This is a genomic window from Streptomyces sp. NPDC059696, from assembly GCF_042733745.1.
In the GTDB taxonomy this organism is placed as follows: domain Bacteria; phylum Actinomycetota; class Actinomycetes; order Streptomycetales; family Streptomycetaceae; genus Streptomyces.
The window spans coordinates 1-115343 of sequence record NZ_JBHWFG010000020.1; the positions used below are offsets into that span (position 1 = coordinate 1).

Annotated in this window: 91 protein-coding genes, 1 other RNA gene, 6 pseudogenes and 1 riboswitch (1 of these 99 running past the window's edge); of the genes and pseudogenes, 56 read left to right on the forward strand and 42 right to left on the reverse strand. The window is 71.1% G+C overall.

Annotated features, from left to right (window positions below; all coding sequences use genetic code 11):
* Positions 1-217 precede the first annotated feature (217 nt).
* Positions 218-1210 (forward strand): hypothetical protein, encoded by a 993-nt coding sequence (locus ACFV20_RS21990; RefSeq protein ID WP_385658900.1) that lies wholly within the window; start codon positions 218-220, stop codon positions 1208-1210.
* Positions 1211-1328: 118 nt separating this feature from the next.
* On the opposite strand, the gene ACFV20_RS21995 is transcribed toward ACFV20_RS21990, so the two are convergent.
* Complete coding sequence (locus tag ACFV20_RS21995; RefSeq protein WP_385659096.1) at positions 1329-2066, reverse strand: bifunctional DNA primase/polymerase; 738 nt, start codon at positions 2064-2066, stop codon at positions 1329-1331.
* Between the two features lie 207 nt (positions 2067-2273).
* Between ACFV20_RS21995 and ACFV20_RS22000 the strand changes: the two genes are divergently transcribed.
* On the forward strand, positions 2274-3131 hold the full coding sequence (locus ACFV20_RS22000; RefSeq protein WP_385658902.1) for a glycerophosphodiester phosphodiesterase: 858 nt from the start codon (positions 2274-2276) through the stop codon (positions 3129-3131).
* Here ACFV20_RS22000 and ACFV20_RS22005 read toward each other — a convergent pair.
* Positions 3110-3751: a TetR/AcrR family transcriptional regulator gene (locus ACFV20_RS22005; protein WP_385658904.1), complete on the reverse strand. Its 642-nt coding sequence runs from the start codon at positions 3749-3751 to the stop codon at positions 3110-3112. The genes ACFV20_RS22000 and ACFV20_RS22005 overlap by 22 nt on opposite strands.
* A gap of 104 nt (positions 3752-3855) precedes the next feature.
* Here ACFV20_RS22005 and ACFV20_RS22010 point away from each other — a divergent pair, with 104 nt between their 5' ends.
* Both ACFV20_RS22010 and ACFV20_RS22015 read left to right on the forward strand, forming a co-directional pair.
* On the forward strand, positions 3856-4065 hold the full coding sequence (locus ACFV20_RS22010; RefSeq protein ID WP_385658906.1) for a DUF6243 family protein: 210 nt from the start codon (positions 3856-3858) through the stop codon (positions 4063-4065).
* Positions 4066-4196: 131 nt separating this feature from the next.
* Positions 4197-5536: pseudogene (locus ACFV20_RS22015) on the forward strand (S28 family serine protease).
* A 22-nt stretch (positions 5537-5558) separates the two neighbouring features.
* Here ACFV20_RS22015 and ACFV20_RS22020 read toward each other — a convergent pair.
* The 3 genes from ACFV20_RS22020 to ACFV20_RS22030 all read right to left on the reverse strand — a co-directional run bounded on the left by ACFV20_RS22020 (position 5559) and on the right by ACFV20_RS22030 (position 9037).
* Positions 5559-6542 carry a small ribosomal subunit Rsm22 family protein gene (locus ACFV20_RS22020; protein WP_385658908.1) on the reverse strand — a complete coding sequence of 328 codons (984 nt, stop codon included), beginning with the start codon at positions 6540-6542 and terminating at the stop codon, positions 5559-5561.
* Between the two features lie 120 nt (positions 6543-6662).
* Positions 6663-7841, reverse strand: a complete 1179-nt coding sequence (locus tag ACFV20_RS22025) for a serine hydrolase domain-containing protein (RefSeq protein ID WP_385658910.1) — start codon at positions 7839-7841, stop codon at positions 6663-6665.
* Positions 7784-9037, reverse strand: coding sequence for a multidrug effflux MFS transporter (locus ACFV20_RS22030; RefSeq protein WP_385658912.1), 1254 nt, complete (start codon positions 9035-9037; stop codon positions 7784-7786). Before ACFV20_RS22030 ends, ACFV20_RS22025 begins: the two co-directional genes overlap by 58 nt.
* 307 nt (positions 9038-9344) lie before the next feature.
* Here ACFV20_RS22030 and ACFV20_RS22035 point away from each other — a divergent pair, with 307 nt between their 5' ends.
* Entirely contained in the window at positions 9345-10379 is a 1035-nt protein-coding gene (locus tag ACFV20_RS22035) for a Gfo/Idh/MocA family protein (protein WP_385659098.1), read from the forward strand.
* A 60-nt stretch (positions 10380-10439) separates the two neighbouring features.
* On the forward strand, positions 10440-11210 hold the full coding sequence (locus ACFV20_RS22040) for an SDR family oxidoreductase (protein ID WP_385658913.1): 771 nt from the start codon (positions 10440-10442) through the stop codon (positions 11208-11210).
* 260 nt (positions 11211-11470) lie between these two features.
* Here the strand turns inward: ACFV20_RS22040 and ACFV20_RS22045 are convergent, their stop codons facing one another.
* The gene (locus tag ACFV20_RS22045; RefSeq protein WP_350709179.1) at positions 11471-11797 is read right to left on the reverse strand and encodes a nuclear transport factor 2 family protein; all 327 of its coding nucleotides are present in this window, start codon (positions 11795-11797) and stop codon (positions 11471-11473) included.
* Positions 11798-12141: 344 nt separating this feature from the next.
* Here ACFV20_RS22045 and ACFV20_RS22050 point away from each other — a divergent pair, with 344 nt between their 5' ends.
* Together ACFV20_RS22050 and ACFV20_RS22055 are read left to right on the forward strand one after the other, a co-directional pair.
* On the forward strand, positions 12142-12699 hold the full coding sequence (locus ACFV20_RS22050; RefSeq protein WP_385658915.1) for a DoxX family protein: 558 nt from the start codon (positions 12142-12144) through the stop codon (positions 12697-12699).
* A 45-nt stretch (positions 12700-12744) separates the two neighbouring features.
* Positions 12745-13083 carry a MazG-like family protein gene (locus tag ACFV20_RS22055; protein ID WP_385658917.1) on the forward strand — a complete coding sequence of 113 codons (339 nt, stop codon included), beginning with the start codon at positions 12745-12747 and terminating at the stop codon, positions 13081-13083.
* A 58-nt stretch (positions 13084-13141) separates the two neighbouring features.
* Here the strand turns inward: ACFV20_RS22055 and ACFV20_RS22060 are convergent, their stop codons facing one another.
* The 4 genes from ACFV20_RS22060 to ACFV20_RS22075 all read right to left on the reverse strand — a co-directional run bounded on the left by ACFV20_RS22060 (position 13142) and on the right by ACFV20_RS22075 (position 22335).
* A complete protein-coding gene (locus ACFV20_RS22060) occupies positions 13142-16006 on the reverse strand; it encodes a pPIWI_RE module domain-containing protein (RefSeq protein ID WP_385658919.1) in 2865 nt (954 codons plus the stop codon).
* An 83-nt stretch (positions 16007-16089) separates the two neighbouring features.
* Entirely contained in the window at positions 16090-19527 is a 3438-nt protein-coding gene (locus ACFV20_RS22065) for a signal recognition particle (RefSeq protein ID WP_385658921.1), read from the reverse strand.
* Positions 19520-20695 (reverse strand): hypothetical protein, encoded by a 1176-nt coding sequence (locus tag ACFV20_RS22070; RefSeq protein WP_385658923.1) that lies wholly within the window; start codon positions 20693-20695, stop codon positions 19520-19522. Before ACFV20_RS22070 ends, ACFV20_RS22065 begins: the two co-directional genes overlap by 8 nt.
* Positions 20695-22335: a PD-(D/E)XK nuclease family protein gene (locus ACFV20_RS22075; protein WP_385658925.1), complete on the reverse strand. Its 1641-nt coding sequence runs from the start codon at positions 22333-22335 to the stop codon at positions 20695-20697. Before ACFV20_RS22075 ends, ACFV20_RS22070 begins: the two co-directional genes overlap by 1 nt.
* A gap of 139 nt (positions 22336-22474) precedes the next feature.
* Between ACFV20_RS22075 and ACFV20_RS22080 the strand changes: the two genes are divergently transcribed.
* From ACFV20_RS22080 to ACFV20_RS22110, 7 genes are all read left to right on the forward strand, one after another.
* Positions 22475-23362 carry a hypothetical protein gene (locus ACFV20_RS22080; RefSeq protein ID WP_385658927.1) on the forward strand — a complete coding sequence of 296 codons (888 nt, stop codon included), beginning with the start codon at positions 22475-22477 and terminating at the stop codon, positions 23360-23362.
* 81 nt (positions 23363-23443) lie between these two features.
* Positions 23444-24562, forward strand: a complete 1119-nt coding sequence (locus ACFV20_RS22085; RefSeq protein ID WP_385658929.1) for a hypothetical protein — start codon at positions 23444-23446, stop codon at positions 24560-24562.
* A complete protein-coding gene (locus ACFV20_RS22090; RefSeq protein WP_385658931.1) occupies positions 24559-26070 on the forward strand; it encodes a hypothetical protein in 1512 nt (503 codons plus the stop codon). Before ACFV20_RS22085 ends, ACFV20_RS22090 begins: the two co-directional genes overlap by 4 nt.
* A complete protein-coding gene (locus tag ACFV20_RS22095) occupies positions 26067-27431 on the forward strand; it encodes an AAA family ATPase (protein ID WP_385658933.1) in 1365 nt (454 codons plus the stop codon). Before ACFV20_RS22090 ends, ACFV20_RS22095 begins: the two co-directional genes overlap by 4 nt.
* Before the next feature lie 77 nt (positions 27432-27508).
* A complete protein-coding gene (locus tag ACFV20_RS22100) occupies positions 27509-30712 on the forward strand; it encodes a BPTD_3080 family restriction endonuclease (protein ID WP_385658935.1) in 3204 nt (1067 codons plus the stop codon).
* Positions 30713-30717: 5 nt separating this feature from the next.
* Positions 30718-33465 (forward strand): site-specific DNA-methyltransferase, encoded by a 2748-nt coding sequence (locus ACFV20_RS22105; RefSeq protein ID WP_385658937.1) that lies wholly within the window; start codon positions 30718-30720, stop codon positions 33463-33465.
* 93 nt (positions 33466-33558) lie between these two features.
* Positions 33559-36324 carry an ATP-dependent helicase gene (locus ACFV20_RS22110; protein ID WP_385658939.1) on the forward strand — a complete coding sequence of 922 codons (2766 nt, stop codon included), beginning with the start codon at positions 33559-33561 and terminating at the stop codon, positions 36322-36324.
* A gap of 47 nt (positions 36325-36371) precedes the next feature.
* Here the strand turns inward: ACFV20_RS22110 and ACFV20_RS22115 are convergent, their stop codons facing one another.
* Both ACFV20_RS22115 and ACFV20_RS22120 read right to left on the reverse strand, forming a co-directional pair.
* Entirely contained in the window at positions 36372-36560 is a 189-nt protein-coding gene (locus ACFV20_RS22115; protein ID WP_385658940.1) for a DUF397 domain-containing protein, read from the reverse strand.
* On the reverse strand, positions 36557-37429 hold the full coding sequence (locus ACFV20_RS22120) for a Scr1 family TA system antitoxin-like transcriptional regulator (protein ID WP_385658942.1): 873 nt from the start codon (positions 37427-37429) through the stop codon (positions 36557-36559). Before ACFV20_RS22120 ends, ACFV20_RS22115 begins: the two co-directional genes overlap by 4 nt.
* Before the next feature lie 166 nt (positions 37430-37595).
* Here ACFV20_RS22120 and ACFV20_RS22125 point away from each other — a divergent pair, with 166 nt between their 5' ends.
* Both ACFV20_RS22125 and ACFV20_RS22130 read left to right on the forward strand, forming a co-directional pair.
* Positions 37596-38066 carry an ATP-binding protein gene (locus tag ACFV20_RS22125; RefSeq protein ID WP_385658944.1) on the forward strand — a complete coding sequence of 157 codons (471 nt, stop codon included), beginning with the start codon at positions 37596-37598 and terminating at the stop codon, positions 38064-38066.
* Between the two features lie 275 nt (positions 38067-38341).
* Positions 38342-39031, forward strand: coding sequence for a hypothetical protein (locus tag ACFV20_RS22130; protein WP_385658946.1), 690 nt, complete (start codon positions 38342-38344; stop codon positions 39029-39031).
* 1037 nt (positions 39032-40068) lie between these two features.
* Here ACFV20_RS22130 and ACFV20_RS22135 read toward each other — a convergent pair.
* From ACFV20_RS22135 to ACFV20_RS22160, 6 genes are all read right to left on the reverse strand, one after another.
* Positions 40069-40554, reverse strand: a complete 486-nt coding sequence (locus ACFV20_RS22135) for a hypothetical protein (protein WP_381021238.1) — start codon at positions 40552-40554, stop codon at positions 40069-40071.
* Positions 40551-40880, reverse strand: a complete 330-nt coding sequence (locus ACFV20_RS22140; protein ID WP_385658948.1) for a plasmid mobilization protein — start codon at positions 40878-40880, stop codon at positions 40551-40553. Before ACFV20_RS22140 ends, ACFV20_RS22135 begins: the two co-directional genes overlap by 4 nt.
* Positions 40881-40978: 98 nt before the next feature.
* A complete protein-coding gene (locus ACFV20_RS22145) occupies positions 40979-41431 on the reverse strand; it encodes a hypothetical protein (RefSeq protein WP_385658950.1) in 453 nt (150 codons plus the stop codon).
* A complete protein-coding gene (locus tag ACFV20_RS22150; RefSeq protein ID WP_385658952.1) occupies positions 41428-43851 on the reverse strand; it encodes an AAA family ATPase in 2424 nt (807 codons plus the stop codon). The genes ACFV20_RS22145 and ACFV20_RS22150 overlap by 4 nt, the downstream gene beginning before the upstream one ends.
* Positions 43852-44076: 225 nt before the next feature.
* A complete protein-coding gene (locus tag ACFV20_RS22155) occupies positions 44077-45750 on the reverse strand; it encodes a DUF262 domain-containing protein (RefSeq protein ID WP_385658954.1) in 1674 nt (557 codons plus the stop codon).
* Between the two features lie 349 nt (positions 45751-46099).
* Positions 46100-47986, reverse strand: coding sequence for a DNA/RNA helicase domain-containing protein (locus ACFV20_RS22160; RefSeq protein ID WP_385658956.1), 1887 nt, complete (start codon positions 47984-47986; stop codon positions 46100-46102).
* A 570-nt stretch (positions 47987-48556) separates the two neighbouring features.
* Here ACFV20_RS22160 and ACFV20_RS22165 point away from each other — a divergent pair.
* The 10 genes and pseudogenes from ACFV20_RS22165 (at position 48557) to ACFV20_RS22210 (ending at position 61423) form a co-directional block, all read left to right on the forward strand.
* A complete protein-coding gene (locus tag ACFV20_RS22165; protein ID WP_356914366.1) occupies positions 48557-48889 on the forward strand; it encodes a hypothetical protein in 333 nt (110 codons plus the stop codon).
* Between the two features lie 82 nt (positions 48890-48971).
* The gene (locus tag ACFV20_RS22170) at positions 48972-49283 is read left to right on the forward strand and encodes a pore-forming ESAT-6 family protein (RefSeq protein WP_355836965.1); all 312 of its coding nucleotides are present in this window, start codon (positions 48972-48974) and stop codon (positions 49281-49283) included.
* 41 nt (positions 49284-49324) lie between these two features.
* On the forward strand, positions 49325-49717 hold the full coding sequence (locus ACFV20_RS22175; RefSeq protein ID WP_385658959.1) for a DUF6507 family protein: 393 nt from the start codon (positions 49325-49327) through the stop codon (positions 49715-49717).
* Entirely contained in the window at positions 49714-52038 is a 2325-nt protein-coding gene (locus ACFV20_RS22180) for a hypothetical protein (RefSeq protein WP_385658960.1), read from the forward strand. The genes ACFV20_RS22175 and ACFV20_RS22180 overlap by 4 nt, the downstream gene beginning before the upstream one ends.
* Positions 52035-53051: a hypothetical protein gene (locus ACFV20_RS22185; RefSeq protein ID WP_385658961.1), complete on the forward strand. Its 1017-nt coding sequence runs from the start codon at positions 52035-52037 to the stop codon at positions 53049-53051. Before ACFV20_RS22180 ends, ACFV20_RS22185 begins: the two co-directional genes overlap by 4 nt.
* A 186-nt stretch (positions 53052-53237) precedes the next feature.
* Positions 53238-53528, forward strand: a complete 291-nt coding sequence (locus ACFV20_RS22190) for a hypothetical protein (RefSeq protein WP_385658962.1) — start codon at positions 53238-53240, stop codon at positions 53526-53528.
* Between the two features lie 16 nt (positions 53529-53544).
* Positions 53545-54927, forward strand: a complete 1383-nt coding sequence (gene eccD, locus ACFV20_RS22195) for a type VII secretion integral membrane protein EccD (RefSeq protein WP_385659100.1) — start codon at positions 53545-53547, stop codon at positions 54925-54927.
* Between the two features lie 15 nt (positions 54928-54942).
* Positions 54943-56040: pseudogene (locus ACFV20_RS22200) on the forward strand (hypothetical protein).
* Positions 56037-60008 carry a type VII secretion protein EccCa gene (gene eccCa, locus ACFV20_RS22205; RefSeq protein ID WP_385658964.1) on the forward strand — a complete coding sequence of 1324 codons (3972 nt, stop codon included), beginning with the start codon at positions 56037-56039 and terminating at the stop codon, positions 60006-60008. Before ACFV20_RS22200 ends, eccCa begins: the two are co-directional and overlap by 4 nt.
* A complete protein-coding gene (locus ACFV20_RS22210) occupies positions 60005-61423 on the forward strand; it encodes a DUF6177 family protein (protein WP_385658966.1) in 1419 nt (472 codons plus the stop codon). Before eccCa ends, ACFV20_RS22210 begins: the two co-directional genes overlap by 4 nt.
* Before the next feature lie 372 nt (positions 61424-61795).
* Here ACFV20_RS22210 and rnpB read toward each other — a convergent pair.
* The 4 genes and pseudogenes from rnpB to ACFV20_RS22230 all read right to left on the reverse strand — a co-directional run bounded on the left by rnpB (position 61796) and on the right by ACFV20_RS22230 (position 64551).
* An RNA gene (rnpB, locus tag ACFV20_RS22215) (RNase P RNA component class A) lies at positions 61796-62203 on the reverse strand.
* A 121-nt stretch (positions 62204-62324) separates the two neighbouring features.
* A pseudogene (locus ACFV20_RS22220) lies at positions 62325-63104 on the reverse strand (DMT family transporter); the annotation flags it as partial.
* A 19-nt stretch (positions 63105-63123) separates the two neighbouring features.
* Positions 63124-63966: a helix-turn-helix domain-containing protein gene (locus ACFV20_RS22225; protein WP_385658968.1), complete on the reverse strand. Its 843-nt coding sequence runs from the start codon at positions 63964-63966 to the stop codon at positions 63124-63126.
* A gap of 24 nt (positions 63967-63990) precedes the next feature.
* Positions 63991-64551 carry a Uma2 family endonuclease gene (locus ACFV20_RS22230; protein WP_385658969.1) on the reverse strand — a complete coding sequence of 187 codons (561 nt, stop codon included), beginning with the start codon at positions 64549-64551 and terminating at the stop codon, positions 63991-63993.
* Between the two features lie 132 nt (positions 64552-64683).
* Here ACFV20_RS22230 and ACFV20_RS22235 point away from each other — a divergent pair, with 132 nt between their 5' ends.
* The 4 genes and pseudogenes from ACFV20_RS22235 to eda all read left to right on the forward strand — a co-directional run bounded on the left by ACFV20_RS22235 (position 64684) and on the right by eda (position 67379).
* A complete protein-coding gene (locus tag ACFV20_RS22235; protein ID WP_385658971.1) occupies positions 64684-65439 on the forward strand; it encodes a MerR family transcriptional regulator in 756 nt (251 codons plus the stop codon).
* 160 nt (positions 65440-65599) lie between these two features.
* Positions 65600-65803, forward strand: a pseudogene (locus ACFV20_RS22240) (hypothetical protein); the annotation flags it as partial.
* Positions 65804-65883: 80 nt separating this feature from the next.
* Positions 65884-66666 (forward strand): peroxide stress protein YaaA, encoded by a 783-nt coding sequence (gene yaaA / locus ACFV20_RS22245; RefSeq protein WP_385658973.1) that lies wholly within the window; start codon positions 65884-65886, stop codon positions 66664-66666.
* Between the two features lie 62 nt (positions 66667-66728).
* Entirely contained in the window at positions 66729-67379 is a 651-nt protein-coding gene (gene eda / locus ACFV20_RS22250; protein ID WP_385659102.1) for a bifunctional 4-hydroxy-2-oxoglutarate aldolase/2-dehydro-3-deoxy-phosphogluconate aldolase, read from the forward strand.
* Here the strand turns inward: eda and ACFV20_RS22255 are convergent.
* The 3 genes from ACFV20_RS22255 to ACFV20_RS22265 are packed head-to-tail and all read right to left on the reverse strand — an operon-like array spanning position 67354 to position 70456.
* The gene (locus ACFV20_RS22255; protein WP_385658974.1) at positions 67354-68841 is read right to left on the reverse strand and encodes a bifunctional RNase H/acid phosphatase; all 1488 of its coding nucleotides are present in this window, start codon (positions 68839-68841) and stop codon (positions 67354-67356) included. The two genes, eda and ACFV20_RS22255, sit on opposite strands and share 26 nt — an antisense overlap.
* A 20-nt stretch (positions 68842-68861) precedes the next feature.
* On the reverse strand, positions 68862-69605 hold the full coding sequence (locus tag ACFV20_RS22260; RefSeq protein ID WP_385659104.1) for a zinc ribbon domain-containing protein: 744 nt from the start codon (positions 69603-69605) through the stop codon (positions 68862-68864).
* Positions 69602-70456, reverse strand: coding sequence for a Nif3-like dinuclear metal center hexameric protein (locus ACFV20_RS22265; protein WP_361119158.1), 855 nt, complete (start codon positions 70454-70456; stop codon positions 69602-69604). Before ACFV20_RS22265 ends, ACFV20_RS22260 begins: the two co-directional genes overlap by 4 nt.
* 199 nt (positions 70457-70655) lie before the next feature.
* Between ACFV20_RS22265 and ACFV20_RS22270 the strand changes: the two genes are divergently transcribed.
* Positions 70656-71906: a hypothetical protein gene (locus ACFV20_RS22270; RefSeq protein WP_385658976.1), complete on the forward strand. Its 1251-nt coding sequence runs from the start codon at positions 70656-70658 to the stop codon at positions 71904-71906.
* Positions 71907-72003: 97 nt separating this feature from the next.
* Positions 72004-72171, forward strand: a complete 168-nt coding sequence (locus ACFV20_RS22275) for a hypothetical protein (RefSeq protein WP_385658978.1) — start codon at positions 72004-72006, stop codon at positions 72169-72171.
* A gap of 328 nt (positions 72172-72499) precedes the next feature.
* On the opposite strand, the gene ACFV20_RS22280 is transcribed toward ACFV20_RS22275, so the two are convergent.
* From ACFV20_RS22280 to ACFV20_RS22290, 3 genes are read right to left on the reverse strand one after another with little or no spacing between them, the layout of a single operon-like run.
* Positions 72500-73447: a 3-oxoacyl-ACP reductase gene (locus ACFV20_RS22280; RefSeq protein ID WP_385658979.1), complete on the reverse strand. Its 948-nt coding sequence runs from the start codon at positions 73445-73447 to the stop codon at positions 72500-72502.
* An 11-nt stretch (positions 73448-73458) separates the two neighbouring features.
* Positions 73459-74535 (reverse strand): Zn-dependent alcohol dehydrogenase, encoded by a 1077-nt coding sequence (locus ACFV20_RS22285; RefSeq protein WP_385658981.1) that lies wholly within the window; start codon positions 74533-74535, stop codon positions 73459-73461.
* Positions 74536-74566: 31 nt separating this feature from the next.
* Entirely contained in the window at positions 74567-75424 is an 858-nt protein-coding gene (locus ACFV20_RS22290) for a MaoC/PaaZ C-terminal domain-containing protein (protein ID WP_385658982.1), read from the reverse strand.
* Between the two features lie 315 nt (positions 75425-75739).
* Here ACFV20_RS22290 and ACFV20_RS22295 point away from each other — a divergent pair.
* Together ACFV20_RS22295 and ACFV20_RS22300 are read left to right on the forward strand one after the other, a co-directional pair.
* Positions 75740-76978, forward strand: a pseudogene (locus ACFV20_RS22295) (sensor histidine kinase); the annotation flags it as partial.
* A gap of 320 nt (positions 76979-77298) precedes the next feature.
* Positions 77299-77916 (forward strand): response regulator, encoded by a 618-nt coding sequence (locus ACFV20_RS22300; protein ID WP_385658984.1) that lies wholly within the window; start codon positions 77299-77301, stop codon positions 77914-77916.
* A 3-nt stretch (positions 77917-77919) separates the two neighbouring features.
* Here ACFV20_RS22300 and ACFV20_RS22305 read toward each other — a convergent pair.
* Positions 77920-78162: pseudogene (locus ACFV20_RS22305) on the reverse strand (SAM-dependent methyltransferase); the annotation flags it as partial.
* Positions 78163-78328: 166 nt separating this feature from the next.
* Positions 78329-79783: an MFS transporter gene (locus tag ACFV20_RS22310; protein ID WP_385658986.1), complete on the reverse strand. Its 1455-nt coding sequence runs from the start codon at positions 79781-79783 to the stop codon at positions 78329-78331.
* Positions 79784-80021: 238 nt separating this feature from the next.
* On the opposite strand from ACFV20_RS22310, the gene ACFV20_RS22315 reads away from it, so the two are divergent.
* The 7 genes from ACFV20_RS22315 (at position 80022) to ACFV20_RS22345 (ending at position 86376) form a co-directional block, all read left to right on the forward strand.
* The gene (locus ACFV20_RS22315; protein WP_385658987.1) at positions 80022-81761 is read left to right on the forward strand and encodes an MFS transporter; all 1740 of its coding nucleotides are present in this window, start codon (positions 80022-80024) and stop codon (positions 81759-81761) included.
* Positions 81762-81874: 113 nt separating this feature from the next.
* Positions 81875-82525: a class I SAM-dependent methyltransferase gene (locus ACFV20_RS22320; protein WP_385658989.1), complete on the forward strand. Its 651-nt coding sequence runs from the start codon at positions 81875-81877 to the stop codon at positions 82523-82525.
* A gap of 107 nt (positions 82526-82632) precedes the next feature.
* Entirely contained in the window at positions 82633-82920 is a 288-nt protein-coding gene (locus ACFV20_RS22325; RefSeq protein ID WP_385658990.1) for a hypothetical protein, read from the forward strand.
* A 62-nt stretch (positions 82921-82982) separates the two neighbouring features.
* Positions 82983-83936, forward strand: coding sequence for an N-acetylmuramoyl-L-alanine amidase (locus tag ACFV20_RS22330; RefSeq protein WP_385658992.1), 954 nt, complete (start codon positions 82983-82985; stop codon positions 83934-83936).
* Positions 83937-84094: 158 nt separating this feature from the next.
* A complete protein-coding gene (locus ACFV20_RS22335) occupies positions 84095-84928 on the forward strand; it encodes a hypothetical protein (protein ID WP_385658994.1) in 834 nt (277 codons plus the stop codon).
* A gap of 97 nt (positions 84929-85025) precedes the next feature.
* Entirely contained in the window at positions 85026-86036 is a 1011-nt protein-coding gene (locus ACFV20_RS22340) for an LLM class F420-dependent oxidoreductase (protein WP_385658996.1), read from the forward strand.
* A gap of 46 nt (positions 86037-86082) precedes the next feature.
* On the forward strand, positions 86083-86376 hold the full coding sequence (locus tag ACFV20_RS22345; RefSeq protein ID WP_384155892.1) for a hypothetical protein: 294 nt from the start codon (positions 86083-86085) through the stop codon (positions 86374-86376).
* A gap of 95 nt (positions 86377-86471) precedes the next feature.
* Here the strand turns inward: ACFV20_RS22345 and ACFV20_RS22350 are convergent, their stop codons facing one another.
* Genes ACFV20_RS22350 through ACFV20_RS22360 form a run of 3 tightly spaced genes read right to left on the reverse strand, consistent with a single transcriptional unit; the run spans position 86472 to position 89712 of the window.
* On the reverse strand, positions 86472-87542 hold the full coding sequence (locus ACFV20_RS22350) for a prenyltransferase (protein ID WP_385658998.1): 1071 nt from the start codon (positions 87540-87542) through the stop codon (positions 86472-86474).
* Positions 87539-88288 carry a class I SAM-dependent methyltransferase gene (locus ACFV20_RS22355; RefSeq protein WP_385659000.1) on the reverse strand — a complete coding sequence of 250 codons (750 nt, stop codon included), beginning with the start codon at positions 88286-88288 and terminating at the stop codon, positions 87539-87541. The genes ACFV20_RS22350 and ACFV20_RS22355 overlap by 4 nt, the downstream gene beginning before the upstream one ends.
* Positions 88282-89712 (reverse strand): glycosyltransferase family 4 protein, encoded by a 1431-nt coding sequence (locus tag ACFV20_RS22360; protein WP_385659002.1) that lies wholly within the window; start codon positions 89710-89712, stop codon positions 88282-88284. The genes ACFV20_RS22355 and ACFV20_RS22360 overlap by 7 nt, the downstream gene beginning before the upstream one ends.
* Positions 89713-89923: 211 nt before the next feature.
* On the opposite strand from ACFV20_RS22360, the gene ACFV20_RS22365 reads away from it, so the two are divergent.
* On the forward strand, positions 89924-90583 hold the full coding sequence (locus ACFV20_RS22365; RefSeq protein ID WP_385659003.1) for a TetR family transcriptional regulator: 660 nt from the start codon (positions 89924-89926) through the stop codon (positions 90581-90583).
* 276 nt (positions 90584-90859) lie between these two features.
* Here the strand turns inward: ACFV20_RS22365 and ACFV20_RS22370 are convergent, their stop codons facing one another.
* A complete protein-coding gene (locus ACFV20_RS22370; protein ID WP_344457593.1) occupies positions 90860-91093 on the reverse strand; it encodes a ferredoxin in 234 nt (77 codons plus the stop codon).
* 2 nt (positions 91094-91095) lie between these two features.
* Positions 91096-92547 (reverse strand): aldehyde dehydrogenase, encoded by a 1452-nt coding sequence (locus ACFV20_RS22375; RefSeq protein WP_385659005.1) that lies wholly within the window; start codon positions 92545-92547, stop codon positions 91096-91098.
* Between the two features lie 156 nt (positions 92548-92703).
* Here ACFV20_RS22375 and ACFV20_RS22380 point away from each other — a divergent pair, with 156 nt between their 5' ends.
* From ACFV20_RS22380 to ACFV20_RS22390, 3 genes are all read left to right on the forward strand, one after another.
* Positions 92704-93729, forward strand: a complete 1026-nt coding sequence (locus tag ACFV20_RS22380) for an MBL fold metallo-hydrolase (protein WP_385659006.1) — start codon at positions 92704-92706, stop codon at positions 93727-93729.
* Positions 93730-93920: 191 nt separating this feature from the next.
* Complete coding sequence (locus tag ACFV20_RS22385) at positions 93921-94613, forward strand: hypothetical protein (RefSeq protein ID WP_385659008.1); 693 nt, start codon at positions 93921-93923, stop codon at positions 94611-94613.
* A 169-nt stretch (positions 94614-94782) separates the two neighbouring features.
* The gene (locus tag ACFV20_RS22390; protein WP_385659010.1) at positions 94783-95688 is read left to right on the forward strand and encodes a helix-turn-helix domain-containing protein; all 906 of its coding nucleotides are present in this window, start codon (positions 94783-94785) and stop codon (positions 95686-95688) included.
* A 3-nt stretch (positions 95689-95691) separates the two neighbouring features.
* On the opposite strand, the gene ACFV20_RS22395 is transcribed toward ACFV20_RS22390, so the two are convergent.
* On the reverse strand, positions 95692-96507 hold the full coding sequence (locus ACFV20_RS22395; protein ID WP_385659011.1) for an SAM-dependent methyltransferase: 816 nt from the start codon (positions 96505-96507) through the stop codon (positions 95692-95694).
* A 126-nt stretch (positions 96508-96633) separates the two neighbouring features.
* Positions 96634-97005, reverse strand: coding sequence for a hypothetical protein (locus tag ACFV20_RS22400; RefSeq protein ID WP_385659013.1), 372 nt, complete (start codon positions 97003-97005; stop codon positions 96634-96636).
* 92 nt (positions 97006-97097) lie between these two features.
* Positions 97098-97234, forward strand: a riboswitch (cobalamin riboswitch).
* 110 nt (positions 97235-97344) lie between these two features.
* Between ACFV20_RS22400 and ACFV20_RS22405 the strand changes: the two genes are divergently transcribed.
* From ACFV20_RS22405 to ACFV20_RS22430, 6 genes are all read left to right on the forward strand, one after another.
* Entirely contained in the window at positions 97345-98553 is a 1209-nt protein-coding gene (locus ACFV20_RS22405; protein WP_385659015.1) for a prenyltransferase/squalene oxidase repeat-containing protein, read from the forward strand.
* The gene (locus tag ACFV20_RS22410; RefSeq protein ID WP_385659017.1) at positions 98550-99197 is read left to right on the forward strand and encodes an SCO2322 family protein; all 648 of its coding nucleotides are present in this window, start codon (positions 98550-98552) and stop codon (positions 99195-99197) included. The genes ACFV20_RS22405 and ACFV20_RS22410 overlap by 4 nt, the downstream gene beginning before the upstream one ends.
* Positions 99198-99516: 319 nt before the next feature.
* Positions 99517-100572, forward strand: coding sequence for an energy-coupling factor transporter transmembrane component T (locus tag ACFV20_RS22415; protein WP_385659106.1), 1056 nt, complete (start codon positions 99517-99519; stop codon positions 100570-100572).
* Positions 100569-102224, forward strand: coding sequence for an ABC transporter ATP-binding protein (locus tag ACFV20_RS22420; RefSeq protein WP_385659019.1), 1656 nt, complete (start codon positions 100569-100571; stop codon positions 102222-102224). The genes ACFV20_RS22415 and ACFV20_RS22420 overlap by 4 nt, the downstream gene beginning before the upstream one ends.
* Positions 102224-103060 carry an ECF transporter S component gene (locus tag ACFV20_RS22425; protein WP_385659021.1) on the forward strand — a complete coding sequence of 279 codons (837 nt, stop codon included), beginning with the start codon at positions 102224-102226 and terminating at the stop codon, positions 103058-103060. Before ACFV20_RS22420 ends, ACFV20_RS22425 begins: the two co-directional genes overlap by 1 nt.
* Positions 103061-103496: 436 nt before the next feature.
* Positions 103497-104546, forward strand: coding sequence for a DMT family transporter (locus ACFV20_RS22430; RefSeq protein ID WP_385659023.1), 1050 nt, complete (start codon positions 103497-103499; stop codon positions 104544-104546).
* Positions 104547-104595: 49 nt separating this feature from the next.
* Here the strand turns inward: ACFV20_RS22430 and ACFV20_RS22435 are convergent, their stop codons facing one another.
* Positions 104596-105831, reverse strand: coding sequence for a cytochrome P450 (locus ACFV20_RS22435; protein WP_385659025.1), 1236 nt, complete (start codon positions 105829-105831; stop codon positions 104596-104598).
* Between the two features lie 218 nt (positions 105832-106049).
* Here ACFV20_RS22435 and ACFV20_RS22440 point away from each other — a divergent pair, with 218 nt between their 5' ends.
* Positions 106050-107219, forward strand: a complete 1170-nt coding sequence (locus ACFV20_RS22440; protein ID WP_385659027.1) for a steroid 3-ketoacyl-CoA thiolase — start codon at positions 106050-106052, stop codon at positions 107217-107219.
* On the opposite strand, the gene ACFV20_RS22445 is transcribed toward ACFV20_RS22440, so the two are convergent.
* The gene (locus ACFV20_RS22445; RefSeq protein ID WP_385659029.1) at positions 107203-107382 is read right to left on the reverse strand and encodes a DUF397 domain-containing protein; all 180 of its coding nucleotides are present in this window, start codon (positions 107380-107382) and stop codon (positions 107203-107205) included. The genes ACFV20_RS22440 and ACFV20_RS22445 overlap by 17 nt on opposite strands.
* Positions 107369-108196 (reverse strand): helix-turn-helix domain-containing protein, encoded by an 828-nt coding sequence (locus ACFV20_RS22450; protein ID WP_385659030.1) that lies wholly within the window; start codon positions 108194-108196, stop codon positions 107369-107371. The genes ACFV20_RS22445 and ACFV20_RS22450 overlap by 14 nt, the downstream gene beginning before the upstream one ends.
* Before the next feature lie 94 nt (positions 108197-108290).
* Here ACFV20_RS22450 and ACFV20_RS22455 point away from each other — a divergent pair, with 94 nt between their 5' ends.
* Genes ACFV20_RS22455 through ACFV20_RS22465 form a run of 3 tightly spaced genes read left to right on the forward strand, consistent with a single transcriptional unit; the run spans position 108291 to position 113830 of the window.
* The gene (locus ACFV20_RS22455) at positions 108291-108698 is read left to right on the forward strand and encodes an ATP-binding protein (protein WP_385659031.1); all 408 of its coding nucleotides are present in this window, start codon (positions 108291-108293) and stop codon (positions 108696-108698) included.
* A gap of 39 nt (positions 108699-108737) precedes the next feature.
* A complete protein-coding gene (locus ACFV20_RS22460; RefSeq protein ID WP_385659032.1) occupies positions 108738-113012 on the forward strand; it encodes an AAA family ATPase in 4275 nt (1424 codons plus the stop codon).
* The gene (locus ACFV20_RS22465) at positions 113012-113830 is read left to right on the forward strand and encodes a hypothetical protein (protein ID WP_385659033.1); all 819 of its coding nucleotides are present in this window, start codon (positions 113012-113014) and stop codon (positions 113828-113830) included. Before ACFV20_RS22460 ends, ACFV20_RS22465 begins: the two co-directional genes overlap by 1 nt.
* Positions 113831-113832: 2 nt before the next feature.
* On the opposite strand, the gene ACFV20_RS22470 is transcribed toward ACFV20_RS22465, so the two are convergent.
* Both ACFV20_RS22470 and ACFV20_RS22475 read right to left on the reverse strand, forming a co-directional pair.
* Positions 113833-114159 carry a peptidoglycan-binding protein gene (locus ACFV20_RS22470; RefSeq protein ID WP_385659035.1) on the reverse strand — a complete coding sequence of 109 codons (327 nt, stop codon included), beginning with the start codon at positions 114157-114159 and terminating at the stop codon, positions 113833-113835.
* Between the two features lie 131 nt (positions 114160-114290).
* Positions 114291-115343 carry the 3' portion of a bifunctional glycosyltransferase 87/phosphatase PAP2 family protein gene (locus ACFV20_RS22475; protein WP_385659037.1) on the reverse strand. It continues 1002 nt past the right edge of the window, so only the last 1053 of its 2055 coding nucleotides appear in the window; its start codon lies beyond the right edge, outside the window; its stop codon occupies positions 114291-114293.

The following is a 115343-nucleotide window of genomic DNA, read 5'->3' on the forward strand; positions in this document are numbered from 1 at the left end:
ACGTGGCCCCTGTCCTCGCCCCGCGCCCGCCGAAAACCCGCCCCCCCCACCCGGCGGCACGCGAAAACCCGCCCCCCCCCCACCCGGCGTCCCACGAAGCCCCGCACCCCCACCCGGCGCCAAGGCGCAGGCACCCGCGCCTTCACGCACCCCCGGCCCGGCCGCCGGAGGCACCCGGTAGGGTTCGCCTCCGGAAAGGGGAAGGTGAAGGTACCCGATGAGCAGGGATCGCGACCCTCGAACGCTCCACAGGCCCGCCCGGAGCGCCCTCATAGCAACCTCGGTGACCGCTTTGTCGCTGACGGCCAGTGGATGCGTCGTCGTGCACGGCGAACGGGAAGTCCTCCCGTCCACGACCCGCGCCGAAGCCGCCAAGGCCCTCCAGCAGTTCACCGCCGCGTACAACGAGGCCGACAAGGCGTACGACGGCACCTTGGACGCCGACCACACCACCGGCGCCCTCGCCGACATCGACTCGGCCCGTCTCAAGGCCGGCAAGGCGAACAACCCGGCGGGCAACCCGAACCACACCCCGCTGGAACTGACGGACGCGAAGTTCACGATCCCCAAGAAGGCCGGCTGGCCCCGCTGGTTCGTCGTGGACGCGGCCGGCAACAAGGGCGGCACCGCCCGCTGGCTGCTGGTCTTCACCCGCAGCGGCCTGGACGACCCGTTCCAGGTGGCGTACTTGACGCTCGTCGCCCCGGGCAAGGTCCCGCAGTTCAAGAAGGACACCGACGGCTGGGCCGAGTCCGTCCCGGTCAAGGCGACGGACCTGGCCACCGACCCCGGCGATCTGAGCAGCACGTACGCGACGTATCTGAAGAGCGGCGGAGAGACTTTCACGGACGGCGCCCACACCAGCCAGTGGCGCGCCCTGCGCGAGAAGAACGGCAAGAAGCCGGGCATGGTCACCCAGTACATCGACGAGCCGTTGACGCACGGCGACTACGCGCCGCTGGCGCTGCGCACGACGGACGGCGGGGCGCTGGTGTTCTTCACGACGCGGCACTACGAGAAGCAGACCGCCTACGCGGGCACGTCCGTCCCGGCCCCCAACAAGGACGTCCAGGCCCTGACGAAGGGCGAGATCAAGCAGTCCCTCACGATGGAGTTCGTCTCCAACGAGGTGGCGCTGGACCCGAAGGGCCCGGGCAAGGTGACGATCCTGGGCAGGATCCAGGGACTGACATCGGCGGAAGGCTCGTAGCCCAGGCCCTCACGGCCCGGCCACCTTCACGAACCGGCCACCTTCACGAACCGGCCGCCCGCGCGAACCGGCCGCCCTCACGACCCGGCCCCTCAACGGGCCCCGTCGCCAACCGGCTTCAGTGCCGCAGGGGCCAGTTCGCCCCGGCGGCCCGGCCGGTGTCCTCGTCCGCGTAGCGCCCGCACGCCTCGGTGAGCACCTCCAGCAGGCTCAGCGGATCCGGCAGCGCGTGCTCCGGCCCCCGCACCCACCGCACCCCTTGCTCCTCACCCGGCAGCCGCGCCGGCGGCACCAGGACGTAGGAGCCCCGGCAGTGCCAGCGCAGCCCGGGGTGCTCGTCCATCGTCTCGGGGTGGCAGTCCAGTTCGCACGGCCACCACTCGTCCTCGTCCTCGGGCGTGCCCCGGGTGAGCGTGAAGAACAGCAGGCGGCCGTCGTCGCTCTCGGCGACGGGCCCGACCTCGACACCGGCGGCGAGCAGCCGCTCCAACGCGTCGCGACCGGCGTCGAGGGGCACGTCGAGGACGTCGTGCATCATGCCGGTCGCGGTGATGAAGTTGGCCTGCGGCTGGTGGCGGGCCCAGCGCTCGATCTGGGCGTGGTCGGTGGTCGACTGTGTCTGCCAGGCGAAGGACACCGGGTGGCGGGCGGGGGTGGGACAGCCGACCCGGTCGCAGGAGCAGCGGTAGCCGGCGGGGTGGGCGGCGGGCGCGAGGGGCAGTCCCGCCTCGGCGGCGGCGAGCAGCAGGGCCTCACGGCCGCCGTCCCCGGCGGTCTCCTTCGGCCGGCGCCCGGCGCGCAGCCACTGGGTGAGTTTGCCCTGGAGGCCGGTCCGGCCGCCGAACTCCGCGCTCATCTGTCCCCTCGCCTCGCCGTCGTGCGGAACAGCATGCCTCATCGTCCCATCTTCCCGCGCACCGGGGGGCCAGTGCCCACATCCGGGACAGGACGGACGCACCGCGCACGGGGCGCCGGGCGGGAGGAGTGGGGCGTGCCCCGCTCTCCACCGCGATCGGGTGTCATTGCCCGCTTTGCCGGGACATGCCGCCCTACCGTGATCACCATGGTCACAAGGATCGCGTTGTCGGGTCTGGCCTCCGTGGCGTCCGTGGTCTCGCTGGCCCTGACGGGGCCCGGCGGTCGCGCCCCGGCCCCGCTGGAGTGGGGTGCGGGTCCGCTGACCGTGGCGGCCCTGCCCCGGGTCACGTACGTCGCGCACCGCGGCGGCGCCCGTGAGGTGCCCGAGAACAGCATGGCGGGGCTGATGGCCGCGTACCGGCGCGGGACGGCGCAGGTGCTGGACTTCGACACACGGCTGCTGCGCGACGGCACGCCGGTGGTGTTCCACGACGAGACCCTGAACCGCACCACCTACCTGGGCGGTGAGGTGCGCGGCCTGGACGCCCGGGAGTGGCGGGGCGTGCGGCTGCGCCCGAAGGACCGGCTGCCGGGGAGCTGGCGGTCGGAGCGGCCGCCGACGGTCGCCGAGGTGCTGGATCGTTTCGGCGGGCGGATCGTGCTGATGCTGGAGGCCAAGGACCCGCGCGGCCTCGACCGGCTGGCCGAGCTGATCCGGGCCCGCGGCCTGACCCGGTCGGTGTTCGTGAACTCCAACGACCCCGAGGTGGCCCGGCGCGTCCACCGCCTCGGCCTGCTCTCGCAGGTGTGGCGCTCGGCGCAGCAGTTGCGCACGGACCGCCCGGAGCGCTGGCGGTCGTACGTGGATCTGCTGGACGTGGACCACCAGGCGCGGGACGCGGACCTGGTGCGGGCGGTGCGCTCGGGGATCGCGCGGGTGTGGGCGCACACCGTGGTGACGGACGCGCAGCGGGACCGGGTGCTGGCGCTGGGCTGCGACGGCGTGATCACGGACGCGCCGGGGCGCCTCGCCCGGGCCGCTCAGCGCGGGGCCAGGCCGTGAAGGGCGTAGTCGACGAGCGCGTCGGTGTACTCGTGGGAGAGGGGGCCCGTGTACTGGAGCCAGCGCTGGGCGAGCGGGGAGACGAAGAGCTCCAGGGCGATGCGGGGGTCGATCTCGGGCCGCACCTGCCCGGCGTCCTGCGCGGCGCGCAGCCGGGCGATGTAGAGGTCGAGTGAGGGCTGCAGCAGCTTCGCCACGAGCTCGCGTCCGAACGCCTCGTTGACGACGCCCTCGGCGGCCAGCGCGCGGGAGGGCGCCTCGAACCTGGGGTCGCGCAGTTCGTCGACGGTGGCGCGCAGGACGGCCTTCAGGTCGGCGGCGAGGTCGCCGGTGTCCGGGAAGGTGTGCGGCGGCGGCCCGGCCTCTGCCGAGGACCGCTCGGCCAGGTCGAGGAACGCCTCCATCAGGACGTCCGCCTTGGACGGCCACCAGCGGTAGATCGTCTGCTTGCCGACGCCGGCGCGGGAGGCGATGCCCTCGATGGTGGTCCTCTGGTAGCCGGCCTCGACGACGAGCGCGAGGGCGGCGTCGTAGATGGCGCGGCGGGACTTCTGGCTGCGCCGGGTGGAGTCGGGGGCGGGCTTGCCGGGGGCGGGCTGAGGGGACTTCTGGACGGCCATGGGCCGAATTTATCAGTTGACAAGACGGAGCGTCTCGCGGACAGTGGGGCAATAGCGCGAGACGAACCGTCTCGTCGCGGCAATGGTGAGGGAAGGAGTCCGGGATGACCCGAGGCGGAGCCGGAAACATGCTGGGTGTCGGCGGATCGCGCAGGAACCTCGGCCGCAGGGCGCTGCGCGGCGACGGCCGGGGCGGCCGGATCGGCGGCGGTCTCGACCCGCGGGCCCAGAAGCGCGAACTGCTGCGCAAGCTCCAGGAGAACCGGCAGCAGCGGGACGCGCGGGAGGAGGGCGCGACCGGCGAGGGCTCGTGAGTCTCCCCCGCGCGAGGGAGAGCGCACCCCCGCGCGCGGGATCCTCCCGGGCGGTCCGGCGGATGTACTGAAGCGGTCGCGGCCGGCGACGACGGACATCCGCGCCACGGACCCCCGAGAGGACTCGGCTCATGACCACATGGACCAGACGACGGTTGCTCACCTCGGCGGTCACGGCCGTCCCCGCGGCGGGCCTCGCCGTCACCGCCGCCCCGCTCGCGCGGGCGGCGGCCGAGGCCCGTGGGGACGCCGACGTGGCCGACGTGCTGCGGGCCCTGCCCGGACTGCGTCTGATCGAGGAGCGGCACGACGCCGAACCGGGCCACCGGCACCTCGTGCTGGGTCTGCGTCAGCCGGTCGACCACACGAACCCGGCCGCCGGCACCTTCGAACAGCGCCTCACCCTGCTCCACACCGCCGCCGACCGCCCCACCGTGCTGTTCAGCACCGGCTACCACGCGGTCCTCACCCCCCGCCGCACGGAAGCGGCGGTCCTGCTCGGCGCGAACCAACTCCAGGTCGAACACCGCTACTTCGGGGCCTCACGCCCCGCGGAGCCCGGCTACACCCACCTCACCATCCGCCAGGCCGCCGACGACCACCACCGCGTCGTCCGGCTGTTCCGGCGGCTCTACCCCGGCGCGTGGATCTCGACCGGCAGCAGCAAGGGCGGCATGGCGGCCGTCTACCACCGCCGTTTCCATCCCCACGACGTGAACGGCACGCTGGTCCACTCGGCCCCGAACAACGTGGACGACCGCGACGACCGCGCGTACCTCCGCTTCCTGGCGACCGTCGGCACCCCCGCCGCCCGGGGCGCCCTCGAAGCGGTCCAGCGGGCCATCCTGCTGCGCCGGGCCGAACTGGCCGCCCGCTACGAGGCCTGGGCGACCGCCACCGGCGACACCTTCCGGCTCGTCGGCAGCGCCGACCGGGCCCTCGAAATCGCCGTCCTGCGCGTGCCGTTCATGTTCTGGCAGCGCGGGACCCCGGCCGAGGCCGCCGCGATCCCCGGACCCGGGGCGACGGCCGGCGAGCTCTACACCTGGCTGGACGACACGACGGGCCTGGCGCTGTACGCCGACAGGTCGGCCCGGGCCTACATCCCGTACTGGTACCAGATCGGCACGCAGCTGGGGTACGGCAGCCTCCCCACGGCCCACCTCGCGGACCTGCTCCGCCACCCGGGCGCCGCCGAGGCACGCAGCTTCGTCCCCCGGGACGTCCCCTGCGCTTCGACCGGGCCGCCATGCCCGACATCGACCGCTGGGTCCGGCGGCGCGGCAGCCGGCTGCTGTTCGTCAACGGCACCCAGGACCCGGCGGTCGCCGAGTACTTCCGCCCCGGAGGCCCGGACTCACGGCTGCTGTGGGTAGCGGGCGGCAACCACGGCGCCGACCTCGCGGACCTGTCCCCCTCCGACCGGGCGTCGGCGGAGGAGATGCTGGTTCGCTGGGCCGGGCGGGGCTGAGGGCCGGCGGCCACCCCTTGGGTCACGCGGGCGGCCAGGGGTCTCCCCAGTCGGCGTCCCGGGCGGCCTTGTACAGGTCGCCGTGGCGCTTGGTGACGGTGGCGCGGCGCAGGGACGGTTCGCTCTCGCACAGGTCGAGGAGGACCTGGCCCTTGCGGATCTGGGGGCGCCGGACGACGCGGGAGGGTGCCGGTTCCACGGGGAAGCGGGCGGCGGCCACGTAGGCGAACTTCTCGTCCTCGTACGCGAGGGAGCCGCCCTTGACCTGGCGGTGCAGGGAGGAGCGGCTGACCCGGGCGGAGAAGTGGCACCAGTCCGTGCCGGGGGCGATGGGGCAGGCGGCGCTGTGCGGGCAGGGGGCGGCGATCCGGAACCCGGCGGTGATCAGCCGGTCCCTGGCCTCGATGAGGCGGGTGTAGCCGTCGGGGGTGCCCGGTTCGACGATCACGACGGCCTGTGCGGCGGCCGCGGCGGCGTCGACGAGGGCGGCGCGGTCGGCGGCGGTCAGCTCGTTGAGGACGTAGGAGACGGTGACGAGGTCCGTGCTGTCCAGGGTGAGGGCCGCCCCGATCCGGGAGCGCTGCCAGCGGACGTCCTTCAGCTCCGGGTTGGCCGCGGCGATCTCGCGTCCCAGGGCGAGCGCGGGTTCCGCCCAGTCGAGCACGGTGACGGGCCGCTGCCCGCCCCACACCGCGCTCACGGCCCAGGCGGCGGCACCGGTGCCGCCGCCGAGGTCGGTGTGCCCGCCGGGCACCCACGAGGGCGCGGCGTCGGCGAAGGCCTCCAGCGCGGCCCGTACGGCCTCGAAGGTCGCGGGCATCCGGTAGGCGGCGTAGGCGGCGACGTCGGCCCGGTCCCGGAGGATGGGGGCGTCGGTCGGGGTGGCACCCCGGTAGTTGCTGATCAGCCGCTCCACGGCCTGCGCGGCCTGCCGCGGCGGCAGCCCGTCGAGCAGACCGGCGAGGGCGGAGCGGAGATTTTCGGCCGGGGGCGCGGGGGCGTTCACCCGGCGATTCTACGAGGTGGGCCGGGGGTGCCCGGGAGGACCGCGGCGCTCACCCGGGCACCCCCACCGCGTCAGCGGGACCGTCCACCCGGCAGACGCCCGCGAAAGCGCGCGGCAGCGTCACCGCACCGCCCGTGCCACCCGGGACGCCGCCGCGGCCCTCGGGGCGCTGTCCGGGCGGCGGCGTCGTGGGTGGACGGCGTTGGTGAGCAGGATCAGGAACGTGTCCGTGGCCCGGTCCAGGACGAGGGACGTGCCCGTGAAGCCGGTGTGGCCGGCCGCGCCGTGGCCCGCCAGGTCGCCCATGAACCAGGGCTGGTCGAGGGAGAAGCCGAGGCCGGGCGGGGTGAAGAGGAGCTCGACGAAGTCGGGGCCGAGGATGCGGGCGGGGCCGTAGGAGCCGCCGGCGAGGAGGGTCCGGCAGAACACCGCGAGGTCCCGGCCGGTGGAGAACAGGCCCGCGTGACCGGCCACGCCCCCGAGCGCCCAGGCGTTCTCGTCGTGGACCTCGCCCCGCAGCATCCCCCGGTCCGCCTTGGCCCAGGGCCGCCGCTGGTCCTCCGTCGCCGCGGCGCCCGGGCACGGCCCGAAGTCCGTCGCCGTCATGCCCAGCGGCCGGGTGATGCCGTCACGGAAGAGGACGTCGAGCGTCCGGCCGCTGACGCGTTCCAGGACGTGCTGGAGGATCAGCATGTTCAGGTCGGAGTAGCAGTACGTGCCCGGCACCCCCGCCGGCGGCTCCGCCTGGAGCATCGCCAGCCGACGCGCGTCGTCGGGGCATTCGTACAGCGGCAGTTCGGGCCGCAGCCCGGAGGTGTGCGTGAGCAGCTGCCGTACGGTGATGCCGTGCCGGGCGGCCGCCGTGAAGTCGGGCAGGTACGCCCCGACCCTGGCGTCGATGCCGAGTGTGCCCCGCTCGATCTGCTGCACGGCGGCCACGGACGTGAACAGTTTCGTGAGGGACGCCAGGTCGAAGGGCGTGCCGACGGTCATCGGGACGCGGTCCTGAGGCGGCAGCTCCACCCCGGCGTCGGCGTCGGGATCGTAGGCCGCGTAGCGCACGGCCCAGCCCGCCGCCTCCTCGACGGCGATCACCGGGCCGCGTCCGACGACCAGGACCGCGCCCGGTGCCCAGGGGCGCTGCCCGGTGGTGAGGACGTGGACCTCCCGGACGAGGTGACGCAGCTCCGCGGGGTCGAGTCCGGCCCGCTCCGGCGTGCCGTCGCGCAGTCTGGGTGCGCTCAGCTGACTGCCTCCTCCACGCTCGCGCGGGTGCTCTCCTTCTTCCAGGGTCGGCACATTCCCATGAAGCAGGCCAGGGCCACCAGTGCGGCGGCCAGTTGGACGACGGCCATCGGGAGGGCGGTGTCCTCCCCGGCGACGCCCACGAGCGGGGAGGCGATCGCGCCGATGAGGAAGGAGGTGGTGCCGAGCAGGGCTGATGCGGAGCCGGCGGCGTGCTTGGTGCGCATCAGGGCGAGGGCCTGGGTGTTGGGCAGGGTGACGCCCATCGCGGACATGAGCACGAACAGCGCGGCGGCGACGGGCACCAGACCGACCTCGCCGAAGACACCGAGGGACATCAGCAGCAACGCGGTCGCGGCGGTGATGACGACCGCGAGGCCGACGCCCAGGACCCGGTCGAGGCTGACCCGGCCGACGAGGATCTTGCCGTTGATCTGGCCGACGACGACCAGCCCGACGGAGTTGACGCCGAACAGCAGGCTGAACGTCTGCGGGGAGGCGCCGTAGATCTCCTGGATGACGAACGGGGACGCGGAGATGTAGGCGAAGAGGGCGGCGAACGCGAAGCCGCCGGTGAGCATGTAGCCGGCGAAGGCGCGGTCGGCGAGCAGGCCGCGCATCGCGCGCAGGGCCTCGCCGACACCGCCGCTGTGCCGCTCGGCGGGTTCCAGCGTCTCGGGCAGCCGCGTCCAGACCAGGACCCCGATCAGCACGCCGATGGCGGTCAGGACGACGAACACGCCCCGCCAGTCGGTGACACGCAGGACCTGCCCGCCGATGAGGGGCGCCACGATCGGGGCGACGCCGGAGATCAGCATGAGGGTGGAGAAGAAGCGGGCCATGGCCATGCCGTCGTAGAGGTCGCGGACGACGGCCCGGGCGATGACGATGGCGGCGGCGCCCGCGAGGCCCTGGGCCAGCCGGAACGTCACCAGCAGTTCCACGGTGGGCGCGAGTGCGCACAGCACGGTGGCGACGACGAAGACGGCGAGTCCGGCGAGCAGCGGACGGCGGCGCCCCCAGCGGTCGCTCATCGGCCCGACCACCAGCTGCCCGAGCGCCATGCCGGCCAGGCAGGCGGTGAGCGTGAGCTGGACGGTCGCGGCGGGCGCGTGCAGGGACCGGGTGACCTGCGGCAGGGACGGGAGGTACATGTCCATCGCCAGCGGGGGCACGGCGGTCAGGCTGCCGAGGAGGAAGGTGACCAGGAGCCCGGTGCGGCGGTGCGCCGTGCGGTCGGGCCGCGCCATCCCGGCCGCGGCCTCCCGCGCGGTGTTCGACGACTCCCGCGCGGTGTTCGACGACTCCTGCGCGGGCTTCGAGACCTCCCGTGCGGTCTTCGACGCTTCCCCCGCGGTCTTCGAGACCTCCCGCGCGGGCTTCGAGACCTCCCGCGCGGTCTTCGCCGCCTCCCCCGCGCCGTTCGACGCTTCCCGCGCGATCTTCGATATCGGCGCCCCACCCTCGGGCATGAGTCCCTCCCTCTCCGAGTCGATCGCCACCTATGCTCTCAGCTCGTACGCAGTGCTCGGGGTCGCGAGGCGGAGGCGGGGCGGTATGACGGCGGACACGGTGCGGTGGGGGATCCTGGCGACCGGGGGGATCGCGGCCGCGTTCACCGCGGATCTGATCGACCTGCCGGACGCGGAGGTCGTGGCGGTGGCCTCGCGCTCCGAGGTCTCGGCGAAGACGTTCGCGGAGCGGTTCGGGATACCCCGGGCCCACGGCGACTGGAGCGCGCTCGCGCAGGACGAGGACATCGATGTCGTCTACGTCGCCACCCCGCACACGGCGCACCGGGCCGCGGCCGGGCTGTGCCTGGCGGCCGGGCGGCACGTGCTGTGCGAGAAGCCCTTCACGCTGAACGTGCGCGAGGCGGAGGAACTCGTCGCCCTGGCGCGGGAGCACGGGCGCTTCCTGATGGAGGCGATGTGGATGTACTGCAACCCGCTGGTCCGGCGGCTCAAGGCGCTGGTCGACGACGGGGCGATCGGCGAGGTGCGCAGCGTGCAGGCCGACTTCGGGCTGGCCGGCCCGTTCCCGCCCTCGCACCGGCTGCGCAACCCGGAGCTGGGCGGCGGCGCGCTGCTCGACCTCGGTGTGTACCCGGTGTCGTTCGCGCAGCTGCTGCTCGGGGAGCCGTCGGACGTCGCGGCCCGGGCGGTGCTCTCCGAGGAGGGCGTCGACCTCCAGACGGCGGCGGTGCTCTCGTTCGACAGCGGCGCGCTCGGTTCGGTGCACTGCTCCATCGTGGGCGGTACGGCGACGTCCGCGTCGGTCACCGGTTCGAAGGGCCGGATCGACGTCCCGAGCGGCTTCTTCTTCCCGGACCGTTTCGTCCTGCACCGGGACGGCCGCGACGCCGAGGAGTTCACGGCCGACCCGGTGGACGGGCCGCGCAACAGCATGCGCCACGAGGCGCTCGAGGTGATGCGGGCCCTGCGGGCCGGGGAGACCGAGTCCCCGCTGGTCCCGCTCGACGGCACGCTCGCCGTGATGCGCACGCTGGACGCGATCCGGGACCGCGTCGGTGTCCGCTACCCGGGCGAGACGCCGGACGAGGACATCACGGCGGAGCTCACGCCCGCCTGAGCCCTCCTCATGCAGGTCATGCAGGGGGCCCGGGGGGTGGCTCCCGTACGCTGCGGGCCCATGAATGCCAAGGAGAGTGCCGAGGCACATGCAATCGCGGTGGTGACCGGGGCGGGTTCCGGCATCGGCCGGGCGGTCGCCGTGGAACTGCTGCGCGCGGGCTGGTCGGTGGCGCTGGCGGGCCGGCGGGTGGAGACACTGGAGGAGACGGCGGCGCTGGTGCCCGGGGCCGCGTCGCTTGCGGTGCGCACGGACGTCGCGCGCCCCGAGGACGTGAGCGCCCTGTTCACCGCGACCGTCGAGCGCTTCGGCCGGGTCGACCTGCTGTTCAACAACGCGGGCACGTTCGGGCCCGGCGGCGTGCCCGTCGAGGAACTGCCCTACGAGGCCTGGCGGCACGTGGTGGACACGAACCTCAACGGGGCGTTCCTGTGCGCGCAGGCGGCGTACCGGCAGATGAAGGAGCAGGATCCGCGGGGCGGCCGGATCATCAACAACGGCTCGATCTCCGCGCACACGCCTCGTCCGCACTCGGTGGCCTACACGGCGACCAAGCACGCCCTGACGGGCCTGACGAAGTCCCTCTCCCTGGACGGCCGGCCGTACGGGATCGCGGTCGGCCAGATCGACATCGGCAACGCCGCCACCGACATGACGTCCCGTATGCAGACGGGAGCGCTGCAGGCAAACGGGGAAGTAGCCCCGGAACCCGTGATGGACGTCGCGGACGTGGCCCGTACGGTGCGCCACATGGCCGAGCTGCCGCTGGAGGCGAACGTGCAGTTCGCGACCGTACTGGCGACGGCGATGCCGTACGTCGGACGCGGCTGAGCGCGCGGCGACGGTCGTCAACTCGTCAACTTGCACAACCGGAATGCGAACGTCCGCACTATTGCGGCCGATAGGGAGCCTATGCTCAAATCTCCTACACCAAAGCTTCACACTTGGAGTGGAGAGCTCCCGTCGGCCACATCCAGGGGGGAGGTGGCAGTCGTTCCACGGCACCGGGTGGGGGTGGATTCCGCGAGGGACCGCGGAGTACGCACCGGTGCGCGTGGAACGACTGCCGCTACACGTTCCTGAGAGAGGGGTCAGGCCTGCCCGGTCTCGAAGCGCGTGATCCTGCCGTCCTCGTCCACCTGGAAACTCCACCGGGTGCGCATCTCGCCCCAGGTGTCGTTGCTGTAGCGGGCGAGGAGGGAACGGCCGCCGTTGGACTCGTTGTCGACCTCCATGTGGCCGTGGGAGGAGAAGATCTCCCGGTCCACCCAGTCGTCCAGGTCCCGGTCGGACCCGTCGTCGGTCATGGTCGCGCCCGGCGCGAGAACCTTCATGAAGCTCTCGCGGTCGTGGTTGTTCACGGCGGTCACGAAGGCCCGGACGGCCGGATCGCTGAGGCGCGTGGTCTGAATCGTCATACGAGCCAGCCTCGTACCGGCTCCTCCCCCACGCCACCGGTGCCACCCGAACGGCGTTCGCCGCGGGCGCGCCGTGGATTCACCGCGGATTCGCTGCGGGCTCGCTCCGGATTCGCCGCGGATTCACTGTGGGCTCGCCGCGGATTCACTGCGGACTCGCCGCGCGTCGCGGGGCGAGCAGACTCGTGGAGGCCCGGTGCGGGGCCCCCTTTGCGGGGCCCCCGGTGCCACCCGAACGGCGTCGGCTGACGGGCCCGCCGGGTGTCATGGGGTGTGAGGGATGCGACGGTGGAAACGCGAAGAGGCGCTTTCCTCTGTTGCTGCTGCCTACCCCGGGAGACGACGTGACGCGTATCGACCGACGCGATCTGGGCCTGCTGCTGCTCCGGCTGGGGGCGGGCGGTGTGCTGGCGGCCCACGGCACGCAGAAGCTGTTCGGCTGGTTCGGCGGACACGGCATCGAGGGCACCGGCCAGTTCATGGAGTCCGTCGGCTACGCCCCCGGCAAGGCGAGCGCGACGGCGGCGGGCCTCGCGGAGACGGGCGGCGGCACGCTGCTGGCGCTGGGCCTGGCGACCCCGGCGGCGGGCGCGGCGGCGGCCGGCGCGATGGCGGGAGCGGCGGCGGTGCACGCCCCGAACGGCTTCTTCAACCAGAGCGGCGGCTACGAGTACGCGGCGACACTGGGCCTCACGGCGGCGGGCCTGGCCATCACCGGCCCGGGCCGCCTCTCCGTCGACCACTTGCTCGGCCACGCGGTGAACCGCGGCTGGATGATCCCCGTGGCCTTCGCGGCGACGGCGGCGGGCACGGCGGTGGTGGTGGGGGCCCGGGCGAGGCGGCTGCGAAAGGCGAGGGAGGGGGAGCAGGAGGCGTTGTTCGAGGAGGAGTCCATGGAGTGACCAGGGATGGGGGGCGTTGTCACACCCTCGTGCCAGGCTGCGCCCATGAGCGACCACAGCCCTGCCCCTGAACTCTGGTCCACCATCGACGCCTTGCACGAGTGGCTCGACACCAACCGCCCCGTGGAGGGCCGCGAGGGCCTCCTCCTGCGCATCCTGAAACTGTCGGAGGAGGTCGGCGAGGTCTCGGAGGCGGTGATCGGGGCGACGGGGCAGAACCCGCGCAAGGGGGTCACGCATACGTGGGAGGACGTGGAGGCGGAGTTGTGTGACGTCGCCATCACGGCGCTGATGGCGTTGCGGACGCTGACGCCGGAGGCTCGGGGGGTGTTCGGGGGGCATTTGGAGAGGGTGCGGGAGAGGTCGTTGGCCTCACCGAAATGACCGAGACGGTTATCCATCACCCGCACGCCGGTTCAGTGCGCCGTCGAAGAGCCCAGGGTCAGTCTTCACCCCCGCCATCAAGCTCGAAGTCGAACGTCAACTGGCCTGACGGGCTGTGGTCAGTGACGGCCTCGGCCTGGAGCTCTGGGTCCAGAGCGTCCTCGATCTCGTGAGGCAGAGCGTAAGCGTCTGCGAGTCGCGCAAGGTGAAGGATCAAGGGTAGAGCCAACCCCTCGCGGCCAGCACGGTAGTCCTCGCAGAACCGCTGCTGATGGACGAACGCAGCCCAGGCCTCCGCGTCATCACCGGGCTGAAGGCAGGCAGCGGTCAGTTCGAGGAGGTCCGGGTTCCAGGCATTCACCGTCGGACGGTAGGCGTTCTTACCTGATGCATTGGTGTGCGGAGTCAGTTTGGCGTCGTCGTTGGTGAGCTTCGTCTGGGTGCCGGACTTGCCGTTCGTGCTGTAGAACACGCGGTCCGAGTCTCCCCGCACCCCGTGTCGCCACAACCCCATGGCGATGCCCCCGCGCTGCTGGCCCTCCAACTCGGGACTGCGCTCCTCTGCTTCTGCCCAGCATTCTGCCGTCTCGTGCCGGCTGCCGTCGGCGACCCGGACGACACGAAGCTGCTTGCCGTACAGGCCGATCCGCTGGGTCGGGCCTCCGTCGAGGCCGAGCCTGTCCCGCTCCAGACCGTCGTTCCTCAGCCAGGGCCAGCGTTTGCGAACATCCTGAGCGTGTGCCATGACGAGCGTCGGGGTGCTGCGCAATTGCGCAAGGGTCTTCTTGACGAAGGCCGCCGTGAGGGCCGACTGCTCCGCGCTGTTCTTCCGGCCTTCGACCCGTCCTGTCAGCGACTTGAGGAGTACGGGGTAAGGCACCCATTCGTGCATGTCGGCCGACTTGCCCAGCACACACTTGGCCCCCGGTCGGAGGAGCACCGCGATCGGCGTGAACTGCTGCTTGCCGGTGGGCCCGTCAAGGCGACGTTCCACGAGGTGGAAGGCCACCTGGTTCAGGTCTGCGGGGATGAGCGCGTCGCCGAGGGTGTGCTGCGGAACCAGCCGAACACCGGTCTGGCGCAGGCCGTCCGACCATGCCGCGGCGGCACGCAGCCCTGCATCGGCAATCGCCTCGTCCGCTTCCACATCCGGGTCCGGGGGGCGGATGAACTGGGTCACCAGTCCCGCGTCCGCGCAGCCGAGGCGGATCGCGTGTTTGGGGTCGGAGCGTCGCTTGGCATGGCGGAAGGCGTCCAGCCCGTCGAGCTCCACGAACGCCAGCCTCACACCAGGGACATCCTCACGCAGGACGGCCATAGCGCGCGCGACATCGGCACGACGTTCCTCGATGGCCTTGTCGTGCTCCTGTCCTCGGCGCGGGACATTGTCGCCGCCCAGCGGTGCGCCCAGCGTCCCGAGGGGCTGTGCGTGCAGCCGGACGGTCAGCTCCTCCGCCTCCCACACCCAGGTATCGGGTCCCTGCACACGCCGGTGCCCGGCCAGGCCCAGCCCCGTCTCCGCCGCGGCGATCATCTGATCGCGGACGGTGTCCGTTTGGTGGAGCACCACCGCGGTGAGGTCTTCTCCTTCCAGGGCTTCGGCGAGGCGTGCCCTCAGAACCTGGGCGTTGTGGGCCGTGTTTCGCTCGCGCTCGTCCAAGAGGGCCGCGAGGTCTTCGGGGTCCTTCTTCTCCACGTCCTTGGGCATGGACGGCAGCTTCTTGAGCTGCTTCTTGGGAGGCCGTGCGTACGCACTTCGCTCGAGCTTCGGAACGGGCACGAACTCGGGGGCGATCGCCCGCTCCGCCCACTCGATCAGCCGTCGCCGTTCGCTGGGCATCAGGCCGGTTCCGATCGTGTGCCTGCCCATGGCAGCCTGGTGCCCGATCGCGATGCGGATGCCGTCCCGTCCGTGGATCCAGTGGTCTGCCTCCTTCACCAGCCGATCCGGGGACGGCAATGCGTCGAGTGCGCTGATCCGGGCGAGCATGCCTTCCGCTCCGCCCTGCCGCCAATCCGTGGTGCCGTTCTTCCAGTCCAGCATGGCGACGGCGAAGCGCTGCGGTCGTGGGCCGTCGTGGATCAGGGAGTCGTCCGGGAGCAGGTAGGCGGACACGCCCTTGCCGTACGGCATGTAGACCTTGCCGGTGACGAATCGACGCACGCCGGCGGTCACGTGGACACGCGGGACGGGAGAGAAAGGAACGGTGCGTACGGTGACGCGGAGGATTGCCGCGTAGTAGGACGGCTTGCCGTCTCCGCCGCCGCGCCGCCCGGGTACGTACTCAATCAGGTCAGACATCAGCTCGGCGCCCCCACTTCCCTGCCCCCGGGCACCGGTGCGGCCGGCGACCTGCCGGAACGAGAGCTGCCGTCCGGCGTGCTCATACGGAGCCTGACGCGCGATCCGTTCGGCGATTACATCGGGAAGCAGCCGGTACACGTGGGAGGCGGGCAGAGCGGTCCCCCCGGGGGACAGTTCCTGCTCGAGGAGATCGACCTTGCCCGGTCGCCAGCTGAGAGCCGCGGTGTCGAGGTCGCGGAAGCAGTTCATCAGCAGTGCCGTGGTCTCAGGATCGTCGGCGTCACGGGGGAGGCTCTTGAGCCAGGTGGCGATGTAGAGATTCGTCACCGCGGCCGGGTACGTCTCCTGGCAGTACAGCCAGGGGGTCTCCGAGCCGAACCGCGCCGTGGAGTCGACCGTGACGATCTCCGGCGCGGTGGCGCGCATCAGCTGGTTGACCGCCGCTGTGGGTACGCGGCGCCGCCGCCCGGCTTGCCCCTCGGTCATTCCGCCGTGGTAGAGGCGCAGGAGTGGTTCCTCCCAGTGGGCGGGCAGGGACAGTGTGTGCATCGGGACGACGAAGGGCCCCTGTCCCGGGTCGGGCAGGTACGCCGCCGGACGGTTGTACTGGTAGGCCATGTGCCGTTTCTCCTCGGATCAAGACGTGAAGTGTTCGGGCGCGACGCGGACAGGTCGCGGCTTCGGTGCCGTGACGGATGCCGTCAACCCATGTCCACCAGGGCTCGATAGAGCGGTTCGTACAGCTCACGAACGAGGGACCTGTCGATCGGGGCGGGGTCCGGCTCTCCTGCGCTTGAGCCCCCGAAGTAGGGGGCGAGCACCTCACGCATGCTCGCCAGCAAGCTCGTGTCGGGGGTGTCCGCGTCCTGGAACCCGGCTTCCCGGGGGGAGAAGGCCGCGTCGACGAAGACCACTCGGGCCGGCACGCCACCGCGCACCAGACGACCGATGACCTGCCACATGACGACCAGCTGGTCCCAGGTGAACGCCGTCTTCTCCTCGTCCCGCAGGCTGGACCAGGCCAGTCTGCGCGTGAGGAAGCGGTTCCACTGACGGCGTGCGCGGCTGCGGAAGGCCGCGGCCGCCTGGTCGGGTGTGGCGGCGGCGAGCGCGTTCTGGCGGAAGGACCCGTCGGCGTCGCGGAGCTGGCGTACGGCCCAGTCGTTGATGGACTGGATGGCGAGTGAGATGTCGTCGGGCCGGGGGTGGGGGCGGGCCAGGAAGTAGACGGTGCCGATGGCCGCCTTGCCGCCGCGCAGAACGATGTTGTGTCCTCGCTCCACCGCGAGCAGCGGCGCGACGAGGATGTCGCCGCCAACCGAGGGGAAAGCCTTCACGTCACCGCGGGGCAGGGTCCGTGCGGCGGCGTCCTCCGGCAGCCGGGTCCACGCGGTGTCGGAGTCCGCGTCGTCGGACACGAGCCGAGTGACACGGCCGTTCCACTCGGGGATCTGGTTGAGGTACTCGGCGGCCCGGCGTGCCTCGTCGTAGCTGCCGACGAGCAGCAGGATGCGACGGCGGTCCGGATCGTCGATCTCCTTCAGCTCGGCGTCCAGCATGCTCACGGCGTCGGGCAGGCTCCGGTCGGGCACCGCGAGCTGGTGCAGCATGTGCAGAAGGGCCTGCGGCCGCTCCTCGGGGTCGCATCCGGACAGGCGCAGCGGCTTGGGCCGGTCGTTCCCGGGCCAGTACAGGAACTCCTTGCGGAATTCGCTGCCCAGGACGGCTTCGACTTCCTCGTCGTGAGGACGCAGCACAGCGCCGACCTCGGCGTGCAGGTGGTACCTGCTGGATGTGCCCGCCCAGCTCGTCGCGGACATGAGCAGGACGTGCGGGCCCGGGCGGCCGTCCACGGCGCACAGGTCGCCGAGCCGCATGAGCAGTTCGCGGCCCACTCCGTTGCAGTGGAAGAAGCGGAGTTCACCGCTGCGGTCACCGTCACGCTCGCGGTCGTCGTGGCGGAACTGGAAGCCGAGGACGTTGCCCATGGGCGACTCGGGGATGACCGCCTCGTAGTCCTTGGGTGGCCTGCGGGAGAGCACGTTCGAGGCGCTTTCGAGACTGAGTGCGGCTTCGACGCGCGGCCACAGCGTGGTCATGAAGTCGAGACGGCTGTGCAAAGCGGCCAGGACCAGGGTGAACTCGAAGCGCCGGGACTGGAGGTCGGCGTCCGCGAGGACCGTGCTGTCGTCTCCGACGATGCCGGTGAGCGTGTCGCGCAGCCTCTCACGCGTCCGTGCGCCCTGGGGGGCGTGCAGGAGTTCCAGGGTGAGGTGGACGAAGGTGTTCACCAAAGGGGTCACTTCGTCGTCGTCACCCGTGCTCTGATGCTCGTGCAGCGGGTCGTCGCGGAACCGGCTGAGCGCACCGTCGAGTGTCAGGGCCGCCGCAGGGTGGCGTTCGCCTTCCTTCCGCCCCGGGAACCAGCTGTCCAGCAGCAGGTTGTGGAGGGTGAAGGCGCTGAAGTAGTCGACGCTGATCCACCGCCGGAGCTTGTCGTCCTTGACGAGCAGGGCGAAGAGGCGGTCGGTTGCGGCGCTGACCGTGTTGACGGCGTTGGTCCAGTCGTCGACGTCACGGGCGGACAGCTGGAGCCGCCCGTCCCGGGCCATCTGCTGGAACTTGTGGACGGCGACCTCGTCGAACCAGGAGTTCGGGGCCTTGCCCACCAGCGTGCTGGCCGGCGCGAAGGCCGTGTCGAGCTGCATCTGCACCCGGTCCGCCTCGTCGACGATGATCAGGTCACTGAGCCGGCAGGCGAGTTCGAGGTAGCGGAGCTGTTCCTCGTGCTGGTGCAGGGGGATGGAGCTGTGCACCAGACCGGCCGGGGTGGCGACCCACACCTGCGCGTCGACCAGATCACGCGCCCCGCGGTGGCGCGGGCACCGGTTCCACAACGGGCACAGTCTGCGCTGCGGCTTCGGACCTGGTGCGTCGCGCTGAGTGCCGTTGTCATCGTCGATGAGAGGATCGCCGTCCGTGGTCTCCTGCTCGGGGACGGTGTACAGCGTGATGCACGGTGCTTCACGGACGCCGAGCGGGCTGCGGGCTTCCAGGCCGCGCAGCACATCGACGGGGCAGGCGCTGCTGAGGTAGGCGAAGCCCGCGTGGTCGTGGCCGAGCATGTTCGCGGCGCCAGCCGTGGCGGTGCGGCGGTGCAGCCGGTTGATGTTGCGCTCCCTGGTGGAGTGCCCGAGGATCGGCGCCGCCCGTACACCGAGCCGGTTGAACTGCTCCACCACGGCGAGCGTCTCGGCCACGTCGCCGACGACGATGGTGACCCGGCGCGGGGTCCGGGTGACGGCGTGGTAGGTCAGGATGTCTCGGAGTGTGGACTTGCCGGCTCCCACCATCCCCACGAGGTGCAGCAGCCGGTCGATCCTCAGCCGTCCCTGTTCGGTGAAGCGGCCGAGTTCCGTGTCGCGCACGAGCAGTTTCACTCGTTGGAGCCGCGCGGCCCAGCCGTTGTGCGGGCCCTCCGACGCTTTCGCCTCGATGACGTCCATCTCGGCGGCGGCCTTTTCGAGCTCTTCCCAGGTGACGTCCACGGGCTCTCCGTGTCCGGCCGGGGGCGCGTCGAGCGCGTGGGCGCGCGGCAGGGTGTCCGCCAGCAGTTCCTCGTCGAACACCACGGAGTGGGTACGGTCCTGCACCCTGAAGGTGTGCTCACCCTCCTCCGCGAACGGAACGGACCGCGTGGCGAACCGAGGAGCGCTGCTGAGCAGTTCCTCGAAGATCTCGAAACGGCGTCCGGCGCGCGAGGGCTGACGGCGACACGGCACGGAGCCGGGCCCTTCGATCTCGTATCCGCGCAGGTGCTGGGGGACGTTCACGTACTCGGCCAGGGCCTCCGACCAGGCGTGCCGTCGCCGCATGTCCCACAGGTAGTGGCGGGCGCGCAGGACACGCAGCCGCTGTTGTTCGGTATGGACGTCTCCGAACACCTCGCTGTACGGGTAACCGCCCAGGAGCGGCCAGACATCGGCGGCTGTGCGGGTGGGCGTCACGTCCTGCAGGAGGTACAGGCCCAGTTCGACGTCGAGAAGGTCGCCGGGGCGGAAGCTGCCGAGATGCGCCGGCCACACTTCGTTGAGCTGCTGCGGTGAGCAGCGCCGGTGCCATCCCCTGCGGTCACGCACGGCGGCCTCCTTCGGTACGCGGGCTTCCTGTCTTGTCGCGCTGGGCGGAGATCTCATCGGCGACCAGCCGAAGGAAGGCCTGGTCGTCCAGGAGGCTGACCTGGTCGGCCAGGTCCTCCGGCAGGTTGCGGCGGAATTGCCTCCCATACGCCTCGTTCTCACGGAAGCGGTATCGAGGCACGACGAGGAAGGCGCGGTCGTAGGGCGGCTCGTTCCTGAACGGTGTGAGGGAGCGCGCCAGGAGAACGGGGTTCACCCGGTCCTTGACGTCCACCGCCCAGTGCCGTCGTCCCGGAAGGGGGACGCGCAGGTCGTAGGCGTCGTAGTTGGGCCACATTTCGGGGGTGATTCCGAATTTCTTCTTCAGCGCAGCTTGCAGATCGGTCTCCGCGAGCCCAGGGCTGGTGATGAACATCCGCAGGGGGCGGCTGAGCTGGAAGACCCCGCCTTTGTCGGCGCCAAGCGGTGTGCCTTCGTCCGAGGTCCCGTCGCGGCGGCACCGGTCCAGCTCGCAGCGATGGCCGCCATGCAGCAGCGGCACCATCAGGCAGCGGCAGCGAGCGCACTGCCGGTACGTGCCGCGCCGCAGGTAGGAAGCGGGCACGGGCTCGTAACAGCGCTTGATCACGTCGTGCAGCAGCATGCCGCAGTCCGGATCGCCGCCGAGCAGCGCCAGCTCGGCACCGGTCAGCACGGGCCTGGAGGTGAGCAGGGCCCGGAACGCGGTGTACGCCTGCGGGGCTTTGGCCGCTCGGCAGAGGGCGAGCGCTTCCCGGATGCGCTCGTTCTCGAAGAGCTCGGCGGCCGGGTCGGCCGCGCTCACCTCCCACTCCATGCAGAGCTGGTGCGGGAGCCGGGTATCCGGGTCGACGAGCAGGGCCGCTCCTGGGAAGGTGTCGGCAGGCAGCTTCAACGGCCAGTCCACCAGCGGTCGTTCGCAGGCCCACCGGACCATGTGGGGCACGCTGCCCGGCGGCTCCTCGCCCCGGCGCAGGCAGTGCAGGACGAGGCGGTTGTACGCGTTCTGCACCTTCGCCGGGTACACCGGGTTGGGCACGGTCTGCTGCCGGGACAGGCACGCCAGGGCGCTGGCGATCTGGCGAAGCAGTGCCTCGTCCGTGCCGGCGGCGCCCTCGGACCGTGAGTCTCTCAGCTCGGTCGTGGTCATCACTCCCCCTCTGCCGCGACGGCGCCGTCAGACGCGCCGCTCGGACACCACCGTGATACCGGGCAGGACTGACAATGCGGTCCGGGTCGGGCATCCCAGGCCTCGTCCTCCCGCCAGGGACCGGCGTACCGCCGAAGCACAGCCAGTGCCTTCCGCCGCTGTTCCGGGTCCGTCGGGTCGATCACGTGCGGATCGGATCCGTCCGGCCGGAGGATCTCCACCTCGACGCGCGAGCCGTCCGGGTCGCCGCCCAGTGCGCCCTGCGCCAGGAGCGTGACGGCGAGGGCGAGTTGGGGGTACGTCTCGAGAGGGTCCTCGTGCCGGCGGCGCCGCTTCCGTGTCGTCTTGAGCTCCCGCCATACCCACGAGCCGTCTTCCTGGTAGAGCAGGTCCGGCTTGGCGATGACGACGGCCTGCGCCGCGGTGTCGTGGACGACGCGCAGGGCTTCGGGCTCCACCCGCTGGATGAGGGTGGCGTCCTGGAAGGGGCAGGCGTCAACGTGGTGGAGCAGCATGTCCCGGCCGGTCGCGGCGTCCTCGTCGGAGACCCGCCAGCGTCCCTCTGTCCAGTTCTCGCCCTCCGGGGGCATGTCATCGGCGGCGCACGGTGGCCACCCCGGGCGACGATGCAGCTTCTCGACCCAGCCGTGCACGGCCTGGCCGAGTCTGGCCGCGCTGCCGTACTCGTCGGACTTGGGCAGGTGCAGGGCGCGGAGGAATCCCTGCGCGGGGCAGGCCGCGTGATAGCGCAGATCGCTGATCGACACCTTCCGCAGCGGCGCCACCCGCGAGGGGAGTCCGAGGACGCCGGGCCTGCGCGGCACGGCCTCGCAGCCCGTGAACTGCTTGCAGTCGACGCAGGACGAGCCGGGTGCCGGCCGGCCGCCCGCCACGATTCGGGCCACGTGCGCGTGCCCGTGCTCGGCGTAGTACGCCTCGGCCTCCTCGGCCGTCCCGTCGAACTGCACGCGCGGTCGCCCGTCGGCGAGCCCGACTTCGACGACACGCACTCGCTCCGGCCGGACGGCGGGCCCGTACGGCTCGAACGGGCGAGCCCACTTCCGGGGCCAGGCCGCCTGGCGCCCGTGAACGGCGACGTACACGGCGATGGCGATCTCCCCGGGCTCGGAGTCCTTGGCCTCGCCGTGCCGCAGTCGCCGGTACTCGCGTAGTCGTCCCCCAGCCGCCTCGTACCTGCGCCACCAGCCGTACAGCTCCCAGAACTTGCCGTTCTCCCGCTGAGCCACCCAGTACGGACGAACCGGCTGGAGCCCCTGCCCGGCGTCATCGGCGCACGCTCCCAGGTAGGTACGGAAGGCGTGCTCGGTGTACGTCAGGTGACCGGGGTGGAGGACGGGAGTCCGCGAACGTAACCCTGCCAGGGCCTGGTCGGGGGTCTCCCCGTGGAACTCGACCCGGTCGACGGCGTCCATGACCGGCCCGAGGGTGAACGTCTCGAGCTCCGGCTTCGGCAGCCGGAGTCGCCGGGTGGGCCAGAGACCGGGCCGGGCCTTGGCCGCGGCATGCGAGGGGCAGGTGTGTTCCTCGCTCCCGCCCGTCCCAGGCCCCACGCGGACCAGGCTGTCGTCCCCCGTCAGCCAGTGCGGCCTGTGCCAAGCCGTGGTGTGCTCGTGGCTCATTGCCTCCCCCTTCTTGATCTCGGGCACACAGCGCCCTTCGGGCCGGCCGGGTGCGCCGTCGCTAATCGACCGTAGCAGGAAACTTGGAAGTCATTGGAAGTTATTGGCACAGGTTGGATCCTGCGCTAAGCTGCCCCGCATGGCGGCATCACTGGAGGATCTCGAGCAGCGCCTGTCCCAGCTGCGCACCGAGCTGCGCGGTGCCGTTCGCGCACGGGACAAGATGGAAACCGCGCGCATCCGTCGCGCACTGCGCGAGGCCGAGGCCGCGTGGGAGCACGCCCTCGAAGTCGAGGCCGAATCCGAGTCCGCAACGGACGTCGGCGCGCTCCCGACCGACCCCCAGACCTCGCCGACGTCGGTAACTGCGGGTGAGTCACGCCGCAAGGAGCGCCCGGTGCACGGCTCCATCCCGATCCGCGAACAGGTCCACCAGGCGCTCACCCTGCTCGGGGCCCCTGCCTCCCCCAAGCTCATCTCCTCCACGTACGAGGCGTTCTTCACCGAACCGCTGGTCGCCACCAAACTCGCGTCACTCCGCCGCGACGAGGAGCGCTCCTTCACGGCACAGGGCTACGCCCGCCCGTACTACGTCTGCGCGGCGCTGACCCACGACCGTCTCGTCCCCGCGCGCGGGCTGCTGGCCCTGTCCACCTGGCCCGTGGAGCGGCGGATCATCGGCCCGCTCAGCCCGCGCGCCGACTTCCTCACCCACGCGGTGGGGACCGCCGAGCAGATCCAGCGACTCGCCACCGCGGGGCACCCGGCCCCGGACGCGGCGTGGCGGCTGCTGCGCCGCTTCGCCCTCACCATCCCCGGCGCCTACGACGCCTCGGCCCAGGAGCCCGATCCCGCCCGTGTGATCGCCGCAGCCCACGCCGAAGCCGCCGTCCATCAGCAGGAGGACGACCAGCAACGGCAAGCGGCCGCGCAGCGCGCCCGTGGTCAACTGGCCGACGTACAGCAGCTGTTCGGCGCGGCCCCGATGCGCGACGCCCTGCGCGACGCAAGTGGGACCCTGTCCTGACGACCCGTTCCCCGACAGCGACGGCGTGCCAGACGCCTCGCAGACGGGTAAGCCCCCGAAGACGTACCCGAAGCAGAGACGATGCCCTCGCAGCAGTCCGAACCTCCCGACGGCCGACTCGCGCGGCTGCGTGGACCGCAGCCCCCTCAGCCGTACACCGCCCGCAAGATCACCGCGCTGACCGCCAACCCCGCCTGCGCCCGCCGCGCGGTCCTCGACGCCGCCGGAGTGGACAAGGCGCTGCTCGCCCAGCAGGTCGGATACGAGCCGCGCTTCGGCCAGTCCCCCTTCGCCCTCGCCCGCGAACAGGCCTTCCACGCTCTCGTGAAGTGGGGTGGCTACGCCGAGCTCATCCAACTGCTGCGCGAGCAGCTCTCCGTCCCCGTGGCGGAAGCCCATGTGACCGACCTCAACGAGGTGGGAGGCAACACGGAGCTGCACGTGCGCGAGCGGGAGACCCGCCGCCTCATCGCGCACGTGGCCTCCGGCCAGGACGTACGGCTGATCCTCGACCGCCCGGTGCTCTCCCTCGAAGTCGCCGGTCAGACCGCGTACTTGGAGCCGGACGCGCTCACCCACCGCATCGACGGGAAGTTCCACGTCGTCCTGATCCGCTCCTTTGCGGCGATCGACGGCCAGGCCAACCCGACCGCCGTCGCCGAGACGGCCAAGCAGGCCGCGGTGTACGTCCTGGCCCTGCGCCGCGCTTTCGAGACCGCCGGTCTGCCCACCGACCAGCTCGCCCACGAGTTCCTGCTCGTCTGCCCCAAGGACTTCTCCAACCGCCCCTACGCCCGCCTCGTCGACCTCCGGCAGGAACTCGACGCCCTCCAGTTCCAGCTCTCGCGGCTGCGGCGCGCCGAGGACCTCGCAGCCCGGCTCCCCGAGACGGCGACCCTGGACACGACCCGAGACGCAGACGAACTCTCAGCATCCATAGAGGCGTTGGACGCGTCGTACACGCCCTCCTGCCTGTCCTTCTGCGAGATGGCGCGCTATTGCCGCGACGAGGCGGACGGCTGCGCCTCACCGGCCCGCTTCGGCAACGGCGTGCGCAACGACCTGCCGGGCATTGACTCCACCCGTATCGCCCTCGACTACCTGGACGGCGTCGCCGCCCCCGGAGAGGCCGAGGCGGAAGCCGCCGACCTGCTGCGCGCCGCCGCCCGGCTGCGCCGACTCCGCCGGGGGGCCGCATGAGCGTCCTGTCCACCGTCGCGGCGCTGACGGCGTCCCGCACCGGCCGGGCCGAGCCGCTGACGACCGTCCGCCACCAGCACCTGGACGACAAGCCGTTCGTCCTGGTGCCGCTCACCCTCGCCGGTGAGGCCTGCGCACCCCTGGCCGCGCTCGCGGGCACGGACCCCGAGCACCCGGTCCTCCTCACCGTCCGCCAGCCGCGCAACCGCGCCGAACGCTTCCGGTTCGCCGAGCGCCTCGCCGAGCTCCTCCTCGCGTACATCGACGGCTGCCGGACGGAGACGGAGCCCTACACCGTCGGCCGTGGCAAGGAGAAGGAGGAACGCCTGCGCTTCCAGCGGGGCCCGCAGCTTCTCGTACCGAACGGCGAGGGCATCGCGTACGTCCGCCTGCTGGGCCGGCTGACCAGGCTCCGCGCCACCGAGGGACCGTATGCGGTCGACCCGTCCGTGCCCGCCCTCGGCAAGTGGCTGACGTGGTTCGCCGACCTGGCCGAGTTCCCCAACTCCGGTGTGCTGCTCGCGATGACCCGGCTGCTCGCCGCGCACTGGGCGACGGGCCAAAGCCCTTCCGAGGACTCCCACCTCGCGTCCCTGCTCGCCTGGATCGATCCGCCGGAAGGCAGCGACGGCGCGAGCGCGGCGCGGGAGACCGAGGACCCCGCCGTGTGGCCACCCGCCGGCCCGTCCACGGACCCGGTCTTCGACCGGACCCTGCACGAGCTGATGACGCGTTACGACGAGGCGTCCGACGACCGCGGACGCGAGGCGGTCGGCCGCCAGATCGACCGTGAACTGCACGGCCAGATGCTGCCCACCTGGCGGCTGATGTGGCACGGCGTGGAGCTGCTCCGCGAGCTGCCGGAGGGCGCCCACGTACCCGATCGCTGGGCCCTCGACCGACGCTGGTTCTCCGAGTACGCCGAGTACCTGGACGCCGACGGCCGCCCGCAGGCCCGCCGCGACCAGGCCGTCCGGGCCGCCCGCCGTCTGGCCCGGCTGGAGGACGCGGTCGCCCGGTACGAGGCGGAGCGCGCGTACGACGATCCGCTGGTGATGGCGGAGTACGAGCTGACCGGCGAGGCGTTCACGGGCACGGTGACGGCCAGGGAAGAGGACCGCTTCGTCCCCGGCGACCGCCCCGGCTCCCAGGTGTGGCGCCCGACGATCACGCTCCGCACCGACGCCCGTACCGTCCCCGCGGTCGGCACGGAGGTGAAGTCCCCTGCCCGGCCAGGCCAGGGAGCCCGGATCCTCGAGGTCCGGCAGGAGGACGACGGCAGCCACACCGTGGTGCTCCAGCTGAAGGGCGGCTTCGCGAACAAGCGCAGGCCCCCCGCACCGCCCGGCACCCTCGCCGAGACCGGCGAGGAGCTGACGTACACCACGCTCAACCCCACGGCCATGCCGTCCGCCCTCCCCGACGAGGAGGACACCCCCTGGACCCACGGCGGTCCCCCGCAGCCGTACGAGCCCACCGACGAGGACGCAGAGGAGACCTGGGAGTGACCGCCCTCCTTCCCGACACCGGGGAGCCCGCATCCCTCACCCCCGGCGAACGCGCGGACCGGGCGGTGACGGGGATCCTGGCCAGCCTGGACACCGCGCCCGGCCGGGGCGTCGTCGTGGACTCGCCTCCCGGGGCCGGGAAGTCCACGCTGGTGGTGAGGGCCACCGGGCACCTGACGTCCGCGGGCCACCAGCTCATGATCGTCGCGCAGACCAACGAGCAGGTCGACGACTTGGTGGATCGCATCGCGCGGGAGCATCCCGGCCTGGCCCTCGGCCGCCTCCACGCCGGCGGCCATGTCCTCCCGCCCCGTGTCACTCGCCACCCCAACATCACCGGGAGCAGCCAGGTGACGGACCTGCGCGACCTGCCCGTCGTGGTGTCCACCGCGAAGAAATGGTCGTTCGTCACCCCGGACAAGTGCGCGCCGTGGCGGTGGGCCATCGTCGACGAGGCGTACCAGATGCGCTCGGACGGTCTCCTGGCCACGGCCCCGCTGTTCTCCCAGGACGACTCACAGGTCCTCTTCGTCGGCGACCCCGGGCAGCTCGACCCCTTCGCCACCGTGGAGACCGACCGCTGGCACGGCCTGACCTGGGACCCGCTGCGCAACGCGGTCGACGTCACCCTCGCCCACAACCCCGACCTCGTCCGCCACCAGCTCCCCGTCTCCTGGCGTCTCCCCGAGTCGGCGGCGCCCCTGGTCGAGCAGGCCTTCTACCCCTTCTACCGGTTCGTCCCCGGCACGACGGCAGCGGAGCGCGTGCTGTCGTACGCCAGCCTGCCCCACGGCTCAGGCCCGCTGGACGACGTCCTCGCCCGGGCCGCCGACTCCGGCTGGGGCCACCTGGAACTCCCCGCCCGCCACACCCTCGACCAGGACCCGGAGGTGGCCGAGGCCCTCGCGGCGACGGCGGCCCGGCTGCTGGAACGCGGCGCCCTGGTCAACGAGGAGCCCTTGACCACGGACCGCATCGCGATCGGCACGGCGCGCACCGTGCAGGCGGAGGCGGTCCGCAATCGCCTCGCCGCCCGCGGCCTGACCGGCATCACGGTGGACACCGCCAACCGCCTCCAGGGCCGCGAGTTCGACGTCACCCTCGTCTGGCACCCACTGTCCGGCCGCCAGGACGCCTCCGCCTTCCACCTGGAGACGGGCCGCCTGTGCGTCCTGCTGTCCCGGCACCGCTTCGCCTGCATCGTGGTGGCCCGCGCCGGCATCCGCGACCTGCTGGACCGGCATCCGCGGAGCAGCCCTGTGTATCTGGACGTGCCGCCCAAGTTTCCGGATGGGTGGCGGGCCCATCAGGTGGTGATGGGGCGGCTGGAGCGGGGGGAGCACCGGGTGCGGATTACCTGATCTCGCACGAATGGGGTCATTGTCAGTGGCAGGATGTACGGTCCACGCAGATGTGGCGTGAGGGAGATATCTAGAGCATGGCAGCAGTGATCGAGAACCCGATCATCAATTCGCCGTACGCGGAGCCGGCCTGGCACTGGGAACTGGACGAGCGAGGGCAGCCGACCGGTGAGCGGGTCCCTGGGCGCCGCCCGAGCGAGACCTGGATGCCCGTCCCACGCGCCCGGAAGGGACGCAAGACGTCGGCCGGCGTCCAGCACGAGCTGTTCTTCGACGGCATCCTGGAAGAGCGCAAGGGCCAGGATGTCATCGGCAATATCCGCAACGAGGTCGACCGCTGGCGCACTGCGGGATATCCCAACATCACGCCGACGACCCGTCGTCTCCTGGAGTACTGGACCGCCCCGGAGCGGGAGCGGAAGTTGTTCTTCGCACAGGTGGAAGCGGTGGAAACCGCCATATACCTGACGGAGGTGGGCACGAAACTCGGCAGGCCGTGGATCAAGACCCACCTGGAAGAAACCAACCAGGAGCACAACGCGGGGCTGCCCAGGGTCGCCCTGAAGATGGCGACGGGTGCGGGCAAGACCGTCGTGATGGCGATGCTGATCGCCTGGAACGTCCTCAACAAGGTCGCCGGCCCGCAGGACGCCCGGTTCGCCAAGCGCTTCCTTCTAGTCGCGCCCGGTGTGACCATCCGGGACCGGCTGCGGGTGCTGATGCCCTCCGACCCGAACAATTACTACGACGAGCGGGACATCGTCCCGGCGGACCTGTGGGGGGCGCTCGGGCAGGCGCAGGTGGCGATCACCAACTACCACGCGTTCATGCTCAAGACGACGCGGGAGGGCCAGGGACTCGCGTCCAAGACCAAGAAGCTGCTGCTGGCCAAGTCGAAGAACGATCCCTTCATCGAGACGCCCGACATGATGGTCAACCGGGTGCTGCGCGATCTGGGCGGCAGCAAGGGCGAGATCATCGTCATCAACGACGAGGCGCACCACTGCTACCAGACCCGCGGGGCCGCCCTGGAGGGGGCCGTAACCGTCGACGACCTGAAGGGGGAGGAGAAGAAGCAGGCCGAGGAGGAGAACAAGCACGCGCGCCAGTGGTTCGACGGCCTGAACCACATCATGCGCAAGACCGGCATCAAGACGGTCTACGACCTCTCGGCGACCCCCTTCTACCTGAACGGCTCGGGCTACCCGGAGGGAACCCTCTTCCCGTGGGTGGTCAGCGATTTCGGACTCCTGGACGCCATCGAGTCGGGCCTGGTCAAGATCCCTCGTGTGCCGGTGGACGACGACGCGGAGCACAAGGAGGTCTCGTACCTGAACCTATGGGAGCACATCAGGGACGAGATGCCGAAGCGCTCGCAGAAGCCGGAGACGCTCGCGGACAAGACGCTGCCGGCCGTTCTGGACGGCGCGACTCACAGCCTGTACCGCAACTACGCGGAGGCCTTCGCGCGCTGGGAGGAGGAGACCCGGGGCACCGGCTCCACTCCTCCAGTGTTCATCGTCGTCTGCAACAACACGACGGTGTCGAAGTGGGTGTACGACCAGATCGCCGGGCATGAGTTGCCGGAGACCGGCGGCCTTGGCAAGCGCGGCATGCTGGACCTCTTCTCCAACTATGACGAGCAGGGCCGCCGTTACCCCGTGCCTCGCACCATCCTGGTCGACTCTGCGCAGCTGGAGTCCGACAATCCCCAGCTGGACGCTCAGTTCAAGGCTGCGGCAGCCGAGGAGCTGGAGGCGTTCAAGGAGGAGTACCGCACCCGGTTCCCCGACCGGGATGTGGAAGCGCTCACCGATGCCGACCTGCTGCGTGAGGTCCTGAACACCGTCGGCAAGAAGGGCAGGCTCGGGCAGGACGTGCGGTGCGTAGTGTCAGTGTCCATGCTGACGGAGGGCTGGGACGCCAACACGGTTACCCACGTCTTGGGAGTCCGGGCCTTCGGCAGTCACCTGCTGTGCGAGCAGGTCGTGGGTCGTGGGCTTCGCCGCATCTCGTATGCGGTGAACGACGAGGGACTGCTGGAGCCGGAGTACGCGGATGTGTACGGCATCCCCTTCCAGTTCATCCAGACGGACCCGAACCGCGAGCTGAAGACCAAGCCCCGACCGGAGCCGAAGCACGTCCGGGCCATGAAGGATCGTGAGGAGCTGCGCATCACCTTCCCGCGCTTGGAGGGGTACCGCGTAGAGATCGAGGAGGCGCGCTTCTACGCGGACTTCACGCAGGCGGAACCGTTCAAGGTCAACGAGCACGTCGCGACGCGGGCCGAGGTAGAAGGCCTCATCGGGAAGAGTGCCACGCACACGCTGGTCGATGGCCGAGGTGTCCGCGTCCAGCAAGTCGCCTTCAAGGTAGCCGAGCTGGCTCTGGAACTTCTGGAAGACCCGAAGCAAGGTCGCAAGCCTTGGATGTTCCCGAACCTCGTGAAGCTGGCGAAGGACTGGATCACTCATTGCGTCGGTACTGATAACCAGCGGGACTTGACGATCATTGCCAGCGTTTCCGAGGAACAACTGCGGGCCGCGCAACAGTTCTTCGCCGCATTGAACCGTCAGGAGAACAACAACCCGTCCAAGGTGGTACCCATTTTCGCGAGGTACGCGCCGGAGGGCTCTACGGACGACGTGAACTTCTACACGACCAAGGCGGTCTACGAGGCCGAACCGGACAAGTCGCCGGTGAACTATGTCGTCCTCGACGGAATAGACGGCAACACCTGGGAGCAGATCCTGGCGACGTTGCTCGACGGCAACAAGAACGTGGAGTCGTACGTCAAGAATGACCACCTGGAGTTCGCAATTCCGTACCTCTATGCCGGACGCACTCACCGGTACCTGCCTGACTTCATCGTCAGGTTGAAGCCACGCGATGATGAGGACGAGCAGCGTCACCTCATCGTGGAGGTGTCGGGCTCCCGCAAGTCGGCCGGCAAGCGAGCCATGAAGGCGGAGACCGCACGCATGTGGTGCGCGGCTGTCAACAACCACGGCGGGTTCGGCAAGTGGGGTTACGTCGAGCTGTCGGAGGATCCCACCAGGTTCAAGGTGGTGCTGAACATGGCCATTCAGTCGCTGTACGACGACGGGGCGCTCACGGGCCTCCATGAGGACGGACTCAAGAGCGTCGAGCGACTCAAGAACGACGATGACGACGCGGACTGGGGCGGCGACGACTACCCCTGGGACGACCTGTTCAGCGCGGCGCGCGAGGCGGAGGCCGAGCAGCGGCGGCACGACGGCAACGACGAGGAAGGGAAGTAAGGACGATGGCCGCTCCCCGCAGAAGCAGCGCGAAGACCGCCGCGAACCGCACCAAGGCCGTGCAGGCCATAAGGCATGAGGACAAGCGAGTGAACAACCCTACGGCGGACGCGTTCGATCTTGTCACGGAGGAGGTTGAGCAGACAAAGACGCTGCTGTACCCGCGTGACCCGTCACTCGATCCTCAGCTCGTCTGGAAGGGCAAGGACGAGCAGGACCGCCAGGACCTGGAGGTACCGGCCCCACCGATCTTCCGCCAGGAGCTAATCGAGCCGCGGTATCTCGTCAAGCAGCTCATGGACGAGACGAAGAGGCGACGGAAGGACGGGGAAAACGATGGCGCCGAGGAGGAATTGTCACTCTTCGGTACTGACTTTTTCGACGACGGGATCCCGGACGAGCTGGAGAAAATCGAGTGGTATAAGCACCAAATGAACTGGACCAACCGCATGATCCTGGGCGACTCGCTCCAGGTGATGGCAAGCCTTGCGGAGCGCGAGAATCTGCGGGGCAAGGTCCAGATGGTGTACATCGATCCGCCGTATGGGATCAGATTTAACTCGAACTGGCAGGTAACCGCACGATCACGTGACGTGAAAGACGGCAACCTCTCTTCTGCAACAAAAGAGGTAGAACAGCTTCGAGCCTTCCGGGATACTTGGCATCTCGGCATCCACTCCTACCTCACATACCTACGGGACCGGCTCACCGCCATCCGGGACCTGCTGTCGGAATCTGGCTCCGTTTTTGTGCAAATCGGCGACGAGAATGTTCACCTGGTGCGATCTCTCCTGGATGAGGTATTCAGTCCCGAAAATTTCGTTTCACTCATCACTTACACCAAGACAGCTGGCCAGACAAGCGACTTCCTTCCCGGCACATCCGATTTCATCGTTTGGTACGCTAAGGACAAAGAAAAGGCCAAATATAGGCGCCTTTACCAAAGGCGTGAACTAGGCGGCACCGGATCGGATAAGTACAACCAGGTTGAGCTCGAAGACGGAAGTCGCCTACCGCTAAAGAGGGCAGCCGACGCCGGAAAGAGCGGGCGAGCATTTCGCCTTGACAACCTCACGAGCCAGAGCATGGGGCGCGAAAAGGGGGAAGGGGCTGCCTCATGGTTCCCCGTCGAGGTCGATAACCGAACCTTCCGCCCGAACATGACATCACGTTGGAAGACAAACGAAGCAGGTATGAAAAATTTGCTTCTAGCTCGACGAGTGCAGGCAACCAGCAACACCCTCTCCTACGTTCGATACCACGACGACTTTCCTGCATTCCCCATTTCCAACACATGGACTGACATCGGAGGCATTCAGAGTCGAGCGGATCCAAAAATTTACGTTGTACAGACCGCAAATTCTGCAATCGAACGCTGCATGCTCATGACCACTGACCCAGGTGATCTCATCCTCGACCCAACCTGCGGCTCCGGCACCACGGCCTATGTCGCCGAGCAACGGGGACGTCGCTGGATCACCATCGACTCTTCGCGTGTCGCCGTCTCTCTCGCCCGTCACCGCATCATGGGCGCTCTTTACCCCGCCTATCTCCTCGCCGACTCCCCCGAAGGAAAGGCAAAGGAAGCCGAACTCAGCCAGCAGCCGCTCGACCGCTCGCCCTCAAAACACGACATCCGCCGTGGCTTCGTCTACGAGCGTGTCCCACACATCACGTTGAAGTCGATCGCGAACAACCCCGACATCAAGGAGGGGAGGACCCGCGAACAGATCGACAAGGCGATCAAGAAGCACGCCGAGTTCGAGACCTTGTACGACCGTCCCTACGAGAACAAGAAGGCCGTACGGGTTGCCGGAGCTTTCACCGTCGAGTCCCTGTCGCCGCACCGCTCCGTCTCCTTCGACCAGGAGGTTCCGGCCTCTGAGAAGGCCGCCGAGATGATGCCGTCCGGCGCCTCCTACGAAGAGACGATCCTGGAACACGTCAAGAAGGCCGGCGTGCAGAACGGTTACCGGAACGAGCGGCTGGAGTTCGAGTCGGTCGAGCCGGTTTCGGGTCGGATACTGACCGCCGTCGGCATCCGCAAGGACGCCGAGGAGGGGACGCCAGCTCGCGTCGGCATCGCACTCGGCCCCGAGTACGGAACCGTCGACTCGCTGTTCATCAAGAACGCAGCCCGTGAAGCCCTCCGGTTCGGCGAAATTGACCTCCTGCTCATCCTCGGTTTCGCCTTCGATGCCAACGCGACCGAGGCGACCAACGAGATCAACGAGGAGAGGGGCGAGTTCTCCGTCATCCAGCAGCGCCAGGTCGGCAAGCTGACCGTGCTGAACGTCCGCATGAACCCGGACCTCGCCATGGGAGACGAACTCGCAAACACCGGCGCTGGCAACCTGTTCACGGTCTTCGGCGAGCCTGACATCGAGGTGACCGAGATGAGCGACGGCCAGCTCGTCGCCGAGATCAAGGGACTCGACATCTACAACCCGACGACCGGCCAGGTCCGTGCCGAAGGTCCCGACGACATCATGATGTGGTCCATCGACACGAACTACGATGCCGAGGCCTTCATCGTGCGCCACGTTTACTTCTCGGGAGAGAACGGGAAGCCCACGGGTCTCAACCCATACGAGCGGCTCGGCAAAGCGCTCAAGGGGCAGATCGACGAGGAGGCCCTGGCCACCCTCTTCACCACGAAGTCGCGTCCCTTCCCCAAGCCCGAGTCCGGCCGCATCGCGGTCAAGGTCGTCAACTACTACGGCGACGAGGTCCTCAAGGCCATCGAGGTCTGACGTCACCACTCGCGGGGTGGGTGCCACCACGGCACCCGCCCCGCCCACCACCGGCCTCGCACACGGAGGCACCAGTCAGTTCCGGGGGGAACAATGCCGTTCACGGATGCCCAGCGCACCGCCATCAACACACACGACGACAATCTCCTCATCGTCGCCTGTGCCGGGTCCGGCAAGACAGAGGTCATCTCGCAGCGGATCGCCGGCCTGCTCGGGCGGCCCGATGTGCAGCCGAAGAACATCGTCGCCTTCACCTTCACCGAGAAGGCCGCCGGTGAACTCAAGGAACGTGTGCACACCAGGATCCGTGAACTCCACGGCGAGGTGCACGGCCTTGCCGAGATGTACATCGGCACCATGCACGGCTACGCCTTGGACCTACTGCACAGCCACGTCCCTGAGGCATTCAAGTACAACGTCCTCAACGACGTGCAGACGCGCCTGATCATCGACAAGTACAGCACCCGCTCCGGACTGACCACGACAAACGCGGTCGTCAGAGGCACCGAGAAACCCCTGCGGCGCTGGGTCAACTCCAAGTTGTACCAGCAGGTCATGTCGATCCTCCGCGAGGACGATGTGGACCTGGAAGGGCTGCGCCCGGACGTCGCGGACGGACTCGACAAGTACATGGGGCTCCTCAGCGACCGCGCCTACTTCGACTACACGGCGATCCTCCACAACGCCGCAGTCCTGCTGAACGACGACAACGACGAGGGTGACGAGTCTGTTCTGGACCTTCAGCGGCACGTGAAGGAGACCGTCAAATACGTCGTCGTCGACGAGTACCAGGACACCAACCCGGTCCAGGAGCAGCTGATCCGCGGGCTCACCCGCCACGGCGCGAACCTGTGCGTGGTCGGCGACGACGACCAGACGATCTATCAGTGGCGTGGCAGTGCCGTCGAGAACATCCTCACGATCGAGGGCCGCTACCCCAACGTCCACCGCGTCACCCTGAATGAGAACTTCCGCTCCAGTTCCGCCATCGTCGATCTCGCTCGCCACGTCGTCGAGCAGATCCCTCCCGGCGAGCGTCTCAGCAAGGCGATGACCGCCGCGGGCCATCAGACCTTCGAGCGCGGTGACCTGTTGGCGCTGGAGTTCCCGGACACCGAGGCCGAGGCCACCTGGCTCGTCGACCGCATGGAGCGACTGCGTGGCGTCCCCTTCAAGGACCGAGAAGGCAGTGAGCCGCGCGGACTCGACTGGTCCGACTTCGCCGTCCTCTTCCGCTCCGTCAAGGCCGACGCTGGACCTCTCGTCGAAGAGTTGCGCCGCCGTGACATCCCGTACGTCATCAAGGGCCTCACCAAGCTCTTCGAGACCCCCGAAGTGCAGGCAGCCGTCACCTGTTTCCGGTTCGTCGCGGGGCTGGCCGACGAGCAGGATGTCGTCGATGCATGGGTGGACGCCGGCGTCGGACTCGCGGAGGGTGACGTACGTGCCGGACTTCCCGTACTCACTGCCGCCATGCAGTGGGATGCCTCCAAGCCCTGGGACTCCACCACGCTCCAGGGCGTTTTCCTAGAGTTCCTCGAAGCCGTGGAGCTGCGCGAGGAGCGTGTTCCGAACGAGCGGGGCGAACTCGTCTACTACAACCTCGGCCGCTTCTCCACCGCAATCGGGGACTTCGAACGCATCCACCTCACCAGCGAACCCCAGCAGCGGTTTGACGCGTTCGCCAAGTGGGTCGAGCACCAGGCACCCGACTACTACGAGGAGTCCGACGGGGACAACGGCTACGCCCAGCCCAACGCCGTCGTCATCGCCACGGTGCACCAGGCCAAGGGCATGCAGTGGCCCGCGGTCTTCCTGCCCGCCCTACGCAAGAACACCTTCCCCGCCTCCGGTCGGGGAGGGCTCGGCGTCTTCCACGTGGTCGAGGAGGAACTCATCCCGGGCGCGGCCCGCTACCGGGGAACCGAGGCGGACGAGCGGCGTCTGTTCTACGTCGCCGTCACCCGCGCCCAGAAGTACCTGGCGCTCTCCTTCGCCCCCAGCGAGAAGCGCACCGGCAAGAAGCGCTCGGACTTCTTCAACGAAGCCACGGGGGTCCACACCGTCCTGACCCGCGAGGCCGTCCCCTCGTCCGACGGCCGACTGACGCCGACCCCCAGGCGAGGCACCCCCGATGTCGTCATGTCCTTCTCGGACCTGAAGTACCTCTTCGAGTGCCCGTACTCCTTCAAGCTCCGCCTGCTCTACGGTTTCGACTCGCCCCTGCAGAAGGAACTCGGCTTCGGCAAGTCCCTGCACGATGTGATGGCCGAGATCCACAAGCGCGCCATCGAGGGCGACATCGCCACCCCGGAGGAGGCGGAGGACCTCGTGGACCGCCACCTCAACCTCCCGTTCGCGAACAAGGCGGCAGCCGACCAACTCCGCCCAGCCGCCGAGACGGCCGTGCGGCACTACCTGGAGCGCCATGGCACGACCCTCCACCAGACGCGGTACTCCGAGCAGCCCGTCGAGATCCACCCGGTCCCCGGTGTCACCGTCACCGGCCGTGTCGACCTGATCAAGCGGCTGGACACAAACGAGACGTCGGTCGTCGACTTCAAGTCCAGCGAACGCGCCCAGGCCGAGGATCTGACCCGTGACCAGTTGCACTTGTACGTGCTCGGCTACCGGGAGCTGACGGGGCAGGATGCGGACGTCGTCGAGGTCCTCAATCTCGACAAGGCGGGACGCGACACCCGCGAGATGGTGGACCCCGAGGTTATGACCGACCTCGGCAAGCGGGTCACGGAGGCGGCGGATTCGCTGCGCACCAACCAGTTGTCCCGCCGGGACAACTGGTGTGCAACCTGCGCCAGCTGCGATTTCGCGGGCATCTGTCGCAACCGCGAAAGCTGACGGTTACTCCTGTCCTGGCCCGTGCGACTGCACGGGCCAGACGACCTTCACGCCTCTGTCGCGAACCCCACGAACCGCGTCCACTCCTCGCAGCCGACAGCGAAGTGAGGACGCGACACGTCCTTGGAGTCCCGTACGCACACGGCCTGTTCGGTGACGGCGACCTCTACGCAGTCGTCACCCTGACTGCCGCTGTAGCTGGACTTGAACCACGCCAGTTCCGGCCTCGCGCTCATAGCTCTCCTCGGAGTCGCTCCAGCAGACCCCGAGAGTCCTTGGCGTTCAGGGCCTGCGAGCGCAGTGTGTCATAGCGCTGGCAGAGCAGGCTCACCTCTTTCACGTCGGAGATCAGACGGCCGTTCTGCTGCCCCTCGGAGTATGCGTATCGCTGCCCCCTAGGAGTCTCCAAAAGCCGCACCGGCCCATCCAGACAAGCATGCAACCCTGCCTCCAGCGGCACGACTTGAAGCGTCACGTTCCGCGGTGCGCTCAGCTCCAGCACATGGTCGAACATCTCCCGCATCTGTTCCGGATCCCCGAACCGGCGCCGGAAGACGTGCTCTTCGACGATGAAGCTGAACGGCGTCGTCGGACGCTCGAACAGCATCCGCTGTCGCTCCATCCGCCGGGCCATGAAGTCCTCCAGCAGGCTGTCCGGCGCCACCGGAACGGTCCCCTCGAACACCGCCCGCGCATACCCCTCCGACTGCAACAACCCCGGCACCAGCCGGCACTCGTACGTGCACAGACTCACCGCCACCCGCTCCAGCCGTGCCCACTGCCGGAACCACGCCGCGAGCCCCACGTCCCCGCGCCCCCGTGTCACGTACTGCGAGGCCTTCCGCAGGGCGCCGGTGTTGCCCAGCGCCTCCTCGGACCGCTCCACCAGCGCCACATCCGGCATCCGCCGCCCCAGCTCCACCGACTCGACCGTGTGCTTCGAGAAGCTCACCAGGTTCGCGAACTCGGTTCTGCTGTAACCCGCGTGTTCGCGCAGCGCCTGCATGACGGCTCCGAAGGTCCGCAGACTGTCCGAGGGCCCGGGCTCCCGGTCCGTCTCGCCGCACGGGGAGCCCCCGCCGTCCACCACACCGCCGTCGGCCATCCGCAGCCACCTCCGGTTCGTACGCGCGCTGTTCGCCGTCCTGAAGTCGACGGCACTCAGCGTGGCGTATGAGCCGTCGTACCGTCCACGGAATGTGCCCGTACGTTGACGCAGCGTACGGACCGTATGCCTGGAACACGCCTCGCGCACCCGTCACCGTGGCTCCATGAACACGGTCACGCCCCAACAACGCCCTACCGTTCGCACGTTCGCCCAGCTCCTCTCGTCCACTCGCCGTGGGGCACGGCTGGCCCGTCTGCTCGCCGCCGGTCAGCTCCGCTCCTGGGAGGTGTCACCCGGCGTCACCGAACGGGCCGAGCAGATCGTGGCGGAACTCGCGGCCAACGCCGCCCTGCACGGTCGTGTGCACAGCCGCGACTTCCGGCTCGCCCTCACCCTCGACATCGCGACCGGGCTGCTGCGCGTCGCCGTCACCGACGCTCGGGGTGAGAGCCTTCCGTCGTTCGCCCCGGACTTCGAACCGTCTCTGGACGCCGAGTCCGGTCGCGGGCTCCACCTGGTGACCGCTCTCGCCGACCGCTGGGGCACCGAGCCGTACCCGCCCGGCGGCAAGACGGTCTGGGCCGAACTGTGTCTGCAGACCCTCGGCACGGACACGCGCAGGGAGCGGATCTGACCACGACGGCTGGGCGCGGTTCGCCCGCTGCGCGACAGACGGCCGAACACGGCCCTCTGCCCTGCCGATAGGCGGAGGCCAGGCTCCCGGGTGGGCCACCACGCTTCAACCGATGCGAACGCGGAACTAGGAGGCGCTGACGCTGACTTCGAAAGCGATGGCCGACCGCAACAGCGCCAAGTATGGACAGGTAGGAGCTGTCGCAAAACCCTCCGGAACCGGCAACCCGAATGGGAGACTCCCTTGGGACGTAACAACTCAGGGGGGTTCAAGGCATGGCAACGGATGCCTACGACGGACCGGTTCCGGACGGAGACGCTCGTGGGCAGCGAGTCCTCGACCTCCTGGACAAGGCGATCGGCGGCCAGAGCCCGCTGGTGCGCAAGAACATCACCCGCGCCCGTCAGCGGAACTCTGAGGCGTCGCCGGCGCAGGTGATACGCAACCTGGAGCGGATGTACGTCAGCGCCTTGACCGGGACAGGTGCCGCGGTCGGGGGGACCGCGGCCGCGCCCGGGGTCGGTACGGGAGTCGCGCTGGCGCTGTCGGCGGGTGAGGCGCTGTCGTCTCTTGAGCTGACCGCCCTCTTCGCTCTCTCGATCGCCGAGGTCCACGGGGTTCCCATCGACGAGGTCGAGCGCCGCCGGACGATCGTCATGGGGATCCTGCTCGGTGGGAGCGGCTCCACCACCATCACCAAGATCGCCGAGCGGACCGGGCAGCACTGGGGACGTCAGGTCGTCGCCAAGGTTCCGGTCGAGACGCTGCGACAGATCAACAAGGTCCTGGGGAAGAACTTCATCACGAAGTACGGGACCAAGCAGGGGATCATCGTTCTCGGCCGAGTGGCGCCGTTCGGTATCGGCGCCGTGATCGGTGGTGGCGCCAATGCCGCCATGGCCGCTCTCGCGGTGAGGGCCAGTCGTCGCGCGTTCGGCCCTGCCCCGACGTCGTGGGACTGCTGACGCGCAGGCCATCACCCGCGTGCGTGAACGTGCCTGGCTGATCTCGGTGCACTGCGGGGCGTCGAGCACCCCGCCGCCGCAAGAGTCGAATACGGCAGCGTGCAGTCGCCTCCGGGCCGTCTGAGCGCGTTGACGCCGAACCTCGCCTCCGAGTAGCCGACGAGGCACTGGCCGAAAACCAGCAGGTCCTGGCAACAGACACGGGAGTAGCAGCGCAAACCAAGGGGGGAATTCGTGGGCGACGGAAGGTTCAGCCGCACGTGTTTGAGGTGCCGCAGCTTCATCAAGGTCGACCAGGACGGCCGCGTAGTCGAGCATGACAGACCGTTGAGTCATCTCCCCTGCCATGCCTCCGGTCAGCTCGCCAGGCTCGTATCGGTCGAGTGGGGCCCCGGGGCTCGACGCGGGCGACGGATGGCGAGTGGAGGCCAAGGGCACAGGCGTGATCGGCGGCAGAAGGCCGAGTACCTCAAGCCCTCTGGCTGGATGCCGAGTTACCGGGGTGAGCACCTGCCGACGATCGGCTTGCCCGCCAAAGGGTGGTTCGGTGTTTGGTTCCCGGCTCACACGTTGTGGGAACACGAGCGGAAGCTCTTGGGCTGGGTCGGAAGCGATCGGTCGATCCGGTGGGACGGCCGCGAGGGGTGTTGGACGGTTGCCAGCGCTCACTTCCCCCACGTGAGCCGCGAGTTGCTCCGCAGGTACCCGAGCGTCCTCATCGGCCGTGAGTACAACCCCCGCGAGAAGTGCAACTCGTCCTGCCAGAACGCGAAGGGCTGGCTGTGCACCTGCTCCTGCCTTGCCAAGTACCACGGTCGCGGTAAATGGCGAAGCGGGTGGCGGACCCTCGGCGAGTTCGGCGGTCGGCGCGCGGGGAGACCGTGGCACTGGATGGCCGTTTCTCTCGCTGGCTGATCGTCTCGGGATCCGCTCTCGGCGCGAACGTGCGCGGGACCGAGGCCTTGCTCCACTCCTGCCAAAGGCTTGTTCACCGCCTCCGCAACCGTCTGGACTGGGCGGAGCGTGAGTCCCGCACGTCAGACGGCAACCACGTGCACATCCGTCGGCGCCAGGACCGTCAGGTAGGCCTGGATGTCCGACGGGTCGGTGGTGAAGATCACCGCGCTGCCGTGCCGGGCGGCCGCCAGGGCGACCCAGGCGTCCACCGCGTCCGGTCGCTTCTTCGCCGGCAGGGCCGCCCTGCCCAGGGCGGTGCCGATGCGCCGCCAGTCCGCGAGGTCCGGGCCCGTCGCGCAGGCCAGGCACTCCGGACGGCCGGCCTTCGTCTCGCGCATGGGCGGCTCGGACGTACGGGCCTGAGGGACCGTGCAGTCCTTCAGGACGCCGGACAGGGCGTGCACCAACGCCGGGTGGGGGCGCCACACCTGGGCGAGGACCGGGCCGAGTACCAGTGCCCGGTGCGGGACCGTGCGCAGTCCCTCGTGCAGGGCCACCGCCTTGGCCTTGCGGTCGGCGAGCGCGATGAGCATGCCGGTGTCGTAGACCGGCACCCGTGCGCTCACGCGGCATGCCCGGGACGGCGGCCTTGCCGGTCCTGGCCGCGGACGAGCCCCAGGGCCTCCTCGACTTCGAGGCGTTCCTGCTCCGTCAGTTCCGCGGCCGGTTCCCGGGCCGGTTCGGCGGGCAGCCCGTCCGCTGCCCGCTCCGCCCGGGCAATGAGGGCATCCACCTCGGCGAACTGTTCCTCTATGGCGTCGCTCTCGGCCATCTGGCGCGTGGCGGCATGCACCAGGTACGCCGAGACGTCCATGCCCGCCCGTTCCGCGTGCTGCCTGATGCGTTCGGCCTGGTCCTGATCCAAGCTGATACTGATCCGCGTCTTTGCCACGAAGGCATCGTAATACGCGTATGACGGCGGTGCGAGTGCTGCGGGACGGGTCGGTTCGGGTCCCTCTCGTACCGAGGAGATGAGAGGGACACGGTCCTTCATCGCCGCGTCCTCGGTGCCAGAGCCGCGATCACCCGCTCGACGTCGTCCCGCCAGGCCAGCAGTTCCCCCTGCGTGGGAGCCAGCTCGTACCCGTGGTAGTGGCAGGCCCGGCTGAGACCGGCCCAGGTCGCCGACCAGCGGCGGGCCGTGTCGGGGTCGGCGTAGGACTCCAGGCACAGGGCCTGGGCGTGTGGCGGGCAGCGGGCCAGCTGCGGTTTGCGGGTCTGCCAGTAGCGGCGCAGGGCCTCTTCCAGGGCGTGGCGCAGCAGCAGTGCCACGGCGCGCGGCCAGACGCCGGTGGTGGAGGCGGTGGCGGTGCCGAGCAGCCTGTCCGCGCCCGCGAGCAGTTCCTCGGGGGTCGAGGTGGGCGGTGGAGGAGGCGGGAGGGGTGCGGGCTGCCTGGGCGGGAGCGCGGAGGGGACGGGTGTGGCCGGGCGGATCGTGGTCACAGGGATCGCACCGCCTTCGCGAGGTCCGCGGTGCTGCGGATGATCTCGTCCACGTCGTCGACGGGCACGGCTTCGTGGGAGCCCCTGTTGCACCAGCGGATGTGATCGGCGGCCTGTCGGCCGTAGGCCCGGGTGAGGTCGGTCATCGTCTCGGCCACCCGGTCGGTCTCCCCGTGGAAGGCGAGGGAGGCCAGCTCCGTGAGCTTGTGGGCCTTGGCGATGCGCTGCTCGATCTCAGCGTGCGGCAGGCCCGTGCCGAGGAGGCGGCGCCGGGCCGGTTCGAGGAGGGCGGCCTCCAGGGCGGTGCGGCACAGGCCGGGCAGGACCCGGGTGACGACGTCGCCGGGCAGGTCGCGGGTCCTGGCGAGCGCCTTGGCGTCGTGCAGGGCCTGCTTGACGGGGTCGTCGCCGGAGCGGACGCGTACGGCGGAGCACTCGCGGCGGTCGACGGTGAGGACCGTGGCGGGCAGCCGCAGGTACTTCAGGGCCTGCGGCAGACGGGTGTCGTGGGTGAAGACGACGACCTGGCGGTGCTCGGCGAGGAGGGCGAGGACGCGGGCGAGGCCGTCCACCTTGGCGGGGTCCATGGACTGCACCGGGTCGTCGATGACGAGGAACCGGAACGGGTTCTCCGGGAGGAACGTGCGCGGGAGGAAGAGGGACAGGGCGAGGGAGTGCAGCTCCCCCTGGCTCATCACACCGAGCGCGGGGGCGTCGATGTCATCGACGGTCACGTCGAGGGCGACTTTGCGCTGGGTCGCGGAGCCGCTCAGGCGGACCGGGCCGAGCACGACGTTGCTCTGCTGGCGCAGGTGGGACCAGATGCGCAGGGCGTCCTCGGCGATGGGCCGCATCCGGTCGGCGCGGATCTCGTCGTGGGTGGCCTTGAGCCACTTGTGGGCGGCCTTGACGCGGGCGAGGTGGGGGGCCGCCTGCTCGGCCGCGTGGGCCTTGTCGAGCCAGGCGGCGAGCGCCCGCGCGGTGTCGCGCCAGGTGTCGTCCTGGTCGGCGAGGCGGGCCGCCGCCTCCTGGCGGGTGACCCGTGCGGCGTCGGCAGCGGTGCGTGCGGCGTTCTCGGCGACGGACGCAAGCGCGGCCGGGTCGGTGACGGTGCGGCAGCGCAGCCAGTCGTCCCAGGCGGCGGCGATCTGGGACGGCAGCCAGTCGGGGGGCGGGACGGCCAGGTCGCGGACGGCCTGCGCGGCCGCGTCGAGTTCCGTGCGGGCGGTGAGGACCTGCTCGGCCTCGGCGCGCAGCCGGTGTTCCTGCTCGGCGGCGTCCCGGGCCCATTCCTCGTCCAGGCGGGCCGTGCCACCGCACACCGGGCAGGTGCCGAGGGCGGGGTGGGCGCGGTGGTGGGTGAGCGCGCGGGCGAGGAGTTCGGCGCGGCGCAGCGCGTCCTCGGCCGACGTGCCCCGCAGGTCATCGGCGGAGGCGATGGCTTCACGGAGCCGGGCCACGGCCGTGGCGACCGCCTCGGTGTCGGGGCCGGTGAGGGTGGAGCGGCGACGCAGGTCGAACAGGAGTGACTCGTCCGCCGTGCCGGTCCCGGCGGCCAGTTCGGCCGCCCGCGCGAGGTCCGGGCGCCGGCCGCTCAGTGCGGTGCGGGCGGAGGCGGCACGGGGGTCTTCGGTGCTGTCCAGAAGAGCGAGCAGGGCGGGCAGTCCGGCCTTGGCCGCCTTGGCGGGCGCCTCGTACTCGCGGGCCAGCTCGCGCAACCGCTTGTCGGCGGCCGCGAGTTGCTCCAGCCCGAGGATGGAGGCGACGGCGTCGTACATCTCGCTGGGCTTACCGCCGATCACCTGGCCAAGTTCCGAATACGACAGGAAGGGGCGGTAGGTCGCCAGGTCGTCCTGCCAGCCGAGGTCCGGGAGGGGGACGGGGGCGTGGCCGGGCCGGTCGAGTGCGGCGGTGGAATCGGCGACGTCGTCTCCGTGCCAGGTGCGCAGCACGGTGGCGGGCTCGGGGTCGCCGTCGATGCGCAACTCCACGGCGACCTGTGGTTCCTGGCCGTGGTGGAGGTTGCGCCAGCTCTTGCGCCAGATGTCGCTGCGACCGCGCCAGCGGGCGTTGTCGCCGGTCATCGTGATCTCGACGGCTTCGGCGAAGCTCGACTTGCCGGAGCCGTTGCGGCCGGTGACCAGGGTGAGTCCCGGGCCGGGGGTGAGGGGGAGGCGTGCGGTTCGACCGATGCCGCGGAAGCCGCTGACCGTGACGGACTGCAGGTAGGCGCCCGGCATGCGGCCACGTGTCGGGGCCTCGTCCTGGAAGGCGTTGAGCAGGACAGCCCGGGTCTTCTCGTCGAGGTCCGAGCCGGCGAGCCGCCCGGCGATGAGGTGGGCGAGGCTGCCGGCGGGCGGATCGACGACGGGCAGCCCCGCGGGAGACGTGTCCGGTGGGTAATCGGCTGCTACGGACATGCGGGGACTCCCGAGGAGGCGACGGCTGGGAATCGCGAGGCCGGACAGGCCGGCGGCGACTGAGCGACACAGAACACACGAACACCACGAGGTGACTCGTAGCCAGTGATCCGCGCGCTGTGGACGACGACCCTAGCCCAAGCGGCGGCAATAATGGAATTGTTTGGAACATCATGGAGTTACTTGGCTATCGTGGTGACCGATACCGACTTCCCGGCACCGCACTCACAGGCGCCACTCCTCAGCGAGCAGGCCCAGCAGCTCCTGCTGCCGGGCCTTGAGCAGTTCGGGGGTCCACTCGGCGTGCTGGAGCACCTGGCTGGTCAACGCGAAGGGGACCACTCCCCCGCGGCCGGTGAAGTACTTGATCTTCTTGGCGGCGAAGTCGTAGTTCTGGGCCGTCGAGTTCTTGTAGCGGTTCAGCAGAACCAGGTTTCCCAGGCGGTGCGTCCACTGCACTCGCTGCTCCTCGTCGAACAGCTCGGCCCACTGCGAATCGCTCCCAGGACTCTGTGGCAATACGTGTTCCACAGTGATGAGCGGGTGGTCGTACGTCACCCCCTGCCCTCGGGCCAACAGCTCATCGAGGCGAAGCAGCACGTATTTGCGGACCCTGCGGACGAGATAGAGATCGCCGTCGAGCAGGTCGAGAGTCTCCGCCTTCTCGTCGTCCCTCAGCTCGAGGGCCGGGGAGTCGAGGCCCTGGCCTTCGTCGAGCTGCCGGAGAAGTTCGGCGTAACGGGTGACGCGCGGTGTCGTGTAGACGCGCCGGATGAACATGCTGGCGGACAGGCGCTCCAACGCCCGCATGAACGCGTCGAGCCACGCGGGGTCGCTCTCATGGTGGCGCAGCGCCCAGAGGGCGGCCGGTCGCCAGTCATAGTTGTCGATCTGGTGGAGCCTCCTGAACCAGCCGTTGACCGCCTCCGCACCCGAAGCCGATTCATAGCGAGCCTCCTTGATCTGCGCGTAGGCCTCGGCGTAGGGCCGAACGACGTCATGGACGAACGTCTCGGCCCGGTCGGGGAGGTAGTGGCTGAGTACCTGCTCCGGAAACTCCTTGAGCAGCTCCTGTTCCGCCCGCTTCTTGGCGAAGATCAACCGCAGATGGAGGAAGAGCTCCGCGAAGTCGTCGCGCCCCAGCATCTCCTCGGCGTCCTCCCAGGTGGTGGCGCACGCCTCGGACGCTTCCCGGTCGAGGTCACCGATGATCTGCGACTTGAAGATGTCGGTGGGCGACAGGTCCAGGCCACGGGAGTTCATGACACTGAAGATCCGGTGGGCACTGTCGAGGTCGGGTGTACTGACGACGACCAGGAACGTCCGCTCGGCAAGCATCTGCGCCAGTTCCAGCCGGCGCTCCTCGGTGAGCGCGGTGAGGCTGGCGTGCAGGACGGTCGCGTTGCGCAGAATGGCTTTCTGCGCGTCGGTCCGCAGGGCGTCCTCGTGGAGCGTAAGCAGCGTGTCCACGGCGCCCTTCGTCTGCACGTACTTCTCGAAGAAGTCCTTGTCGCGGCTTCGCAGCGTGATTCGCGGCCTCGGCGCGAGGCCGCGGATCTTGGCGCCCGGCTCCATCACCAACCGGTCGAGGTCACCCCGCAGTTCCGCGTCCTCGGTGAGGTCACGCAGGACCGACAGGAGGATGGTGAGGGTGGTGAGCCGCTGCTGCCCGTCGATCACCTCCGCCTTCGGGGCTCCGCCGCCCTTGACGAGTACGACGGAACCGAGGAAGTACGGCTCGTCCGCACTGCGGTCCAGAGCCTCCTGCAGGTCGATCAGCAGCTGGGACGCCTGCTCCTCCTGCCAGGCGTACGGGCGCTGGTAGTCGGGGATCTGGAAGTCGTAGTCGCTGCTGAACACCTTGTGCAGGGGCATCTCGTGCGCCTCGAGTTTTTGCATGCCCCGATGATGGCGGAAGGAGGAGGCGAAGGTACTCAATCGTCACAACTTGCCGGTTCTCAACAGCGGTTATGAGGGCTCGGTGCCCGGACCTTCGCTGATGCCGTTCAGCAAACCTGTGAGGCGGAGGAACAGCCCGTGGTATTCACTGAGCCGGTGGGCGAGGTGTCAAACGGGGCGTCGGTCCTTCGGCGTGCACGAGATGCGGCCGTCGCGGCCTCCAACACGAAAGGATCCCCCACCCCCATGGCACGAGTGGCCTCCAGAGGTGGGTACGCCTCCGGGTATGAAGCCCGTCGGGGCCGCGACCGGTTCACATGACCTCAGTGTCCGGCCGCGGGTTCCGATGTCACGTCGCGACCAGGTTCCGCGTCGGCTGTCCCCCGAGGTCCCGCAGCTTCTCCCGTGTCTCCGGGTCCGTCGAGTACACGATCGTGCCGACCAGGCCCCGGGTCAGCAGAACCTTGTACGTATTCCTGATCAGACGGTCCACGTCGGTGTCCGATGTGGACTTCTTGAAGACCGGGTCCTTGGACGCGGTGCGGTCGGTGATCCAGCGGTCGCCGCGCCAGACCAGGTCCGGACCGATGATCACGCCGGACCAGTCGTACTCGAAGCCCTGGGCGGTGTAGACGCATCCGACCTGTCCGAAGCCCGCGGGGTCGGTGGCCCACAGGGCGGCCGGGGGCGCCCCGGAGACGGAGCGGTCACCACGGAGGTTCCAGGGGCGGGCCCAGTCACCGATGGCGACGTCGGGCGGGAGCGGGTCGCCGGGCTTGGGCTCCGGGGACCAGCGCCAGCAGTAGCCCGCGGACATACGAGCCCCGTAGCCCTGGGCCCGACGGGCCTCGAGGAACGCTTCCATCTCCTGGGGGCTGTCGGCGACCAGCAACTGCATGCGGCCGTCGGGCTCCCACCCGACCGTCCCGCCCTTCTCCAGGCCTAGCAGGCGGACCACCCAACGCAGGTAGGCGTCACTGCCACCGCAGCGGAACTGACTGTCCAGCGGTACGACACTGCAGGGGATGTCCCGCTTCGCCGCTGCCGCCTCGATCTCGGCCACCGTGCCCATCTCACCGGGGCGGACGACCTGGTGCTCGTCGAGGAAGAAGACGGGCACGTAGGCGACGTCGATGAGTTCGTCGATCTGTGCCCTGCCGGTACGGTTCTCGGCGCGCGTGAAGCGGTTGGCCGAGGTCTCCCGGATGCGGTGTGCCTCGTCGCAGATCAGGGCGCCCAGGCTGTTCTTCTCGGTCGTCATGAAGCTGTTGAAGTACTTGAACAGGTCCTGGACTTCACGCTTGCGGGCTCCGGCGACCTTCCTCATCGTCTTTGTGAACGACTGCGAGCCGGTGGCGTGCAGTGCCGGCACCCCGCGACGGTAGAGCTCGCCGAGCAGTTGGAGGGCGATCACGCTCTTGCCGGTGCCGGGGCCGCCCGTGACGATGACGACCTCCTTGCGATCGGCGTGCTTCGCCTTCTCGACCGCGTTGAGCACCATCCGGTAGGCGACCTGCTGCTCGTCGAGCAGGACGAACTGTGTGCGGTCGCGCACCTCCTCAGCAGCCACGGACATGAGCTGCTTCGACGGCACCGTGGCGCCCGCACGGAGTTCGTCCGCGGCCTGGGCCCCCGGGTGCTGAGCGCTCAGCCTCGTACGAAGGTGGTCGAGGAAGGCGCCGCGGCGTTCCTCCGTGAAGAGCAGTCCGCGGCCGTCGCGCTCGATCTCACGCAGTCCGGTCACGCCGAACTCGGTGGCGTTGTGCAGATATGCCGCTCCGGCCACCCGATGCCCGTGTTCGGCCACCGCACCGTTGAAGTTGACGAGGTACTCGCAGTAGCGGCGCACCTGCTCGATGGGGTTGAGGACCGGGTGGGCATAGGCGTCGACGTGGCACAGCGTGGGGTCGTCCTCGTGAGGCAGGGCCTGGCTCCACTGCTTCAGCTCCACCACGACGTAGGACGGCTCCCCTGTGACCGGGTGGACTCCGGCGAGGACGACGTCGGCGCGCTTGCTGTTCAACGGGAGCGAGTACTCCAGCATGACCTCCACGTCGCCCAGGCCGGCATCGTTGAGCGCGGCGGCGAGGACGGGGATGCTGCGCTCCCAGGAACGCACCTCCGAGGCTCCGGGCCGATAGCCGTGCGTGTGGACGAACTTGTCGGTGAGGTGCAGGAACAGCGAACCGTCTAGTGCCATGACGGCGACCGTTTTCGCGGACGCGCGGAACAGCAAGGACTTCCCCCAGGCAGCACGAAGAGACTCGTGCGGGTGGGGGCATGTCCTTCGAGACTCCACCGGGGTGGAGCGGAAGCCCGTCGGGCCGCGATGACGATGTGTTCGAGGGTACCTGGCGGTACTGACAGCCGTACCGGGGTCATGGGTGGCGGCAGTGTTCGCCATGGCTCCGCAGCCGGCTCAGCGGGCTCTCCGGGCGATACGAGGTGAGCCCACCGGGGTGATCAGGAACCCTCAGCGGGGCGCCCACCTGCGGTTGGACCTCATATCCCCAGCCGTGCAGGCGCGCCCGTGCTGCGTACATCCGCGGTCGATGCGGTCACGTCCTTCCCATCCCACCTGGAGCACGGCGGCTGCTGCCGACAGCATCGGGCCGGCCACTTGGATTCACTTCTCGCCGTGTTTCACGGCAAGCCACCGGTTCAAGCCACTTCGGCCTCTTCTACGTTGCGCGTGCAACGCACGGTACGGAAGGATGTTCGACGAACTGTGAGTCACACGTGACGTGTGAGTACGCTGCAGTGATCGCGCATCACCACGGCGCAACACGCTTACGGGGGTAGGGGTATGAAGTTCGACATGGGGTCGACGACCCTTTCGGAGCTGGGGAAAAGCACGGTCGGCTCTTCCGAGGACCTGGGCACGCTGATCAAGTGGCTGATCCAGTCGGCGGAGCCGCTGGAGGGCAAGTTCAACGGGGCGGGCAAGGCCGCGTTCGACACCTTCAAGCTCAACGCCGACGAGATCACGGCTGCTCTGAACGGTTCGCTCAGCGCGATCCTGGGCGGCCAGTCGGGCATGGACACCGCGTTCGGCACCGGTGACGTGGAGCTGGAGGACAACGCCCACCAGAACATGGGTGCCGCCAACTTCGACGCGGCTCGTTTCGGCGCGCGGTAGCCGCGCCGGCCCACGGCGGCGCGCATGCGCCGTCCACCCGGATGCCGCCTTCACCACCACTGTTTGCAGGGGGAATTCAGCCATGGGGCAAAACCAGGACCGCCGCTCGTACGACACCGGTGCTTCCGGTGAAGTGCAGATCAGTCTGCACAGCGTCATCGGGCAGTTGGAGCGCGTACTGAGTGACCGCGACCGGGCGGTGAAGGCCGCGATGGCCGACTTCACCGCGGACGGCGTGGCCGACGAGTATCACGGCAAGGAAGCCCGCTGGCACCGCGCCGCCGGTGAGGTCCGCGAGATCATCCGTCTGGTCCGCACGACGATGGAGCAGAACGACGGGACCGCGCAGACGACTCTGGCCAAGGCTCGGGCGGCCGTCGACAACATCGGCTGACGTCAAGCAGTAACAAGGGGGAAGGGAACGGGGGCTGACGCATGCCGGCGTGGGACATCTCTCCGTCCGGGGTCCAAGGTGTGGTCTCGAACGTGGGCGACGTCATGAAGGTCCTGGACGAGATCGTCCAGGCGTACTCGGGTGACGTTCAGGGTGCGGCCACCTCGGCGGGGACGCTCGCTCCGGGCGGGGCGAGTGGAGAACACAAGGGGCAGACCGGGTTGGTCGCCGCAGCGCTCGCCGAGTTCATGGAAGGCACCGCTGAGGAGCTGAAGTTCATCGGCGAGCGGGTCGGCAAGTCGGTGAACGGCGCGGTGGAGGCCACCGTGGCGTACCGGGACGGTGACCTGGAGATGGCTGCGGAGGCGCAGCACCGGGCGGCCGGACTCATCAGACCCGACATGCCGGCGGGCTGGAAGGCCGGTCGCCTGTGATCGAGCCGGAGTCCATCCCGCTGTTCACCGGCGATCTCGGCCGGCTGGAACAGCACACTGACGCCCTGCGCAAGGAGGCGGACGGCATCCGCCAAGCCGGTGGGGAGGCGCATCGGCAGTTCCAGGGGCTGTCGGCCTTCTACCAGGCGCCGGAAGCGGAGGATCTCTTCGCTTCCACCAAACCGGTGAGCGATGCCGCTGACCGTTTCGGGGACAAGGTCGCCACGGTGGCGGACGCGCTGCGGACGTACGCGGCCGAAGTCACGCCGATCGCGCAGCGGTTGGAGCAGCTGCAGCACCAGGCGGCCACGTTCGTCGCGGGGTTGAGGACCGACAGCGGGGCCTTCGACGAGAACTGGACCGACGACGCGGACAAGGTCTCGCAGCACCACGCCCTGATGCATGACGTGAACGTCGCCAAGGAGCAGTTCGCCGCTGCCGAGATCGCCTGCAACAACAAGATCACGGCTCTGGTCGGCGGCACCCAGTACGTGATGAACACCGGGGCCAAGCAGCTCATACCGCGCGGCGCGGAGCTCTACGGCTACAGCGCCGAGGTACTGGACCAGGCCAAGGAACTCCCCTGGGGCACGCCGGTCACCCAGTCTCACGACTGGTGGGACCCGGACGATCTCGGCTACTACGCCAAGAGCTTCTTCTGGGAAGGCATCGTCGTCGACAACGTCTGGGGCACCGTCGACGGCCTCGCCACCCTGACCGGCTTCCACGGCTCGGACAGCGCGGGCCAGGCCTGGGAAGGCCTGACCCGGGCCATCGTCGGAGCGGAGACCTATCTCATGGAGTCCGGAGGCCAGAAGCCGACCGGCATCTTCGCATCCGACTTCGCGCAGGAGAGCAAGGGGTACGCCAAGGAGTTCGCGAAAGGCTTCGTCGCCTGGGACATGTGGGAGGAGAACCCGTCCCGAGCAGCGGCCACCGTCGTCTTCAACGGGCTGACCCTCGGTGTCGGCCCGCTGAAAGCCGCCTCGGCGGGCAAGGCCGGCGCGGCGGCCAAAACCGCTGCCACGGTCGCGAAGGTAGGCGAGGTCATTGACCCGCTCGGCGCCGCGGTCAAGGTGACGGGGCATGCCATCCCGAGGATCGCCCAGGTGACGGAGAGCCTGCGGGGTGTCAACAGCGTGCCTGAACTGCGCACCCCGAACAGCGTTCTGGAATTCTCCGACGCCTCGGGACGCTCCGTACTCGTCCTGAAGGACGGTGAGTTCGTCGTCCTCAAGGACGGCAAGATCGTCACCGACGTTCCCGTGCCGGAGCGTTCGACAACGGCACAGGGCACACCGGAGCGGGTGCCGGTGAGGGAGCGGGAGCTCGCCGGGGTCAGCGCGACATCACGGGCGCCTGAGGCGACTGCCCACGCCGGGGACAGGCTTCCGCATCAGGCCGGCCACCAGGCCGACGGTACAAGCGGCGGGGGTGAGGAGGCGACGCAGGGAAGGAATGGCCACTCCAGTGAGTCCGGGGGCGGCCATGCCAGCGAACATGAGGGCACCGGTGGTCGATACGGCGACGCTGGTGACGCTGGTGACGCAGGAACGAACGGCCAGAACCACGAACCTGGATCTGGCGGCGACCATGGCGGTGCTGGCGGCAATCCCCCTGCTACGCCGCGAGGGTCCTCGCCCGACGGTGAGGGAAGCCCCATGGTTCGCGGAGGCGAGACTGAGCAGCAGGTCCGCGACGCGGTCAAAGGCATCCCGGGCAAGAAGAGGCCAAAACCGAACGTCCTTGACAGGGTGCTGGAAAGGCTCGCTACCGAACCCGACGGCCAGCGGATCGCCGAGATCATCGGCTCCGGACAGTTCAATCTGAGCGACGAGTACGGGCAGGTCGTGTCGTCATTGGGGGCGAACAGAGCGCAAATGTTCCAGCCAGGGGCCGACCAGCTCATCTTCGCGGACGACCTGGTCAAGAGCGGCGTTCCTGCGCACGCCATCGACTTCGAGCAGAAGTACCCGCCAGGCGCCGACATGGACATTCGCATCGCCGACGAGTCGGGTGATGTCTACGCCTACCAGATGAAACACCTCAATGACCCGCAGGATCCCGTGAGTGAGATCACGAGGGGCAAGTACTTGCTCCAGTTGGCGAAATCCGAAGCCGACCACCACGTACTCCTCGTGGACGGAGGCCGGGGGACGCGCGCGGACTGGATGTCCAACGGCTCCTACGATGCCCTCATGGACATCCACCGCGGTGGGCGCGGGCCAAAAGGCGAGGGCATCACGTTCGTCATCCGTCTTGAAGACGGAAACCTCGTCGTCCCGCCCGGAAGCAAGCTCGACCCCAAGGACATGCTGTGATCACCTCTGCACCCATCGGCGATTGGACTTGGGAAGTCACACCGAGCACTGGCGGTACCCGGCCCGTGCGAGCTGCGGAGACCGCTCTGGCGGTCTGGAATGTCCTGGCCGGGTACGAGCTGGCGACTCCCGTAGGCAAGGCCGGCGTTTCGGTCCGGTCTGTGAATGACACGAGAGACGTGCGCGTCCGAGTCGAGGGCCTGAGCCTGGAACCGGACCCGCTCTCCGCCGGGACGGCCCTGTCCCGTGCGGTGGCCGAGGCCGATTCCCTCGAAGGAGATCTCGTCGTCGGCGTCCGGATCGACTGCCCCGGCTACTGGCTGGAATCAGGAACCAAACACCGGGCGGAGAAGATGTTCACCATTCAGGTGGATATCTGGAAGAGCAGTCTGCTCGTGGTGACTCTGGAAACCTACGTCGACGCATGGTTGACGATGGACACTCGCGACCGGGAGCAGCCCGAGGTCCACGCGGAGAATGCACACCGGCTCGCCGCTGCGCTGGACGGCATTTCAAGGCTGCTGGGCACCGCACCGGTCCCGGGTGATCCAAACCGCTACGCGACTCCCACGGAGACGGGCTTCGAAGACCCGAGGATCGAAGGACCCGCTTACGACGATTCCTGGGGGACGTTCGAGATCTCGACCCGATCACGTCTGCTCCGGTCCAGAATTCCAGCCTCCGAGGACGAGTACGAGGAGATTACGGAACACCCGGTGCGCTACTTTTCGATCCGACGCGACGGACAGGTCATGGGCTATGTCTGGGCCTCAGTGGGGGACGAAGCGGCGGGGTACGAACCGCGGGCCGCCGCCGGCGAGGGAGCATTCGAGGTAGGTGCCGAGTGGCTGCTGCGCCTGCGGGATGCCCACGGCCAAGGGCTCAGCGCTCTCGCGGCCCTTTCCTGGGTAGCGCAGAGTTCACCGCGGCCGGAGGCCGGTCTTGTTGTCGAAGACACCCCTCAACTGGCCCCGTCCTTGGACGCCCTCGAAGAACTTTCAGGCCGATACTGACCCCCCATGCCTGCATCCCCAGCCGGAAGCCCACGCTCTATGTTCCCTTGCGGACTTTTCATGTCAGCTCTGATGGGCGCACCGCACGAGTGAATTCATTGGACTCGTCACTGGACAGAACACATAACCAGCCCAGCAGGCGCAGGTCGTGACAGCCGGAGAGCGAAAGATGGATGGCAGGTAACCGTGACAGCCCAGGACTACGACAACCAACTCCTCGAATCGGTGTCCGTCCGCCGCCGTCGCCTCCGCGACGCCCTCCTCTTCGGCGCCCAGCGGCAGCGGCGATCGCTCGACGAGCGGGTCGGGAAAGTGTTCGCCGGCCTGGTCATCGCGGCCGTGATGTGCGCCGGGTGCGTGGGCTGGTCATTCGTGTCGCACCGGGTCATCGGGAAGAGCCCGTACGACACGTCTGTGCCGTCCTCGGGCCACAACTCCCCCACCACCGCCGCCCCTTCCGCCTCCCCTTCTCGGTGATAGGTTCGAACGCGTGATGTCCACGGGGTCCTTGAGTCGTTCGGCGACCAGCAGCCGTACGGCGCTCAGCCGGGTCACCCTGGTCGGGGAGCGGCGTCGGGTCGATCTCGTGCTGCCTTCGCGGGAGCCCGTCGGGGTTCTGCTGCCGGAGGTCATGCGGCTTCTGGACGACCGTGTCGCGGACCGGCCCGAGTTGCGGCATCTGGTCACACCGGACGGCTCCGCGCTCGCGCACGACAGCACCCTGGAGTCGGCGGGCGTGGCCGACGGGGCCGTGTTGCGGCTCGTGCGGGCGGAGGACGCCCCCTCCGCGCCCGTCGTCCACGACGTCACCGACGAAGTCGCCGACGACCTCGGCGTGCGGGCCTGGCGGTGGCAGCCCTCGGCGCGGCGTGTCGTCGCCGGGTGCGCGACCGTCCTGTGGGCCCTGGCCGCCGGGTTCCTGGCCCGCGGCTCCTTCGCCCTGTCCTCGGTCGGCGCCGGGGCTCTCGTCATTGCCGCGGCATGTGCCCTGGCCGGTGCCCTCCTCGGGAGGAACCGGCGGCAGGCGCTCGCCGTCACCCTCATCGTCACGGCCGCGTCTCTGGCCGTGCTGGGCGCCTGGACCTGCGCCGACGCCTACGACTGGGGCGGCGCGGTGCGACTGGCTTGCGTCGCGGGGGCCGTGACGCTCGCGCTGCTGCTCGCCGGGTGGTTCACACCCCTCGGACGCGGGGCGCTGATCGGTGCCGGGGCTGTCGCCGGTTGCCTTGTGGCATGGGAAGCAGCTCTCGGGCTGCAGGACGGGGCAGGCACAGCGGCAGGGCAGACCCGGGTGGGCGCGCTGCTCGCCGTCGTCTCCCTCGTCGTCCTCGGGATGCTGCCTCGGCTCGCGCTGATGGCATCAGGACTGACCGGTCTGGACGACCGTCGTACGGGCGGGGCGTCGGTGAGCCGGTACCGGGTGGGTACGGCCCTCGCGGCCACCCACCGTGGGCTGGTGCTGGCCACCGTTGCTCTCGCCGTGTCCGCGGGTGCGGCCGGTGTGCTCGTGCTGGGCATCGTGTCGGTGTGGAGCGTGCCGCTCGCCGTCACCGTCATGGTGGTGCTCGCCCTGCGGGCGCGTGCCTATCCGCTCACCGCCGAGGTCGTGGTGCTGCTCGTGGCGGCGGCCGTGGTCGCTGTGCGGCTCGCCGTGGTGTGGGGGGACCATGTCTCGGCAGCGGCAGGGCCCGTCGCCGTGCTCGGGTTGCTCGCCGTCGTACCTCTGGGAGTGCTGGCTGTGGAGCCGGCCGAGCATGTGCGGGTGCGGCTGCGGCGCGCCGGTGACCTGCTGGAATCCATCGCCGTGATCGCCCTGTTCCCGCTGGTGATCGGCGTGTTCGGGGTGTACGGGCGGCTGCTCGGCACCTTCGCGTAGGACACGGTGACCGGAGTGACAGGAGGCGGGGACTGGCAGCACGACGTGCTGCGCGAGCTCACCGACCCGGAGCCGATCGCCGTGACCGAGCCGCCGGTCCAGGCCGCCCCCGAACCACCTCAGCCTTCACCCCCGGCTTCTTCCGCACCGGTCCCGGCCCCACGCCGGACCCACGCCCCTCAAGTCCCGGTCCCGGCCCCCGAGTCCCACCCCACCGTCGACCCCCGCCTCGCCATCGCGCTGGGCAGCCCGCAGCACGGTGACTCGGCCGGTCGCCGTGCCGGTGCCTCCCTGCGTCGCCTCACCGCCTCCGTCTCCCAAGAGGTGGCCGAACAGACGCGTTTCGCCGAGGAGTTGCAGCATCCCGTCACCACCGGTCGCGTCATCGCCGTCACCTCGATCCGCGGCGGCGTCGGCAAGTCAACGGTCTCCGCCCTGCTCGGCCGCACCTTCAATCACTACCGGCACGATCCGGTGCTCACCCTGGAGGCGGACGCGGCCCTCGGCACGCTACCGGTTCGGATGGGCGCGGACACGGTGCGCTGGTGCTGCGCCGACCTCGCCCGGATCCTGACGCCCGCGATGCAGCTCACGGACATCACCGGCTACCTGCTGCCCGTGACGGACGGCGGCTGGCTGCTGCCCGCGAGTCAGGGACGGGTCGGCGCCCCCATGGACATGCGCACTTACCGGACGGTGACGCTGGCGCTGCGCCGGTATTTCGCGGTGACGGTGGTGGACTGCGAGACGCTGCCCGGCGAGGTGGCGCGCACGGCCATGGACACCGCGCACGCACGGGTCGTCGTCGCCCCGATGACCGCCGAGGGCATCCACGGCACCCGCCAGGTCCTGGACTGACTGGGCCAGTTGCCGCACTCCGCGCTCGCCACCACTGTGGTCGCCCTCAGCGCGAACTCCCCTGACACCACCCTCGACCCGAAGACGGCCGCCGCGCACCTGCGTGAACCCGGCGTGCCCGTCGTCCTGCTGCCCTACGACCGCCATCTCGCCCAAGGAGGCCCCATCCACACCGCCATGCTGGGCCGGAGCACCCGGGACGCGGCCGTCCGTCTGGCGGCCGAGGCGATGCAGCGGGCGGTGAGGGTGCGATGACCCAGCAGGTGATCCACCGGCCCGCCCGCAGCACCCGTCCCCTCGATCCCGCCGCGCCCCGCACCATCGAGGCACCTCCGAACCTCCCCGAGGGCAAGGTCGGCAACGCCGCCACCGCTCTGCTGCCCATGGCCGGTGTCGTCAGTTCCGTCGTGCTGATGACGGTCATCCGCAACAGCCAGTTCGCCGCGATCGGTGCGCTCGTGCTGGTCGTCGCGCTGCTCGGAGCGGTGGGGCTGTTCCTGTCCCAGCGCGGCAAGGCGCAGCGCACCCGGCGCGTGCAGCGTGAGCGTTATCTGGAGTACCTGGAGGAGCTGCGCGAGGAATTGGGCACCGCAGAGCGGGAACGGCGGCAGAGGGCGCGCGAGTTGAACCCGCCGCCCGAGGCCCTGTACGACCTCGTCCGGGATCCCGCCAGACTGTGGGAGCGGCGGCGCCCGGACGCCGACTTCCTCTCGGTCAGGGCCGGAACCGGTGACGTACCGGCGCATGAGCTGACCATCGCCCAGAACAGCACGGGCGGCGTCCTCACCCCACCGGACCCGTTCATGCTGAACGAGGCACGTGCCCTGCAGCGCCGATTCGGCATGGCAACAGACTTCCCTCTCACCGTGCCGCTGGACCGCGCGGGGAACGTCAGCATCATCGGCGACCGCGACGGCGTCCTCCGGGTCGCCCGCGCGCTGCTGCTGCAGACGGTCGTCACGCACGCGCCGGACGATGTCGCTGTCGCCCTCGGCACCGGCGACGAGCCTGAGTGGGCCTGGGCCAAATGGCTGCCCCACGTTCTCGATCCACAGACGTACGACGGCCCGGTCGCCACCCGCCGTATCGCCCCGAACCTCGCCGCGTTGGCCCGGTTGTGCGGCCCCGACCTGCGGCAGCGCGCCGCCTACGCGGCCGAGGTACGCCGCGGACTCTCCGGCAGAACCAAGGACGCGTTGCGCCTGGCCTCCCGCATGCTCGTGATCAGCGACGCCTACGGCGACAACGCCGCGGAACTCCCCCGTCCCGACTCGGCGATCGGGCTGCCGGACATGGGTGTCACCGTGCTGCACCTGCTCCAGCAGCAGGTGCACGAGCCCGATCAGGTCAGCGTGCGCATCACCGTCGACGGCGACCGAATCACCGTGGACGACCTGCGCGGGAACACCGGCCGGGGAACGGTCGACGCGGTGACGACCGCCGGCGCGGAGGGGCTCGCCCGCATGCTCGCCCCCCTGCGGCTGTCGGCCGAGTCGGTGGCCGAAGGCACCCCTGTGTCCGGCCCTGTCGACTTCCCCGCACTGCTGGGTATCGAAGACCCGGCAGATCTCGACCTGCGCGGCCTGTGGGCGCCCCGCAGCGAGCGGGACTTCCTGCGTGTCCCCATCGGCCTCACCGACCGCCACGAGCCGGTCCTGCTGGACCTGAAGGAGTCCTCGCAGCTCGGCATGGGCCCGCACGGACTGTGTGTGGGCGCCACGGGCTCCGGCAAGAGCGAACTGCTGCGCACCCTCGTCCTCGCCCTCGCGACCACCCATGCGCCCGAGGACCTCTCCCTGGTCCTGGTCGACTACAAGGGCGGCGCCACCTTCGCCCCCTTCTCGGAGCTTCCCCATGTGGCCGGCGTGATCACCAACCTGGAGAATCAGGCCGGGCTCGTCGAACGCGTGCACTCCAGCCTGGCCGGCGAGGTCAAGCGCCGCCAGCAGGTCCTCAAGGACGCCGGGAACATCGCCGACATCGGGCACTACGCCACCGTGCGGGGCACCACCCGCCCCGATCTGGCCCCCCTCCCCCACCTGTTCGTCGTCATCGACGAGTTCGGCGAACTCATCACCGCCAAGCCGGACTTCATCGACCTGTTCCTGTCCATCGGCCGTATCGGCCGCTCCATCGGCGTTCACCTGCTGCTCTCGAGCCAGCGCATCGAGGGCGGGAAGCTCAAGGGCCTGGACACCTATCTCTCCTACCGGCTCGGCCTGCGGACCTTCTCCGCGGACGAGTCCCGCACCGTCCTCGACACCACCGACGCCTTCCACCTTCCGCCGCTGCCGGGCTTCGGCTATCTCAAAGTCGACACGTCCACGTACGAGCGCTTCAAGGCCGGGTACGTCTCGGGCCCCTACCGCGGACCTGCCCAGCGCGACCAACAGGACGACAGGCCGCTAGCCCATCTCTACCCTGCGTACAACGCCCCTCGAGAGACGGAGGCGGTGGAGGAAGCCGTCGCCACCCGCCGGGAATCCGGCCCGACCGTCCTGTCCGTCATGGTCGGCCAACTGGCCACCGCAGCGCCGCCGGTACGGCGCATCTGGCTGCCCCCTCTGCCTGACGCCGTTGCCCTCGACAGGGTCGCCGGCCCCCTCCGAGCCGACACCGACGGCGTGAGCCTCTCCCGCACGAGCGGCCCGTTGAACGTTCCGCTCGGCATCCTGGACGACCCGGCGCGGCAGTGGCAGCAGCCGTGGCAGCTGGACCTGACCGTCGCCGGCGGACACGCGGCCGTCATCGGCGGGCCGCAGTCCGGCAAGACCACTCTTCTGCGCACCCTCGGCCTCTCCCTGGCCCTCACTCACACCCCGTACGACGTCGCCGTGTACGGCCTCGACCTGTCCGGCGGCGGTCTGTCCGCCCTGGCCGGACTGCCGCACGTCGGCGGTATCGCCTCCCGCGCCGACCACGAACGGGCCGCCCGCACGGTCGCGGAAGTGCACGGCATGCTGGCAGCCCGCGAGGCGCTGTTCCGCGAGCACGGCATCGACTCGGTCGACCAACTGCGTCGCCTGCGCTCGGAGGAACGGCTGCCCGGCTTGGCCGCCACCGACATCGTGCTGATCATCGACGGCTTCGGTGCACTGCGCGAGGAGTTCGCCGACCTCGACGACGCGGTGGCCGATCTGCTCAAGCGAGGCGGCGGCTACGGCATCCACGTCGTCGCGGGCATGCTGCGCTGGAACGATGTCCGCATCGCCACCCAGTCGATGTTCGGCACCCGCGTCGAGCTGCGCCTGAACGACCCGGCCGACTCCTCCATCGACCGCAAACGGTCCGAGACCCTCACCCCGGACATCCCCGGCCGCGTCCTGACCGACGGCAAGCTGTTCGCTCAGGTCGCGCTGCCCCGCGTCGACAACCGGCCGGAGACCGGCGGCCTGGGTCCGGCTCTCGAACGCGCCGCCCGCACCGTCCGTGCCTCCTGGCACGGCGAACTCGCTCCGCCCGTAAGGGTGCTGCCCACCCGACTCCCCGCGGCCGGCTTGCCGTCACCGGCCACCGAACCGACGGCGATCCCCGTGGGCGTCGACCAGGAGACCCTCGCGCCGGTCCTGCTCGACCTGTTCCGCACCGACCAGCACCTGCTGGTCCTCGGCGACAACGAGTGCGGCAAGACGAACCTCCTCAAGCTCATCGCGACCCAACTCGTCGACCGGTACGGCGACAAGGAACTCGTCTTCGGCGTCTACGACCCGCGACGCGGTCTGCGTGGTGTGGTCCCCGAGCCCTACCGCGGCGGTTACGCCCACAACGCCAAGCTCGCGAACGCGCTGTCCACGGGCATCACCACCGAGCTGGAGAAACGCCTGCCGGAGACGGCGGACCCCGACGCTCCGGAAACCGGTGAGCCCGCCTTCACCGGGCCCCGCATCGTCATCCTGGTCGACGACTACGACATCCTCACCACGGCCGGCCAGCAGCCCCTGGCGCCCTTTCTGCCGTACGTCTCCTCCGCGCAGGACATCGGTCTGCACTTCGTCATCGCCCGCCGCGCGGCAGGAGCCTCCCGCGCGCTCTACGAGCCGCTTCTGACCACCCTGCGCGAAACGGGCTGCACCGCCCTCGTCATGACCGGCGACCGCACGGAAGGCCAGCTCTTCCCCGGCCTGTACGCGTCCCAGCAGCCGCCCGGCCGGGGCACACTCGTCCGCCGTGGACGCCCGCACCAGCTCATCCAGACCGCCCTCGCAATCGAAGAAGGCCCGTGACCAAGGACGTCATCGCTCTCACCCCCCAGATGCCGGACCTGCCGACCCTGCTCGCGGGCCTGTATGCCGGTGGCCCCGATCTCGGCGTGAACACCACGGCCGACGGCGCGGTCGTCCAGCTCTGCGGTCCCGACGGCCGCCCCCTGGTATCGGTCGAGGCGCCCATCCTCGTCCAGGTCCCCGGCGAGACCTCTCGCCTGTTGGACCACACGGTCGCGGACGGGCCGGTGTGGTGGACCGAGGCCCGCGCCTCGACCGCCGTCGCCGAAGCGGCACGCCTCGCGGGGTCCTTCGCCGGCCGTCTGGCCACCGTGCTGGGCGGGACGGTATGGCCACCGGAGTCCGCCACCACCGACGTCGTCCCCCTCACCAGCGACGTCTCCGCGATCCCGGTCCCGGCCACCGGCAGCCCTGCCGTGGACGTCCTCACGGCCACAGCCGCCGTGGTCATCCAGGACCGTCCCCTGGTCGCCATGACCAGCTGGCTCTCCGACGCCCTGCGCAGCGCCGCCACAGCCGAACGCGCCCTGCAGATCGTCACCCCGCCCACGGCACGCCTCACCCTGCCGACTCGCGACGCGCTGCGGGGTCTGCCCAACCGTTGGGTGGTCCAAGACCCCGAACTCGGTTACTACGACGGCCTGTCCGGTGCCGCACTCCACTGGAGGAACGGCACCTTCACCCCCGTACACGACGAGCACGGCGCCACCAGAGTCGCCGAGGCCTTCGCGCCCGCCCTCGACACCGGTGATCGCCAGCTGATCCTCACTCTGCGTACCCGCCACCCCGCCGAGGAGAACGTCGTCCTCGGCTGTGGCCTGGAGGCCGCCTTCCAACACCTCACCGGCGCCCCGCCCGCAGGCTGGAGCACTGCCGAACCCGTCAACCTTCCTTGGTCCACCCGCCAGTTGACCGATCTGGCCCGCGCCCGCGCTCCTCGACCCACCTGGCTCGTCGCCGTCGGCCAACCCGGTCGGCCCGCCTTGGCAACCGTCCGCGTGCTGCGCACACCGGCCGGGATCGAGGAGGACATCACCCTTGCCATCGGTTACGGCGACGGCGAGAAGCCGCCCTTGGACGCCGTCGAGGAACTCGCGACCGCACTCGCCACCGAGCATCGCCTCGTCACCCTGCTCACTTCACTGCGCGTGGCCCGCCGCGACCTCACCGTCCCCCCGTCCTTGGAAGCCCCGCCCGTTCCCGTCGCATTCACGCTCGGCAGCGGCGAGACGGAGGCCATCGGGCCGTCTCACGCCGGGCATCCGCCTCTCGGCCCCACGCCCACGCGCTTGGGCCTCGAAGGCAGACCCGCTCTCCACTACCCGATGGGCGACGGAACCGACCCCGGCACCTGGAGCCTGTTCCAGCGCCTGATCCGCCACCTGTTCACCCCACAACACGATCAACGGAAGTGATCGTCAGGCCCTTCTTCAACAGGAAGGCCCCGCTCCCCGAAAAGTGAACCCTCGCGCTGTGGGGCGGGTCGAAGTAGTCGACTCGATGCCCATAACGGTCGATCCAGTTCAGCACGACATGGAAGCGCTCACCTGAGACCTCATCTGCGGACCCGATACTGAAACGCCGGCCAGGGCGCACAAGTCCGCCCACGCAGCGGACGATGCACGTGGCCGACAGAGGCGCCATGGCTTCCACGGCGTAGATCTGGAGCGTCCCCGGGTCGTGGTGACACATGTCTATAAGCCTCACAACGTCCGTGGTAAAGGCGGGATGCGCTCCGACACGCGAATGGCCCCGACCAGGAGGGATCCCCGGCCAGGACCAAAGGGCAGACGAGTCGGGCTGTACGCCGGGTTCTGTCACCCGGTCGCCTCGCGGCGGCCGGGGAGACGGCCATCCATCTAGGGCCGGTGTTGCCACCGGCCTCGTGCGGTCTACCCGCGGACTCGGGCGGGCAGCCCTCGATCGTCCGCGCAGAGCCGCTTTTTACAGCGGCCCCTCTTGACCTTGCTCCGGGTGGGGTTTACCTAGCTGCCTGAGTCACCTCAGGCACTGGTGGTCTCTTACACCACCGTTTCACCCTTACCCAGCACCGAGGTGCTGGGCGGTTTGCTTTCTGTGGCACTGTCCCGCGGGTCACCCCGGGTGGCCGTTAGCCACCACCCTGCCCTGTGGAGCCCGGACGTTCCTCGGGAAGCCCCCTCACGGGGACTCCACGCGGCCGTCCGCCCGGCTCGTCTGCCGTGTCGACCATGGTACCCGTACCCGGCGGACGTCCCGCTTCGTCGCCGCTGCCGTCGCCAGGACCGAGCCCGCCAGGATCAGGGTGAAGGCCACGCCGATGCCCAGTGTCAGCTTCTCGCCCAGGAACAGCGCGCCCGCGGCGACCGCCACCGCCGGGTTGACGTACGTGATCACGCCCGCCCGCGTCGGGCCGACCTCCTTGATCAGCTCCAGGAAGGCCACGAACGCGATCGCCGTGCAGACCACGCCCAGGCCGGCGAGGGCTGCCAGGACCTCACCCGGGGGCATCGCGTCCGGCCGGGTGAGGAAGGCCGCCGGGGCGTAGACCAGCGCGGCCAGCATCAGGCACGGCGTGATCAGTTGCAGCGTCGGGACGTTCTTGAGGTGCCGGGCGGCGATCAGCGGGGCGGTCGCGTAGCCGACGACCGTCACCAGCACCTCGGCCAGGGACCGGGCGTCGCCGCCCGTGAGGTGCGGCAGGGTGAGGACCGTGACGCCCGCGAGGCCCAGAACCAGTCCGGCGGCACGGCGGGCGCCCACATGCTCCGCCGCGCCGAAGAAGCGGGCCAGGAGTACGGCGACGATCGGCACGCCCGCGATCAAGAGGCCGGCGGTGGAGCTGGACAGGTGGCGTTCGGCATCGGTCAGGGTCCACCACGGGCCGACGATCTCGATGACGGCGAAGGCCAGCATCGGCTTCCAGTGGGCCCGCACGGTGCGGGCGAAGCCGCCCTGGCGCAGGGCGAACGGGAGCAGCAGCGCCGCGCCGAGAGCACAGCGTGCGAACACCACCACGGACGGGGACAGGTCGTCCACCGCCACTTTGATCATCAGGTAGGGGACGCCCCAGACCACTCCCATCAGGGAGAACAGGAACCAGCCGCGTGCAGTCATGCGAGGAGTCTCGGCCTTCTCACCCCGCCCCGTCTTGAACGCTGTTGCGGTACGCCGCCGGGGTCACGCCCAGCACCCTGCGGAACCAGCGGGTGAGGTGCGCCTGGTCGGCGAAGCCGACGAGGGCCGCGACCTCGGCGGGACGCCGTCCGGCTTCCAGCAGGCCCCGGGCCCTGGCCACCCGGTGCTGGGCGAGCCAGGCGTACGGCGGTACGCCCATCGTCGTGCGGAAGGCGCGGAGCAGCTGGTAGCGGGACAGGCCCAGGTCGGTGGCGAGGGCGGCCAGGGACGGCGGCTCCAGCAGCTCGTCCGCCAGGCGGTCGCGGACGGACCGGGCGATGTGGTCGGCGCCGGGCACCGTGTCGCTCGCCGTCCGGGCCGTGGAGTGGCGTCGGGCCAGGGCCGTGAGCAGCCAGGGCAGCCGGGACTCGGCCTCCAGCGGGTCGGGGCAGGCGCTGATGTCGGTGTGGGCGGCGCGCAGGGCTGTCGCCAGCTGCGGGTCGTGGAAAACGGGGTCGCGGAAGTGCGGGAGGCCGCCGCCGAGGATGCCGTCTGTGAGCAGGGACGGCTCGGCGTAGAGGGCCTGGTAGGCGTATCCGTCGCAGGCGGCCGGGCCTCCGGTGTGCATCTCGCCCGGGTCCAGGACGACGATCGAACCCGGGTAGGAGTGGATGTGACCGCCCCGGTATGCGATGACCTCCGAGCCGCCGACGGTGACGCCGATGGTGAACTCGTCGTGGGCGTGGGGCGCGTAGACGTGGCTGTCGAAGTGGGCGGTGAGGAGGTCCAGGGGCGGACCGGACCTGCCGAGTCGTGCCCTGGTCCAGCGGGTCTGTTCTCGTGTCCGTTGCCGTGTGCTCACCTCGTACCCCCCGCCCACAGGGGATCAGAGGAAGTCGGTGGTGTCCAGGTCGAACGCGAAAGGTTCCGGGAGAGTGAGCGGTCTGCCGAAGGCCGCGGTGTGAGAGCGGAGGTAGTCGCCCTTCCCGGGTTCGGTGAAGAGCGTTGCCGAGGAGGTGTCGCGGTCCACGAGCAGGTAGAGGGGGATGCCGCCGCGGGCGTAGCAACGGCGTTTGGCCAGTCGGTCGGTCTCCGGCTTGGTGGAGGTCACCTCCAGCACCATGGTGACTCCCGCGCAGGGCATCCAGGGGGGTGCACCCTGGAAGAGCCGTGGGGCTACGACTGTGCCATCGGGGATCACATGGTCCTGTGGTCGTCCGACCGCGTTCTTCAGCTTCAGTCCCTTGTTTCCTGAGAACTGGACGTCGACGTCGGAGCGCCGGTAGAGCTGACTCATGATCCGGCTGATGCAGTGCTCGTGGTGACCGTCCGGGAGTGAGGTCAGGACGAACTCGCCCTCCACGAGTTCGGCACGGAAGCCGTCCGGAGTGTCCAGTTCGACGAACCAGTCCAGCAGCAGCTTCTGCGTGTACGGGTCTTGTGCCACAGCGAGGTGTTCCCCTTCCACGATCACCGTCAGACTGCGGTACGGCGGGCCCTACGTGCGCGGGTTCCGTGATCGCTTCCCTCGATCGTGGTCTCTTGACCTTGCCGCAGCGTCAACGTCTTCACTGGTGGCATGCGGATCGGAGAACTCGCCGGTGTCGTGGGCGTCACCACGCGGGCCGTGCGGCACTACCACCATCTGGGGCTGTTGCCCGAGCCGGAGCGGCGGGCCAACGGGTATCGGGAGTACGGGTTGCGGCACGCCGTCGTGCTGGCGCGGATCCGGCGGCTGACCGAGTTGGGGCTGGGGCTCGCGGAGGTGCGGGACGTCCTCGCGGACGATGCCGGGAAGGATCTCGTCGAGGTGCTGACCGAGCTGGACGAGGATCTGGCCCGGCAGGAGGAGGCCCTGCGGGAGCGGCGGGAGCGGTTGCGGGTGCTGCTGGAGGTCGAGGGCGGGGTGCCGGCGGAGGGGCCGGTGTCGCCGGAGCTGGCCGCGCTGTTCGCCCAGGCCGCGCATCTGTCGGACTCTCCCATGGCCGTCAAGGACCGCGAGATCATCGCGTTCCTCGAGACCGCCGTGCCGGACGGGGAACGGGAGCGGCTGGTGGCGTCGGTGGGTGAGGCGCTGGGGAGCCCGGGAGCCGTGGCGCGGGCCGGTGAGGCGTACGCGCTGCTCGACGCGCTCGCCGGTGCGGAGCCTGCCGATCCGCGCGTCGAGGGGGCGGCCCGGGCCCTCGCCGACTGCATTCCGCCGACCTTGATCCCGGAGATCGGGGAGCTCGATCAGCATGACAACGTGCTGCGCGCGTTCTACGACGACCTCGCCCCGGCCCAGGCGGAGGCGGTCCGCCGTGCGCTGCGGATCCTCGCCGAGGAGCGGCGATGAGGGCCGGGGGGCGCATGGCCGGGAGCGAGGAGCGGCCATGACGGTCGCAGGTCTGCCCGTCCGACCCGAGGAGCGGCCATGCGGGCCGCAGGTCTGCCCGTCCGACCCGAGGAGCGGCCATGAGGGTGCTGGGGCTGATCCTCCGGCACGAGGAGCGGCCATGAGGGTGCTGGGGCTGATCCTCCGGCACGAGGTGCGGTTGGTGACGAGTCTCGCCTTGTGGCTGGCGCGGCGTACGCACGGGACGGGTGGCGGGGTGGCCTTCGGGTACGCGCGGGGGCAGGGCGCGATGACGGCCGGGTTCGCGTTCGTGTGTGTCGTCGAGACGGTCGCGCTGTCCGTCCTGCTACGGGACTGGCCCGCCGTGCTCGTGCGCGCCCTCGGACGGGCCCGTGTCCGAGCTCCCCGTACGCTGTCGGGCGGAGTTCGATCGAAGGAGTACGCGTGCTTGTCCTGCTGCCGCCGTCCGAAGGAAAGGCCTCTTCCGGGCGCGGTGCCCCGCTGAAGCCGGAGTCGCTGTCGCTGCCGGGGCTGACCGAGGCCCGGGAGGCCGTGCTCACCGAGCTGGTCGAGCTGTGCTCCGGGGACGAGGACAAGGCGTGCGAGGTGCTCGGGCTGAGTGAGGGGCTGCGGGGCGAGGTCGCGAAGAACGCAGGGCTGCGCACGGCGGGGGCCCGGCCGGCCGGTGAGATCTACACCGGCGTGCTGTACGACGCCCTCGGGCTCGCGTCCCTCGAGACGGCGGCCAAGCGGCGTGCCGCGCGGTCGCTGCTCGTGTTCTCCGGGCTGTGGGGCGCGGTGCGGGTGACGGACCGGATTCCGTCCTACCGGTGCTCGATGGGGGTGAAGCTGCCGGGGCTCGGGGCGCTGGGTGCGCACTGGCGTACGCCGATGGCGTCGGTGCTGCCCGAGGTGGCCGGGGGCGGGTTGGTGCTGGATCTGCGGTCCGCCGCGTACGCCGCCGCCTGGAAGCCGAAGGGCGAGGTCGCCGGAAGGACGGCGTCCGTGCGGGTGCTGCACGCACCGACCCGGAAGGTGGTCAGCCACTTCAACAAGGCGACCAAGGGGCGGATCGTGCGCAGCCTGCTGACCTCCGGGACCGACCCGAAGGGTCCGGCCGAGCTGGTGGAGGCGCTCCGGGATCTCGGGTACGCCGTGGAGGCGCAGGCTCCGGCGAAGTCGGGGCAGAGCTGGTCGCTCGACGTACTGGTGGACGAGATCCACTGACCTCGTTGCAGTTTATGCAACGGCCTTTGCGCACTCTGCACGCCGACGGCAGGATGACGGTCATGGTCTCCCCTGCCCCGCCTGCCTCCGTGCTGGACCTCGCGCCCGTCGTCCCCGTCGTCGTGATCGAGGATGCCGCCGACGCCGTACCGCTGGGGCGGGCGCTGGTCGCGGGTGGGCTGCCCGCGATCGAGGTGACGTTGCGGACGCCCGCGGCCCTGGACGCGATCCGGGAGATCGCCCGGCAGGTGCCGGACGCGGTGGTCGGCGCCGGGACGGTGATCAGGCCCGGGCAGGTCACCGACGCCGTGGCCGCGGGGGCCCGCTTCCTGGTCAGCCCGGGCTGGACGGACGGGCTGCTGGAGGCGATGCGGGCCTCCGGGGTGCCGTTCCTGCCGGGGGTGTCGACCGCGTCCGAGGTCGTGGCGCTGCTGGAACGCGGGGTGCGGGAGATGAAATTCTTCCCGGCGCAGGCCGCGGGCGGTACGGCGTATCTGCGGTCGCTGTCGGGGCCGTTGCCGCAGGCGCGGTTCTGCCCGACGGGCGGGATCGGCCCGGACTCGGCCCCGGACTACCTGGCGCTGCCCAACGTCGGGTGCGTGGGCGGCAGCTGGATGCTGCCGCCGGACGCGGTCGCCGCCCGCGACTGGGGCCGCGTCGAGGCGCTGGCCCGTCGGGCGGCGGCGCTCAGCGCAGGTGGGACGTGTCGTTGAGGAGGCGGACGCTGGCGTTGCCGTCCGCGTAGTAGGCCACCACGGACAGGGACGCGGCGGACAGTTCCATGCGGAACAGGGATTCCGGCGGGGCGCCCAGGGCGAGCCGGACCAGCGTCTTGATCGGGGTCACGTGCGTGACGAGCAGGACCGTGCGTCCCGGGTGGGCGGCGACCAGCTTGTCGCGGGTGGCGGCGAGCCGGGCGGCCGTCGCGGCGAAGCTCTCGCCGCCGCCGGTGGGCCGGGCGTCGGGGGAGGCCAGCCAGGCGTTCAGGTCGTCGGGGTAGCGCTCGCGCACCTCGCCGAAGGTGAGGCCCTCCCAGGCGCCGAAGTCCGTCTCGCGCAGGCCGTCGTCGATGCTCACGTCGAGGCCTAGCCGGGCGGCGACGATCCCCGCGGTCTCCCGGGTCCGGGCGAGCGGGGACGACACGACGGCCTGGATGGTGCCCCGGCGGGCCAGCAGCGCCGCGGCCCGCTCCGCCTGCTCCCGGCCCGTGTCGGAGAGGGAGGGGTCGGTGCCGCCGCTGCCGGAGAACCGTTTCTGGGGGGTGAGCGGCGTCTCGCCGTGGCGCAACAGGACGAAGGTGGCGGGGGCACCCATGTCGGCGGGGGCCCAGCCGGGAGCGGCCACGGTCTTGCCGGCCAGGTTGTCGGCCCGAGCGGCGTCATCGGCGACACCGCGGGCACGGGCCGTGTCAGCCCGAGCGGCGTCATCGGCGGCATCGGGGGCGTGGGCCGTGTGGGCCCGAGCGGCGTCCTCGGCGCCACCGCGGGCACGGGCCGTGTCGGCCCGAGCGGCGTCATCGGCGACACCGCGGGCACGGGCCGTGTCAGCCCGAGCGGCGTCATCGGCGACACCGGCTCCGGCACCCTCCGTCACACCGACACCGACACCGGCTCCGGCACCCTCCGCGGCCTCGGCGTCGGCATCCTCCGAAACCCCGGCGACCTCAGCGGCCTCAGCGACAGCTCCGGAACCCTCCGGAACCCCGGCGGGAGCCGTACCTGCCGCATGTAGCTCCGCCGTCGACTCGGCCTCCGACCACTGCTCGCCCCGGGCCCCCGCGTCCATCGCCTCGTTGGCCAGGCGGTCCGCGTGCTTGTTCCGGTCCCTCGGGATCCACTCGTACGTGACCCGGCCGGGCGGGAAGACCCGGGCCGCCTCCGCGGCCAGGGGCTTCATGTCGGGGTGCTTGATCTTCCAGCGGCCCGACATCTGCTCGATGACGAGCTTGGAGTCCATCCGGACGTGGACCGTCGCGTCCGGGTCCAGCTCACGGGCGGCCCGCAGCCCGGCGAGGAGGCCGCGGTACTCGGCGACGTTGTTCGTGGCGACGCCGATGTACTCGGCGGTCTCCCGCAGGGTCTCCCCCGTCGTCGCGTCGCTGACCACGGCCCCGTAGCCGGCGGGCCCGGGGTTGCCCCGCGAGCCGCCGTCGGCCTCGACGATGAACTCCCGCACCGGATGGGCTCCCTGAAGGCCTAGAGACCGGACTCGGACGTGCGCACCAGGATGCGGCGGCAGTTCTCGCAGCGGACCACCGTGTCGGGCGCGGCCTTGCGGATCTCCGCCAGTTCGGTGATGGCGAGCTCCTGCCGGCAGCCCTGGCAGCTGCGCGCGTACAGCTTCGCCGCGCCGATGCCGCCCTGCTGCTCGCGCAGCTTGTCGTAGAGCTTGAGCAGATCGGCCGGGATGGCACCGGCGACGACCTCGCGTTCCTTGGTGACCGTGGCGATCTCGCCGTCGATGTCCTCGAAGGCGGCGTCGCGGCGCGCGGTCGCGTCGTCGATCTTCGACTGGACGGAGGAGACGCGCTCGGTCAGCTCGGCGACCCGCTCCTGCGCGGACTCGCGGCGCTCCATGACCTCCAGCACCACGTCCTCCAGGTCGCCCTGCCGCTTGGCGAGGGAGGCGATCTCGCGCTGGAGGTTCTCCAGGTCCTTGGGGGAGGTGACGGCGCCGGAGTCGAGGCGCTGCTGGTCGCGGGTGGCGCGCTGGCGCACCTGGTCCACGTCCTGCTCGGCCTTCGTCTGCTCGCGGGCGGTGTCGCTCTCCTCGGTCTGCGCGGCCACGAGCAGGTCGCGCAGCTGGGTGTGGTCCTTGGTCAGCGACTCGATCTCGGCGTGCTCGGGCAGCGACTTGCGCTTGTGCGCGAGCTGCTGGAGGCGGACGTCGAGGTCCTGGACGTCGAGGAGACGGATCTGGTCGGCGGGCGCGGCGTTCAGTTCGGGGCTCCAAGGGGATCAGAAGGGGGTGAGGCCGCGTGCGCGGTCCAGGGGTCGGTGACCGTCTTCGAGACGTGGACGCGCAGGTCCCATCCGTGCCGGTCGGAGATCTCGTCGAGCTGGCTCGCGGCCAGCTCGCACCAGGGCCACTCGGTGGCCCAGTGCGCCGCGTCGAGCAGCGCGAGGGGGCTGTGGGCGCGGGCCTCGGACACCGGGTGGTGGCGCAGGTCCGCGGTGAGGAAGGCGTCGACGCCGGCCGCCCGTACGTGGTCGAAGAGGCTGTCGCCGGAGCCGCCGCTGACGGCGACCGTGCGCACGAGCGCCTCGGGGTCGCCGGCGACGCGGATGCCCTGCGCGGTGGCGGGCAGCCGCTCGGCGGCCCGGGCGGCGAACTCGCGGACGGTCACCGGGTGGTCGAGGGCGCAGAGGCGGCCGAGGCCGCGGCGGCCCTCGGGGTCGGTGGGGTCCGGCACGAGCGGCCCGGTGACCCGCAGGTCCAGCGCGCCCGCGAGGGCGTCGGAGACGCCCGGGTCGGCGGTGTCGGCGTTGGTGTGGGCGACGTGCAGCGCGATGTCGTTCTTGATGAGGGTGTGCACGACACGGCCCTTGAAGTGCGTGGCAGCGACCGTCGTGGTGCCGCGCAGATACAGCGGGTGGTGGGTGACGAGCAGGTCGGCGCCCAGTTTCACCGCCTCGTCGACGATCTCCTGGACCGGGTCGACGGCGAACAGGACCCGTGTGACCTCCTGGTCGGGGTCGCCCGCGACGGTGCCGACCGCGTCCCAGGACTCGGCCCGCTCGGCGGGCCACAGGGTCTCCAGCGCGGCGATGACTTCAGACAGACGGGGCACGGGAGCAAGGCTACCCGTCTGATCTGTGGCGTTGCACCGCCACCGCCCGCTCCCGGCACCCCTTGCCCCGCTCAGCACAATCGCCCCCTTTTCCTCAGGCGAATCGTTCCTGGAACACCCTTATGTGTGAAGCCTGCGGCCGCGGAATTCCACGTTCGGGCGGATGAAAACTACCGTCGTCACTGGAGGTGACCGAACGATGACGGCCTGTGCGATCGAGCCTTCGGCGGGATGCGGGGACGGTGACGAGGAGGGAGAGGGGGACGGGTCCGCGCCGGCCGGCTGCACCCTCACCGTGGACGGTGCCTACGGCGCGCGTCTGGCGTCGGCCGGCGGCTCCTGGTTCCCGGAGCGCTGGACCCTGGACGGCCCGGAGCCGTACGCGGTACCGCTGCCCCGCAACCAGCCCGAGGAGCCCGGCACCGAGGTGCAGCCGATGGGCGACGGGCGGGTGCTGATCCACCGGGTGGTGGCCGGGCGGCACGCCTTCTCGCTGCTGTACCCGACCGGGCCGGGCACCGGCGAGCTGCCCCTGGGCGCGGTGGGGTGCGCGGACGGGAGCGCCCGGCTGCGGCTGCTGCCGCCCGCCCCGGGCGGGGAGCGGGCCTACGCCCTGGCCGTCGGGCCGCGTACGACGTCGGTGTGGCTGGTGGCGGGCGGCGCCTTCGGGCCCGAGCGGCTGGCGGAGCTGCCCGGCCGCTGTTCGGGCGGGGTCTGGCTGGACCGGTCGGCACGGCTGCTGGCGCTGGACCGGGAGACGGGCGGACGCACCAAGTCCGTCGTGGTGGACCTGGAGTGCGGCGAGGTGTCGCCGCTGCTGCAGATCGCCGCGGACAGCGACGACCGGCTGCTGCTCGCGGACCACGACAGCGGGCTGCTGATCGTCCGCTCGGACGCGCCCTCGCCGGGGCAGGGGCGGCTCGGCTGGGGTGTCCTCGGCAGCACGCTGCCGGTGCGCTTCCCGGAGTGCCTGCGGGTGCCGGACTGCACCGTCACGCCGTTCGCCGTCCAGCCGGGGCAGGTGCTGACGCCGGAGAGCTGTGCGGTGGCGCTGCGGGTGGACGGGCCGTCGGGCAGCTGGGTCGGTGTCTGGCGTCCCGCCGAGCGGCGGATGCACCATCTCGCGGCTCCCGAGGGGTGGTTGACGGGCACGGGGCTGTGGACGCCCGAGGGGGTGCTGCGGCTGCCGTACGCGACGGAGGCCGTGCCGTGCGGGGTGGCGCGGGTGAGCCCGCCGCCGGCCGCCGATCCGGAGCCCGGCGCCATGCCGGAGGCGCGGTCCGCACAGGAGCCGCCCCCGCGGTCGGAGTCGGAGGTCCCGTCTCCCGGGCATCCGGACCGGTACGCGGCACCGGGCGGGCCGGGCTCGCCCGTCCCGGCTCCGACGCTCTCGGCGGCGCGCCCTGTGCCTCTCCGGGAAGCGCCGTTGGGACGCCTTGTAACGAACTAGTGCCGGTTGCCGTGGCTGCCTGGATCCGCGGTCCGGGGTGCCGGTTAGACTCACCCGGCTGTAAAAAAGATCATGTTGACGGGGTGAATTCCATCCGATGAGCGACGCCAGCACGAACCAGCCGCGCAACGCCGACGTCCAGCAGCCCTCCACCGGCCCCGGCCGGCACCGTGGTGAGGTCTCGACGCAGGACGGCGAGACGGCTCCGCGGGGACGTCACCGCAAGCCGGTGGCGCAGACCGAGCAGGCTGTGACGGCGGCCTGACGGCACGCCGGTCACCGAACGGCGAACGGCCCTTCCCGCCACAAGCGGGGAGGGCCGTTCCGCGTACCGGAGCCGGGTGAGCCGCGCCATGTGCCGGATCCCGGAGGGCCGTCCGATGTGCCGTAGAAACGGGAGAGTCGCGCGATGTACCGGAGCCGGAAAGGCCGTGCGATGTGCCGGAGCCGGGTGAGCCCGCGATGTTCCGGAGCCTGGAGGGCCGTTCGATGTGCCGGAGCCCGGAAAGGCCGTTCGATGTGCCGGAGCCCGGAAAGGCCGTGCGATCTGCCGTAGCCGGCAGGGGCGTTTCGCGTTCTGCGGCGTCTGTCTTTCATCCGCGTCTCAGGCCCAGCACCTCCGCCGCCGCGAACGTCTCCCCCGCCGGCCGGTCCGCGTAGTACGGGCCGAGGACGGCCTCCAGTTCGTCGTAGGTGAAGGCGTCCTGCTTGCTGTCGAACTTGGCGGCGACCCGCGGCCGTTCCACGACGGCGACCATGCCGCCGTGCACCACGAGGAGCTGCCCGTTGACGTGGGCGGCGGCCGGGGAGGCCAGGTAGCCGACGAGCGGGGCGACGTGCTCGGGGGCGAGCGGGTCGAGGCCGCTGCCCGGGGGCCGGGCGACGCCCGCGAAGACGTCCTCGGTCATACGGGTGCGGGCGCGCGGGCAGATGGCGTTGGCCGTGACGCCGTACCGGCCGAGGGCGAGGGCGGTGGACGTGGTGAGGCCGACGATCCCGCCCTTCGCGGCCGCGTAGTTGGGCTGGCCGGCGGAGCCCGCGAGGAACGCCTCCGAGGAGGTGTTCACGATCCGCCCGAACACCGGCTGCCCTGCCTTCTTCGACCGCTCCCGCCAGTGCGCGGCGGCGAACCGCGTGGTGTTGAAGTGCCCCTTGAGGTGGACCCGCAGGACGGAGTCCCACTCCTCCTCCGCCATCGAGAACACCATGCGGTCGCGCAGGATGCCCGCGTTGTTGACGAGGATGTCCAGCTTGCCGAACTCGGTGACGGCCGCGGCGACCAGCGCGCGGGCCTGCGCGAAGTCGGACACGTCGCCGGTGTGCACGAGGGCGCTGCCGCCCGCCGCGCGGATCTCGGCGGCGACCTCCTCGGCGGGCCCGGCCGAGGCCTCGCCGGTGCCGTCGCGGCCGGGCTGCCCGTAGTCGTTGACGACGACGGCGGCGCCGAGCCGGGCGAGTTCCAGCGCCTCGGCCCGGCCGAGCCCGCGGCCCGCGCCCGTGACGATCGCGGACAGCCCTTCAAGTGGCAGTGGCAGGGACATCGGTGGGGTCCTCAGATCTCTATGCACGTGCGCAGGGCGGTCCCGGTGCGCATCTGGTCCAAGGCCTCGTTGATGCCGGCGAGCGGGACCCGGTGGGTGATCAGGCCCGCCAGGTCGATCCGGCCCGCGCGCCACAGGGCGATGGTGCGTTCGTAGGAGCGCAGTACGTCTCCGCCGCCGTACATGGACGGCAGGATGCGCTTCTCGTCGAAGAACAGCTCGAACATGTTGAGCTGGAGGAAGTCGTCCATGGCGCCCGCGCCGACGATGACGAGGGTGCCGCCGCGCCGGGTGTTGTCGTAGGCGGTGCGGGCGGTGGCGGACCTGCCGACGACCTCGAAGACGTGGTCGAAGCCCTCGCCGCCGGTCACCTGCTGCTTGGCGTCGGGCAGTTCCTCCGGGGAGACGGCCCGCGACGCGCCGAACGTCAGGGCCGACTCGCGGCGCGAGGCCACCGGGTCCACGGCGACGATCTCGGCGGCACCCCGGAGCCGTGCGCCCTGGATCACGGAGATGCCGACGCCGCCGCAACCGATGACCGCAACCGAACAACCGGCCTCCAGGTCGGCCGTGTTGAGCGCGGCGCCCAGACCGGTGGTCACCCCGCAGCCGATGAGGGCGGCGATGTCGAAGGGCACGTCGTCGGGTATCGGCACCGCGCACCCCGCGTCGACGACGACCTCCTCGGTGAAGGTGCCGGTGCCGGCGAAGCCGAAGAGGTCACCGCCGGGGCGTTTGAAATTGGGGGTGCCGGCGTTCATGAACCCGGCCAGGCACAGCTCGGTCTGCCCGCGCCCGCAGGCGGGACAGGCGCCGCAGGCGGGCAGCCAGCACACCACGACCCGGTCGCCGGCTTTCAGGTGTGTCACGCCCTCGCCGACCTCGACGATCTCGCCGGCCCCCTCGTGCCCGGGGACGAAGGGCGCGGGCTGCGGGAGCACCCCGCTCATCGCGGACAGGTCCGAATGGCACAGCCCCGTGGCGCGCACCCGGATCCTGACCTTGCCGGGCCCGAACCCCACCGCCTCGACGTCGTCGAGGACCTCCAGCTTGTCCTGGCCGATCTCGTGCAGTACGGCTGCGCGCATGGTGCGGGCTCCCCTCGTACGGCGTGCTGGGTCAGGTGTGTTCGACGACGGTGTCGGCGAGGACGGGCGCGTCGGCACGCTCGACGGCGCCGACGGCGACCCGGGTGGACCCGGGGGTGTGCCACATGCGGATCCGCAGGGTCTCGCCCGGGTACACGACCCCGGCGAACCGGGTGGCGTAGGAGCGCACCCGCGTCACGTCGCCGTCGAGCAGGGTGTCGACGACCGCCTTGAGCGTGATGCCGTAGGTGCACAGGCCGTGCAGGATGGGCCGCTCGAACCCGGCGACCTTGGCGAACTCGGGGTCGGCGTGCAGCGGGTTCCAGTCGCCGGAGAGGCGGTAGAGCAGCGCCTGGTCCTCGCGGACCTGCCGTTCGACGGTCCGGTCGGGTTCGCCGGTGGGGGGTTCGAGACGGGCCGAGGGGCCGCGGTCGCCGCCCCAGCCGCCTTCCCCGCGGATGAAGATCTGGGCGTCGTTGGTCCACAACGGGCCTTCGGTGTCGGCGACTTCGGTGCGCAGCACCAGGACGGCGGCGGTGCCCTTGTCGTACACGGCGGCGATCCGGTTGGTCGCGACGGCGGCGCCCGCGGCCGGCAGGGGCCGGTGGAGGACGAGGCTCTGGCCGCCGTGCAGGACGCGGGCCAGGTCGACCTCGATGCCGGGCATGGACAGCCCGCTGGTCACGCCGGGCTTTCCGCCGCCCGCGACGGTGGCGAAGCTGGGCAGGACGTGCAGCCGGGTCTCCAGGGTGTAGCGCAGTTCGTCGGGGTCGGTGGCGGGGCGGCCCGCGCCGATGCCCAGGTGGTAGAGCTGCACGTCCTTGTGGTCCCAGGAGATCTCGCCGGTCCGGGGCGGGGCGGCGAGCGCCTTGGCTGCGTCGATGGGCATGGGGCTCCTGATCGCCGGAGGAAGGACCTCGGTACGGCCGTCCGCACCGTCGTCCGCACCGAGGCCGTCTGGGGCGGACCGGGACGCGAACTGAAACGCGTTCCAGTCCCGCGCCCTCTGTATAGCCGAGGCCCCGGCAGTTGTGAAGACTGCTGACGCTGTGTCAGATCGGCGTGGCGGTGACATGTGTCCTGCCGGAGTCGGTACAAGCGCATCTGCCGGACGGCCCGGCGGGTCCGTACCGTCGGTGCCATGACCACGCGGACCCGGTGAACCGTGCCGTTCGCCGGCTCGGCCGGGACGAAGGAGGGGGAGATGTCCTGGAAGGACGAGGCCAGGGGCCGGTTCGGGGTGACGCGGGCGGATGTCCGCGAGGCCCGGGAAGGCCGGCGGCACGACCAGGCGGACAAGGACGGGCTCGAGGCCGAGTGCCGGGCGGCCCGGAAGGCGTGCGGGCCCGACGCGGCCGCCGGCCCGCCACCCTCCGGGTTCACCCTGTTGCCGTGGCTGCTGCTGGGGATGGGCGCGTTCTCCAACCTCTTCCAGGGCCGCACGGCGAACCCGTGGATCGGCGCCCTGGGGCTGCTGGCCTTCAACAGCCTCTACATCTACGTGGCGTTCCGCTCGTTCCACGGGCACAAGCGCGAGGCCCGCTCCACCCGGGTCGCACTGGCCCTGCTGGCCGCCGTGACCTGCGCGCTCGCCGTCGGCTACGGCGGAAACTGGCTGCTGTTCTTCCCGCTGCTCGGCCTGGCGACCGGCGCGGCCCTGCGCCTGAGGTACCTGCGGCCCGCCGGTACGGCCCTGGCGGTGCTGGCGGGCGCGGTGGCCTGGTTCCACGACGGCTGGGGCGGCCTGGGCGTCGCGTACGCCACCTTGATCTCCACGATGGTGACGGCCGCGATCATGCGCCTCTCCGAGGCGGTGCGGGAGCTGCGCGCGGCGCGTGAGGAGCTGGCCCACCGGGCGGTCGAGAACGAGCGGCTGCGCTTCTCCCGCGATCTGCACGACCTGCTCGGGCACACGATGTCGGTGATCGTCGTGAAGTCGGAGGCGGCCCGGCGGCTGGCCGTCCGCGACCTGGACGCGGCGCTGGCCGAGGTCACGGACATCGAGGCCGTGGGACGGCAGGCCCTGACGGAGATCCGCGAGGCGGTGAGCGGCTACCGGCAGGGCAGCCTCGCCGCGGAACTGGACCGCGCGCACTCGGTCCTGACGGCGGCGGGTATCACCCTCGACATCAACCGCTCCGGCCCCCCGCTCGGGCCGCAGACGGAGGCACTGCTGGGCTGGGTGGTGCGCGAGGCGGTCACCAATGTCGTACGGCACAGCGGGGCGGACCGCTGCGAGGTCACCCTGTCGGGGGGCGGGGAACGGGTACGGCTGACGGTGTCGGACGACGGGGGCGGGTCGCAGGCCCTCGCTTCCGCCGGGGGCACGGGCCTCACCGGCCTGACGGAGCGTCTGACGGCGGCGGGTGGTTCGCTGACGGCGGGTCCACGGGCGCGCGGCGGCTTCGCGGTGACGGCGGAGCTTCCTCCGGACACGGCGGAGGAACGACGGCAGCACACCGGCCCCTCCGGGGAGGGCCTCGCAGCGGACGGGCAACCCGAAAACACCGGCCCCTCCCGGAACGGCCTGGCTGCGACGGCGGAGGGCGCACCGGAGGACGCGGCGGAGCAGCGACGGGAGCACACCAGCCCCTCCGGGGAGGGCCTCGCAGCGGACGGGCAGCGCGAAAACACCGGCCCCTCCGGGGAGGGCCTCGCGGCGGGCGAGCCACCGGGCTGGACCGCCCCCACGGGGCATCCGTTGGTCTCGTCCGTCCGGGCTTCTGCCTCACTGTCGCAGACCCCTCGCTCTACCCTGAGGCCGTGACCGACCGCCGTATCCGTGTGCTGCTCGCCGAGGACCAGGGCATGATGCGCGGTGCGCTCGCGCTGCTGCTGGGGATGGAGGACGACATCGAGGTCGTCGCCCAGGTGGCCGCGGGAGACGCGATCCTGGACGCGGCGCTCGCCCACCGCCCGGACGTCGCCCTCCTCGACATCGAACTGCCGGGCAGGAGCGGCCTGGACGCCGCCGCGGACCTGCGCGCCCGGGTTCCCGAGTGCCGCGTGCTGATCCTCACGACCTTCGGCCGCCCCGGCTATCTGCGCCGCGCGATGGAGGCGGGGGCCACCGGCTTCCTGGTGAAGGACGGCCCCGTGGAGGAACTGGCCGCGGCCGTCCGACGGGTCCTGGCCGGTGAGACGGTGGTCGACCCGGCCCTGGCCACGGCAGCCCTGAGCGCGGGCCCCAACCCCCTGACGTCCCGCGAGAGCGACGCCCTGAGGGCCTCCGCGGACGGCGCGACGGTCGCCGACATCGCCGCCCGGCTCCACCTCTCGGAGTCCACCGTCCGCAACTACCTCTCCTCCGCGATCGGCAAGACAGCCACCCGCAACCGCATGGAGGCCCTCCGCGAGGCCCGCCGGCAGGGCTGGCTCTGAGCGTTACGCCCGCTGGAACAACGCTGTCCAGAGGAAGGACTTCCCGAAGCGCTCGGATTCCTCCGGCTCGTCGCGCATCCGCCGCAGGTCGAGTTCGGTCAGGCCCGAGAAGATCTCCCGCAACGCTCGGGGCGTGTACGCGAGGCCGCCCCGCAGCCCGATCCCCTCATGGTAGAAGTCGGTATCGGACAACTCCGGCCCCATCCCGCCGGCCCCGGCGGCGAAGCATGTGAGCCCGAAGAGGCCGTGGGTCAGGGGCGATTGACCGGCGTCACCCGGAGCCGCGTGCGGGGCCGTCGCGGGGTGGGGGCGCCTCGGGCATCGGATCCCCCTGCCCCGGGCCGAGAAGTCGGCGGCGTGCCCGTGGCGGGGCGTCACGGCCCCGTTCCGGGCCACGCCTGCCGCACTGTTTTCAGGCGCCGGCCTCCCGCTCCCCCGCCCGCCGCGGCAGCCACACCCACATCAGGGCGGCGCCTGCCGCCAGGACCGCGGCGCCCACGCGGAAGGCGAGGGCGTAGCCCGCTGTCAGGGACTCGGGGGTCGTGCTGCCCGCCGACTCGGCTGCCGCCAGGGTGGACAGGACCGCCAGGCCCAGGGAACCGCCCATCGTGCGGGACGTGTTGACGAGGCCGGAGACCAGGCCCGCCTCCTCGGGGGCGGCGCCGGACGTGGCCAGGGAGGCGAGGGGCGTCGCCGCCAGGCCCGCGCCGAGCATCATGAGGACCCCGGGGACGAGGATGGCCGTGGCGTAGGAGCCGTCGGGGGTCATCGTGGACTGCCAGGCGAAGCCGGCCACGGCGACCAGGGTGCCCAGCACGGCGACGCCCCGCGGGCCGACCGGCCGCATCAGGCGGGGCGCCAGCTTGGAGCCGAGGACGACCGCGAGGGAGCTCGGGACCAGGGCGAGGCCGGCCTCGATCGGGGTGTAGCCGAGGACGTTCTGGGCGTAGAGGGTCATGAAGAACCACATGCAGAACATCGCCGACCCGCACAGGAACATCGAGACGTTCGCCGAGGCGACCGAGCGCACGCGCAGGAGGCCGAGCGGCATCAAGGGGCTCGCCGTGTGCGCCTCGACCGCGAGGAACGCCCCGAGCAGGACGAGACCCGCGAGCAGCGGCAGCAGTGTGGCCGGTGCCGTCCAGCCCGCCGCCTCCGTCTGGGAGATGCCGTAGGCCAGCGTGCCGAGACCGGCCGTGACGAGCAGCGCGCCGGGCAGGTCGAGGCGGCGGCCGTCGCCGGCCCGGCCCTCGGTGAGGAACCAGGCGGCGGCGCACAGCACGACGGCCCCGACGGGCACGTTGATCAGCAGCACCCACCGCCAGGAGAGCGTCTCCACCAGCAGCCCGCCGACCAGGCCGCCCGCCGCGCCGCCGCCGGCCCCGACCGCCGTCCAGGTCCCTATCGCCCGGGCCCGCGCCGCGCCCTCCGGCACGGACGCCGTGAGGATCGTCAGCGTCGAGGGCGCGAGCACCGCCGCGCCGAGACCCTGCACGGCCCGCGCCACCAGCAGCTGCCAGTCGTCCTGAGCCAGCCCGCCCGCGACGGAGGCCAGGGTGAACAGGCCCAGCCCGACGAGGAACATCCGCTTGCGGCCGTAGAGGTCCCCGGCGCGCCCGCCGAGCAGCATGAATCCGGCGAAGGCGATGGCGTAGGCGTTCACCACCCACTGCAGGCCCTGCTCGCTGAGTCCCAGTCCGGTCCGCATCGACGGCAGTGCCACGTTGACGACGGAGACGTCGAGGACGACGAGGAACTGCCCGGCGCACGTGAGCGCCACCACGAGCCACATCGGCGGTGTCCCGCGCGTCCGCAGGCGGGAGAGGCGGGACGGGCGGGTGGTGGCGGCGCCGGCGGAATCGAGCATGGGTGTCATGCTCTCAACCGCCTCGCGCCCCTTGCATCGGGATTTCGCCGGTCCCGGTTCTCGGTCCGGGGACCTAGGCCCGGGAGGGAGAACGCCATAAATCCTCCCGTAAGACCCGGCCGAGACCAAGGGAAGGTCAAGTTTTCCTTAGGGTGCCGAAGCAACGGAATAGTTGCCTGGACATACAAGGTTCAGACTCCACGTAACCCGACGCTCCCCGGCCTGGAGGCCCTCCTCAATGACGCAGACGACGACAGACCGCACGGCCGGCAGAGCGAGTGGGGCCGTGGTCCCGGTGCTCGCCTTCGCGGGCATCGTTGTCGCGGTGATGCAGACCCTGCTCGTCCCGGTGATCAAGGATCTGCCGCAGCTGCTGGACACCGCCCCCAGCAACGCCACGTGGGTCCTCACCTCGACGCTCCTCTCGGGCGCGGTGGCCACCCCGATCATGGGCCGCCTCGGCGACCTCTACGGCAAGCGCCGGATGCTGATCCTGAGCCTGGCCGTGATGGTCGTCGGCGCCCTGGTCAGCGCGCTCACTAGCGATCTGCTGCTGATGATCGCCGGCCGTACGCTCCAGGGCTTCGCGATGGGCGCGATCCCGCTCGGCATCGGCCTGATGCGCGACATGCTGCCCCGCGAGAAGCTCGGCTCGGCGATGGCCCTGATGAGCTCCTCCATCGGCGTCGGCGGCGGCCTCGCCCTGCCCGCCGCCGCCCTGGTCGCCCAGCACAGCGACTGGCACACGCTCTACTACGGCGCCGCCGGCCTCGGCCTGCTCGCGATCGCTCTCACCCTCCTCGTCGTGCCGGAGTCCCCGATGCGCGCCGAGGGCACCTTCGACCTGCCGGGCGCGCTCGGCCTGTCCGCCGGGCTGGTGCTGTTCCTGCTGCCGATCACCAAGGGCAGCGACTGGGGCTGGGCCTCCGGCACCACGCTGGGTCTGTTCGCCGCCTCGGCGGTCGTGCTCGTGCTGTGGGGCGTCATGGAGCTGCGTCTGAAGGCCCCGCTGGTGGACCTGCGCACCACGGCCCGCCCGGCGGTGCTCTTCACCAACCTCGCCTCGATCATGGTCGGCGTCTCCTTCTACGTCGTCTCCCTGGTCCTGCCCCAGCTGCTCCAGCTGCCGACGTCCACCGGCTACGGCCTCGGTCAGTCGATGGTCGTCGCGGGTCTGCTCGTCGCGCCGCTCGGCCTGACGATGATGTTCACGGCGCCCGTCTACGCCCGGCTGTCCGCGACGTACGGCCCCAAGTTCACCCTGATCCTCGGCCTGCTGATCATCGCGATCGGCTACGGTGCCGGACTCGGCCTGATGAGCGCCGCCTGGCAGAGCCTGGTCATCTCGGTCCTGCTGGGCGCGGGCATCGGCCTCGCCTACTCCTCGCTGCCCGCGCTGATCGTGGGCGCGGTCCCGGCGTCGGAGACGGGCGCGGCCAACGGCCTCAACACGCTGATGCGTTCCATCGGCACCTCGGTCTCCAGTGCCGTGATCGGCATGGTGCTGGCGAACACCGCGAACACCGTCGGCGGCGTCGAGATCCCGACCATGCACGGCTTCCGGGTCTCCTTCCTGATCGCGACGGGCGCGGTGGCCGTGGGCCTGCTCCTGGCACTGTTCCTGCCGGGCCGGCGTCCGTCCGGCAAGCCGCAGTTGCGGGCCAGCAGCGAGGAGGACGCGGCGCTGGAGCACGCCGAGCAGGTGCTGCGCGGCTTCCGCGGCCGGGTGCTGGGCGCCGACGGCTCCCCCGTCGCCCGGGCCAAGGTCACGCTGATCGACCGCCGTGGCCGGCAGGCCGGCGCGACGCTCTCCGCCGAGGACGGCAGCTACGCGCTCACCGTGCCCGACCAGGGCTCCTACGTCGTCGCCGCCCGTGCGACGGGCCACGGCCCGCTCGCCTCGTCCGCGACCCACGCGGGCGACGAGCGCCCGGTCGACCTGGACCTGTCGCTGCCGGGCGAGACGGTCCCCGCCTGACCCGCGACCCCCTCGCGGCCCCTTCCGTTACTCACCGGTACCCCCTGTCGCCGTCGCGGCAGGGGGTACGGCACGATGGCGCCCTGACCGTCGTACGACCGAGAGGAACCTCCATGCCCGCGGCGCCGAAGCCCGAGATCCTGGCCGCGTTCGAGGCGGCGAAGGGGTTCATGCCCACCGGTGAGGGCCTGGCGTTGTACGCGGCGGCCGTGGAGGCCGGGCGGCTCGGGCTGCCGCTGCTGGAGGTCGGCACGTACTGCGGCCGGTCCACGATCCTGCTCGCCGACGCGGCCCGCGAGGCCGGGGTCAGCGCGCTCACCGTGGACCATCACCGCGGCAGCGAGGAGCAGCAGCCGGGCTGGGACTACCACGACCCGGAGACGGTCGACCCCGAGATCGGCCTGATGGACACGCTGCCCACGTTCCGCCGCACGCTGCACCGGGCGGGCCTGGAGGAGCACGTGGTGGCGCTGGTCGGGCGGTCCCCGCAGATCGCCGCGTTCTGGCGGACGCCGCTGGGGTTCGTCTTCATCGACGGCGGCCACACCGACGAGCACGCGGGCGCCGACTACGAGGGCTGGGCGCCGCACGTCGCCGAGGGCGGGCTGCTGCTGATCCACGACGTCTTCCCCGAGCCGGAGGACGAGTTCACCGGCCAGGCCCCGTACCGCGTGTACCTCCGGGCCCTCGCCTCCGGCGCCTTCACCGAGGTCTCGGCGACGGACTCGCTGCGGGTCCTGCGGCGCACGGGCCCGGGCCTGTAGGGGAACGGCTGGGCGGGTGAACTGCGCCCCGCGCACCCCCTCCCGGTCGGCCCACGGGCGGCGTGGCGTGTCGGCGCCCGGCCGCCGCTGCCCAAGGATCCGGGCGCGTGGCACACACCTTCGAAGAGCTCGTGGAGAAGCAGCGCGCGGCGGACGAGGCGTACGCCCGTGTGCGTCATCTGCAGGACGCCTACGGGCCGCCCACCCAGACCAAGTGGAGCGACCAGCAGACCAGCACCTGGGAGACGGCCTGGCGTGCCTGGCGTGATCTCGCCCGGGACGTCCAGGCGGCGGTGACCGGGTACGCGAAGCAGGAGGACACCCCGCGCCAGGAGGTGGAGGCGCGGGTGAAGGAGGCGGTGCGGCACGGGGACGACGACGGGAACGGGGCCTGACCGTCCCCCGTCGGGACGTCTCCGGCCCGCCGCCCCCACCGACGGCCGCTAGGGTGGCAGGCGTGTCGTACGTAGGCCCGGACTTCGAACCTCCCCAGAACCGCCGCCCCCGCCGCGGCCCCCTGACCGTCGCGCTCGCCGCGCTGGTGCCGGGGGCCCTGCTCGGCTGGCTGCTGTACGAGACGGTCGGCGGCTCGGGGGACGAGGGAGGTGCGGGGCGGGCGACCGTACGGTCCTCCTCGCCCGCCGCGTCGAGCGCGCCCTCCGCCGACGCCAAGGAGCCGAGCGCCTCCCCGGAGCCGAAGCCGACGGTCACGTCCTCGGCCTCCGCGCCCGCCGCCTCCGGCCCGCTCAAGGGCAAGGTCGTCGTCATCGACCCGGGGCACAACCCGGGCAACTTCCGGCACACCTCCGAGATCAACCGCAAGGTGGACATCGGGACGAACGCGAAGGAGTGCGACACCACCGGCACGTCCACCAACGACGGTTACACCGAGGCGAAGTTCACGCTGGACGTGGCGCACCGGATGCGCACTCTCCTTCAGGAGCAGGGCGCCACGGTGAAGCTGACGCAGGACGGTGACCGGCCGTTCGGGCCGTGCGTGGACGAGCGGGCCCGGATCGGCAACCAGGCGAAGGCCGATGCCGTGGTGTCGGTCCACGCGGACGGCTCCGGCGCCGGCAACCGCGGTTTCCACGTGATCCTGCCCGGCGCGGTCCACGCGGGTGCCGCGGACACCCGGCCGATCGTCGGCCCCTCCCGCGATCTGGGCGAGCGCGTCGCGGGCCGTTTCGTCGCGGTCACCGGCAGCGCGCCGTCCAACTACGTCGGCGAGGGCGGTCTCGTCACGCGGAAGGACCTGGGCGGTCTCAATCTGTCAACGGTTCCCAAGGTGTTCATCGAGTGCGGCAACATGCGCGATAGCAAGGACGCGGCGTTGCTCACCAGCGGCGCGTGGCGACAGAAGGCTGCGCAAGGGATCTCCGAGGGAATCGTGAGTTTTCTGCGCGGGTAGTCCGAGACCGGCAGATCCCGGCGGACACCCTGACCGGGCGGACGATAGGGTCCTCCTTACGATGAGGGGCCACCCCCGCGCTTCACACCGAGTCCGGACGGCGGCATGGTGACAGCGACGCCTCTACCGACGATGAGACGACCTACGAAGGACCTGAAGTGAATATCCGCTCCCTCACTCGGGGCGACGGCGTGGTGATCGGAGCAGCGGTGTTGCTGTTGATCGCGTCGTTCCTCGACCTCTACTCGTTCGACAATGTCCCCGACAGCGTCGACCTCCCCAGCCTGTGGGGCAGCGGCCCGGTCGTGTTCAGCGTCGTGCTGGCCGGGATCATCGGCGCCGCGCTCGTCGTCGTCGGCCGGGGCCTGCCGCAGGCCCCGAAGATCGCGGGGCTGGAACTCGTCGCGTTCGGCGTGGCCTTCACGGTGTTCGCCGCGTGGAGCGCGCTCGGCAACATCTTCGACGTGACCGGCGGCTACGACAACATCGAGGGGGCCAACGACGACCTGCTCCCGAGCCCGGGCATCGGTCTGATCCTCGCCCTCGTCGCCACGCTGCTGATGGCCGCCGCCGCGATCGCCACCCCCCTCGTCCCGGTCCTCAAGGGCGCCCTCCTCCCGGCGCCCCGCCCGGCCGCCCCGCAGCCCTACGGCGCCCAGCCCCCCGGTGGTTACGGCTACCCGGGCGCCCAGCAGCAGCCCGGCGGCTACGGCCAGCCGCAGCCGGGGCAGCCGTACGGCGGGCAGCCGCAGCCGCAGCCGCAGCAGGCGCAGGCCCCGCAGCCGCCGGCCGGGGACTTCTCCCCGTTCTGGTTCGCGGTGCCGGTGCCGCGGCCGCTGTTCGCGGAGGACGGCTCGCCCACGCCGATCGCCGAACTCGCCCCGGGTACCTGGTACCTGGCGGTCGAGCAGCGTGGAGCGGCCCTGGTCGCGCAGACGCAGGACGGCCGCCGCGGTGTCCTCCAGGACACGTCGGGCATCCAGCGCGGCTGAGCCCCACGGTCATCCACGGCCCCTCGCCCTTCCGGGTGGGGGGCCGTTGCCGTACAGTCGTCGCCCCCGTCAGCTGACGTACCGTCAGGAGGCAGGCATGCGGCTCGGTCTCGCGCTCGGCTACTGGGGTCGCGGTCCCTCCCCGGGCCAGGTGCCCCTCGCGCAGGAGGCCGAGCGGCTCGGCTACGACTCGGTCTGGACGGCGGAGTCCTGGGGCTCGGACGCGTTCACCCCGCTGACCTGGATCGCGGCGCACACCTCCCGCATCCGGCTGGGCACGGCGGTGGCGCAGATGGCGGCCCGGTCGCCGGCCACCACCGCGATGCACGCCCTCACCCTGGACCACCTCTCCGGCGGCCGCATGATGCTGGGCCTCGGCCTCTCCGGCCCGCAGGTCGTCGAGGGCTGGTACGGCCGTCCGTTCCCCGCCTCACCGCTGACGGCCACCCGCGAGTACGTCGACGTCCTGCGTCAGGTGCTGCGCCGCGAGGCCCCCGTCGAACTGGCCGGCCGCTTCCACTCCCACCCCTACCGCGGCCCGGACGCGACGGGCCTCGGCAAGCCCCTCAAGCCGATCACCCACCCGCTCCGCCCCGACCTGCCCGTCCTGCTGGGCGCCGAGGGCCCGAAGAACGTCGCCCAGACGACCCGGATCGCCGACGGCTGGCTGCCGTTGTACTGGTCGCCGACCCGCCCCGAGGTCTACGGCCCGGCCCTGGCGGAGCTGCCGGAGGGGTTCATGGTGGCGCCGCTGGCGCAGGTCCGGGTCTGCGACGACGTCGCCGAGGGGCTGCTGCCCGTCAAGGCGATGCTCGGCTTCTACATCGGCGGCATGGGCCACGCGGCCCGCAACTTCCACGCCGACCTGATGGCACGCATGGGCTACGAGGCCGAGGCCCGCCGCATCCAGGAGCTGTTCCTGTCCGGCCGCCGGGAGGAGGCCGTGCTGGCGGTCCCCGACGCCTTCGCCGACGAGATCTCCCTGGTCGGCCCGCGCGAACGGATCGCCGAGCGGCTGGAGTCGTGGCGCGAGGGCCCGGTGACGGACCTCCTCGCGCTCAGCCCCGACCCGCACACCCTGCGGGTCCTCGCCGAGTTGAACTCCTGAGCGATTCTCCGGGTTTCATCCAGAGTTCAAGGGCAATCCGGAGACTATGTCCCCTCGATATCGCAACGGTGCGAACCAAGCCGGCACGATCGTCGCGGTCGTGGCCGACATCATGGCCTTCATCCTGGGTCTCTGGATCCTGATGTACCTGCTGGACGCCAACCCCGGCAATTCGTTCGTCCAGTTCATCCACGACGCGGCCCGCTGGCTCGCCGGCTGGTCGCACGACCTGTTCACGTTCGACGAGGCATGGGCCCGAGTGGTCTGCGGCTACGGCCTGGCAGCGGTGGTGTACCTGTTCGTCGGCCACGCGATCGCCAACCGAGCACACCGGCACTGACAACGCCTTCAGGGTGACGCCTCAGGGGCGCGGGACACTGCGCGACAAGCCGCGCACGACCCGCGCCCGCACACCGGGCGGAAGCCCCCGAGCTCCTAGGCGCAACAGTCCGATTCGAGCCCCACCGGCAAGTCCGCGCCACCGAACACCTGGCACGTGGCCTCATGCCCGCCCAACGCGGCGACGGCCAGCAACAGCGACCCCGCGGTCCACGTCGTCAACTCACGCGGCCAGATCGCCTCGTCGTCGAAGACGTACCCCGTCCAGTACAGCCCGCTCTCCGGATCGCGCAGGTGCCGGATCGACTGCAGGATCTCCAGCGCCCGGTCCGACTCCCCCATCGCCCACAGCGCGAGCGCGAGTTCGGCGGACTCGCCTCCCGTCACCCACGGGTTGGGCACCACGCACCGCACGCCCAGACCCGGGACGACGAAACGGTCCCAGCCCTCCTCGATCCGGGCCTTGGCCTCCTCGCCGGTCAGCGCGCCGCCGAGTACCGGGTAGTACCAGTCCATCGAGTACCGGTTCTTGTCGAGGAACCGCTCGGGGTGCCGGCGTATGGCGTGCCGCAGCGCGCCCGCCGCCAACTCCCAGTCCGGTTGGGCCTCTTCCCGCTGCCCGGCGATGGCCAGCGCGCAGCGCAGCGCGTGGTGGACGGAGGAGCTGCCCGTCAGCAGGGCGTCCGTCGTGTGGGTGCCGTCGTCGTCGCGCCGCCAGCCGATCTGCCCGCCGGGCTGCTGCAGCCGGAGCACGAACTCCACCGCCGCGTACACCGCCGGCCACATCCGGTCCAGGAACGCGTCGTCGCCGGTGGAGAGGTAGTGGTGCCAGACGCCGACGGCTATGTAGGCAACGAAGTTGGTCTCCCGGCCGCGGTCGGTGACCGCGTCGAACTCGCCGTCGGTGTAGGCGGCGTACCAGGAGCCGTCCTCGTTCTGGTGCCGGGCCAGCCACAGGTAGGCCCGCTCGGCGGCCTCGTGCTCGCCGGCCGTGTCGAGGGCCATGGCCGCCTCGACGTGGTCCCAGGGGTCGAGGTGGTGTCCCCGGAACCAGGGGATCGCCCCGTCCTCGCGCTGCACGGCCAGGATGCCGGCGACGGTGGCGGTGGCCTCCTCGGCAGTGAGGACCCCGGGCAGGACCAGGTGTTGCGTCCGGGGCGTGGTCACGTGGCGTCCGCCTCGGTGCCGGCCGGACGCGGCAGGTGCGGCTTGGTCGCGTACGCCACGAAGCTCTTGCCGATCAGCGGGTTCAGCGCCTGCTCGGCGACCCGGGTGGCCAGCGGCTTCTTCATGATGTCCCAGACGAGCAGCTTGTGGTACGCCCGCACCGGCAGCGCCTTGTCGTTGTCGACGCCGAACGCGCACTTGAGCCACCAGTAGGGCGAGTGCAGGGCGTGGGCGTGGTGGGTGCCGTAGGGCTTCAGACCGGCCTCGCGGATCTTCTGGAGCAGTTCGTCCGCCTTGTAGATGCGGATGTGGCCGCCCTCGACCTCGTGGTAGGCGTCGGAGAGGCTCCAGCAGACCTTCTCGGGGCCGTAGCGGGGGACGGTGACGGCGATGCGGCCGCCGGGCTTGAGCACCCGCACCATCTCCGCGAGGACGCCCTTGTCGTCCGGGATGTGCTCCATGACCTCGGAGATGATCACGACGTCGAACGACTCGTCGGGGAAGGGCAGTGCCAGGGCGTCGCCCTCCATCGCCGTGGCGGTGGCGCCCTGGGGGGCCTCGCCGGCCTCCTTCATCGCCGCGAACCACTTCGCGACCTCGCGGATCTCCTCGGCGTTCTGGTCCAGCGCCACGACCTGCGCGCCGCGCCGGTAACACTCGAACGCGTGCCGCCCGGCACCGCAGCCGAGATCCAGGACCCGGTCTCCCGGGGCGAGCGGAAACCGGGAGAAGTCGACGGTCAGCACGTGGCCCTGCTTTCGGAGTTGGCGCCTTCTGCATCTGCGGGAACGGCGGGCACGGTGCCCGCCGGGGTCACGGCAACGGCCGGCCGGGTTGCCGGGGCGGTCGGGTGACGGCCGGTGCCGTGCTCGGAACGGGCGATCGCCTCGCGGTAGCGGGCCACCGTGCCTTCCGCGGCCCTGGCCCAGGTGAAGTGCCGCAGCACCCGTTCACGCCCGGCCGCGCCGAGGCGGGCGCGCAGGTCCGGGTCGGACAGCAGCCGGCCCAGCCCCGCGGCGAGGGCCTCGGAGTCACCCGGCGGCACCGCCAGGCACGTCTCGCCGTCCCGCCCGGCCACCTCGGGGATCGCGCCACCGGTCGTGGCGAGCAGCGGTGTTCCGGTCGCCATGGCCTCGGCGGCCGGCAGCGAGAACCCCTCGTAGAGCGACGGCACGCAGGCGACCTGCGCCGAACGCACGAGGTCGACGAGCTCGGCGTCGGAGATGCCCTTGACGAACTCCACGGCGCCTTCGAGGCCGTAACGTTCCATCGCCTGGGCGACCGGCCCCTCGGTGGGCCGCTTGCCGACGACGACGAGGTGGGCGCCGGGCTGCTCGGTGCGCACCTTGGCGAGCGCCTCGACGAGGTGCACCAGGCCCTTGAGCGGCACGTCCGCACTGGACGTCGTCACGATCCGGCCCGGCACGACGGGCACGGAGGGATCCGGCGAGAAGAGATCGGTGTCGGCGCCGATGTGGACCACGTGGATGCGGTCCCGGCGGACGCCGAGGTGGTCGACGATCTCCTGCTGCGAGGTGCCGGACACGGTGAGCACGGAGGGCAGCCGGCGCGCGACGCGCTTCTGCATGCGCGTGAAGGCGTACCAGCGCCGCACCGAGTAGCGCCGCTTCCAGCCGTCCGCCGCGTCCAGCTCCAACTGCCGGTCGACGGTGATGGGGTGGTGGATCGTGGTCACCAGGGGCGCGCCGACATCGCCCAGCAGGCCGTAGCCGAGGGTCTGGTTGTCGTGCACGACGTCGAACTCGCCGCGCCGGGCGCGCAGATGGCGGCGGGCGCGCAGGGAGAACGTCAGCGGTTCAGGGAAGCCGCCGGTCCACATCGTCGCCACTTCCAGCGCGTCGATCCAGTCGCGGTACTCGCCGCGCCCGGGCGTGCGGAAGGGGTCCGGCTGGCGGTACAGGTCGAGGCTGGGCAGTTCGGTGAGGCTCAGTCCGTCGTGGCCCTCGTCGAGGACGGGGTAGGGCTGGGCTCCGATGACCTCGACCCGGTGGCCCAGGCGGGCCAGTTCACGCGAGAGGTGCCGGACGTAGACGCCCTGGCCTCCGCAGAACGGGTTCCCTTTATAGGTGAGGAGCGCGATGCGGAGCGGTCGCAAGCCGTCGGCGGCGGGGGCCTGAGGAGCCCCGGCCTCCCTGGCCTCTGCGGTCACTCTGGGCCCCCTTCTGCCTGCACTGTCCCGCGAGATTACGCCGGGACGCTAATCTAGAACAAGTTTCAGACTTGATCGTTCGGAGGCTCTGAATCTACCGGCAGGTAAGGGTGCTGTGAGCAGTGGATCAGGTGATTCACGCCACGACCGGGCCCGTGCCATGCTGTGTGATCACTCGTCCTCACGGACGGTCACGGAACGGGACCGACACATGCCCGCGGAAGCCAGGGTGAGCGCCAAGGTGAACAAGCCGGCCAAGGTGGAAGCCAGAGCGGCGGCCCCCGCCTCCCCGCCCCTCACGGAGCGGCAGGAGGCGCGCCGCCGCCGCATCCTGCACGCCAGTGCGCAGTTGGCCAGCCGGGGCGGTTTCGACGCCGTGCAGATGCGCGAGGTCGCGGAGTCCTCCCAGGTGGCGCTCGGCACGCTGTACCGCTACTTCCCTTCCAAGATCCACCTGCTGGTCGCCACGATGCAGGACCAGTTGGAGCACATGCACGGCACGCTGCGGAAGAAGCCGCCGCAGGGTACGACGGCGGCCGAGCGGGTCGCCGAGACGCTGATGCGGGCCTTCCGGGCGTTGCAGCGCGAGCCGCACCTGGCGGACGCGATGGTCCGCGCGCTGACGTTCGCCGACCGCAGCGTGAGCCCGGAGGTCGACCAGGTCTCGCGCCAGACGACGGCGATCATCCTGGACGCGATGGGCCAGGAGAACCCGACGCCCGAGCAGCTCTCGGCGGTCCGGGTCATCGAGCACACCTGGCACTCGGCGCTCATCACCTGGCTGTCGGGCCGGGCGTCGATCGCGCAGGTGAAGATCGACATCGAGACGGTGTGCCGCCTGATCGACCTGACCGCGCCGGACGCCCCGTAGCCCCCGGACACGTCGAGGACCTACGAGACGGGTTCCCTTCGCCGGCATGGTCCGGATCAGGTGCTGGGGGTCGCCTTCCGGTCGCGCGGCCTCGCGGCCTCGCGTCCTTCCGGCCTCTCAGCCCTACCGTCGCAGTCGGCACCAGCGGAAGCCCTACTGCACTTCCCGCCGGCGTCGGCTACTCCGGTCGGACTCCCTCACTCGCCTCGTAGGCCGATTTCCAGGATAGAACGCCCAAAGCGTAATGAAACCCCCCTCATCATGATTCTTCGGGCGTTACTCCTCGGGTGGGAACACCGCCTCCCCGCTGTCCCTCAGCGTGATCACGATCGCCTCCGCCGGACAGCACTCGGCCGCCTCCAGGACCCGCTCGTTGGCGTCCATGTCCGGGGCCGCCGGGCGGGACTGGCGGGCGGCGTCCAGGCGGAAGCCGTCCGGCGCGTGGTGCAGGCACTGCGCCGAGCCGATGCACAGGGAGCGGTCGACCTCGACGTGCCAGCGGTCGCCCATCGCTAGGCCTGCGCCGGGAGGTGGATCATCTTGTGCTCCAGGTACTCGCCGTACCCCTCGGGCCCGAACTCCCGCCCCAGGCCCGAGTTCTTGTAGCCGCCGAAGGGCCCCAGCATGTCGAGGCTGAAGGTGTTGACGGAGTACGTGCCCGTGCGGACCTGCCGGGCTATGTCGATGCCGTGCTCGACGTCCGCCGTCCAGACGCTGCCGCTGAGCCCGTAGTCGGAGTCGTTGGCGATCTTCACGGCGTCGGACTCGTCGTCGTAGGGCAGCAGGCAGATCACCGGGCCGAAGATCTCCTCGCGGGCGATGCGCATGGAGTTGTCGACGTCGCCGAAGAGGGTCGGTTCGACGTACCAGCCCCGGTCCAGGCCGGCCGGGCGTCCGCCGCCGGTGAGGATCTTGGCGCCCTCCTCCTGGCCGATGCGGATGTAGTCGAGGTTGCACTGCTGCTGGCGCCGGGCCACCAGCGGGCCCACCTGGGTGGCCGGGTCGAGCGGGTCGCCGACCGTCAGGGCGCCCGCCGCGGCGGCGAGGGCGTCGGCGAACTCGTCGTAGCGGGAGCGCGGCAGGAGGATGCGGGTCTGGGCGACGCAGGCCTGCCCGTTGTTCATCCAGGCGGCGGGGGCGATGCCCGCCACGGCGGTCTCCAGGTCGGCGTCGGGCAGCACGACGGCCGCGGACTTGCCACCGAGTTCGAGCGTCACGCGGGTGAGGTTGCGGGCGGCCACCTCCATCACGCGCTTGCCGGCCGCGACCGACCCGGTGAAGGAGACCTTGTCGATGCCGGGGTGCCCGACCAGGTACTCGCTGACCTCCCGGTCGGCGGGAAGGATCGACAGCACGCCCTCCGGCAGCCCGGCCTCACGGGCGATCTCGCCGAGCAGGTAGGCGTCGAGCGGCGACTCGGGCGAGGGCTTGAGGACGACCGTGCAGCCGGTGAGCAGGGCCGGGGCGAGCTTGGCGGCGGCCACGAACTGCGGGACGTTCCAGGGGACCACGGCGGCCACGACCCCGACGGGCTCGCGCCGCACGAGGATCCTGCCGAGCACTCCGTCGCGCCGCTCCTCGTGGGTGAAGTTCCGGGCGACGGTGATCGCCGAGTCCCAGACCATGACCGCGCCGAGGGCCTGGGCGAGGACGCTCCAGGAGTACGGCGAGCCGTTCTGGGCGGAGATCACCCGGGCGATCTCGTCGTGCCGGGCGGCGACGCCGTCCTTGATCCGCCCGACGACCTCGATCCGCTCGTCGAGGCTCATGCGCGGCCAGGGCCCCTCGTCGAAGGCCTGCCGCGCCGCTGCCACGGCCCGGTCCACATCCGCCGTCGAGGCGTGCGGGACACGTCCGATGACCTCCTCGGTGTGCGGCGAGACCACCTCGATGACGTCCCGGCCCAGGGGGTCGGTCAACTCCCCGCCGATGAACAGCTGTCCGTGTTCCACGAGCTCGGTCATGGCCGACTGCCTCCCCGGGAGCATTCTCTGACGGTTCATCAGATATGCCACTGATACCAGCCCCGCCCCGAGGAGTCCACGGACCGCGCACCACGGGAGACTCCTCGCTGGAACCCGTTCTAGTTATAGTGACGGGAGCCGGCGACGGGGGAGCCCATGACACAGGTGACCGACCACGGCGGAGGCGTCCGGTCGCTCCGGGTCCCGATCCCGGACAACCCGCTCGGCCACACCCTGGTGTACGTCGTCGACACCGACCGGGGCCCGGTGCTGATCGACACCGGCTGGGACGACCCCGAGTCCTGGGACACCCTCACGCGGGGCCTCACCGCCTGCGGCACCCGGGTCGCCGACATCCACGGCGTGGTCATCACCCACCACCACCCCGACCACCACGGCCTGTCCGGCCGGGTCCGTCGGGCGTCGGGCGCCTGGATCGCGATGCACGCGGCGGACACCGCGGTCGTACGGCGGACCCGCGAGGCCCGTCCCGAGCGCTGGTACGCGTACATGGCGGACAAACTCACCGCGGCCGGCGCGCCCGAGGAGCACATCGCGCCGCTGCACCGGGCCCGGGCCCGCGCCCTGCCCGGCTTCTCCCCGGCCCTGCCCGACCGCGACATCGTCCCGGGCGAGCTCCTGGAGCTGCCCGGCCGCCGGCTGCGCGCGATCTGGACCCCCGGGCACACGCCGGGTCACGTCTGCCTCCACCTGGAGGAGACCCACCCGGCGCACCTCCCGGGTCACGGCCGTCTGTTCAGCGGCGACCACCTGCTGCCCGGGATCACCCCGCACATCGGCCTCTACGAGGATCCCGAGGACGCCACCGTCACCGACCCCCTGGGCGACTACCTCGACTCCCTGGAACGCGTCGGCCGCCTGGCACCCGCCGAGGTGCTCCCGGCCCACCAGCACCCGTTCCCTGACACCGCCGCCCGTGTCGGCGCGCTGCTCGCCCACCACGAGTCCCGCCTGAACGACCTGCTGGCCCTGCTCGCCGAGCCCCTCACCCCCTGGCAGCTCGCCGAACGCATGGAGTGGAACCGCCCCTGGGACCGGATCCCCCACGGCTCCCGCACCATCGCCGTCTCCGAGGCCGAGGCGCATCTGCGACGCCTGGTGAAGCTGGGACGCGCGGCGGCGGTACCGGGGAGCGAGCCGGTGACGTACGTGGCGGTCTGACGGACGGCGGAAGCGCGCGTGGCGACCGGCTGGTGTGCTCAGAGCACTGCACGCCCCTGAAGCACCGAAACGCGCCCTTCGCACGCCCCTGACCATCGGCCAACTGTCCGGATAGCGTGCCCCGGCGGGGTGGGGCGGCGCCGTCACGCCGTCCCCGGACACGAAGTGGGGGGCTTGCCGTGGGGGAGAGCATGTCCGCGGAGATATTCGTCTCCGCGTTCCATCGGCTCGGCTGGGACACGTCGATGGCGCAGCGGGGAGCCGCAGGGTACGCGTCGGTGCGCAGCTGGCGGAATTCGCAGACCGGGCAGGTGGCCGCGGCGGGGGCGGCGGCGATGGCGGTGCCGGGGGCGCACGCCGTGGCCATGGTCGGCGATGCGGCGTTCCTGCTGCACAAGATGTCCGTCTGCGCGTGGGGCATCGGCTTCAAGATGGGCGCGACGGTGGACGGCGAGGACGATCTCGCGGTCATCCTCGCCCTCTGGGCCGACGCCCTGGAGCCGGACGCCCTGAGCGTGACGTCGGCAGGGGCCGCGGCGTCGGCGGGCTTCCTCGCGTTCAACGTCGCCTATCCGACGTACGGGACCGCCGTGATGGCCAAGGCGCTCGCCCTGGGCGCGGGCAGCGGTGTGTCCGTGGTCGGGGGGAAGATCGTGGGGAAGAAGGGCGCCAAGGCCGCCGCGAAACTCAGCAAGCCGTTCATCAACAAGATCGCGCAGAAGGCGGCGGTGAAGTTCTCCGCGGTCCTGGGATCGAAGGCGGTGACGGGCTTCGTCCCGGTACTGGGCGCCCTCGCCGGGGCGGGCATCAACGCCTTCTTCGTCTCGAAGTTCGCCGACGCGGCCGAGAGCTACTACCGCCACAAGCTGGCCGCCGGCGGCTGAGAACCCGCCGCCCTCACCCCGGCGCTCCACCCGTCCTACGGCGCGCGCGCCCGGGCGTGAACGCGCCTTCGGCATAGTCCGGATGGAGTCGGGGCACGGCCCCTAGGATGGTCGTGCCGTGACGCGTCAGCGGGTGCGGAGTTGCGTTCCACCGCAAGGAGACATGCCCATGGGCACCGAAGAGGCCGCTCGTATCTCGCCCTTCGACGGAGTCCTGGACGACAGACCGGCCGGGCCCATGGTGCCGCGGCTGGCGCTGGGTGCGCGGCTGCGCGGGCTGCGGGAGGGGCGGGGTATCGGCCGGGCGGAGGCGGGGTACGTCATCCGCGCCTCCCCTTCCAAGATCAGCCGCATGGAGGCGGGCCGCCACGGTTTCAAACTGCGCGACGTGGCCGATCTGCTGACGCTCTACGGCGTCACCGACAAGGCCGAGCGCGCCACCCTGCTGGCGCTGGCCGAGCAGGCCAACACCCCTGCCTGGTGGCGGTCCTACAGCGATGTCGTGCCCGCGTGGATGCAGACCTACCTCGGGGCCGAACAGGCGGCGAGCCTCATCCGCTCCTTCCGGGTCCAGCGCGTCCCGGGCCTGCTGCAGACCGCCGACTACGCCCGGGCCGCCGTCCGGCTCGCGCACCCGGACGCCGGGGCGGCGGAGACCGACCGCCGGGTGGAGCTGCGGATGGCCCGGCGGCGGATCCTGCACCGGCAGCCGGCGACCCGGCTGTGGGCCGTGATCGACGAGGCGGCGCTGCGGCGGCCGGTGGGCGGCAGCCGTGTGATGCGGGAGCAGCTCAGGCATCTCATCGAGTGCTGCGCGCTGCCGCACGTGACGGTGCAGGTCCTGCCGTTCGCCGCCGGCGCCCACGCCGGGGAGGGCGGTCCGGTGACCATTCTGCGGCTGCCCGGCGGGCAGTTGCCGGACGTGGTCTACCTGGAGCAGCTCACCGGTGCCCTCTATCCCGACCGGCCGGCCGAGATCGAGTGCTACTGGGACGCCATGAACCGGCTGGTGGTCGAAGCCGAGTCCCCCGACGAGACCCCGACCATCCTGCACCGCATCCTTCAGGAGGCCTGAGGGTCAGCGCTTGCGGGCGACGCCGCCGTACTGGTGCACCTCGGCCGGCAGGCCCAGGGCCGCCGCGTCGGGGCGCCAGCGCGAGCAGGACGCCACGCCCGGTTCGAGCAGTTCGAGACCGTCGAAGTAGCGCGCGATCTGCTCGGGGCTGCGCAGGATGTAGGGGATCGAACCGCCGTCGTTGTACGTCTGGATGGCCCGGACGTAGTCCTCGCTGGTGTCGGTGGAGTCGTACTGCACGAGGTAGCTGCCCGGCGGCAGGGCGGCCACCAGCCGGCGCACGATCGAGCGGGCCTCGTCGTGGTCCTCGATGTGGCCCAGGATGCCCATCAGCATGAGGGCGACGGGCTGGTCGAAGTCGAGTGTCTTCCCGGCCTCCCGGACGATGGTGTCCGGAGCGCGCAGGTCGGCGTCCACGTAGTTGGTGACGCCCTCCGCCGTGCTGGTGAGCAGGGCGCGGGCGTGGGCCAGCACCAGGGGGTCGTTGTCGACGTAGACGATCCGGCTCTCCGGGGCCACCCGCTGGGCGATCTGGTGGGTGTTGTCCACGTTGGGCAGGCCGGTGCCGATGTCCAGGAACTGGCGGATGCCCTCTTCGGCGGCCAGGTGGCGGACGGCGCGGGCGAGGAAGTAGCGGGCGGCGCGGGCCCCGGTCTCGATGCCGGGGAAGACCTCGCGGAACGCGTCACCGGCCACCCGGTCGACTTCGTAGTTGTCCTTGCCGCCCAGCCAGTAGTTCCAGATCCGGGCCGAGTGCGGCACCGAGGTGTCGATCTTGGGGAACGGCTCCTGCTCGGAGTTCTCCACGTGCTCGGTCATGGACGCTCCTGCGTGTGTGGTCGAGGAAGCCCCACGTTATCCGCTCCGGCCCCAGGAATGGATCAACTCGGCTGCTGTGCGCAGCAGTTCGGTCGCGGCGAGCAGAGCCCTGCCCGCCGCCCCGGATCATCCGCCGACACTCTCGGCCGTCTCGGCCGTTCCGGCACCCTCGGCCATCTCGGCCGTCCCGGCACCCTCGGCCGTCCCGGCGGTCCCGGCCATCTCGGCCGTCCCGGCCATCTCGGCCGTCCCGGCCGCCTCGGCCGTCTCGGCCGCCTCGGCCGTCTCGGCCGCCTCCGCCATCAGGACGTCGAGGCGTTCCCTCAGTCCCCTGACCGCGGCGATTCCCAGGTCGGACGCCCAGTCCCCCCTGAGACCGGCCCGCTCACAGCCCTCGACGGCGCCGCTCAGGATGGCCAGGGTGAGACCGACCCACTGCCGGTCGGTCAGGTAGCCGGGCTGACTCACTCCCTCGGACCCGGGCTGCGTGTGCGGCATGGCGTCTCTCCGTCCTGGGCCCCCGGCCCCCTTGCACAGGTCGTCCGGTCCGGGGCGTCTCGCTCCGCCCGGGACCCCCTCGGCCCGATTCCTACGTGCGGGTACAGTAAGCGGGTCGTCATCACACCGTACGGGGGGAAGCCGGTGCAATTCCGGCGCTGACCCGCAACCGTGAGCCGCCGCACCACCGGGCGGTGAGCCGGATCGCCTCGTACGGGTCGTGACCGGCTCACGTGCCCGGCAGCGTGCCGGGCACCGCACCGTCGAGGTACACGGAGCCGAGCCGCCGGGGTGTCCCGTGCTGTCCGGCTCCCCCACAGGGAGAGGCACCCGCCGATCATGAACGTTCGCCGCAGCGCCGCGGTCCTGGCCGCAGTCGCCGTGATCGGCGCCGCCACCCCGGCCGTCGCAGACCCGTCCCCGTCGTCGTCCCAGGCGTTCCCCTCCGCCCTGTACGGCTCGACCGACCCGAAGTACGACGGGGTGTGGCGGCAGTCGCTCGCGCTGCTCGCGCAGGACACGGTGGGTGTGAAGCCCGCGGCGAAGGCCGTGCGGTGGCTGGAGCGCCAGCAGTGCGCGGACGGCTCCTTCGCCTCGTACCGCCCCGACCCCACCGCCGCGTGCGACGCCAAGACCATGAGGGACACCAACGCCACCTCCGCCGCCGTACAGGCCCTGGCCGCGCTCGGCGGGCACGACGGCGCCACCGGCAAGGCCGTCGCCTGGCTGAAGTCCGTGCAGAACGAGGACGGCGGCTGGGGCTACTCCGCCGGCGGGGCCAGCGACACCAACTCGACGTCGGTCGTCGTCGGCGCGCTCGCCGCCGCGGGCGAGAAGCCGGGCCAGGTCGTGAAGGACGGCAAGTCCCCCTACGACGCCCTGCTGAAGCTCGCCCTGCCCTGCGGCGGGGACCAGGACGGCGCCTTCGCGTTCCAGCCCGACAAGAAGGGCAAGCTCGCCGCCAACGCCGACGCCACGGCGGCCGGTGTGCTCGGCGCGCTGGGCAAGGGCATGGTCGTCGAGCCCGGCAAGAAGTCCGACGCGACCTGCGAGAAGGCCGCGACCCCGGAGCAGGCCGCCGCCAACGGGGCCGCGTACCTCACCGCCACCCTGGCGAAGGACGACGGGCACCTGATGTCCGCCCTGGCCGGTGCCGAGCCCCAGCCCGACTACGGCAACACCGCCGACGCGGTCGTCGCGCTCGCCGCGCGGGGCGACACCGCGCAGGCGGAGAAGTCCGTGCGGTGGCTGGCGAAGAACTCCGCGGCCTGGGCCGCGCAGAGCGGCCCGGCCGCCTACGCCCAGCTGATCCTCGCCGCCCACGCGACGGGCAGGAACCCGCGTGACTTCGGCGGCGCGGACCTCGTCAAGCAGCTCAACGCGACGGGCCCGGCCCCGCAGGCCACCGGGAAGACCGAGGCCTCGGCCGCGAAGGACGACTCCGGCTCGGACTTCTTCGGGGTCTGGTGGTACGTCGGTGTCTGCCTCGTCGCCGGCATCGGCATCGGCTTCCTGTTCACCGGCCGCAAGAAGCAGCAGCACCTGTGATCCGCCGCGCCCTTCTCCTGCTCCTGGTCCCGCTCCTGCTGTGCGCGGGGGCGGGCCAGGCCCAGGCGGCCGGGTACCGGTACTGGTCGTTCTGGGAGCGTGACGCCGGGACGTGGGTGTACGCCACCCAGGGCCCGTCCCTGGCCCGCCCCTCGGACGGCGACGTCCAGGGGTTCCGCTTCGCCGTGAGCGAGGACTCCGCGGACGCGTCACAGCCGCGCGGCAGGGCCGACTTCGCGACGATCTGTGCGAAGACGCCCGCGCGGGACGGCAGCAAGCGGGTCGCCCTGGTCCTCGACTTCGGCACACGCTCCGACGCGCCGGAAGGGGAGACCCCGCCCGCCGCCCGCACGGTCTGCGCCCGGGTCTCCCCCGACGCCACGACCGCTGATGCCCTGGCGGCGGTGGCGGGGCCTCTGCGCTACGACACGAACGCCCTGTTGTGCGCGATCTCCGGCTATCCGGAGCAGGGCTGCGGCGAGCAGGTCTCGCAGCAGCGGACCCCGGGGCAGGGGAAGCCGACCGCGCAGAAGCAGAAGAAGACCTCGTCGGACGACGGCCCCTCCCTGGGCCTGATCGCGGGCATCGCCGTGGTGGCGGTCCTGGGCGGCGCGGCCATCTGGCAGGTACGCCGACGTGGGTGACCACCCGGCCCGCCCTGCGGACAATCCCGCCGCCGAGCAGGACGACGGCCCGGACAGCCGTCCCTCCCGCCCTGCGGACAGCCGGGCCGCCGAGCAGCACGACAGCCCGGACAGCCGTCCCTCCCGCCCTGCGGACAGCCGGGCCGCCGAGCAGCACGACAGCCCGGACAGCCGTCCCTCCCGGACTGCGGACAGCCGGGCCGCCGACGAGTACGACGGCGCGCGCACCCGTCCCTCCCGGCCTGCGGACAGCCCGGCCGTCGAGGCGGGGAGGGGCCGCCCCGGTCCGACCCCGCCCGGGCGTCGGCGTCGGGCCCAGCTGCACCCAGGGGCCTGGTGGCTGTGGGCGCTGGGGCTCGGGACCGCGGCCACCCGCACCACCAACCCCCTCCTCCTCGCTCTCCTCATCGCGGTCTCCGCGTACGTCGTGGCGACCCGCCGCCCCGACACCCCCTGGTCCCGTTCCTACGGCGCCTTCGTCAAACTCGCCCTCGCCGTGATCGTCGTCCGCCTCCTCTTCGCGACCGTCCTCGGCTCCCCCATCCCCGGCACGCACACCGTCCTCACCCTCCCCGAGCTCCCCCTCCCCGCCTGGGCCCAGGGCATCCGCCTCGGCGGCGAGGTGACCGCGGAGGCCCTCACCTTCGCCCTGTACGACGGTCTGAGACTGGCCGCCCTGCTCATCTGCGTCGGCGCCGCGAACGCCCTCGCCAACCCCTCGCGCCTCCTGAAGTCCCTGCCGGGCGCCCTGTACGAGCTGGGCGTCGCGGTCGTCGTCGCCCTCACCTTCGCCCCGAACCTCATCGCCGACGTCCGGCGGCTGCGCGCCGCCCGCCGCCTGCGCGGCCGTCCGGACCGGGGAGTCAGGGGCCTGCTGCAGGTGGGGCTTCCGGTCCTGGAGGGCGCGCTGGAGCGCTCCGTCTCCCTGGCCGCCGCGATGGACGCCCGCGGCTACGGCCGTACCGCCCAGGTCCCGCCCGCCGTACGCCGTACCACCTCCGCCCTCACCCTCGGCGGCCTGCTGGGCGTCTGCGCGGGAACGTACGGCCTGCTCACGGCCGAGGGCGCCGCGTACGGCCTGCCCGTGCTCCTCGCGGGTCTCACCGCCGCCCTCGCGGGCCTCAAGCTCGGTGGCCGCAGGTCCCTGCGCACCCGTTACCGCCCGGACCGCTGGGACGTGCGCGCCTGGCTGGTCACCGCCTCCGGCGTCGCGGTCGCGGCCCTGCTGGCCCTCGCCGGGGCCCGCGACCCCGCCGCCCTGCACCCGGGCGTGGTCCCCCTGGTCGCCCCCGCCCTCCCCCTCTGGCCGGCCGCGGCCGTACTCCTCGGCCTGCTGCCCGCGTTCGTCGCCCCCGACCCCCAGGAGCCGTCGTGATCCGCTTCGAGGATGTCTCCGTGACCTACGACGGGTGCGGCGAACCCACCGTCCAGGGCATCGACTTCGAGGTGCCGGAAGGCGAACTCGTCCTGCTGGCGGGCCCGTCCGGCGTGGGCAAGTCCACGGTCCTGGGCGCGGTCGGCGGACTGGTCCCGCACTTCACCGGCGGCACCCTGCGCGGCCGGGTCACGGTCGCCGGCCGCGACACCCGCACCCACAAGCCGCGTGAACTGGCCGACGTGGTGGGCACGGTCGGGCAGGATCCGCTCTCCCATTTCGTCACCGACACCGTCGAGGACGAACTCGCCTACGGCATGGAGTCGCTGGGCCTCGCCCCGGACGTGATGCGCCGCCGGGTCGAGGAGACGCTCGACCTGCTCGGGCTCGCCGGGCTGCGGGACCGCCCGATCGCCACGCTCTCCGGCGGCCAGCAGCAGCGCGTCGCCATCGGCTCGGTCCTCACCCCGCACCCGAGCGTCCTCGTCCTGGACGAGCCGACCTCCGCGCTCGACCCGGCAGCGGCGGAGGAGGTCCTGGCCGTCCTCCAGCGGCTCGTCCACGACCTGGGCACGACGGTCCTCATGGCCGAACACCGCCTGGAACGCGTCATCCAGTACGCCGACCAGGTCGTCCTCCTGCCCACCCCGGGCGCCGCCCCGGTCGTGGGCACCCCGGCCGAGGTGATGGCCGTGTCGCCGGTGTACCCGCCGGTGGTGGCCCTGGGGCGCCTGGCGGGCTGGGCCCCGTTGCCCCTGACGGTCCGGGACGCCCGCCGCACGGCAGAACACCTGAAGCGACGGCTGGAGAACGCCGCCCCGGAGGGGCGCGGGGAACCGCGCGATCAACCGCGACCACCCCGCACCCGCCGGCACGAGTCACCGCCCACTCCCATAGGCGACGTCCGAGCCCTCTCGGTCACCCGCGCCCGCGTACAAGCCCTCAACCACATCGACCTCACGATCACCCCCGGCGAGACCATCGCCCTCATGGGCCGCAACGGCGCCGGAAAGTCCACCCTCCTCAACGCCCTGGTCGGCCTCGTCGAGCCCAGCTCGGGAACCGTCCGCGTCGGCGGGGCCACCCCGCACCGCACCGCCCCGAAGGACCTCGTCCGCAGGGTCGGCCTGGTCCCGCAGGAACCTCGCGACCTGCTCTACGCCGACACCGTCGCCGCCGAGTGCGCGGCGGCCGACCGGGACGCGGGCGCGGCCCCCGGCACCTGCCGGGCCCTGGTCTCCGAGCTGTTGCCCGACGTCACCGACGCCGCCCACCCGCGCGACCTCTCCGAGGGACAGCGGCTCGTGCTCGCCCTGGCCGTGGTGCTGACGGCCCGGCCCCCGCTGCTCCTGCTGGACGAGCCGACCCGGGGCCTGGACTACGCGGCGAAGGCCCGGCTGGTGACAGTGCTGCGCGCACTGGCCGCCGACGGGCACGCCATCGTCCTGGCCACGCACGACGTGGAGCTCGCGGCCGAGCTCGCGCACCGGGTGGTGCTGCTGGCGGAGGGCGAGGTGATCGCGGACGGCCCGACGGCCGACGTCGTGGTGTCCTCGCCGTCGTTCGCCCCGCAGGTCACCAAGATCCTGGCGCCGCAGCACTGGCTCACGGTCACCGAGGTCCGCGCGGCCCTGCACCCCGAGGCCGGCTGATGGGCACCCCGGCGACCCGCGACCGGCAGGCCCGGGCCGTGCGTCTCGGCCCTCGCTCCGTGATCGCCCTCGCCCTGGTCAGCGCGGTGGGCGTCGCCGGTTTCACCTGGCCCTTCCTGACTCCGCCGTCCTCGCGGATCGGCGCGCACGCGCAGGACGCGCCCTGGCTCTTCGCGGGCCTGCTGGTGCTGCTCGTGGCGGTGGCGGGCGCGGCCGTGGCGGAGGCCGGTCTGGGCCCGAAGGCAGTGGCGATGCTCGGTGTGCTGGCCGCCACGGGAGCGGCCCTGCGGCCGATCGGGGCCGGTACCGCCGGTATCGAGCCGATGTTCTTCCTGATGGTGCTGAGCGGGCGGGTGCTCGGCCCGGGCTTCGGGTTCGTCCTCGGCTCGGTGACGATGTTCGCGTCGGCGCTGCTCACGGGTGGGGTCGGGCCGTGGCTGCCGTTCCAGATGCTGGCGATGGGCTGGTTCGCGACGGGGGCGGGCCTGCTGCCCGGCCCGGACCGCCTGCGCGGGAGGGCGGAACTGGCGATGCTCGCGGCGTACGGCTTCCTCGCCGCGTTCGCCTACGGCACGGTGATGAACATGGCGGGCTGGCCCTTCATGGGCGCTCTCGCCTCGAACGTGGCCTTCGACCCGCAGGCACCGGCCGCCGAGAACCTGGCCCGTTTCGTCGCGTACTGCGTCGCCACCTCGCTCGGCTGGGACCTGGGCCGGGCCCTCGTCACGGTCGTGCTGACCCTGGTCGTGGGGCCCGCGGTCCTCAGGGCGCTGCGCCGGGCCACGCGCCGGGCGGCCTTCGAGGCGCCGGTCACGTTCGAGGCGCCCCGGCAGTGAAGCGCCCCACATGACCCGGGTCACCTACGAAGCGAGGTCGTGGCGACCCGACCAGGTCACCGCCGGAACCCTCGCCCCGGATACGGCCACCGCTAGCAAGAGAGGGCTTTGCGGGCGGCCTCGGTAGCTGTTCCTCTGGAGCCGAGGCGGCGGCCTCCGATCCCCTGGGCCGCCGCCTTTCCCCTGGGGCGATCTCGAAGGGCGCCTCCCCCCGTGACCGGCATCGGGATCCGCGTCCGGGCGTTCCTTCTCGCGGCTCGATTCCCTGGGCCCGGACCTCCCCGTCGTGACGCTGTTCGGCGGCGGAGGACGAGTCCGGTGGCTACAGACGCCAGGTCGCCGAGGCGCTCGGCGTGGCGATCCACATGCTTCAGACTGGTGATCGCCTACACGGCGCGCTGAGCCCTTCCACCGTCCGCTGCCCCAGGAGCCCCCCATGACCGTCGAAGCGGCCCGCCGCGCCTGGCTGACCGATCTGCCCGTCCTGCTGGTGGCGGTGGTGTGGGGCTCCAGTTACCTCGCCGCCAAGGAGGTCACCACGGCGCAGACCGTAGTCGCCGTGCTGGTCCTGCGGTTCGGTGTGGTGCTGCCGGTCCTGGTCGGCACCGGGTGGCGCAAGCTCAGGGCGCTGGACGGGGCGCAGCTGCGGGGGGCCGGTGTCCTCGGGCTGATCCTGTCCGGGATCTTCCTGTTGGAGACGTACGGCGTCGTGCACACCTCGGCGACCAACGCCGGGCTCATCATCAGCCTCACCATGGTCTTCACGCCGCTCGCGGAGAGCCGGCTCACGGGCAGGCGGCCCTCCGGGGCGTTCCTGGCGGCGGCGGGTCTTTCGGTGCTGGGTGTTCTGCTCCTCACGCAGGGCGCCGGGTTCACGGCGCCGTCCCTCGGTGATCTGCTGATGCTGGGCGCGGCCGTGGCCCGTACCGTGCACGTGCTGGCGATGTCGCGCATGCGGTCGGTGCAGGGCGCGGACTCGATGTCGATGTCCACGGTGCAACTGGGCGGTGCGGTCGCGGTGTTCGCGGTGCTGTCCACGCTGCCCGGCACGGGCGGCACCACGTGGGCGGCCGCTGCGGATCTGGACGCCGGGGACTGGTTGTGGCTGCTCTATCTGTCGGTGTTCTGCACCCTGTTCGCGTTCTTCGTGCAGATGTGGGCCGTACGCCGTACCTCGCCCTCCCGGGTCAGCCTGTTGCTGGGCACCGAGCCGGTGTGGGCCGCCGTCGTGGGGGTCACCCTCGCGGGGGACCGGCCGGGCTGGGTGGGGCTGCTGGGCGCGCTCCTCGTGCTCGCGGGCACGGCGTGGGGCCGCAGCGCGGCCGCCCCGCGGCAGACGTCAATCGTCGAGCCGGCCGAGCCGGACCGCGCAGACACCGGCCTGGAACCGGCTGGCCGTTCCCAGCCGTTCGGTCAGTTCGGCGACGAGGCGGCGGACCGTGCGCTCGGAAGACCCCGAGCTTGCGGGCCATCGCCTCGTCGGTGAGTCCGCCCCGAGCATCCGCACCGGCTCACGGTGGCGGCCGGGTCCTTCCTCAGCCGGTGCTCACCGGCAGCTCCTTCACCCCGTTGATCCACGCCGACCGCAGGCGCCGCGGATCCCCGACGAGCCGCAGTCCGGGCATGGCGTCGGCGATCGCGTCGAAGATGAGGTTGATCTCCAGCACGGCGAGGGACTTGCCCAGGCAGTAGTGGGGTCCGCCGCCGCCGAAGCCGAGGTGCGGGTTGGGGTCGCGGGTGACGTCGAAGGTGTCCGGGTCGTCGAAGACCTCGGGGTCGTGGTTGGCGGAGGCGTAGAACAGCCCCAGTCGGTCGCCCTCGCGGATGCGCTTGCCGCCGAGTTCGGTGTCCTGGGTGGCGGTGCGCTGGAAGGCAGCGACGGGGGTCGCCCAGCGCACGATCTCCTCCGCCGCCGTGTCCGGGCGGTCGCTCTTGTACAGCTTCCACTGGTCCGGGTGGGTGAGGAAGGCGTGCATGCCGTGGGTGATGGCGTTGCGGGTGGTCTCGTTGCCGGCGACGGCCAGCATCAGGACGAAGAAGCCGAACTCGTCGGAGCTGAGGTTGCCCTCGTCCTCCGCCGCGACGAGCTGCGTGACGATGTCGTGGGCCGGGCACTGCTTGCGGTCGACGGCCATGTTCATCGCGTAGGCGATGATCTCCGTGGCCGACTCGGCGCCGATCTCCTCGGTGATGGCGTACTCGGGATCGTCGTAGGCGATCATCTTGTTCGACCAGTCGAAGATCTTGTCCCGGTCCTCCTGGGGGACGCCCATCAGCTCGGCGATCGCCTGGAGGGGCAGTTCGCAGGCGACCTGGGTGACGAAGTCGAACGGCCCGGTGTGCGCGCGGGCGCCTTCGACGATGGAGTGGGCCCGCGCCCGCAGCCTGCCCTCCAGCGCCCGGATCGCCCGGGGTGTGAAGCCGCGCTGCACGATCTGCCGGACCCGGGTGTGTTCCGGCGGGTCCATGTTCAGCAGGATCAGCCGCTGTGCGTCGATGGCGTCGCGTTCGATGTGCTCGTTGAAGCGGATGATCGCCGTGTTGAGAGACGACGAGAACAACTCCGGGTGGGTGGAGACGTACTTGACGTCGGAGTGCCGGGTGACCGCCCAGTAGCCCTCGTCCTGGAAGCCGGCGAGACCTGCGGGCTGCGGCACCCAGCAGACGGGTTCGGCGCGGCGCAGCTCGGCGAACTCCGGCAGGGGCACCCGGTGGTGCAGCAGGTCGGGGTCGGTGAAGTCGAACCCGTCGGGCAGCGCGGGACAGGGCATGGGCGGCTCCCACCACTCGTACCGACTCATCGGCCTGACGGCCCATCAGCTGTGCGGAGTTGCGGCGACGGTAGTAACGGGTTCTACAAGTAGCAAGAGGCACGAGCCCGCCAATTGCCCGCACGACTATTGCGGTCACCGAGCGGCCCTCAGCACACTGCATGCAGAACTAGAACGCGTACTAGTTCTGCTGAGCCTCCCGGAGAGGACCCGCACCCATGGCTGCCGAACCCGTGATCGTCGAAGCCGTACGCACCCCCATCGGCAAGCGCGGCGGCGCGCTCGCCAACCTCCACCCCGGCTATCTCCTGGGCGAGACCTACCGCGAGCTCCTGGGCCGCACCGGCATCCCCGCGGACTGCGTCGAACAGATCGTCGGCGGTACGGTCACCCACGCCGGCGAGCAGTCCATGAACCCCGCGCGCACGGCCTGGCTGACCATGGGGCTCCCGTACGAGACGGCCGCGACGACCGTGGACGCGCAGTGCGGGTCCTCCCAGCAGGCCTCGCACATGGTGGCCAACATGGTCGCGGCCGGCGTGATCGACGTCGGCATCTCCTGCGGGGTGGAGTCGATGTCCCGGGTGCCGCTGGGGTCGGGCTCGAAGCACGGGCCGGGCAAGCCGTTCCCCGACGAGTGGAACGTGGACCTGCCGAACCAGTTCGAGGCGGCCGAGCGGATCGCCCGGCACCGGGGGCTGACCCGCGACGACGTCGACGCGCTGGGCCTCGCCTCGCAGCAGCGGGCCGCGCACGCCTGGGCGGAGGAGCGCTTCAAACGGGAGACGTTCGCGGTCCAGGTCCCCACGACCGAGGAGGAGCAGCACGCCGGGCAGGGCATGTGGCGCCTGGTCGACAAGGACGAGGGCCTGCGCGACACGACGGCGGAGGCGCTGGCCGCGTTGAAGCCGATCATGCCGACGGCGGTGCACACCGCCGGGAACTCGTCCCAGATCTCGGACGGGGCGGCGGCGATCATGTGGGCGTCGAAGCGGATGACGCGGGCGCTGAAGCTGCGGCCCCGGGCCCGGATCGTGGCCCAGGCGCTGGTCGGGTCCGACCCGCACTTCCACCTCGACGGCCCGATCGACGCGACCAACGCGGTGCTGGGCAAGGCCGGGATGTCGTTGAAGGACATCGACCTCGTGGAGATCAACGAGGCGTTCGCGTCCGTGGTGCTGAGCTGGGCGCGGGTCTTCGACCAGGACCTGTCGAAGGTCAACGTCAACGGCGGCGCGATCGCGCTCGGGCACCCGGTGGGAGCGACCGGGGCCCGGCTCATCACGACGGCCCTCCACGAACTGGAGCGCACGGAGAAGGAGTTCGCGCTGATCACCATGTGCGCGGGCGGCGGCTTGGCCACCGGCACGATCATTCAGCGGTTGTAGACGTCCAGTTGACGAAGGTGGAGAACGCGGCGGGATCGAGGGTGAGGACCGGTCCCGCCGGGGTTTTGGAGTCGCGTATGGCGACGGTTGCCTCCGGCGTTTCGGCGACTTCGAGGCACTGGCCGCCTTGGTCACTGCTGTAGGACGACTTACGCCACTGCATCTCCATAGCGTTCCTCCATCGCGCGCCGGACGAGTCTTGCCGAGTCCTTGAGGGAGAGCGCGGCAGCTCGGAGATGATCGTAACGGAGCGAACAGTTCTTCACGGTGTCCGGATTGGCCGTCGTGAGCCCGCTGCCGTAGCTCTCCGTGTAGACGATGGTGGGGTCGCTCGCAAAGTGGTAGAGGTCAAATGAGCCTGTCAGCCCCGCGTGCGCGCCCACGGAGAGCGGCAGCACCTGGATGTTGATCCGAGGGTTGCCCTGGAACGACAACAGGTGGGCGAGTTGCTCGCGCATCACCTCCGGGCCGCCGATCTCCAGATGCAGAGCGGCCTCACTGAGGACAGCCCAGAAGACAGGCGGCTCGGTCCGCTCGAACACCCGCTGGCGGGCCAGGCGCACCGCCGTGCGGTCGTCGAGGTCCGTCCGGTCCAGCGCGCCGAGCACGGCCCGTGCGTATCCCGGCGTCTGGAGGAGTCCGAGGATCATGTGGGTCTGGAAGGAGCAGACCTCCGTGGCCCGCATCTCCAGCTCCGCCACCTGCTGGAACCAGGCCGGGAGCCGGCTCCGCAGCACCAGCTCGACGAGCCGGGAGAACATGCCGTCCGTCCCCAGCGCGGCGTCGGCCCGCTCACTGAACTCCGGGGTCGGCACCTTGCGGGCGGTCTCGATCTGGCCCACCAGGGAGCCGGTGTAGTTGAGGATGTCCCCCAACTGCCGCTGGGTCAGCCCGGCAGCCTCCCTGTGCCGCCGCAGCTCGAAACCGTAGTAGTCGAGCGGCGACGCACCCGGGTCGAGGGAGTTGATGTGGGTCACGGCAGAAAGCCCCTCTCACGCAACGCGGTCCACAACGGCACCGGTTGTATCCGTTCCGTAGCCGAGGGTAGTCACCGCACGTCAGCCTCGTCTCGTGAACGAATACATTCCGGCCCAGTACGCGATGCGCCTCACCGTCGGCGCGCACGCCCCCCGGCACGTCCGCCGTATCGTCCGCTCCTTCCTGCAGGAGTGGCGCATGCCCGAGCTGTCGGACGCCGTGGAGCTGGGAGTGACGGAGCTGCTCGCCAACGTCGTACGCCATGTCCCGGACCGCCGCTGTGCCCTGCTGTTGCTGCGGCAGCGCACCGGCGTCCGCGTGGAGGTCACGGACGGCAGCGATGAACTGCCGCGCCTGCCCGACACGGTGGACACGCAGGCCGAGAACGGCCGGGGCCTGCTCCTGCTGGACGCGACGGCCGACAAGTGGGGCGTGTCGACTTGGTCGGAGGGAGGGAAGACCGTGTGGTTCGAGTGTGTCGCCGAGTCGGTCCTGAGGTAGGGCCCGACTGCCGTACTGTGCCGCTCTGAGGAGGGGGACATGACCCAGGGCGAAGCGGTGGTGATCGGCGTCAGCACGTTCCGGTCGCCCGTGCCGGACGGCGAGGAGATGCCCCTGGGGTCACCGACCTGGGAACCCCTGGTCTTCGTACCGGAGGTGCTCGCCCGGGTCCGCCGGGCCGTGGGGCGGCTCGGTTACCGGGTGACCGACCGGCTGAACCCCGTGCGCAGCGAGTTGCGGGACCTGCTGTGCGGATCCGGGGACCGCGGCGCGCAGCAGGCGCATCGCATCGTCCATGTGGTCTCCCACGGAAGCGCTGACGGGCGACGTGCACGGCTGGACATGGTGCCGGCCGACGGGCGGCTGGGCCGGGACACGGACGTCACCGGGTGGATCTCGGACAGTCACGCCGAGCGCCGGCCGACACTGTTCCTGATCGATCTCTGCGGATCCGGCGTCGCCGCCCGTCTGCCGTCCTACGTCCACGAGGCGGGCGAGGAGGGCTTCGCCTGGGTCATCGCCGCGTCCGACGGCGAGGAGGAGGCGTACGACGGACGCTTCAGCACCGCGGTCGCCGAGGTCCTGGAAGAGCTGTCGCGCACCGGTCTGGGCACGGACGAGTCGCAGGAGTTCGTGGCCTTCTCCCTGGTCGCCCGCCACATCGGCGTGCGACTGGAGGCCGCCGACGGCCGGGTCCAGACGGTACGGGCGACGCTGATGGATCCCAGTGCCCCTGAGCCCGTCCTGCCGTTCTTCCCCAACCCCGCGTACGCGGCGTTCGCCGAGGATCCCCGTCGCGCGCGACGGTCCGCCCTCGATCCTCCGGTCCGTGACTTCCTCGAAGAGCTCGACCCGGTGGACGTACGGCACTTCACCGACCGTCCGGGACGGCACTTCACCGGGCGCCGCACGCAACTGCGGGTGCTGGCTCCTTGGCTGGACGATCCGGCCGGATCACGTGTGTGCGTGGTGGTGGGCAGTCCCGGGACGGGAAAGTCGGCTCTGCTGGGCGCCCTGATGTGCGCCGCGCACCCCCAACTGAGCGAGCAGGCGCGGCACATCCGCGACCGCCTCCCCGGCGTGTGCCGGCCCGCGGTGCACGAGGCGATCGCCGCCGTCCAGGCCAGGCAGCGCCGTCTGGAGACGCTTCTGGACGTCCTCGCCCGGCAGTTGCGGCTGGCGCCCCCCGCCCGTGGCTGGACTGCGGAGGAGTTCCTCTTCGCCGTACGGACGCTGCACGACCCTCCCGTCATCGTGCTCGACGCGCTGGACGAGGCCGTCGACCCCGCGGACGTCACCGACCGACTGCTCCTGCCCCTCGCCTCCGAGCGCCGTTACGACGGCGGTGCCGTCTGCCGGTTGCTCGTCGGGATGCGGCCCTGGGGGCAGTTCGACGGGCTCAAGGCGCTGGCCGCACGGGAGGGTCTCCTGATCGACCTCGACCGGACCGACCCGGCGGAACTCGAGGACGACCTGGCCGCCTACCTCGACGACGCCCTCACCGGTGTGGACGGATACCGCAGTGGGCGGGCACGCGGCGTGCGCGAGCGATTGGCCGGATCCACCGCCGCGACCCTGGTCCGCACACCGCAAGGCGGTGAGCGGTGGGGCGAGTTCCTGGTCGCCTCCGTCTTCACTAGCTACCTCGCCTCGACGACCGCCGCCACCGACGTCGAGGAGGCGTCCCGCCTGGGTGCCGCGGCACCGGTGACACTGCCCGACGTCTTCGAACTGGACCTGACCTCGCGCGCCGCGCCCGAGGCCACCCGAGCGCTCCTGGCCGCCATCGCCCACGGCAAGGGCGGGGGCATCCCCGCCGAACTGGCCTTTCCGATGGCGCGTGCCTTCTGCCCTGACGGCCAGGCGTCCGCTCCGGGGGATGCCGACTTCTCCCGCGTGCTGGACGAGTCCCTGTTCTACCTGCGCACCCACACCGACACCGACGGCACCACTCTGTACCGCCTGTTCCACCAGGGACTCACCGACCACCTCCGCGCCCACCCCTACCGCCGTCCCGCGTGTGGCGCCGGTAGTGTGCGTCACCCTCATCTCCCCGCCGCGGGCCGCGTCCTCTCGGTGCTGCTGACGCCCCGCGCGGGAGCGGCGCACCTCGTATGGGCCCATGCCGCTCCCTATCTCCTGCGTCACGCGATCGAGCACGCGAGAGACGCGGGACGGGCCGACGCCCTGATCGGCGAGCCGGATTTCCTCGTGCACGCCGATCCCCGGTCGCTCGCGCCCGCCCTGCTGGCCGCTCGGACGGACGAGTCGTTGCTGGCGGCGGCCGTATACAGCGCGTCCTACCACCACCATCGCACCGTCCACTGGGTGGATCGGTGCCGCCTGCTCGCCCTGGACGCCGCTCGATACGGCGACACCCAGCTGCAGAGGAGTTTCAGCCGGTCCCTGCCGGTGTCCGCCTGGCAACCGCGCTGGGCGGCGGGCAGCGCGCCCGACCCCGCACGTGTCGACACTCTGCCCGTCCACTCGAACTGGGTGACCGACGTGGCGTGCACGACCATCGACGGACGGCCCGTCGCGGTCACCACGGGCCTTGACAAGTTGGAGCTGTGGGATCTGACCGAGCGGCGACCGGTGTGTGAGCCTCTCGAAGGCCACACGGCAGGGGTGACGGCCGTGGCGTGCACGACCGTCGAGGGGCAGCCCGTCGCGGTCACCGCGGCCCGTGACCACACCGTGCGTGTCTGGGACCTGAGGACGGGTCAGGCCGTCGGCGCACCGTTGACCGGCCACGACGAAGCTGTGCTGGCGGTGGCGTGCACCACGTACGACGGCCGGCCCGCCGCCGTCTCGTGCTCGGAGAGCACGATGCGGGTCTGGGACCTGACGACCGGTCGGTGCGTCGCCGCGGTGCGCGGTCGGCCATCCCAGCAGATGACGACGGTGGCGTGCACGAATCATCCACGGCGGCCTCCGTTCATGGTGACGTGCGAGAACGACAGCACAGCGCACGTCTGGTTCCGGGGCCGGTTCTATCTGGGCGGGCTGACGGGCTGGTCCGGTGGCGTGACCGCGATCGCCTGCGCCTTCCTCGACGACGATCCGGTCGCCGTGGTCGGCGGCGACGACGGGACCGTGCGGGTCTGGGACCTGCAAGGCCGCTACCCCCTCGCGGAGCTGGCTGGGGAAGGCTCGCGGGTGTCCCGCGTGGTGTGCTCCACCATGGGAGACCGGCCGGTCGCGGTGGTCGCCGACGACGGCGGATCCGTGCGCCTGTGGAACCTGGTCACCCGTCAGCTGGAGGGGCGGCTCACCGGTGTGTCCTGCCTCTCCGTCGCGAGCACCCTGATCGACGATCTGCCCATCGTGGTCACGGGCGACAGGGACGGGGTCGTGCAGCTCTGGAACCCGGCCCCCCGCAAGGCCGTCGGCGACCCGAGGAACGGGCACACGCGCGGAGTGACGGCCGTCGAGGTCACGGAGGTCGGGGGACGTCCCGTCGCTGTGACCGGGAGCAACGACCGTACGGTCCGTGTCTGGGATCTGGCCACGGGAGAGCCGGTGGGCGAACCCCTGCGCGCCCACACGGACTGGGTGGACGGGGTGACGTGCACGACCGTCGGTGGCCGCCCGGCCGCCCTGTCCGCGGGCTTCGACGGGACGGTGCGGATCTGGGACCTCGCGGCCGGGAAGCCGGTCGGGGAACCGCTGACCGGGCACTCCGGCGGCGTCAAGGCGGTCACCACGGCGGATGCGGGGGGCCGTCCCGTGGTGGTGACGGGTGGCGACGACCGGACGGTACGCGTCTGGGACCTCGCGACCGGAAGACCGGTCGGTGCACCCCTGACCGGGCACACCGCCGGTGTGCGGTCGCTCGCGTGCGGAGAGGTGGCAGGACGCTCCGTCGCGGTCAGCGGCGGCTACGACGGAACAGTGCGTGTCTGGGACCTTGCGACGGGACGGCCGACAGCGGCGCCCCTGACCGGTCACACGGGAGGTGTGCGGTCGGTCGCGTGCGCGGTCGTCGAGGGGTGGCCCGTCGTGGTCAGCGGCAGCTACGACGGGACCGTGCGCATCTGGGACCTTCTGACCGGACGGCCCTCCGGCGTGTCCCTGGCCGGCCACAAGGGAAGCGTGCAGTCGGTCGCGTGCGCGGTCGTCGAGGGCCGGCCCGTCGTGGTCAGCGGCAGCTACGACGGGACCGTGCGGATCTGGGATGTCCGCACCAGGCAGTGCGAGGTCCTCACCATGCCGCACCCCGTCTCGGCGGTGGCGCTGGGGCCGGACGGCGCTCTGGTGATCGGCACAGGCAGCGGGGTCGTGGTGATGGAACGGAAGACCGGGAGGATCTGATGCGCGTCCTCGGCGTCCACGGAATCGGCAATCACCGCCCGGGACAGTCACCGCAAGCGGCGAGCGCCGCGCTCGCGGAGATCTGGGCCGCGGCCCTGGGCGACGGTCACGAGGTGGCCGCGGCCTACTACGCGGACCTGCTGCACCACCACGGCCACCGGGGCCGGCAGGGGGGCGACGACAACCTGGACTCCCTCGACGACTTCGAACGCGAACTCGTCGCCGCCTGGCTGGAGGAGTGCGGTCTACCCGACGCCACCGCCGCGGGACGTGCCACCGCCCCCTTGCGTCAAGCGCTCGCCTGGCTGGCCAGAACACACGGACTGGGCCGCCGGGCCACCGAATGGTTCGTCGCGCGGTTCTTCCGGGAGGTGGCCACGTATCTGCGTACCCCGGCCCGTCAGGAGGCGCGCGCACGGGTCGCCGATCTCCTGGTCGCCCATCGGCCGCGCGTCCTGCTGGCCCATTCACTGGGATCGGTCGTCGCCTACGAAACGCTCTGGGAGAACCCGGCCCTGCGCGTCGAGTTGCTGGTCACGCTCGGCTCTCCCCTCGCTCTGCCGCACGCGGTGTTCCCCCGGCTCCAGCCGGCCCCGGTCGACGACCGCGGCGAACGCCCACCCGGCGTCGGCCGGTGGGTGAACCTGGCCGACCCGGGGGACCTGGTGGCACTCCCGCCCGAGGGCGTCGAGCGCTGCTTCGAGGGAGTCGACAGGGACCGGCCCAGGACCCGGCCGATCCACGCCTTCGACTTCCACACAGTGGTCAACTACCTTGCCGCTCCCCAACTACGCGCCCTGCTCGCCCCGTATGCCTAGCATCAGCAGAACGGCGCGTCCGGCGCGTTGGCCCAGAAGGAGAGGAACGACCAGGTCTGGGCTCCGATGCGGCCGTCGACGACGATGCCGGCGCACTGCTGGAACTCCCTGGTCGCGGCTTGGGTGAGGCGGCCGAAGTCTCCGTCGACGTCGAGACCGGCGTCGATCGCCTGGTTCAGGTAGCACTGGGCCTGCTGGACCACCGCCCCGGAGGAACCCAGGGTCAGGGTCGGCCGATTGATGGTGAAGTCGCAGACGTCGTCCGGCCCCTGGGCCACGAGGGCTGCTGGATGATTCAACTTGTCCGCCGTCTGGGCGTGTTTCACCACGGTGGCCGCGGTAGTTGAATGTGATGCGGCCACAGCCGGTGTCCCCGCAAGGGAAATCGGAAGAGCCAGCGCCGCCAGGACGGTGAGCACACGTCGCATGCCGATCACCTCCACAGAGGGTGCCCCTTTTCTCATCGTGCGCGGCCCTCAACCTCGTTGCATCTCGGGGAGGAACCCCGCCCGGGCGGCCGGGCGGTGGAAGGGCGGGGACGTGGCCCCTGGAGAAGGTAGGTGAGGCCGAAGCCGGCCGCGACCACCACCGCTCCCCCGGCCGCGTCCAGCACCCAGTGGTTGCCGGTCGCGACGATCGAGAGCGCGGTGAGCAGCGGATGCAGCAGGCCCAGGGCCTTGATCCACCACGGGGACGCCAGGACCGCGATGACCAGACCGCACCACAGCGACCAGCCGAAGTGCAGGGACGGCATGGCCGCGTACTGGTTGGTGAGGGCGGTGAGCGTGCCGTAGTCGGGACGGGAGAAGTCCTGGGTGCCGTGCACGGTGTCGATGAAGCCGAGCGTCGGCATCAGCCGGGGCGGGGCGAGGGGATAGAGCCAGAAGCCCACCAGGGCCAGCAGAGTGGCGAACCCCAGGGCGGAGCGGGCCCAGCGGTAGTCGCCGGGGCGGCGCCGGTAGAGGATCGCCAGGACCGCCAGGGGGACCGCGAAGTGGAGGGACGTGTAGTAGAAGTCGAGGAAGTCCCGCAGCCAGCCGACCGTGACGACGGCGTGGTTGAGCCGGCGCTCGACGTCGACACGGAGGAAGCGTTCGACGTCGTAGACCTGCATGCCGTGCTCCTCGGCCTCCGCGCGGCCGGCCGAGTTGCTGCCGCCGGTGGCCGCGAGCCGGACCTGGGAGTAGGCGGCGTAGGTGACGCGCAGGAGGAGCAGCTCCAGGAGGAGGTTGGGGCGGGTGAGGACCCGGCGCAGGAACGGCATCAGCGGCACGTGGCGGAAGCGGGCCGGGGCGGTGGGCGCGGAGGCGGGCGGTGCCGGTGACCGGTAGGCGGGCGAGGAGCGGGACAGGAACGGCACGGCCGTGGCGGCGGCGAGCGCGCCGAGCAGGACGACGTTGTCGCGCAGCGGCCGGAGGAACGCCATGTCCGGCAGCAGCATCCGGGCCGGCAGGGTCATGACCAGGACGACGGCGACCGGCCAGACGTAGCGGTCCGAGGCGCGGGTGCCGGC

Bases quoted from the DNA above. Each gene is read 5' to 3' on its own strand.
- ACFV20_RS21990 (WP_385658900.1), top strand. From the start codon at position 218: ATGAGCAGGGATCGCGACCCTCGAACGCTCCACAGGCCCGCCCGGAGC.
- ACFV20_RS21995 (WP_385659096.1), bottom strand. From the start codon at position 2,066: ATGAGCGCGGAGTTCGGCGGCCGGACCGGCCTCCAGGGCAAACTCACC.
- ACFV20_RS22000 (WP_385658902.1), top strand. From the start codon at position 2,274: ATGGTCACAAGGATCGCGTTGTCGGGTCTGGCCTCCGTGGCGTCCGTG.
- ACFV20_RS22005 (WP_385658904.1), bottom strand. From the start codon at position 3,751: ATGGCCGTCCAGAAGTCCCCTCAGCCCGCCCCCGGCAAGCCCGCCCCC.
- ACFV20_RS22010 (WP_385658906.1), top strand. From the start codon at position 3,856: ATGACCCGAGGCGGAGCCGGAAACATGCTGGGTGTCGGCGGATCGCGC.
- ACFV20_RS22030 (WP_385658912.1), bottom strand. From the start codon at position 9,037: ATGGCGCGGCCCGACCGCACGGCGCACCGCCGCACCGGGCTCCTGGTC.
- ACFV20_RS22035 (WP_385659098.1), top strand. From the start codon at position 9,345: ATGACGGCGGACACGGTGCGGTGGGGGATCCTGGCGACCGGGGGGATC.
- ACFV20_RS22040 (WP_385658913.1), top strand. From the start codon at position 10,440: ATGAATGCCAAGGAGAGTGCCGAGGCACATGCAATCGCGGTGGTGACC.
- ACFV20_RS22045 (WP_350709179.1), bottom strand. From the start codon at position 11,797: ATGACGATTCAGACCACGCGCCTCAGCGATCCGGCCGTCCGGGCCTTC.
- ACFV20_RS22055 (WP_385658917.1), top strand. From the start codon at position 12,745: ATGAGCGACCACAGCCCTGCCCCTGAACTCTGGTCCACCATCGACGCC.
- ACFV20_RS22060 (WP_385658919.1), bottom strand. From the start codon at position 16,006: ATGGCCTACCAGTACAACCGTCCGGCGGCGTACCTGCCCGACCCGGGA.
- ACFV20_RS22070 (WP_385658923.1), bottom strand. From the start codon at position 20,695: ATGACCACGACCGAGCTGAGAGACTCACGGTCCGAGGGCGCCGCCGGC.
- ACFV20_RS22075 (WP_385658925.1), bottom strand. From the start codon at position 22,335: ATGAGCCACGAGCACACCACGGCTTGGCACAGGCCGCACTGGCTGACG.
- ACFV20_RS22080 (WP_385658927.1), top strand. From the start codon at position 22,475: ATGGCGGCATCACTGGAGGATCTCGAGCAGCGCCTGTCCCAGCTGCGC.
- ACFV20_RS22085 (WP_385658929.1), top strand. From the start codon at position 23,444: ATGCCCTCGCAGCAGTCCGAACCTCCCGACGGCCGACTCGCGCGGCTG.
- ACFV20_RS22090 (WP_385658931.1), top strand. From the start codon at position 24,559: ATGAGCGTCCTGTCCACCGTCGCGGCGCTGACGGCGTCCCGCACCGGC.
- ACFV20_RS22100 (WP_385658935.1), top strand. From the start codon at position 27,509: ATGGCAGCAGTGATCGAGAACCCGATCATCAATTCGCCGTACGCGGAG.
- ACFV20_RS22105 (WP_385658937.1), top strand. From the start codon at position 30,718: ATGGCCGCTCCCCGCAGAAGCAGCGCGAAGACCGCCGCGAACCGCACC.
- ACFV20_RS22110 (WP_385658939.1), top strand. From the start codon at position 33,559: ATGCCGTTCACGGATGCCCAGCGCACCGCCATCAACACACACGACGAC.
- ACFV20_RS22115 (WP_385658940.1), bottom strand. From the start codon at position 36,560: ATGAGCGCGAGGCCGGAACTGGCGTGGTTCAAGTCCAGCTACAGCGGC.
- ACFV20_RS22120 (WP_385658942.1), bottom strand. From the start codon at position 37,429: ATGGCCGACGGCGGTGTGGTGGACGGCGGGGGCTCCCCGTGCGGCGAG.
- ACFV20_RS22125 (WP_385658944.1), top strand. From the start codon at position 37,596: ATGAACACGGTCACGCCCCAACAACGCCCTACCGTTCGCACGTTCGCC.
- ACFV20_RS22130 (WP_385658946.1), top strand. From the start codon at position 38,342: ATGGCAACGGATGCCTACGACGGACCGGTTCCGGACGGAGACGCTCGT.
- ACFV20_RS22150 (WP_385658952.1), bottom strand. From the start codon at position 43,851: ATGTCCGTAGCAGCCGATTACCCACCGGACACGTCTCCCGCGGGGCTG.
- ACFV20_RS22155 (WP_385658954.1), bottom strand. From the start codon at position 45,750: ATGCAAAAACTCGAGGCGCACGAGATGCCCCTGCACAAGGTGTTCAGC.
- ACFV20_RS22165 (WP_356914366.1), top strand. From the start codon at position 48,557: ATGAAGTTCGACATGGGGTCGACGACCCTTTCGGAGCTGGGGAAAAGC.
- ACFV20_RS22170 (WP_355836965.1), top strand. From the start codon at position 48,972: ATGGGGCAAAACCAGGACCGCCGCTCGTACGACACCGGTGCTTCCGGT.
- ACFV20_RS22175 (WP_385658959.1), top strand. From the start codon at position 49,325: ATGCCGGCGTGGGACATCTCTCCGTCCGGGGTCCAAGGTGTGGTCTCG.
- eccD (WP_385659100.1), top strand. From the start codon at position 53,545: ATGTCCACGGGGTCCTTGAGTCGTTCGGCGACCAGCAGCCGTACGGCG.
- eccCa (WP_385658964.1), top strand. From the start codon at position 56,037: ATGACCCAGCAGGTGATCCACCGGCCCGCCCGCAGCACCCGTCCCCTC.
- ACFV20_RS22235 (WP_385658971.1), top strand. From the start codon at position 64,684: ATGCGGATCGGAGAACTCGCCGGTGTCGTGGGCGTCACCACGCGGGCC.
- eda (WP_385659102.1), top strand. From the start codon at position 66,729: ATGGTCTCCCCTGCCCCGCCTGCCTCCGTGCTGGACCTCGCGCCCGTC.
- ACFV20_RS22270 (WP_385658976.1), top strand. From the start codon at position 70,656: ATGACGGCCTGTGCGATCGAGCCTTCGGCGGGATGCGGGGACGGTGAC.
- ACFV20_RS22275 (WP_385658978.1), top strand. From the start codon at position 72,004: ATGAGCGACGCCAGCACGAACCAGCCGCGCAACGCCGACGTCCAGCAG.
- ACFV20_RS22280 (WP_385658979.1), bottom strand. From the start codon at position 73,447: ATGTCCCTGCCACTGCCACTTGAAGGGCTGTCCGCGATCGTCACGGGC.
- ACFV20_RS22285 (WP_385658981.1), bottom strand. From the start codon at position 74,535: ATGCGCGCAGCCGTACTGCACGAGATCGGCCAGGACAAGCTGGAGGTC.
- ACFV20_RS22290 (WP_385658982.1), bottom strand. From the start codon at position 75,424: ATGCCCATCGACGCAGCCAAGGCGCTCGCCGCCCCGCCCCGGACCGGC.
- ACFV20_RS22310 (WP_385658986.1), bottom strand. From the start codon at position 79,783: ATGCTCGATTCCGCCGGCGCCGCCACCACCCGCCCGTCCCGCCTCTCC.
- ACFV20_RS22315 (WP_385658987.1), top strand. From the start codon at position 80,022: ATGACGCAGACGACGACAGACCGCACGGCCGGCAGAGCGAGTGGGGCC.
- ACFV20_RS22320 (WP_385658989.1), top strand. From the start codon at position 81,875: ATGCCCGCGGCGCCGAAGCCCGAGATCCTGGCCGCGTTCGAGGCGGCG.
- ACFV20_RS22340 (WP_385658996.1), top strand. From the start codon at position 85,026: ATGCGGCTCGGTCTCGCGCTCGGCTACTGGGGTCGCGGTCCCTCCCCG.
- ACFV20_RS22345 (WP_384155892.1), top strand. From the start codon at position 86,083: ATGTCCCCTCGATATCGCAACGGTGCGAACCAAGCCGGCACGATCGTC.
- ACFV20_RS22365 (WP_385659003.1), top strand. From the start codon at position 89,924: ATGCCCGCGGAAGCCAGGGTGAGCGCCAAGGTGAACAAGCCGGCCAAG.
- ACFV20_RS22370 (WP_344457593.1), bottom strand. From the start codon at position 91,093: ATGGGCGACCGCTGGCACGTCGAGGTCGACCGCTCCCTGTGCATCGGC.
- ACFV20_RS22375 (WP_385659005.1), bottom strand. From the start codon at position 92,547: ATGACCGAGCTCGTGGAACACGGACAGCTGTTCATCGGCGGGGAGTTG.
- ACFV20_RS22380 (WP_385659006.1), top strand. From the start codon at position 92,704: ATGACACAGGTGACCGACCACGGCGGAGGCGTCCGGTCGCTCCGGGTC.
- ACFV20_RS22385 (WP_385659008.1), top strand. From the start codon at position 93,921: ATGTCCGCGGAGATATTCGTCTCCGCGTTCCATCGGCTCGGCTGGGAC.
- ACFV20_RS22390 (WP_385659010.1), top strand. From the start codon at position 94,783: ATGGGCACCGAAGAGGCCGCTCGTATCTCGCCCTTCGACGGAGTCCTG.
- ACFV20_RS22395 (WP_385659011.1), bottom strand. From the start codon at position 96,507: ATGACCGAGCACGTGGAGAACTCCGAGCAGGAGCCGTTCCCCAAGATC.
- ACFV20_RS22400 (WP_385659013.1), bottom strand. From the start codon at position 97,005: ATGCCGCACACGCAGCCCGGGTCCGAGGGAGTGAGTCAGCCCGGCTAC.
- ACFV20_RS22405 (WP_385659015.1), top strand. From the start codon at position 97,345: ATGAACGTTCGCCGCAGCGCCGCGGTCCTGGCCGCAGTCGCCGTGATC.
- ACFV20_RS22425 (WP_385659021.1), top strand. From the start codon at position 102,224: ATGGGCACCCCGGCGACCCGCGACCGGCAGGCCCGGGCCGTGCGTCTC.
- ACFV20_RS22430 (WP_385659023.1), top strand. From the start codon at position 103,497: ATGACCGTCGAAGCGGCCCGCCGCGCCTGGCTGACCGATCTGCCCGTC.
- ACFV20_RS22435 (WP_385659025.1), bottom strand. From the start codon at position 105,831: ATGCCCTGTCCCGCGCTGCCCGACGGGTTCGACTTCACCGACCCCGAC.
- ACFV20_RS22440 (WP_385659027.1), top strand. From the start codon at position 106,050: ATGGCTGCCGAACCCGTGATCGTCGAAGCCGTACGCACCCCCATCGGC.
- ACFV20_RS22445 (WP_385659029.1), bottom strand. From the start codon at position 107,382: ATGCAGTGGCGTAAGTCGTCCTACAGCAGTGACCAAGGCGGCCAGTGC.
- ACFV20_RS22460 (WP_385659032.1), top strand. From the start codon at position 108,738: ATGACCCAGGGCGAAGCGGTGGTGATCGGCGTCAGCACGTTCCGGTCG.
- ACFV20_RS22465 (WP_385659033.1), top strand. From the start codon at position 113,012: ATGCGCGTCCTCGGCGTCCACGGAATCGGCAATCACCGCCCGGGACAG.